Raw genomic sequence first — 115,343 nt, forward strand, 5'->3', positions numbered from 1 at the left:
GTTTCTGTATTCAACAAAGTCAAAGAGTAAAAAAACAATATGACCACCGCTTTAAATACTATCTCGTAGGTGTTATTATCATTAAAAAAAAAGCGTATAAGGCTTTTTCCAAAAATTAAAAAAAAAATTAATACTATCAAGGATAATAGTAAAATAAGCAAAATCATTTTCTGATATATTGACTTTAATTTTTGAGTTTCATTTGTACTTTTTAAAATACCTGCAAAGTATAAAATAGACTGATCTGTACCTAGAATACATATACTACTTAAAACCAATAAAAATTTTTGTATGAAATCATATTGTCCGATGATTTTTGGGTCATAATTATGTGTTAAAAACAACGAAAAACCAAAAAGTATAACAACTCCTGTAATTCTTAAAAACATCGTTTTTAAACTCTGTGAAACAACTGGATTTTTTTTTATTTTATTGAAACCCATATTGATTTATTTTCAAATTTTTAGGAAATTGAACGACAAATTACTCTAATTTCTATTTTATCTATTTTAAAACAAAGCTTAAAGTAATTAAATCAATTTTGATTTTTTAAGTTGACTTTTATAATACTTCACAAACAAGTAAATAAAAATAAAGGAAAGCAAAAATAAAATTGGCAAAATAAATTTTAATTTTCCATTTGTAGAAGTGTTATTTTCAATGTTAAGTATTGAACTATTCTCCTTTACAATGCTGTTTAATCCTACCAAATCAACTCTAAGAAATCCTTGCTCATTGATCAAAGATTCTTTCGTTTTAATGATGTCATTCAATTGAGTGTTTTCATTATAATAAACTAAATTATTACTTTTTGTCCCTTTTGCTGCCCCCGAAAAACCACTCAAAACACCATTTATCTGTGCTATAATAGTGTCATTCTGAATCATCTTTAACTGAATATTATTAACCGTTTCTTTCTGTATTTTTGAATAGTACTCAGATTCATTTAAAAAAAATAAGATGGGTTCAATTGCAGATTTTTCAGATATTATATGTTTAGTTTGAAAAGTAATAGTGTGGAATTTATAATTTTTACTTGTCAAATTCTCTTCAAGTACTTTCTTTATATCACCATCTTCGGCCATCAACTTGATTAATTCGAAGTTCTCTTTCTTGTTTTCAATAAATTTATAAACATCTGTAACTGGTTTTATTTTTATTTTTAGAATTTCTTTAGGCTTTTTTAAACCCAAAACATCTTTAATAAAAATCGTATCTCCTTCTTGGATTTTTGATTCGATTAAATCGATTTTTGAATATAAATAATCAGTGCTTCCAAAATTTGGAGTCACTGTAATTTGATGATTGTAGATTTTTTTTGTTTCATCTAAATAAAACCCTAATCCAACTCCTAGTAGCAACAAAATCAATATCACTACAGCATTTTTTACAAAAAACTGAATACAATTAAATAAAAACGTATTAACACTTTGAAAAAAACTTCCTATTTTTCTGAAAATTTGTATCAAATCAATCTCTTGGTCCTCTTGGTTACTGGGTTGGGTTTTATTCATCCTATATTTTTATTTTACGTTAAAAATTTGTTCCAATATTTTAATGGTAATCAAATAGGTAGGCTTTACGCCTGTGGTTCCTAATCCACCTGAAGCTAATGTACTTCCGGTTTCAAGAGGATTATCAGAAGCATAATACGCGTATCTTACTTTGATGTCATGAGGAACACTCTTTCTTATTTTTGAAGCAGATTGTATGGCTTTTTGATAGTAAGAACCTTCCATTTCCAGTCCGATAATTCCCCATGTCGACTCATGGAAAAACTTCAATAAATCTCTGTTTTGCAAGGAAGTTCCAAGCACAGTTACCATTGGTCCAGCAAAAACGGCAATATCATTTCCCTCAAACATTTCAGCTGTTAATTCATTTTCGAAAAAATAATTGTCAGCCGTTCCTTCATTAATGTGTGCATTTGGAATCATAATATCTCCTTTTCCACCTTCCAGAATTCCCGCTTTTCCCATGATAGAAACTGATTCTACATTAAGCAAAGTTGCTTTTTTAAACGGTTTCAACAACTCATCAATAGTTTCATACGCTTGTTCTCCAAAAGCGTAATCCATAACTATCAACACTGGTTTTTTGTCTCCAATCTCCGCCTTAGGAAAAGACGTTTTTGCCCAATCAATTTTGGCGGTATCAAAAATCTGAACATCAATATTTGTTCCTGATGTATCCGGTAACGAAATCATACCAAATTTCAATGCTACTTCTTCCACTTGATTTCGCAAGGCATTAGCACCAGACTTACTCAATTCTTCATAAATAAAGAAATCTGATTTGTCCTTGAACTTAGTTTTCAACACTTCCGTTGCAAAAATTGAGTTCATCACACTGTGCATGTTCGCACTAATTACATGAATTGGACGGTCTAAAAGTTGGTTTTCTTTCAAAACCTCCTTGATATTAGTAGCCCAAATTTCACCGTGAATGTGGTGCCCTAATCGTTCTCTCAAAATAGGACTAAAAGTGATTGTTCTCTTATTATCATCTACAATTTCTTCTATGGCGAGTTTACCTAACCAAAAGATAACATGCAAGAAACGATCTGGCGCGGCAGCTGAGCCAAAAGCGTCATAAATATCCAATACTTCCTCAAATGTTCTTCCTAGAATATTGGCAGCGTGCGAAATAGCTTTTTCTTTTTCTATCTGAGTCAGTTTCTTCTTTTGAGAAACCGCTTGTTCCAGTTTGAACCAATCGCGGGAAACCTCACCGGCATCATCCAGTAAAACCCTGTTTCTAATTTTGTGTGATTCAATGAAAATAAACGTCAAATGCGTCAAAATATCATAAATATCGGAACGTCCGCGCGTGATTTCCACATTCATTTGTTCCTCATCGATTCGGTAACAATTACGACGTCTTTTTGGCGGTACAATCGCCTGAAAATGCGATTTAGAATACCCTTCATCCGAAGTTAAATTGATAAATCTACATTCTTCAATTCCTACCGGAAGACGTTCAATTACATATAAAAGTCCGTTCAGTTCTACTTTTTCTTCGGCAATATTTCCATAAATTTCAGGTCGCAATGCTAATAATGCTTCGCGCAACGTATCGCCTGAAATTCCCATAGGTTTGTAAAATCCCCTGTTGAAAAGGTGACGCATCGTAATATACATTTTTTCAATTGCTGCCGATGATTCTTGCGCTCTGGAGCGTGATATATTTTTTGTTTCTTTCATTTTCTACTTATTTTCTAACCTGCAAAGGTAAGACATTTATTTACTTTTTAACAAATCCACTATATTTCTGTCATTCGAAAGTCTAGGGATTTTATTTTGACCGCCCAGTTTACCAATCGATTTCATATAGTCTTGAAAACCATTTTTAACCACTTTGGTAACCACCACTTTTCGCAACACTTTGCCCACAATCAAATCATCATAATACATGTTTTGTTTTCGCATGGCATTATCCAGCGCTTCCGCAAAATTCTCTAAATCTTCAGGTTCTCCCGATGCTTCGGGATCAAATTCTATGAACCATTCGTGATACGGCAATCCTTCTGCTGGAGTGATTTGTGGTGCCACTGTAAATTCATTGATTCTAATAGTAGTTCCAATAATTGCTTCTTGTAGCGCACTTTCCACTTCTTTCCCAATTACATGTTCGCCAAAAGCCGAAATATAGTGCTTGATTCTTCCCGATACAATTATTCGGTACGGTTTTAAACTGGTGAACTGAACCGTATCGCCAATATTGTAGCCCCAAAGTCCCGCATTGGTTGAAATTATCAAAACATAATTCACTCCCAGTTCCACTTCACCAATCGTATATCGTTTTGGTCCCGAACCGTCGGGATCAGTATGAAACTCATCACTTTTTATAAATTCATAAAAAATCCCGGAGTTCAAAAGCAGTAACATTCCCTTTTCCTTTTGCGAATCCTGATATGCAAAAAATCCTTCCGAAGCCGGAAATAACTCAATACTATCTACTTTTCGTCCAATAAGATTTTCAAATTTGGCGCGATACGGTTCATAATTGACGCCGCCGTATATAAATAAATTGAAATTTTTAAAGATTTCACCCACGGGCTTCCCTGCTTTTTGATGCAATTTCTCAAAATACATTTGTACCCAAGAAGGTATTCCGGAAATCACAGCCATATTTTCGTTGAAAGTTTCCTCGACAATCGCATTTACTTTGGTTTCCCAATCTTCAATACAGTTCGTTTCCCAAGAAGGCATTCTGTTTTTTTGAAGGTATTTTGGAACAAAATGCGCCACAATTCCAGACAATCGGCCTAATTTGACGCCATTTTTTTCTTCTAATATCGGACTTCCTTGCAAGAAAATCATTTTTCCGTCAACAAAATCAGCTTTTCCTGTTTCGTGAATATAATGTAGAATCGCATTTCGGGCAGCTTCTATATGATATGGCATGGATTCCTTAGTGAGCGGAATATATTTAGCTCCGGAAGTCGTGCCGGAAGTCTTCGCAAAATAGAGCGGTTTTCCTTTCCAAAGAATGTTTTCCTCTCCTTTTACTACCTTATCCACATACGGTTTCAGCGCTTCATAATCCCGAACCGGAACTTGGTTGGCAAAATCATTCTCATTTTTTATTTGATCAAAATGATGGTCTATACCAAACTGTGTGTTCTTCGCTTCTTGGATTAATTTTTGTAAAACCTTCTTTTGCGTTTCAATAGGATTACTGGCCCAAAGTTGGGTTTTCTTATATATTTTTTTTGCAAATATTTTGGCTGCAATTGATTTTATTGACATTTTTATTTTGTTCTTTGAAAGATAAAATTTGTTTTTTTTTACTCTTTTTTTGATTTTTTGGAAAGCGAATTTTTCTCTTCTTTTGCTACTTGTTCCCGCAATTCCAGTTCTTGTTTGGATGGCGATAAATCAACTGGTGTACTAATTTCATCTGCTGCTTCCAGTATCGAGTCTTTATTGAATTTTGCATATTCTAATTCTCCTGTCAAGACTTTCTGAATGGATTTGATGTACGCTTCATTTCTTTTCAAGGCTTTTGATAAAGAATCTGATTTTAAGGCTAATTCCGTTGCATCTCGCTTTAATTTTGACGAAGAATATCCAGGAATAAATTCACGCAAAGGAGTAAAAGCAATAATAAATGTAGTGACAAATATGATGATTATAGCTCCTAATGAAGCTACTATAAAGACATTCATCAGGGTAAGTTTTAATGAAAATGTCTCTTCAAAAGTATCTTCGTTAAGTATTATTAAACGTCGTTTGTTGAATAAATTTTCTTTGATTTTACGCCGTTTTAGTCGTTTTTTTGACATACTTTTTTATTATTGAACAAATATAACAATTATTGTCGTTGATTGTATTCGCTTGTTTTTGTTCACTTTTATTAACCTGAGTTTATTTTTAATAAATTTTTAACGCTTTTGAAACCAAATAAATGTACCAAAATGAGTTACCGTTAACTAATTCTATATACCTTTGCTTCAAGATTTATTACAAATTTGCTTCGGCAATAAATTATTCTATCATGGGAAGATTAGGTGTTACAGAAATCCTCGTTATATTAGCGATTGTTTTATTACTTTTTGGTGGTAAAAAAATCCCGGAACTTATGAAAGGTTTAGGAAGCGGAATCAAAGAATTCAAAAACGCAGCCAAAGACGGTCAGCCAGCTGATAAAAAAGAAGAAGAAACAAAATAAAAAAAAGGCTTTTCATAATTTGAAAAGCCTTTTTTTATGTTTTAAATTATCATAGTCAACTGAATTCTCTTTCTATCTTCATCTACTTCAGTGACTTTTACCTGTACGTGTTGGTGTAATTTTACCACTTCATTCACGTCACTTACAAAACCTGCTTTGAGTTGGGAAATGTGAACCAAGCCACTTTCTTTCACGCCAATATCCACAAAACAACCAAAATTGGTAATGTTATTAACAATTCCCGGTAAAACCATTCCTGTTTTTACATCTTTAATCGTTTTTACATTCGGGTCAAATTCAAAAACTTTAGCTGATTTTCTCGGATCTAATCCCGGTTTTTCGAGTTCTTTAATAATGTCTTTCAATCCCAATAAACCTATTTCCGGAGTAATGTAATTTTCTGGTTTTATCAAAGCTGTTTTCTCTTTATTTGCAATCAAGTCATTCACCGTCAATTTCAAGTCTTTTGCCATTTTTTCCACGATTCCATACGCTTCGGGATGAACCGCTGAATTATCCAACGGGTTTTTTGCATTCGAAATTCGGATAAAAGCAACGCCTTGCTGGTACGCTTTTTCACCTAACCGTGGTACTTTTTTCAGTTGCTTTCTATCTATAAAAGGACCATTTTCAGAACGATAATTCACAATATTTTCAGCCAGCTTCTCTCCTATTCCACTCACATAATTCAACAAATGTTTGCTCGCCGTGTTAATATTTACTCCCACTGAATTTACGCAACGAATTACCGTGTTATCTAATTCTTCTTTGAGTTTGGTTTGATCTACATCATGTTGGTATTGGCCTACGCCAATCGCTTTTGGGTCAATTTTTACCAATTCAGCCAAAGGATCACTCAATCGTCTTCCGATGGAAACTGAGCCTCGAACCGTAACATCATAATTAGGAAATTCGTCTCTGGCAATTTTTGAAGCTGAATACACCGATGCTCCCGCTTCGGAAACGATGAAAACCTGAACCACTCTATCAAAAGCAATTTTTTTGATAAAGAATTCGGTTTCCCGTGAAGCAGTTCCGTTTCCTATTGAAATTGCGTCAATATTATAAGCGTTTACCATGGATTTTATCTTTTTCATGGCCATAGCGGTTTCGTTTTGAGGCGCGTGCGGATAAATGGTTTCGTTATACAACAAATCTCCTTTTTCGTCCAAACAAACAATTTTACAACCGCTTCTAAATCCTGGATCAATGGCTAGAATTCGTTTTTCACCCAAAGGCGGTGCAAGTAATAACTGCCCTAAATTATTCGCAAACACCTGAATCGAATTGGCATCAGCCTTGGCTTTAGCTTCTTGCAAAGCTTCATTAGAAATAGCCGGATTCAGCAATCGTTTGTAACTGTCTTCTATAGCTAATTGTACGTGTGGCGTGGTTTTATTTTGACCTTTCAAAACTAATGCATCAATAATATCATACGCTTCATCAATATCAACTTCAACTTTAAACTTGATAAAGCCTTCATTTTCGGCACGAAGCATCGCTAATAATCTGTGCGAAGGAGCTTTAGTCAACGGTTCTGACCAATCGAAATATTGATTAAATTTCTGTGCCGCTTCGTCGTCTTTCTTTGTTTTTACAACTTTTGTAGTAATGGTTGCTTTGCGTTCGTACAATCTTCGGAGTTGCTTTCGAACATAAATATTTTCATTAATCCATTCGGCAATAATATCTCTAGCTCCTTGCAAAGCTGCTTCTTCATTGATTACATTTTCATTCAAATATTTTGTCGAAATAAAATCGACATCATCATTATTCTGCGCCATGATGATTTTAGCCAGCGGTTCTAATCCATTTTCTCGGGCAGTATCAGCTTTTGTTTTCTTCTTCTTTTTAAAAGGTAGATAAAAATCTTCCAATTCCTGTAAATCAAAACTCTGTTGGATTTTTTTCTCTAATTCTGGGCTAAGTGCATTTTGCTCCTGAATCGATTTTAAAATCGCTTCTTTGCGTTTTATAATAATTTCATATTCCTTTTGAAATTTGGCAATTTGCTCAATAAAAACTTCATCCAGATTACCGGTTTTGTCTTTTCGATAGCGCGAAATAAAAGGAATTGTACAATCCTCTTGTAATAATTGAACGGTATTTTGAATGTTAATTGCTGTTGTTTGAACAGACTTAGCTATAAATTGTATGTTAGTCATTTTAAATTTAAGATTATAAAATCATCTTGCTAAAATAGTATCTTTGAGACAAAACTTCTTATTTATGTCTTTTTTATTCTGGTATTTTTCTCTTATTAATTTGGTTGCTTTTTCAACAGTAGGAATAGATAAAAAGCTAGCTGTAAATCAAAAAAGACGTATTTCAGAACGTAATTTATTGTTTACAAGCGTTATTGGCGGAACAATTGGTTCCGGGTTAGCGATGCTTTTTTTTAAACATAAAACCTCAAAAATATCTTTTTTATGGAAGTTTTTTATAATTGGTATAATCCAAGTTTTTTTAGTGTATTTCTATGTTATAAAATCTAAATAATTACTTCTGTTGATTACTTCATAAGTAGCATCCGGATATGCTTTTGCGAAAGCAGCAGGAATCTTAGCTTTTTTAGTTTCACTCCACTTAAACTCAAACCCAGCAAGTGCATCTCCTTTTTCTTCAAGCCAATCTAATTCTTGGTGATCATAAGTGCGCCAGAAATAATTATTGGTTTTTGTTTTTAGATAATTTTGTTTTTTAACGCGTTCTACAGCCAAATAATTTTCCCATAAATCACCCACATCTGTTCTGGAATCCAATCGGTTGAAATTATTAATGATGCCGTTTCTAATGCCATTATCATAAAAATACCAACGGTTGGATTTCACAATTTCTTTTCGAAGATTGCGACTAAATCCCTCTACTTTAAAAATAATAAACACTTTAGAAAGTAAATCTAAGTAATTTGACACCGTATTTTTAGACATTTGCAATTGATTTGCTAATTCCTGCAGCGAAACTTCTTTTCCTAACTGATGGGCTATCAAACGTAGTAAATCGTATATTTTATCAGCATGTTTTATACCTTCAAAAACTAAAATGTCTTTTAATAAATACGAGTTGATGATTTCATACAAATACTCTTTTTTTTCCTCCCAATCAGGATATTGAAGCAGCTCCGGATAACTTCCAAAAAGTAATCTCTCTTCTAATTTTTCTGTAGTTTGTTTGTAATTTTCGTATTGCGAATATTCCATTTGTGCCAATGGAAAAAGGTATAACGTATTTTTTCGTCCCACCAATGGTTCGCCTAGATTGTTGTTTAAATCAAATATAGAGGAACCCGTAGCAATGATTTTTATTCCTTCAATAGAATCCACAATTAATTTTAGAATAAGTCCAATATCAGGAACCGTTTGGGCTTCGTCTATAACCAATAAATCTATATTGTGTAATAATCGCTTGTAATTCGCAACGGAACGTTCTTTGAGTAAATTAGCGTCATTGATATCTTCTCCGTTGAGCTGCAAATAACTTCTAGCAGAGATAGTTTGAAGGTAATTTTTTATTAGTTCAGTTTTTCCAACACGACGAGCACCAAGTAAAATCAATACTTTGTTAGGAAGTACTTTTTTACCAAAATCTTGAAAGAGTGCCCTTTTTAAATAATTTTCCATGCTATTTGATTTAAAAACCTAAACCAAATATAATCAAAAAATAGTAATTCAGTCAGTTCGTTGACTGAATTAATGTAAATTCAGTCAACGAACTGACTGAATTAATGTAAATTCAGTCAGTTAAAAGATTCTAACAAGAAATTTTATCTACTCTATTTTGGTGTCTTCCACCTTCAAATTCAGTGTTTAAAAATGCTTCTACCATTTCTACTGCTTGTGGAATAGAAGTAAAGCGAGCAGGAATACTTATAATATTAGCATCATTATGCTGACGGGCTAAAACTGCAATTTCTTTCATCCAGCAGAGAGCCGCACGAACTTTAGACTGTTTGTTCACCGTCATTGAAATTCCGTTTCCGCTTCCGCAAATAACAATTCCAAAATCAGCTTTTCCTTCAGAAACATCCGTTGCTACTGGGTGACCAAAATCTGGATAATCTACGCTTTCTGATGAATCAGTTCCATAATTAGTAACTTCATGTCCTTTTGCTTGAAGCATTTCAACAATTGCTTTTTTGTAATCTGGTCCTGCGTGATCATTTCCTATGGAGATTTTCATATTATATATATTAAGTTGTGTGCTGCAAATTTAAATAAAGTAATCTATTCTTATGAATTAATTAAACTTCTTTATTTGCTAATTTCAATTCAAATTCAGCATCAAAACAATATTCATGATTTAGCCTCATAACTATCAGATTACTATTTAATTAGTGGTTATTAACAATTTTTATAAGTTTATAAATAACTGGAAATCAATGTAGATTATATATTTTAAATGTTAAAATTTTACATTGTTAATAGCAAAACGCAATTGCTTGATATTCAGTTAACTTTAAATTAACATACTATGTTTATAACTTTAGATAGAAAATAAGAACTATTTTTTGGTTGTATCAAAAAAAAAAGTAATCCAAAACCCAGTTTTTAAATCCTAATTTAGTTTGAGGAATTTTTAGAATAGTTATCAATATTAAAAAGTAGGTTATCAACAAAAAATGATGGTGCGAGTTATTTACAAAACCAATAGTTTTTCTGTTATCAACCATTGTTAATTAAAATCTAAAAATACTTTAAAACTAATACTTTATCCTAAAATAAGTATGTTAATAACTCCCAATAACATCCTAAAACTTGATTTCAATGCATTTTAAAATAAATTTATTGCTACTATTAACAAGCTATAATAACAACCAAGAAAGATTTTAAATTTAAATTTTCTTTTTGTTTATTTAAATATATGTTGACAACTTTGAAAAAATTCAAATTCAAAAAAATTGATTTTAGATTGATTTCAGTCTCAAACTATTTTTAAATTGTTGTTTAAGTTGTCTAACAGTTCTTGAACTTTTTCAAAATCGTTGTGATGAATTTTGAGTTTGATTCCACCGTATGCGAAACTGCCAAAAGGATCGATTGAAACCAACGTTTCGTTTTCAAAAAATAGTTAATCTCTTCTTGCTCCAGCAAATGCTTTATAACTACAATTTCATGTGAATAATTGAAAATTGCAATGGTTTGAAATTCTTCCATTTTTGATACTTTTTATAAAGATACAACTATTCTATAAAGTTATATTTTCTTTAAAACTGTGCACTCTATACCGATAACAGTTTATGATTTTGTATTTTTATACTTTTAAGAACAGATTTATGAGTAAAAGATTAAGAAAGCCGATAAAAAAAGGGAAAGATTTCTCTGAAAAAATTATAAAAATATTATCGCAAAGTGCTAATAAAGCATTCAACTACAAACAAATAGGAGCAAAGCTGGAGCTCGACGATACCGAAAGCAGAAATCAAATTATCAAAGATTTGAAGATTTTAGCTTCGCAAAATAAAATTATAGAATCAGAACCGGGTAAATATTTAGTTAAAGCTGAAAGTAAAGACTATTACGAAGGTAAGATTGACATGACAGGACGTAAAACAGCTTATTTTGTTTGTCCTGATATGGAAGAGGATGTCTTTATTCCTACTAATAATTTGAATCACGCTTTAGACAAAGATATTGTCAAAGTCTATGTTTACAATCGTAGGAAGGGAAAAAGACCTGAAGGTGAAGTGATTGAAGTGATTGAAAGACACAAAACTGATTTTGTTGGTGTTATTGATATTCAAGCTAATTTTGCTTTTGTTTCTACTGCAAACCCAAAAATGTATACTGATATTTTTATTCCAAAGGATAAAATAGGCGAGGCGGAGCAAGGCGATGTGGTTTTAGTTCATATCGAAGATTGGCCAGCCAGAGCTGATAGTCCTTTTGGTTCTGTTATAAAAGTTTTGGGGAAACCTGGAGAGCACGATACAGAAATCCATGCAATTCTTGCCGAATACGGATTACCTTCAGAATTTCCTATTGAAGTGGAAACGTTTGCCCAAAAAATTGATACTTCGATAGAAGAAAGTGAAATTGCGAAACGTCGCGATATGCGTGATACGTTGACTTTTACAATAGATCCAAAAGATGCGAAGGATTTTGATGATGCACTTTCATTCAAGAAACTAGAAAATGGTAATTACGAAATAGGTATTCACATTGCCGATGTTTCGTATTATCTTCAAGAAGGAACAATCCTGGATGATGAAGCGTATCAAAGAGCAACATCTGTTTATTTAGTGGATAGAGTAGTGCCAATGTTACCCGAAGTATTATCTAATTTTGCGTGTTCGTTACGTCCAAATGAAGAGAAATATACGTTTTCTGCTATATTCGAAATCACTGAAACATCTCAAGTGGTGAATCAATGGTTTGGAAGAACAGTTATATATTCTGATCAGCGTTTTGCTTACGAAGAAGCGCAGTACATCATAGAAACTAAAGACGATGTGATTCCATCAGCAATTTCGATTACAGGAAGTTCGTATCAAGTTTCCCAAGAAATTGTTGCTGCGACGCTAAAAATGGATGAATTAGCTAAAATTTTCAGAAAAAGAAGAATGGCTGAAGGAGCGATTTCTTTTGATAAAGTTGAAGTAAAATTCAATTTAGATGAAGCTGGAGAACCTCAAGGCGTTTATTTTAAAGTTTCAAAAGATGCCAATCATTTGATTGAAGAATTTATGCTTTTAGCCAATAAAAAAGTTGCGGAATACATTGGAAAACAAAAGAAAACCTTCATTTACAGAATTCACGATGAGCCAAATGAAGATAAGCTTTTTGCTATGCAAGCTGTTATTGCCAAGTTTGGACATAAAATAGATTTTAAACAAGGTTCTATTTCACAAGCTTTGAACAAGTTAATGGAAGATGTAAATGGTAAAAAAGAACAAAATCTAATTGATACGCTTGCGATTAGAAGTATGAGTAAAGCTAAATATTCTACGGATAACATAGGACATTATGGGTTAGCTTTTGAATATTACTCGCATTTTACCTCACCAATTCGTCGTTATCCTGATGTAATGGTTCATCGATTATTACAGCATTATCTAGATGGAGGAAAATCTGTTGATGAAGAAACGTATGAAACTAAATGTTTGCACTCCTCCACAATGGAAGGTTTAGCAACTAATGCGGAACGTGATTCTATCAAATACATGCAGGTAAAATACATGCAGGATCATCAGGATCAAGAGTTTTTAGGCGTAATTTCCGGGGTTACAGAATGGGGAATCTATGTTGAAATCATCGAAAATAAATGCGAAGGAATGTGTAGAATCAGAGATATAAAAGACGATTACTACACTTTTGACGAAAAACAATATGCACTAACTGGCGCAACTTCTGGTAAATTATTACAATTAGGAGACGAAATTTACGTTAAAGTAAAAAATGCCGATTTAGTTAAAAAACAACTGGATTTTAATTTTATAAGAAGAATTGAAGAACCGTTAAAATAAAAAAAATGAAATCAAAGATTCATGATTACCAAATAAGAAATAGTAGAAATATTAGCAAAAAATTAATGATTATTGCTTTAGTATTTTTAAGTCAAATTGCAAATGCTCAAGTAACCAGAAACTTAGGTGATTTTGATGAAGTTAAAGTTTTTGATAAAATCAATGTCAAACTAATTGAATCATCAGAAAACAAGATTGTCGTAACTGGAGCACGCGCTGATGAAGTGGAAACAGTAAACAAAAACGGAGAGTTAAAAATCAGAATGCCTTTTCCACAATTATTATCAGGTGAAGATATTATAGTTAAATTATATTTTAAAAACCTGGAAAGCATTGCTGTGAGCGAGGGAAGTTATGTTTCAAGCGATGAAGATTTTAAGCAAACAAGCTTAAATTTGAATGCAAAGTCAGGTGGAGAAATAAACTTGGAGCTAAATGTTGATAAAGTAAATATAATAGCGAATGCTGGTGGTATAATAACTTTATCAGGGAAAGTCGAAAATCAAGATGTACAAATTACCTCTGGAGGAATCCTAAATGCAAAGGATTTAGAGACTGCACAAACCAAAATTAACGTTGCTGCTGGCGGAAAATCAGAAATCCATGCATCTACATTAGTTGATGCAAAAGTTCGTGCTGGAGGCTCTATTTTTATCTACGGAAAACCAAAACAGATTAACAAGGAAGTATTCATTGGCGGTACTATTTTAGAAAAAAATTAGTACTTTGGTTTAGATTTTAGAGTAATAAATTTAAATTTTTAATGATAAACGATATTATAGCTGGTATTCCGTGGGGAATCTTCTTGAGTTTTATGATTGGTCCTGTTTTTTTTATTTTACTGGAAACAAGTATTATAAAAGGATTTAGAGCCGCTTTAGTATTTGATTTAGGAGTGATTTTAGGGGATATTGTTTTCATAGGAATTGCTTATTTAGGTAGTTATCGGTTGATTCAAAGTTTAAAAGATCAGCCCGCTCTTTTCATTTTTGGTGGAGTATTGATGTTAGCTTATGGTATAATTTCCTTCATACAGTTAAAAAAAGAACAGAAAATCAATACGGATATTATCGATAGAGAAATTATCAAAAAGAACTATATAAGTCTATTTATAAAAGGCTTTTTGTTGAATATTATCAATATTGGAGTACTTGGTTTTTGGTTGGCAATCATTATTTCTGTTGGACCAAAACTAGAAATGCAAACACCTAGAATGATTACTTTTTTTATTGCTGTTATTGGTACTTATTTAGTTGTAGATTGTATCAAAATTCTATTAGCAAAGCAATTAAAAACAAAACTAACACCAGTAAATATCCTAAAAATTAAAAAAGGTATCAGCATTGTAATGATGGTTTTTGGGATGGTTTTAATCACTCAAGGTTGGTTTCCAGAAGAAAAAGAAATGGTTAAAAAAGCATTTGAAAAGATAGAATAAATCTAGTTTTTAATTTTTATAAAATAGGAAAGTCCTTGAATCTAATTAATTTAGAATCAGGGCTTTTTTTATTTTAAACATATAAGTCATTTAAGTTTTTAGTTATTAAATTATCAACCGAATTTATTTCTAAAACATTAAGAAATTAAGTTTCATTAAGACTTTACACTTAATTTTTCTTAATTTCTTAATTTTTTTAATCAAACAAATTTGGTTCCCGGAATAAAGAAAAATGGTTTTGACTCAAGGCATTTTATTTAACATTATAAGTTATTCAAGTATTATTTAAAACCATTAAGAAATTAAGTGTCATTAAGACTTTACACTTAATTTTTCTTAATTTCTTAATGGTTTAAATTAGAAACTTTTAATTATTTATTAAAATAAGACATAAAAAAACCTCCAAATTGCTTTGAAGGTTTTAGAGGCATTTCACAAAGCTTTGGAATGGATTCGAACCATAACTTTATTTAATTTTTCCTAAAAATTAGACATAAAAAAACCTCCAAATTACTTTGAAGGTTTTAGAGGCATATCCCAAAGCTTAGGGACGGATTCGAACCATAACTTTATTTAATTTTTCCTAAAAATTAGACATAAAAAAACCTCCAAATTACTTTGAAGGTTTTAGAGGCATCGTCCGGATTCGAACCGGAGTAGGAGCTTTTGCAGAGCCCAGCCTAGCCGCTCGGCCACGACGCCATTTATTTAATGGTGTGCAAATATAGTAAAAAAGTTAAAAATCGAAAGCTAATAACTACAAAGTTTTAAAAATTCATAATTTGTAATTTGTAATTAACTTCTATATTCTTCCATTTCGATAGTAACTGCTTCAACATCACCGCCAATAGGGGGGTTCAGTTTAGAAACTCCCACAATAATTCTTGATACTTCAGGAATTTCTTCAAATATTCGTGTTATGATTCGGTGTGCCACATGTTCTAATAGGTCTGAACGAATGGCCATTTCTTCTACAACAATACGATTCAAGAGCACGTAATCAACAGTATCTTTCAAATTATCACTGATACTTGATTTTCTCAAATCAGTTTTCACTTCTAAATTTACAATATAGTCAGAACCTATTTTTCCTTCTTCGATCAAGCAACCGTGGTAGGAGTAGGTTCTGATATTTTTAAGTTTTATAATTCCCATTATTATATTTTTTTTGTTTTAAGTGTAAAATTTAAATTGGAATTACTAACATTTCATAGGTTTCTATGGAAACAGTTAACATTAAACCTTAAACTTTTTTACCTTTGCTAAAATAAAACAAAAAAATGTCAACTGAAGAAAAATCACTCCATTTTATAGAACAAATCATTGAAGACAGTTTATCAAACGGTTTTCCTCAAGATAAATTACGTTTTCGTTTTCCACCAGAACCTAACGGATATTTGCATATTGGTCATGCCAAATCGATTTGCTTAAATTTTGGACTGGGTTTAAAGTACAATGCACCAGTTAATTTGCGTTTTGACGATACAAATCCTGCTAAAGAAGAGCAGGAATATGTAGATGCCATAAAAGAAGATTTACAATGGTTAGGCTTTAATTGGGCCGAAGAACGTTATGCATCTGATTACTTCCAACAATTGTATGAATGGGCTGTAAAAATGATCAAAAACGGTAAAGCCTATATTGACAGTCAATCTTCAGAAGACATGGCTGCACAAAAAGGTACACCTACGCAACCTGGAGTTGATGGTCCTTACAGAAACCGTTCTATTGAAGAAAATCTTGCTTTGTTCGAAGGAATGAAAAATGGAGATTTTGAGGAAGGTAGCCATGTTTTGCGTGCTAAAATTGATATGGCTTCTACTAATATGTTAATGCGTGATCCATTGATGTATCGTGTTTTACACCGTCATCATCACAGAACAGGAAACGATTGGAAAATTTATCCCATGTATGATTTTGCACATGGAGAAAGTGATTATATCGAGCAAATTTCGCATTCTATTTGTACGTTAGAATTTGTAATGCACAGAGAATTATACAACTGGTTTTTAGACCAAATATATGATGACTCAAAAGTAAAACCGCATCAATATGAATTTGCCCGTTTGAACTTGAATTACACCGTAATGAGCAAGCGAAAACTATTGCAATTAGTGCAAGAAAATATTGTAAATGGGTGGGATGATCCAAGAATGCCAACTATTTCAGGACTTAGAAGAAGAGGGTATACAGCGAATTCTATTCGTAAATTTTGTGATATTATTGGAGTTGCCAAAAGAGAAAATATAATTGATTTTTCACTTTTGGAATTTTGCTTGCGCGAAGATTTGAATAAAACGGCTCCAAGAGTTATGGCGGTTTTAGATCCAATAAAATTAGTAATTACGAATTATCCAGAAGATAAAGAAGAATGGTTAGAAGCTGAAAATAATCAGGAAGACGAAAGTGCAGGATTTAGAAAAGTACCTTTTTCAAAAGAATTATTTATTGAAAGAGAAGACTTTCTTGAGGATGCTCCGGCTAAATTTTTCCGATTGAGTTTAGGCAGAGAAGTGCGTCTTAAAAATGCGTATATTATTAAAGGAGAAAGTGTTATAAAAGATGCTGCAGGAACTATTACTGAGATTCATGTAACTTATGATGAGGACAGCAGAAGCGGAAGTGGGAGTGAAGCCAGTCAACGAAAAGTTGCTGGAACCTTACATTGGGTTTCGATACAACATGCTCTGGAAGCTGAAGTTCGTTTGTACGATCGTTTGTTTATTGATGAAGCACCAGACAGTCATAAAGAGAAAAATTTCTTAGAATTTATGAATCCTAGTTCATTACAAATTGTAAAAGGATTTGTAGAACCAAGTTTAGCTACAGTTCAATCTGGAGAGAAATTTCAGTTTCAACGTTTGGGTTATTTCAATGTGGATAAAGACACAACCGAAGGTAAAATTGTCTTTAATAAAACCGTAGGATTGAAAGATGCTTGGGAAGAAAAAGGCAAAAAAGAAGAAAATTTATTGATGAATACTCAAAAAGAAATCAATAAATATGTAAAAGAAAAGGACGAAAACAACGCCAATTTGATTCTAAACAGCATTGTTGATAACATCAAAAGTATCGATAATTACAGTTTAATTATTCAGACTATTGTCAAAAATATTAAGAATGATAATAACTCGTTATTGTTTTCAAATTTGATTTTGCATCATTCTGATAAGGTACAAGTAAAAGATATTGAAGAAGAAGCTTTGACAAAATTATATACGATGTCATTAAAGAGTCAATTGCCTGCCGTTCGAATTTTGGCAATTGAAAATTTGCAAAATGATTTGAATAATTTTACCCTTTTTGAAAAACAACTTTCAGAATTAAAAACGAACGAGAAAAACGAAAAAGTGTTACAGTTATTAAATAATCTTAAAATTTGAGATATATTTCATAAATAGATATTATCAATCAAAAGCTCTCTTTTTAGAGAGCTTTTCTTATTATTGTAATTTCTTATAAAAATACTATTTTTAATATCTTTTTCCAATCGAAAACGACACCCATAAATTGATTTTAAAGCGATTTTTTGATACAAATAAGAATATATATGAAATTTAAATAAACGTCAAACAGCACGCTTTTATTTGCTTTTTACCTTATCAAAGTACACTTTAACGAGTTGTTAACGGGTAGTTGTTAATAAATCCGTATCTTTATAAAACAAACTATTAAAATTAAGAATCATGTCGAATAATACAGGAAATACATTATTGGCTCTTTTAACAGGAGCAGCTATCGGAGCTGGAATAGGAATTTTATTTGCTCCGGATAAAGGTTCTAAAACAAGAGGAAAAATTAAAGATGGTTATGATGATGCTAAAAATGATTTAAAAAATAAATTTGACAACGCATCATTAGAATTGAAGGATAAATTGACAATTGCAAAATTTGACTTAGAAGAAACTTATGAAGAACTGGTTTCAAATATGAGTCACAAGACCGAAGATGTAATTTCATTCTTAGAAGAAAAATTAGCAGAGCTGAAGAGGCAGAATGCTAAACTTCAAAAATAATTTTGATTTACCTATTGTATCAAATCCTAAAAACAAATCCATGGCTTTTGAAGAATTAAAAGAAAATACAGAAAACATTCAAGAACAAGCCAAAGCTTATTTACAAAGTACTGCCGCTTATTATAAATTGTGGGGTTTCAAGGTTGCAATGAAATCAATAACGATGATCATAAAATTTTCATTAATTTTATTGTGTTTCAGTATGGTTTTATTGTTTTGTTCTGTGGCCGCTGCGTTTGCAATAGGCAAAATTATAGATAGTTATGCTTTGGGATTTTTAATCGTTGGTGGAGTTTATCTTGTAATAACTGGAGTTTTATTTTTAATAAAAAATAAAATTGTAGAAGGACCAATTTTAGAGAAATTTTCAGAAATCTTTTTTAACGAATAATTTATGGAAACCAAAAAATATTCTTCATATGCCCAAATTGAAAGGGAACTTGAGATTTTAAAGATTGAAAAGGAAATTAGTTATCAAAAACTAGCTTATGGTTTTCAAAAAACTAAAGAAAGTATAACGCCTATGAATCTTGTGAGTGGAGTAGTTGGATCTTCTTTATCGGCCTTTTCAGGGTCTTATGGAACAATTTTAAACATTGCATTACCGTACGTAATCAAATGGATTAAAAAAATAAAAAGAGGCAATTAAGCCTCTTTTTTTATCTAATCTAGCAATTTATTCTTCTGTTTCTGGAGCTTCCGGTATTTCAGAAATTTCTATATTTTTTTCTCTTCTTGGAGTTCCTTTTTCACCTCGCCTTTTCATCAATTCACCCACTTGATTTGAAGCGCTAAATGAAGCAATCATATTATTAAGCATGTCACTTCCGGCTTGAGGAGAATTAGGTAATAAAATCAAATTTGAATTTGCATCAGCACCAATAGCTTGCAGCGTATCATAATGTTGTGTCACTACAATCAATGCTGAGGCTTCCTGAGAATTGATTCCAACTCTGTTCAAAACATCTACACTTTCTACTAAACCTTTTGCAATTTCTCTTCTTTGGTTTGCAATACCTTGTCCTTGTAAACGCTTGCTTTCAGCTTCCGCTTCCGCTTTGGCTACAATTCTAATTCTGGATGCTTCAGCTTCAAATTCAGCTACTGTTTTTTCTCTATCAGCAGCATTTATTCTGTTCATTGCATTTTTTACTTGAATATCTGGATCTATATCTGTTACCAATGTGTTGATAATTGTATAACCATAAGTAGTCATGGCTTCATTTAATTCCCTTTTTACAGCAATGGCGATATCATCTTTTCTTTCAAAAACATCATCCAGTTTTAGTTTTGGAACTTCAGCACGAACGACATCAAACACATAAGAAGTAATTTGATCGTGTGGATATTCCAGTTTATAAAAAGCATCATATACGGTCTCTTTGATAACCATAAATTGAACTGAAACTTTAAGTTTCACAAAAACGTTGTCTTTGGTTTTTGTTTCAATGATAACATCTAGTTGTTGAATTTTTAGATTCACACGTCCTGCAATTCTATCTATCATAGGAATTTTTAAATGCAAACCGGATTGTCTGATACTTAAAAATTTTCCAAATCGCTCTACAACAACAGCTGTTTGCTGCTTGACTGTAAAAAATGAAGAAAGTAAAATGAAGAATCCAAAGACCAGTAGGATAATTAATGCAATGTTCATAATATTTTTGTTTTTAGTTAAAAATTATCTCACAATTTACAAAAAAACTTTAGGTTTGTCTTTGTAAATACCAATTATATGAGAAAGATATTATTTACTTTATTTTTTGTTTTCATTTCCTTAACAGCTTTTTGTCAATATAAATATAGGGATTCAAATAGGATAGGGATTAGTTTTGGTGTCAATCAATTTACCTTAAACACTGAAAATTTCATGACGAAACCTGATTTGGGTTGGAATGCGGGACTTTCTATGCGGGGAAATTTCTATAATAATTGGGATATGGTTTATGTAATTCAGTTTAGTGAAAACAACTTTACTGTTGCAACAAACAGTTTGACTTTGGCACAGGAAAATGTTAATTATAAATTGGCGTCAGCTCAAGTATCTTTACAAGTAAGCTATAAACTTGTTGAAAATCATTTGAGTATTGAGTTTGGCCCAATTGTTCAAGTCAATGGAAAATTAAATATAGATAACTCTGATGAAAACAATGTCATTTCTGGTACAACTTTGCTAGCCAAAGATATTAGGGAGATTTCTAATTTTAACTTCTATCCTACGCTTGGAATCACGTTTGGTGTTCGTCATTTCAGAGCTAATGTTTCCTATCAATATGGAGTCAATAACATGCTTGAAAACCTAAATAACAAAAATTTAGGAGTCAATTTTAAAGGAAATCCCGGAATACTAAACGGGAATTTGATCATTTATTTGTAAAATTTATAACCTTTGAAGTTTATAAAGTAAAAAGCTTCTAGCCTTATAAAGGTTAGAAGCTTTATTATTTTTAAAGAGTAGCTATTGCTTTTTGAATTCTATTAATCGTTTCGTCTTTTCCAATTACTTCAACAATATCAAATAGGTGAGGACCTTTGAGCGCGCCTACCAAACTCAAACGAAATGGTTGCATTACTTTTCCCATTCCAATTTCGTTTTTTGTCATCCAATCTTTCACAATGGTTTCAATATTCATCGAAGTGAAATCGGTAATTTCTTCTACTACAGAAATTAATTCTTGCATTAATGCGGGAGTTTCTTCCTTCCAATTTTTGCTGGCTTTTTCATCATACGCTGTTGGAGCCACAAAAAAGAAATCACTCATTTCCCAAAATTCAGAAACAAAATGTGCACGTTCTTTAATTAAAGAAACCACTTTAGTTAAGACGCTTTCATCAATAGAAAACCCTTTTTCAGCCAAAATAGGAGCATAGGCCTTCGCCAAAGTTGCATCTTCCTGTTTGATTAAATACTGGTGATTGAACCATTTGTTTTTTTCTGGATCAAATTTAGCTCCCGATTTATGAACTCTGTTCAAGTCAAATGCTGCAACTAATTCTTCCAGCGAGAATAATTCTTTATCGGTTCCGTCATTCCAACCTAATAATGCTAAAAAGTTGATTACGGCTTCCGGGAAAAATCCTTTTTCTCTGTAACCAGATGAAATGCCTTCTGCGGTTTTCCAATCCAATGGAAAGACAGGAAATCCCATTTTGTCACCGTCACGTTTGGATAATTTTCCGTTACCAACAGGTTTCATAATCAATGGTAAATGTGCAAATTCTGGTGCATCCCAACCAAATGCTCTGTACAATAAAACGTGCAATGGCATTGATGGTAACCATTCTTCACCACGAATTACGTGAGACGTTTCCATTAAATGATCATCCACAATATTAGCTAAATGATACGTTGGCATTCCGTCACTTTTAAATAATACTTTATCGTCTAAAAGATTCGTTTCAAATTTCACATCACCACGAATGATGTCATGCAAATGCAAGGTTTCATTTATTGGAGTTTTAAAACGGATGACATAATGTTCGCCAGCAGCAATTCTTTTAGTAGTTTCTTCTGCAGAAATCACTAGTGAAGTGTCTAGTTTTTCTCTGTTGGTATGATTGTATATAAAAGTCTTTCCTTGTTCTTCTTCAAGTTTTCTTGCAGCATCCAAAGCTTCGGGTGTATCAAAAGCATAATACGCATTCCCGGAATTAATTAATTCAGCTGCATATTGTTGGTACAAATCTTTTCTTTCGCTTTGACGGTATGGACCAAATTTTTCATTTTTACCAATAGTCTCATCTGGCGCAATTCCTAACCATTCCAGTGCTTCCATGATATATTCCTCGGCACCTGGAACAAAACGATTTTGGTCCGTATCTTCAATTCTCAGGAAGAAAACACCATTATTTTTTTTGGCAAATAAATAATTGAATAGTGCGGTACGAACTCCGCCAATATGTAAAGGTCCTGTTGGACTTGGTGCAAAACGCACCCGAACTTGTTTAGACATTGCTGTAATTTTTTTGCGAAGATACAAATTCGATTTCTCATGTTATTATCTGAAAATGAGATATTGTTAGTTTAATTAGTTTGATGATTTTTAACATCTCTTTTTTCACATGTAGCTATTTATTGTTTTTCATCTGTCATGTGTAATTCTCATATTATGTTCCGTATTTAGAGTGCTTTTTTCTGATGTTCATTTCATATAAATTATTACTTTTATTGGTTATAATAATCAAAGCACACATTTTGGAAAATCAGCAAATTATTTATCAAAAACTAGAAGCCTTCATCAGAAGGTTTTATACCAATGAATTAATACGTGGAACTATTTTTTTTATTGGTTTAGGATTGTTATACTTCCTATTTACGCTTTTTGTTGAATATTTTCTTTGGCTCAAGCCAATGGGAAGAACCATTTTATTTTGGACTTTCGTTGGAGTAGAAGTCTTTTTGTTGTTTCGTTTTATTTTCTTTCCCATTTTTAAATTATTCAAACTTCAAAAAGGAATCGATTACAATCAGGCTTCGGCAATTATCGGAAATCATTTTACAGAAGTGAGCGACAAGCTGACTAACTTTTTACAATTATCAAATCCAAACGAGCATCAAATAAAATCGGAACTATTAGCAGCATCGATTGAACAAAAAGCTAATGCATTACAACCAATCCCTTTTGGGAACGCCATAAACTATAATGTTAACAGGAAATATTTTCCTTTGGCTTTAATTCCAATTTTATTATTTACTTTCTTTTATTTATCTGGAAACAGTAATATTATTTCTCAAAGTTTGAATCGAGTAGTGCACTTCAATTCTGCTTTTTTGCCACCGGCTCCATTTAAATTTGTAGTTCTTAATTCATATTTACAAACTGAACAAGGAAAGGATTTTATCCTTCGCATAAAAACTGAAGGTAATTTAGTACCTGAGAATGCGATGATTTTTATTGACGACGAAAGTTATTTTATGGAATCATCTAAAGCGGGTGAGTTTCAATTTAAGATAGCAAAACCTTCTGAGAATATTTTGTTCCACGTGGAGGGAAATGCTATTTCTTCTCCGGATTATGAATTGAAAGTGATAACTGTTCCATCGATTGCTAATTTTGAAATGCAGTTGAGCTTTCCTTCGTATTTGAATAAAAAACCTGAAGTAATTAAAGGAACAGGGAATGCTGTTATTCCTGAAGGAACACGTGTGACTTGGAAAATGAATACCCAATCGACAGAAAACGTGGAGTGGATTGATGGAATCTCGAAAGCTATTTTTTCTAAAACAGAAAACATCTTTGTTTTATCAAAAAATATAGTTCAAAACACAGATTATCAAATTCTTACTTCAAATGATAAGGTAAAAAACTACGAAAAACTCAATTATCAGCTCACAATTGTCAAAGATCAGTTCCCTACGATTAATGTTAACAATGCCCCTGACAGCTTGAAGGTGGCTAAGAACTATGTTTTAGGTCAAATCTCCGATGATTATGGATTGTCTAAACTTCAGATTGTGTATTACGAAAGAGAGAAGCCACAAAGTACTAAACGTGGAACAATTGCTATTAAGAAGAGTGCTTTTGATCAATTCGTGTTTTCGTTTCCAAGTAATCTTCCTGTAGAGCAAGGCGTGTCTTATGATTATTATTTTGAAGTTTTTGATAACGATGGCATCCATAATTTCAAAAGTACAAAGTCTACTGTTTTCTCGAATCGTGTTGCTACAGATGAAGAAAAAGAAGATCAAATTTTGCAGCAGCAAAATGACAATATCAATAGTTTAGAGAAGTCTTTAAAAAATCAGGATAAGCAAATCTCTGAAATGGAGAAGTTACAAAAAACCGGGAAAGAAAAAGAAAATCTGGATTTCAAAGATCAGCAAAAAATAAATGATTTCATCAAGCGTCAATTGAAACAGGATGAGATGATGAAAGAATTTACTAAAAAAATGAACGATAATTTAGAGCAATTCAAAACCGATAAGAAGGATGAATTAAAAGAGGATCTTCAAAAACGAATGGACAAAGCCGAAAAGGAATTGGAAAAAAACCAGAAGCTTTTAGATGAGTTAAAAGAACTGAATGATAAAATTCAAAATGAAGAGTTGTTGACTAAATTAGAAAAATTCAAACAAAACAGTAAGAACCAAATTAAGAATTTAGAACAATTAGTAGAGTTGACTAAGAGATTTTATATAGAAAAGAAAGCCGAACAATTAGGAGATAAACTGGACAAGCTTTCTGAGAAACAAGATAAGTTATCTAATGATGAAAAGGAAAACAATCTAGACAAGCAAGAAGATATCAATACTGAGTTTGACAAAATCCAAGAAGATTTAAATGATTTGGATAAAGAAAACAAGGAGTTAAAATCACCTTTGGATTTACCTAAAGATGATGCGAAAGAAAAAAGTATTGATGAAGATTTAAAAAAAGCCACAGAAGAATTAAAAAACAATAAGAAAGAAAAGGCAAAGCCAAATCAAAAAAATGCTGCTAAAAAAATGAAAGAGATGGCGAAAAAAATGGCACAAAGTATGGAAGGTGGCAAAATGGAACAGTTGGAGGAAGATGTTGCTATGTTGCGACAAATACTAGATAATTTATTAGCTTTTTCTTTGTCACAAGAAGACTTGATGATGATGTTCAAAAAGCATAAATCTGGCTCTCCTGCATTTAATAAAAACATTAAAATTCAACAGGATTTAAAACAACAATTCAAGCACGTTGACGATAGTCTATTTGCAATGTCTTTGCGTAATCCTAAAATAGCGGAGGATATTACTAAAGAAATTGGTAATGTAATTTACAATGTAGATAAATCTCTATCTAGTTTAACGGATGCACAAGTTCCAAAAGGAGTTTCACACCAACAATATACAGTATCAGCGGCTAACAAACTTGCAGATTTTCTCAGCGATATTCTTAATAATATGCAAATGCAAATGTCTGGCATGGGTTCTGGCAAACCAAAACCAGGTCAAGGACAAGGAATGCAATTGCCCGATATTATTAAAAAACAAGAAGGTCTTGGCGAGAAAATGAAAAACGGAATCAAGAAAGGAGAGAAACCCGGAGACGGTCCGAAAGGTCAGAACGGCAAACAAGGAAAAACGGGTGAATCAGGTCAAGAAGGTGAGGGTGGTGAAGGCGATGCACAAGCTATTATGGAAATTTATAAAGAGCAAAAACAATTACGTGAAGCATTGCAAAACGAATTGAATAAACAAGGATTGGGTGGCAATGGACAAAGCGCTTTGGAACAAATGAAGCAAATTGAAAAGCAATTGTTAAACAAAGGTTTTAAGAACGAAACGCTTCAAAAGATACTGAATGTAAAGCAGGAGTTGTTGAAATTGAATTCTGCCATTCAGCAACAAGGTGAAGAAAATAAACGCCAATCAGAAACTAATAAAAAGGAGTTTAATAATCAATCTAATGCGCTGCCAGCTGCTTTATTAGATTATTTAAATAGCATAGAAATATTAAATAGACAATCCTTACCTTTGCGCTCGAATTTTAATCAAAAGGTTCAAGAATATTTTAATAAAAAATGATCAATTTTAATTACGAAACCGACTTTATCTTAGACAACGAAGAAGCTACAGCTGCTTGGTTGGGAAATGTTATTACTTCGGAAAACAAGAAAGAAGGTGAGATAAATTATATTTTTTGCGATGATGATTATCTTCATAAAATTAACGTGGAGTATCTCGATCACGATACGTTAACGGATATCATCAGCTTTGATTATTCTATGGGTAATGAATTGCACGGAGACATTTTTGTTTCTATCGAAAGAGTAAAAGATAACGCTACTGACTTTAATGTTTCTTTTGAGGAAGAACTAAAGCGCGTATTGGTCCATGGCATTTTACATTACTGCGGGTACAAGGACAAAGGTGAAGCCGAAGAGCTTTTAATGCGTTCTAAAGAAGATGAAAAAATAGCTATGTTTCACGTGGAACAATAGTGTCTTTTAATTTTTCAAATCAAAAGTGTTTCACGTGGAACATTTAGTATTGGTTTCAAAAACAAGCTCACAATGTTTCACGTGGAACAAAATATAGATTTCAAAATTACAATCCTGAACAAGGATTAAACTACAAAAGAAGATGTTTCTAAATGAATATGATGTAATCGTTGTTGGCGCAGGACATGCCGGTTCTGAGGCTGCTGCCGCTGCAGCAAATCTGGGTTCAAAAACACTATTGGTAACAATGAGTTTGCAGAATATTGCCCAGATGTCATGTAACCCAGCGATGGGCGGAATTGCGAAAGGGCAAATTGTGCGTGAGATTGATGCGCTTGGAGGGTACTCAGGAATTGTTTCGGACAGGACTGCAATCCAGTTTAAGATGTTGAACAAATCCAAAGGTCCTGCAATGTGGTCGCCGCGTGTACAAAGTGACCGTATGCGTTTTGCTGAGGAGTGGAGAATGATGCTGGAAGGAACTCCAAATCTTGACTTTTATCAAGAAATGGTTAAAGGTTTGGTTATTGAAAACGGAAAAATAAAAGGGGTTCGTACTTCTCTTGGTGTTGAGATTCGTTCTAAATCGGTTGTGTTGACCAATGGGACTTTCCTGAATGGTTTGATTCATATTGGCGAAAAACAATTTGGTGGAGGAAGAGCAGGTGAGAGTGCTGCACATGGAATCACCGAAGATTTAGTTGCTGCAGGTTTTGAATCGGGTCGAATGAAAACGGGAACTCCTCCTAGAGTCGATGGACGTTCTTTGGATTATTCTAAAATGAATGAAGAAAAAGGAGATGCTAAACCGGATAAGTTTTCCTATTCGGATGTTACTTCTCCGTTGGTTCATCAGAGATCTTGTCACATGACGTACACTTCTCTGGATGTACATAATATTTTGAGAGAAGGTTTTGATCGTTCTCCAATGTTTAACGGAAGAATAAAAAGTCTAGGACCAAGATATTGTCCTTCGATTGAAGATAAAATTAATCGCTTTGCAGATAAAGAAAGACACCAATTATTTGTGGAACCAGAAGGATGGAATACTTGTGAGGTCTATGTAAATGGGTTTTCTACATCGCTTCCTGAGGATATTCAATTTAAAGCATTGAGTTCTGTTGCGGGATTTGAGAAAGTTAAATTCTTTCGTCCAGGTTATGCAATCGAATATGATTATTTCCCGCCGACACAATTGAAACATACTTTAGAAACAAAATTAATTGAAGGTTTGTATTTCGCTGGACAAATAAATGGAACTACCGGTTATGAGGAAGCGGCTTCTCAAGGATTGATGGCGGGAATAAATGCCCATTTAAAAGTTCATGAAAAAGCACCGTTAATTTTAAAAAGAGACGAAGCCTACATTGGAGTTTTGATTGATGATTTAATTACCAAAGGAACTGAAGAGCCATACAGAATGTTTACTTCTCGTGCAGAATACAGAACGTTGTTGCGTCAGGATAATGCCGATTTTAGATTAACGCCAATGTCACATGAAATTGGTTTGGCTTCAGAAGCGCGTTTGCGCAGAATGGAACACAAATTAAAAGAATCTGAAAAGATGGTGGCTTTCTTCAAAGAAACAAGTGTTTCGGTTGCGGAAGCAAATCCAATTTTAGAATCAAAAGATACGGCGTTGATTACACAAGGGGATAAAATGTTCAAAGTGTTTTCTCGTCCGCAAATTGATTTGGAAGACATCATGAAATTCGATAAGGTTGCAGCTTATGTTGCAGATAATGATTTGGACCAAGAAATTTTGGAACAAGCGGAAATTCAAGTGAAGTATTCTGGTTATATCGAAAAAGAAAGAAACAATGCTGATAAATTGCTTCGATTGGAAGATGTAAAGATTCCGGAGAATTTTGATTATGAAAAAATTAAATCGATGTCAATTGAGGCTAAACAAAAATTAAGCAAGATTCGTCCGGTAACCATTTCTCAAGCATCAAGAATCAGTGGCGTATCGCCAAGTGATGTTTCAGTATTGTTGATTTACATGGGACGATAAGAAAGTGTTCAGTAATCAGTATACAGTCGTCAGTTTGATCTGCGTCCTTTAATTAATACTGCCAATAAACACTGAATAGTAAAAATTGTTCCACGTGAAACTATTAAATAATTTATTAAAATAATTTTCAGGAATCGTATTAAACTGAGTACTGAAAACTGACCACTGAAAACTAAAAATGGACATTTCAAAACAACAGCCTTTTTTAACCGTTAAAGATTATTCTGTTTCTCAGGAAATTTTCGATTTATATCATGATGAGCAATTGGACATGCTGATTACGTCTCCACAACCCAGTTTGGAAAATTTAGGAAAGTACTATGAAAGTGTTGATTATATTTCGCACACAGATAGCAAAAGGTCTTTATTTGAAAAAGCATATCATTTTGTAAAAAGCATAGCGCTTAAAAACAAATTGAATTTAATCAATTCATTGCAATCAAACAAAGGAAGCATTTTAGACATTGGTGCCGGAACAGGAGATTTTTTATCTGTTGCCAAAGAAAACGGTTGGCACACGATAGGAGTAGAGCCAAGTGAAAAAGCAAAAGCGATTGCAAAAAAGAAAGGCGTTTCATTTGTGGGGGAAACAAGTGAATTAGACAATCATTCCTTTGATGTGATTTCGATGTGGCATGTTTTGGAACACGTTCCAAATTTAGAAAATCAAATCAAAGAATTGAAACGATTATTAAAACCAAACGGAACTTTAATTATTGCTGTTCCAAATTTCAAATCTTTTGACGCCAAACACTATGGAAAGTTTTGGGCCGCTTATGATGTGCCAATACATTTTTGGCATTTCTCAAAAACAGCAATAAAAATGCTTTTCGAAAAAGAAGAAATGAAATTGGTAAAAGTACTTCCTATGAAATTTGATTCCTTTTACGTCAGCTTACTTTCGGAAAAATACAAAACAGGTAAAATGAATTATATAAAAGCCTTTTTTGTTGGATTGCAATCAAATTGGGAGGCAAAGAAGAATTTTGAATATTCTTCACACATTTACATCCTAAAAAACAACTAAAAATCATTTTAAGCGCATTTAAGCCCGTTTTTTTAAATTGTCGGGAGTGAATGTCGGATTTATTTATTAATTCGTTTATTTAAAAGATATACAACTCGTTTTTAATAGCCATAAATTATACATTCATAATTCACAATAATAAAATCTTATATCAAAAAAAAGTAGCATTTTGTAAACTTTATGTCAATGCTATCTATTTTTTTATATTTTTGTCACCAATACTCAAAACTAGAAATTCATCAAAATGAAAAAAGGATTATTAATTATCGCATTATCAATTTCAATTGTTGCTTGTAACAAACCAGCAGAAGCAGTTAAGGAAGTAAAAACAGCTTATGTTGACACTTCGGAATTAATGAAAGAATATACAGAGGCAAAAGACCTTGAAGCGAAATATAAATCAAAAGCAGAAGAAAAAGGTAGACAACTAGATGCTGAAATTGCAAGATTCAAACAAGAAGCAGCAAATTTTCAATCTCAAGCACAAGCAAATGGTCAAGCGTGGGCACAGCAAAAAGGCGCTGAATTACAAAAAAGAGAACAACAATTAAGTTATGCACAACAAGCTTTGACTCAAGAATTGCAGGTTGAAAGCGGTAAAGAAATGGACTCTTTAGTAAGTGGAGTAAAAAAATTCATCAAAGCTTACGGAAAAGAAAAAGGATATGCATACATCTATGGTACAGGTGATGCTGCTTCAATTCTTTATGCTGAAGACAAATTTGATATCACAAAAGAAATCATCAAAGGGTTGAACGACAAATACAAAGCGCCTGCTAAAACAGAAGAAAAAGCTGGAGCTAAAAAATAATTTTTATTATTAATTCAAAAAATTGCCTTTGTCTATAATTTAGATGAAGGCATTTTTTTTGAAGTTATTTACTTCGTCAGTTCGCTTCGCTCGTGTCCCGCTATTTGCTACAAACGGAGTTCAGAGAACACTAATTAAAAAAAAGGATAGTGAGGTAATTTCTTATTTAATAAGTTTTTTTCTTTCCCATAAAAGAATCTTCTGTAGGTTGCTCTTTTCCGGTTACAAAAAAATACTTCCTAAATTTCGAGCATTTTCGTTGTATTGGGGCCGAAAAATACTTGAATTATATTCCAAAAATGTTTTACAAAAATTAAAATAGTATCCCTAATTTTCAATACTTTAGCTTTATATATATACGCCTAATGCAAACCATTTCAGAAGCCGCCGCTTATAGCTTACGATTCATCAATCAAACGCATCGATCTGTTTTCCTGACTGGGAAAGCAGGAACCGGAAAAACCACTCTTTTACGGGAAATTATCCAGACCACCCACAAGAATACAGTAGTTGTGGCACCAACGGGAATTGCCGCTCTAAATGCTGGTGGAGTTACGATTCACTCAATGTTTCAATTGCCGTTTGGAGGATTTATTCCCGACAATTCATCGCCTCAATTTTCCGAAAGCACTAAATTTGAAACCAAAGCAACCCTGCGCAGGCATTTCAAAATGAGTGGTTTGAAGAAATCAGTGATTCGCAATATGGAATTATTGATTATCGATGAAGTCAGTATGCTTCGTGCGGATTTACTGGACGCAATGGATTATATGATGCAAACCGTACGTAAAAAAAGTACAGCTTTTGGAGGCGTTCAAGTTTTATATATTGGTGATTTATTGCAGTTGCCACCGGTAATTCGGGACGAAGAATGGCGCACGCTGAAAACCTACTACAAAGGAAAATTTTTTTTCCATTCGCACGTCGTGCAGCAACATCCGCCTTTATATATCGAATTGTCTAAGATTTTTCGTCAGACGGATGATACGTTTATTTCGGTTTTGAATAATTTGCGGAACAATCAGATTTCACAGGAAGATATTCAAACGTTAAACCAATACGTTAAACCCGATTTTGATTTAAAAGCAAACAAAGGATACATCACATTAACCACTCATAACAACAAAGCCGATTCCATGAATGCTCAGGCTTTAGAAGATCTGGAGGGAAAGTTAGTAGTTTATAAACCAGAAATAACAGGAGATTTTCCAGATAAGATATTTCCCGTGGAACAACAACTGCAATTGAAAGTGGGTGCGCAAATCATGTTTGTAAAAAACGATTTGTCCTTTGATAAGCATTATTTCAACGGAAAAATGGGCGTTATAAAATCGCTCTCTAGCCAGGAAATCCTGGTTCATTTTCCCGAAGAAAACAAAACCATAGAAGTCGAAAAGTACGAATGGCAAAACATTCGCTACAAAGTAGACGAAACAACTAAGGAAATTGAAGAAGAGGTTTTAGGGACTTTTGTACACTATCCTATCAAATTAGCTTGGGCGATTACAGTTCATAAAAGCCAGGGATTGACATTTGACAAAGCTGCGCTTGATGTTTCGCAAGTTTTTCTTCCCGGACAGGCCTATGTCGCATTATCACGTTTGCGCTCGTTAGAAGGGCTTATTTTGCTTTCTCCGCTGCGTATGAACGGTATTTCTAACGATCAGGATGTTATGGATTATTCGTTGAACAAAGCTTCAGATTCGTTTTTAGAGAATGCATTGCATTTTGAAACTAAAAATTTCATCCATAACTATTTGATAAACACCTTCGACTGGAGTGATTTGGCGCAGGAATGGCGCAATCACCGATTCAGTTACAATGAAAACTCGGAAGTTTCAGGAAAATCAAAACATGCCTTATGGGCCAAAAAGCAAAACGAAGTCATCGAACAGCTTTTGAATCCATCCAAAAAATTTATATTACAATTGAACAAGCTTTTTGGTCAGGAAACTGTCGATTTGAATCATGTCTCGGAACGCATTCAAGCCGCCTTCAGTTATTTCCTAAAACCAATGGATGAATTGGTTTTTGAAATCCTTTGGAAAATTGAAGAAGTAAAACGCACCAAAAAAGCAAAAGCGTTTTATGATGAATTAATCGTGTTGGAAGAGTTGCAAACCAAGGCCGTTTTGCGGTTAATGAAGGCCAAATTACTGATAGAAACCGTTGTGGCAGGAGAAACCATTTCGAAAGAGAAGTTGACATCTTCAGATATAAAAAATTACATCATCCGAAAAACGGAAGCCATACAAAATCAGTTCAAGGAATTAAATATTACGTTGATTGAGGACGATAGGGACGTGGAGCGTTACACTGCAAAGAAATCTAAAACAGCAGTACCTAAAAAATCAACAGTTCAGGAAACCTACGAATTGTGGGTAGAAAAGAAATCAATTGAAGATATTGCTTCAATCAGGGTGCTGACCAAACAAACGATTTACTCGCATTTTGTAAAGCTGATACAAACCAAAGCAGTATCTATTTCGGAAGTTTTACCTGAGGATAAAATGCAGGAGTTGGCAACTGCTTTTGCCGGATATAAAGAAGAATCGCTGAATACTTTAATGGAAAAACACGGTCATAAATTCTCTTGGGAAGAAGCGAGGATGTACAAAGCGAGTTTGAATTAAAAACCAGAAAGTGCTAAAACTAAAAAACCCTATTCGGTATGAATAGGGTTTTTGTTTTATAGTGATTGAATCAATATCCAAGCCTCTGGATTGTGCTTTTCATTGATTTCTTTTTTTGCTTTTTCAGCTTCAGCAAATGTGGCGTAACTACCATATAAAACTGGAAAATAACCATTTTTATTAGGAGCGATTCGTTTGGCATCATATCCTAAACGAGTAAGAATTCGCAATGTTTTGTTGGCATTTTTTTCTTCTCGGTACACTCCAGCCATAATGTGATACGGCATTTTCATTTCCTTGTCAGACTTTAAAGAAAGTGTCACGGCAGGAACAGGGCTTTCGATGAAGAAAGTGGCTTGCTGAATTTTATCTTGAACTTGTTTTTGAACGGCAGTTTCAACAAGAATCTTTTCTGAGGCGATTTGATTTTGGTACATTGGATAACCCACACTTCCTGCAAGTCCTAATCCTAATACAAAAATAGCAGCGTATTTTAAATATGGATTTGCTGTTCTTGTCTCAGGAACCATTGTGATAGTTGCTTTTTCTTCGATTGCTTCTATTTCTTTTTCAAAGATTTCTCTTTTTACAAGTGGTGAAACAAAAGGAGCCAACCCAAAAGAACTAGTTAAATAATTCGTTTGATCGTACGGAGTAAAAACAATGTTTTTATCTGCGTTCAAGCGAAGATCACCTACATTTTTTATAGTAATAAGTTCGTTTTCTTCAAATGCTTTTTTCCAATTAAACACTTCGTATTGAATTTTACTTACAGCATATTCATACGATGTTTTTTCTGCTTGAGCGATATGATTGGCTAATAAACCATCATTGTTTCTTAAATTAGCATTGAAAGCAATCATTTTTTTGGGTGGAGAAAATGAATTTGTACTTTCGTTTAGTTTTGCCGATTGGATTTCAGTCAAAAATGCTCCGAATCCAGGAACGGTAACACATTGATAACGGTATAAAAGCTGCGCGATGTATAGTTCGATTTTCATACTTACAAAGTTATACAACCAAAATAGTTATCAAAATTTTATTCACAATTTTTATTAACAATCCGCATAAAAATTTATACATTTCACTCTCAAATAATTAGCATGAAATAGCCATGTTTAATCGTTATACAAACATAAATAAAGATTTTTTTAAACTGGCGTATTCCATATTCCAATAAAAAACAAGCATTATCTACATATGAAAGAGCAGGATTTATTTTATTTATTGGCATTGCAAAGAATAGAAGGTGTGGGCGACATAATGGCTAAAAAACTGCTGACTCATTTTGGAACTGCAGAAGCCGTTTTTAATACAAAAGCATCGCAACTTGCTGCTATTGATGGAGTAGGGTCTGTTTTGTTGAAAAATTTAAAAGACAAATCCGTTTTCGAAAAAGCAACTCAAGAACTGGAGTTTATAAAAGCGAATGAAATCAATGCGGTTTATTTTCAGGACGAAGACTACCCGGAACGTTTGAAACATTGTATTGACGGACCACTTTTATTATTCACATCGGGAAATATTAATTTAAAAAACAGAAGAATAATCAGCATTGTAGGAACGCGCCAAATTACCTCATACGGAACTGAATTTTGCAGAAAACTGATTGAAGATTTGGCTCCGCTAGATCCTATAATCGTGAGTGGTTTTGCTTATGGTGTTGATATTGTTGCGCATCAACTGGCAATGGAACATAATTTACAGACGATAGGAGTGGTGGCGCATGGTTTGAACCAAATTTACCCGAAAACCCATAAAAAATATGTGTCGAAAGTAGAGCAGAACGGTGGTTTCATGACCGAATTTTGGAGTTCTTCCAATCCAGATAAAGAAAATTTCGTAAAAAGAAACCGAATCGTCGCAGGAATGTCTGAAGCAACCATTGTAATTGAATCAGCAGATAGAGGCGGCTCGTTAATCACGGCAAACATGGCCAATGATTACAACCGTGATGTTTTTGCGGTTCCGGGGCGTGTTACGGATAAGTATAGTTTGGGTTGCAATAATCTAATAAAAACTCAAAAAGCAAATGTCTTGACCAGTGCTGCTGATTTGATTTATATTTTGAATTGGGATATCCAGAAGGAATCCAAACCCGTACAGAAACAACTCTTTGTTTCTCTCGATGATGACGAACAAAAAGTCTATGATTACCTCCTTAAAACTGGAAAAGAACTGATGGATATTATTGCTTTGCGCTGTGATTTTCCTATTTATAAAATCTCAGGAATGCTGTTGAATATGGAACTGAAAGGTGTGATTCGGCCTTTACCGGGAAAATTGTTTGAGGCGATTTAGATTTTAACACATAAGTCATTTAAGCTTTTGTGAAATAGTAATAAAACTATAAAAAACTTAAATGACTTATATGTTTAAAAAACTGATTTTTAAACCTCAAATCCCAATTTTTCTCTTACTCTGTTCAAAACACCATTGGCCACAGCCGAAGCTTTTCCTGCACCAATTTTTAAAAGTGCATCTACTTCAGGTAGGTTGTTCATGTAGTAATTGTATTTTTCTCTTTCGGTTTTGAAAGTTTCGCAAATCAATTCAAACAACGCTTGTTTGGCATGACCGTAACCATAATTTCCGCCAAGGTAATTGGCTTTCATCGCTGCGATTTGTTCTTCATTAGCTAGTAAAGCATAAATAGCAAAAGCATTGCACGTATCTGGATTTTTAGGTTCTTCCAGCGGTGTGCTGTCGGTTTCAATACTCATCACTTGTTTGCGTAATGATTTATCGTCCAGGAATATATTGATAATATTATTGGCTGATTTACTCATCTTACCGCCATTGGTTCCTGGAATCAGCATGCTGTCTTCCTGAATTTTGGCTTCGGGAAGTACGAACGTTTCTCCCATTTGGTGGTTGAAACGCGAAGCAACATCACGAGTGATTTCAAGGTGTTGCAATTGGTCTTTTCCTACGGGAACGAATTCTGCGTCGTATAATAAAATATCGGCTGCCATTAGCATTGGATACGAAAACAAACCAGCGTTAACATCTTCCAGTCTGTCGGATTTGTCTTTGAAAGAATGCGCTAATGTCAAGCGCTGAAAAGGAAAAAAACAACTCAAATACCACGATAATTCTGCTGTTTGCGGCACATCAGATTGTCTGTAGAAAACCACTTTGTCTACATTTAAACCACACGCCAACCACGCTGCAGCAGTACTGTAGGTATTGGTTCGTAAGGTTTCGCCGTTTTTTATTTGTGTTATCGAATGTAAATCAGCAATGAAAAGAAAAGATTCGTTTTCAGGTTTATTTGATAATGCTATTGCGGGAATGATTGCGCCAAGTAAGTTTCCTAAATGCGGTGTTCCGGTACTTTGAACGCCTGTAAGTATTTTTGCCATTATGATTTTTAACTTTTACCGCAAAGTTCGCAAAGTTTTTTATTTTTTACCGCAAATTCGCAAATTATAAAATCAACTTAATTTAAATTGTGTTGGTAGTTTTTTTAACCATATAAGTCATTTAAGTCTGTAAAACGTTGATGATTAAAAGAACGAGTTATAATTGACCGGTAACATAAAAACTTTGATGACTTACATGTTAAAAAACGCACGAATTTTTTTTGAGCATTATAACATCTGATTTCTTACTTTTGAACCTATGAGAGGATTAAAAATTATATTTTGGGTTTTGTGGCGCATCTGGTTTTACATTTTGATGACTATTCCCATAGTAGTGATGTTTCCTTTTCTGGTATTATCAATTTTGACGGAAAGCGGTTATCCTTATTTTTTTAAGATGGCTCGTATTTGGGCAAAATTTATTCTTTTTGGAATGGGATTTTATTACAAAATTGATAAAATTCAAGAAATGGAATATCAAAAAAGTTACATGATTGTTGCTAATCATACTTCTATGGTAGATATTATGCTGATGCTGGCTTTGACAAGAAATCCGTTTGTTTTTGTGGGAAAAAAAGAATTGTCAAAAATTCCTTTGTTCGGATTTTTCTATAAAAGGACTTGTATTTTAGTAGATAGGAATTCTTCAAAAAGCAGAATGGAAGTTTTTAACCGTGCTCAAAAAAGGATCAATCAAGGGTTGAGCATTTGTATTTTTCCCGAAGGCGGTGTTCCTGATGATGAATCTATAATTTTGGATACTTTTAAAGATGGTGCTTTCCGATTGGCGATAGAACATGAAATCCCAATTGTTCCCATTACTTTTGCTGACAATAAAAAAAGATTCTCGTACACGTTTCTCAGCGGAAGCCCGGGTTTATTGCGTGTAAAAATGCATTCACATATAGAAACTGCTGGTAAATCAAGTGTTGATCGTAAGGAAATTCGAGAAGAAGTGCGAGACATTATTTATACCCAATTAGTAGCTTTTGATGCTGAAATAATTAAAAGCTATAGCTAATTCCAGAATACAATCCCACAAACATCGGTTTGAAATTTCCCGAATTACCGGAAAATGTATTCAATTGGTATTTCAACATAGGTTCAAAATTAATTTGAAATGATTTTACAATTTGGTATCGAAAACCAACCCCTACATTGGTACTGAAATTAATTGAATTCAAATTATTGGCCTCTCCTAATGTTACATTCGTTTCCGTGGACACCAGCGAAATTTCATTCTGGTTGAGAAATAAAGTGCTTACACCTCCGATAAGGTTAATTCCAAATTTAGTATCCAAAACAGCATACGAAACTTCTAGTGGGACTTCATAATAACCCATTTTTTGATTGATAGCACCCGTATTTGTTTTCTGTAGGTTGATTTCAAATAAGGATAACATGCTTGAATTGGATTCATTTTTAATTTCGATTAACGCATTTGAAGTGTAATTGATATTTGCTAGGTTGTTATTTGACAAACCTGTCGAATAGGATACGTTATTAGTGTTGTAGCCTAGCGATAGCTTGCTTATTCCGCTTCGTAAGGTCACTTTTTTAGAAACAGCATAATTCACACCTACACCAAAACTTAAGCTGTTATCCGTCGTTTTTTGATTTTCTGAAAATTGTTGATCAATAGCTGAGCCACCTGAATTTGGATTCAGATATACAGCCGCTATGTTTGGCGTAATTTGCCATTTGTTTTTTGAGCTAATGACTACAGTTTTTTTATCGTTTTTAGTTTTAAGGATTTCATCTAATTCGTTTGGCGATTCAACTGTATTTGATGATTGTTCTTTAGCATCTGTCAGAGCAATTTTAGTGTTTTCAGTTTCGTTTAAACGTTTTTTTTCCAAGATTTGATCTGATGCATTATTCGTTTCAGCGATAATTATTTTATTTGAATGTTCCTTAGTGTTTGTTGTTTCTTGATTTACAGAAGGATAATTTTTTTGTAAATAAACAACAGCATTATTTTGATTTTTCTCTTTGTCTTTGTTCGAATTAAACTCGGATTGATTTGAGGATGTAAATTCTTTTCCATTTTTTTTGTCTGTTTTATTTTTGTTTACAACAAGTGGAATTTCTTTTTTATTATCCAATGAATTACTCTTTTTTTCAATAATTAAATCCTTACTTTCTATAGAATTTTTTAAAATTTTTGGCGATACAACAATGCCATTTTGAGTATTCGGATAGTTATCCAGAAGACTGTTCAAAGCAAATAAACCCAGAAGAAATGCGGCGGCAATTCCCGGAAATTTTATCCAAAATGGAATTATTTTTCGTTCTTTCTTTTCTTTTTTTAATTCTGTTTCAATGTTTTTCCAGACCTGTTCATTCGGAGTCATTTCAAAATCTTTGAACTGCTCTTGAAAAAATCGGTCTATGTTTTTTTTATCGTTCATTTTGCCAATGACTTTATTTTAATTCTTGTATATGCTTCTATTTTCTCTTTTAAGATCATCCTAGCCCTGGCTAGATTTGATTTTGTTGTTCCTGTTGCTATCGTAAGCATTTCTGCAATTTCCTTATGAGAGTAACCGTCTAGCACATAGAGATTGAAAACTAATCGGTATTGATCCGGTAATTCTTGAATGATTTGCATCAAATATTCAATTGGGATTTGGTCATCGTCAATTTCGACGTCTTCCTCTGGAATATTTTCATTAATTACTTCCATGTATCGAACTCCTTTGTATTTCTGTAGCGCATTATTGATCATTATTCTTTTGGCCCAACCTTCAAAAGAGCCTTTGCCACTAAATTGTTCAATTTTTCTGAAAACAATTAAAAATCCATCCTGTAAGTTGTCTTGGGCATCCTCATAACTACTGGAATACTTTAAGCATACCCCAAAAAACTTTTTAGAAAACAATTGATACAATTGTTCCTGAGCTTTAGGGTCATTTTTTTTACAGTCTGCAATTATTTGGTCTAATCCCACAGAATTTATTCTATTTTTTAGTTGTCTACTGGAACTTCTACTTCTTCAAAAAGGTCTTTGTCTGCGGCATCTTTTCCTTTATAAAATTTAAAAATATAGGAGCCGGTATTGGTTACATAAAATTTAAAAGAAACTTCTGAAAGTGCTGGAATTTGTTGTGTACAAACTTGGTTAGTATTCACAGCCGTTTGAATGGCGATGGTTCTTACATTCAAATTTTTATCATAATAAATCCCTTGAAATAAATGACATTCGGTAGGTCTTTGATATTTTAGTTTTATCTCATAGGTGTTTCCCAATATAAATTTTTCGGGTAACGTATAGCTATCTACAGGCAGTACTTCAAAGCTATAAGAATCTTGATTGTCGTTATCAACGGAGCATCCGGTCAAGGTTGTAATGAACAGAATAAAGAGGACGATTTTTTTCATTTCTTAATTTTTTAAATTTATACTAGTTAGCTTCATCATAAGATTACAGGCTGTTTTTTTTAAAAGATAAAAAATATAGCAAAAGGTTGCGTGTAAAAATGAAAAAACCCGTCTCGTTTTTTAGATGCGAGACGGGTTTTACTTATTATGCTTCAGCTAGTTCTTTTATTCTAGCTTTAATTTTTTCTTCTAATTCATCGGCTAATTCCGGATTGTCTTTGATTAAAGACTTAACAGCATCACGACCTTGTCCTAATTTAGTCTCTCCATAACTGAACCAAGATCCCGCTTTTTTGATGATTTCAAATTCTACAGCTAAATCTAGAATTTCTCCTGTTTTTGAAATTCCTTCACCATACATGATGTCAAATTCAGCGATTTTAAATGGTGGAGCCACTTTGTTTTTAACCACTTTTACTTTGGTTCTGTTACCAAGCACGTTATCACCATCTTTAATTTGTGTAGAACGACGAATGTCTAAACGAACCGAAGCGTAAAACTTCAATGCATTTCCTCCCGTTGTAGTTTCAGGATTTCCAAACATTACTCCAATTTTCTCTCTTAATTGATTAATAAAGAAAACGGTACAATGCGTTTTGCTGATAGTTCCTGTTAATTTACGCAGTGCTTGAGACATTAAACGGGCGTGTAATCCCATTTTAGAATCTCCCATTTCACCTTCAATTTCACTTTTTGGTGTCAAAGCCGCTACAGAGTCAATTACAACAATGTCAATAGCTCCGGAACGAATTAAGTTCTCAGCAATTTCTAAAGCTTGTTCTCCGTTGTCTGGTTGCGATATGATTAAGTTTTCGATATCTACGCCTAGTTTTTCAGCATAATTTCTATCGAAAGCGTGTTCTGCATCAATAAAAGCTGCAATTCCACCTGATTTTTGAGCTTCGGCGATAGCGTGAAGTGTCAATGTGGTTTTTCCAGAAGATTCCGGACCGTATATTTCAATAATTCTACCTCTTGGATAACCGCCAACTCCTAATGCTAAATCGATTCCTAAAGACCCTGAAGAAATAGTTTCTACTTCCTCAATGGCTTTGTCACCCATTTTCATTACTGTCCCTTTTCCGTAGGTTTTGTCTAGTTTGTCAAGCGTAAGTTGTAGCGCTTTTAATTTAGATTCTTTCTCTGTACTCATCTTCTCTTTTACCTTTTCTTTCATCTATTTGTATTATTTATAACTCTAAGAAACTGACAGAACGACTAATTATCCTGAGAATTTCATTTGTAAACTGAACATTTGTTTTGTAAAAATACTTCTTTTTTTAATTAAAAATTTCTCTTTAAAGAATATTTTAAATTAAATATTACAAGTCAGTTTTGCGTATTAAGTGAACAACGCTTTTAATTCGGTTGCGTCATGTGGATTCATTTTTCCGGCTAAAACTAAACTCAACTGTTTGCGTCTCAAGGCGGCTTCAAAACGTTGTTTTTCTAGTTCAGTTTCCGGAACAATTTGGGGAACTTCAACGGGTCTTCCGGTATCATCCACTGCTACAAAAGTGTAAATTGCTTCATTAGCTTTAGTTTTGTTACCAGATTCGCGGTCTTCGACCCATATGTCTATGTATATTTCCATCGAACTTTTGAAAGAGCGGGAAACTTTTGCTTCCACAGTAACTACACTTCCTAGTGGAATGGCTCTGTTGAACGCCACGTGATTTACGGATGCTGTTACCACAATTCTTCGGGAATGTCTGCGTGCTGCTATGCTTGCTGCGCGATCCATTCTGGCTAATAGTTCTCCTCCAAAAAGATTGTTCAAAGGATTGGTCTCGCTTGGCAAAACTAAATCGGTTAATGTTGTCAGGGATTCTGAAGGATGTTTTGGAGTCATTTTTTTTATATAAAAAGGAAATTGTTGTTATTCAAAATAGTAAGATGTAATTTTAATTTAACCAATAAACGGCCAGTATTGCTGGAATAAAATAGATGACAATTGTTCTGGCACCATCATAATCTTTGGCCAATCTTTGGCCAAAAAGCAACATCAACAAAGTGATACACGAGAAAACAGCACCGTAGAAACCAAATATTCTTCCGTTGTTTACTAGTAATTCGATGCAGCCTACCACACATAAAATACCGGATATTAATTCTAAAATTAAAATATTCAGTAATGCTAAAGGGACGCTATTTTTTAATGGCGTTTTTGCGAAATGACCTTTTAACCATTCCACATTATCTTTCCAATAAAAAAGTTTGTCGTAACCGGACTGTAGGAATGTGATAGCCAGGAAAATTAAAATTAAAATAGAAGTAATGTTGTTCATGTTTTTATTTTTTGTGAATTAATCGGGTTAGTTTTATGGATAAATCGGTGAGGATAATTTTAGCGTTTCCGTTGCGCTCAATGTGATACATGGCTTCTGAAAGTTCTTTGAAAATATCATTGATGTTATTGCCATTTACAAAAGGCGCAAAATTCTCCAATTTGAATTTTTCTACTTGCGGTTCCATGTAAACTAAACTTGGCGTTTGGTAATTCAGCAGCAATGCCTGGCGGAACATATCGATGCAAAAATGTAAAAATTTCTTTTGGGTTTCTCTCCCTAAACTGGCAATTTGCTCACTCCATTGTATCAAATCCTGAATAGCTGCGGCGTTTCCTTTAGCTCTAAAAGCTGCCCGAACCCAATCGACAAACCATTTTTCAAAAAAAACTGATTCGCTGTCCGGTTGGAGTAATTGCAAGGCTTTGTTGAAATTTCCTTGTGCCTGATGCGCTATTTTTACAGCGATTTTTGAATCTATATTTTCTTTTGAAACTAAGGCTTCTGCGATTACTTTATCGCTTAATCCATTAAAATGCAACACTTGGCAACGGGAACGAATCGTTTGAATAATATCTTCCTCATTTTCTGAAATCAGAATAAAAACCGTTCTGTCTGTAGGTTCTTCCAGTAATTTTAATAATTTATTGGATGCGGCGATATTCAGCTTATCGGCCATCCAGATAATCATTATTTTGTATCCGCCTTCGTAAGATTTTAAGGCAAGCAATTTTAAAATTTCTTGCGCATCATCAACTCTAATTTCGCCTTGTTTGTTTTTAACACCAAGCAATTGGTACCAATCAAACAAACTTCCGTATGGATTATGTTCTAAAAACTGTCGCCATTCTGAGATAAAATCAATACTTTTTGGTTTTGCTTTTACTTCTTCGGTACTTACCGTAGGATATATAAAATGCAAATCTGGATGTGAGGTTTTTTGAAACTTTAGGTTGCAAGCTTCGTTGGAGCCTGAGTTCTCAGAGTTTTGATTGCTACAAATGATGTATTGAGCATAAGCAATAGCAATGGGTAAAGTACCACTTCCTTCTGGACCAACAAACAGTTGGGCATGTGGAATTCTTCCTAAATCAGCACTTCTTGTCAAATGACTTTTAATGTGTTCTTGCCCTAAAATTTCTGAAAATTGCATAAAGCAAAGATAGCAGAAAATGGTTTAGTCTAAAATTTTAGGATGCAAAGTTTTGTTGTACGGATTTTCGAAATTTCAGTTAGATGAAGATGTATTTTAGATATTTAATTTAACATATTTCAGAATTAAAAACATTTTTAATAATAAAAAGTCACATTGTTTATTAATTTACATCGATTTCGTTACTAAAAACGAGGTTTATTTGAATTTATCAAATTTATTAATAGTCTAAAAGTTCTATATTTGTTATCATTTCACAAATAAACAAACTAAAAATAGACCTAATGAAAACTTTAAATGATTTTGATTTCAAAAATAAAAAAGCCATAATCCGCGTAGATTTCAATGTGCCTTTAGATGAAAATTTTAATGTAACTGATGCTACACGTATCGAAGCGGCAAAACCTACAATTGATGCTATTTTGGCTCAAGGCGGAAGCGTGATTTTGATGTCACATCTAGGAAGACCAAAAGGTGTTGAAGAAAAATATTCATTGAAACACATATTAAAAACGGCGTCAGATATTCTTGGAGTTCCGGTTCAGTTTGCTTCAAACTGTGTGGATTCAGAAGCTGCAACTGCTGCTGAAAAACTGCAAGCTGGAGAAGTTTTATTATTAGAGAATTTGCGTTTTCATAGCGAAGAAGAAGCTGGAGATGTCGCTTTTGCAAAAGAATTAGCTTCACTTGGGGATATTTATGTAAACGATGCTTTTGGAACCGCACACAGAGCACACGCTTCGACTACAATTATTGCTCAGTTTTTTCCAACTGAGAAATGTTTTGGATTGTTATTGGCTAAAGAAATAGAAAGCTTGAATAAGGTTTTGAAAAACAGCGAAAAACCAGTAACTGCAGTTCTTGGTGGATCTAAAGTTTCTTCTAAAATTACGGTTATCGAGAATATTTTGGACAAAGTAGACCATATGATTATTGGCGGAGGAATGACTTTTACTTTTGTAAAAGCATTAGGAGGTAAAATTGGAGATTCTATTTGCGAAGATGACAAACAAGAATTGGCGTTAGAAATTTTGCGTTTGGCTAAAGAAAAAGGAGTTCAAATTCACATTCCAGTTGATGTTGTTGCTGCAAACGATTTTTCAAACTCAGCCGAAACTCAAATTGTTGATGTAAAAGAAATTCCTGACGGTTGGCAAGGTTTGGACGCAGGTCCAAAATCATTGGAAAACTTCAAAAAAGTAATTATGGATTCTAAAACTATCCTTTGGAATGGACCATTAGGTGTTTTTGAAATGGAAAATTTTGCTAACGGAACTATAGCTTTGGGTAACTTTATTGCAGAATCTACTGCAAATGGAGCGTTCTCTCTTGTAGGTGGAGGTGATTCAGTAGCCGCAGTAAAACAATTTGGTTTGGAAGACAAAATGAGTTACGTATCAACAGGTGGTGGCGCCATGCTAGAAATGCTTGAAGGTAGAACTTTGCCTGGAATAGCTGCTATTTTAGACTAATGCAGTTGTTGAAAAACAAATACTAACGGTTAGGTTTTAATTGTTTTAAATTAAAAACTCACTGTCCAAATACAATGAAAACCTTTGCAATAAAATAATTATTGCTGAGGTTTTTTATTTTAGATTAAAATTCATTCATTTTTTTTAAATCATTAAAATTGTCAAATCCGGTGAAAATTCTTTACAAAATAAGCAAAAAATGCATTTTTAACAATATTTAAAGAATTTTTTAGTTTAAACCTATTAAGTTTGTGAAAACAAGCTTTGTAATCATTTGTAATATAGGTCTTTGATCGTAAAAATATGAATATAAAAAATACCACCCTATCCTTTTTTCTATTAGCATCCGTGCATTTATTTTCGCAAGAAACAGTTGTAAATAAAGACGTTGTACGAGTAGAAACAAAATTATCCTATTTAGATTCCATCAAGAAAACTTTCGTAAAAGATGACTTAGCATCTTGTGTGGACAGTTTGTGGATGAAAGAATTGACAAATCTGGATTTATACAACAATTTGACCGATGATATTAAGAATATTAATATTGACCAAATAGTTGATTATGAATTGCCAACTGCACTTTTGAAAGAAAGATTAGCAGCAATGGATGCAAAATCACCTTTCAATATCGAATACAATCAAGGTTTAGAAAACATTATTAAATCATTTCTTAAGAACAGAAAAAAATCATTTGAGCGTTTGATGGGCACATCAGAATATTATTTTCCTCTTTTTGAAGAAGCTTTGGCCAAACAAAACGTTCCTTTAGAGATAAAATATCTGGCAGTTGTAGAGTCAGCATTGAACCCAAAAGCAGTTTCAAAAATGGGCGCAACCGGATTGTGGCAATTTATGTATCAAACGGGAAAACAATACGGGCTAAAAATCGATTCTTATGTAGATGAACGAAGCGATCCTTTGAAATCTAGTGAAGCGGCAGCCCAATACATGACAAATATGTATAAAATTTTTGGAGATTGGGATTTAGTTTTGGCGTCTTATAATTCTGGTCCGGGGAATGTTGCAAAAGCCATTAGACGTTCTGGAGGGCAACAAAACTATTGGAACATCAGAAAAAATCTTCCTAAAGAAACACAAGGATACGTACCTGCTTTTCTTGCTACAATGTACATTTATGAATACCATAAAGAACATGGAATAGTTCCTAACAGAGCATCTGTTAAACATTTTGCAACGGATACTATTATGATTAAGAAGCAAATGACGTTTAAGCAAATATCTGATTTACTGGATGTTCCAGTTGCACAATTACAGTTATTAAATCCGTCATACAAGTTAAATGTGATTCCGTTTTATCATGATCAAAACCATTATTTGAGATTACCACAAGAAAAAATAGCCGTTTTTGCGTCTAATGAAGCTCAGATTTATGCTTATACTCAATATGATTCAGACAAACGTGAAAAACCATTTCAGATTGAAAAAGCTTTAACTGTAAAGGACACGGCTAATTATACGATTCATAAGATTTCACTGCCTAAAACAACGTATTATAAAGTAAAGCGTGGAGATAATCTGAGTATGATTGCTAATAAATATGACGTTGATGTTTCAGACATAAAAAAATGGAATAAGCTTAAAAGCAACACTGTGGCTTATGGAAAAAGTTTAAAAATAGTGATTGGTACTGATTTTACAACTCTTAAGAAGGAGCCTAAAATGGAATTAGTTTCATCAGATAAAAATTCGAGCAATCAAAGAATAGTTGCTTCTGAAGCAAAAGCTAATAAGGATGAAAAAACTAAAAAAGCAACACAACAAGAATCAATAGTATCTATTACTTCTACATTATATGTGGTTCAAAAAGGAGATAACTTAGGAAGCATTGCTAAGAAATATGATGTTACCATTGCCGAAATCCAAGAATGGAATCACCTTACAAGTGATAACGTGCAATTAGGAGCTTCGTTGCAAGTTGTAAAAAAAGAGTCTGACCGTAAAGAAGAATTAGTTTCCGCTCCAGAGCGAAAAGATATTGAATATGTTGTCTTGCAAGGAGATAATTTAGGGAATATTGCTAAGAAATTTGGGGTTTCATTGTCGGATTTAAAACAATGGAATAATTTACAAAACAATACCATTGGCGAAGGCGCAACTTTGATTGTGGCTAAAGATGAAATTGTGATTAATACTAACAAAGCAACAGTTAGTTCATTTAAGAAAAAAACTACTACTATTGAGTCTTCTAAGAAAGAGGCGATTAATTACTATGTCAAGAAAGGAGACTCCTTATATAGTATTTCTAAAAAATATCCAGGAGTAACCATTTCTGATTTAAAAAAATGGAACGGTATTCGCAATGAAGAACTCAAGCCCGGAATGAAGCTAAAAATAAACGGATAATACGATAAACTTCTATAAATTTGGGTTTTATTTTATAATTGAATAGTAATGAATAAAACCCATTTTTTATTTCTTCTAATTTCTCTAATGTTGTTTTCTTGTAAAAAAGAAAATGAATTTTTGCCGCGAAAAACTTCGGGGAAAATCAATACTATTTCAGTTATTATTGAAGATCAGTTATGGAATGGTGATGTAGGAGACAGTATTCGAAATAAATTTGCTTCTCCGGTAATTGGATTGCCACAAGAAGAACCATTATTCAACATCAATCAATATCCAGTTAAGCTTTTAGAAGGGTTCATGACTGATACCAGAGCGATTATTGTGGTAAAGAAAGGGGAAATAAATAAATTTGAGATTGTTAAAAATCAATATGCGTCTCCTCAGAATGTATTTCATATTTCTGGCAAAACAAGCGCGGATATTATCGCATGCATTGAAAAAAATGCACCCAAAATGATTCAGCTGATCAAGGAAGCAGAAATAGCAGAAACCCAGAAAATCATTGGTCAATCCTTCATTGAACCCAAAGTAATTTCGAATAAATTCCACATCACATTGCAGGTTCCTTCTGGATATGCATACATGCTTCACAAAAGCAATTTTATGTGGTTAAAAAAGGAAATTATCGGCGGTAACACCAGTCTTTTACTTTATCAAGTTCCTTTAAACACGATAAAAAAAGAGGGAGATTTAATCTCCAGCATTATTAAAATGAGAGATTCTATTGGGAAATTATACATTAGCGGAACCGAGACGAGTACGTTTATGATAACAGAAGAGGCATACGCGCCTTACCTTTTTAAGATTACTCTTGATGATAAAGAAACTTATGAAACGAAGGGAACTTGGGAGTTAAATAATGATTTTATGTCGGGGCCATTTATTAATTACGCCATTATCGACAAGGAATACAATCGAATCCTGGTTTTAGAAGGGTTTTGTTATGCTCCATCCAAAGAAAAACGCGATCTCATGCACGAATTAGAATCTATTATTAAATCAGTAGATGTATTGAAAAGGTAATCTTATTTTCTTTTATTTGTACAATATATAAATCATAAAAACAGGCACGATGTTACAATGGAAAATTAAGGCGTTTGACGCACTAACCGTTCACGAACTATATGATTTGTTGCAATTAAGAAGTGAGATCTTTGTAGTGGAACAAAATTGCGTTTATCTTGATCTTGACGGGAAAGATAAAGTAGCTTTACATCTTATAGGCGAATTTGAAGGTAAAATTGTGGCTCACTCCAGATTATTCAAGCCCGGAATCAGTTTTGAATATGCTTCTATAGGAAGGGTTACAGTAGATGCTAATTATCGTGACAGAAAATGGGGACATGACTTAATGCGAGAATCAATTGCTGGAATTGCTTTGCATTTTGGCGAAAGCAAAATCACTATTGGAGCACAGTTGTATCTGAAAAAATTCTATGAAAGTCATGGATTCGTGCAAACTAGCGAAATGTATCTGGAAGATGATATTCCGCATATTGAGATGAAAAGAGAGTAATTAAATTTTCACTATAAGAAACTCGACTCTTCGGTCAAGTGCTTCTCCCAAACCAGTAGGGAATTTGTTTCCGCAACCTATATATTTCATCCTAAGGCTGTTTATTCCTTTAGAGATGAGGTATTTGTATACGTTTTTAGCCCGATTCAAAGAAAGTTTTCTTTCGTGAGTGTCTTTATCGATGGCATCATCGTAATAGCTTGGAGTGCAACATACATGACCTTTAATCTCGAATTGTATGTTCTTTTGTTTTTGCAAAATTATTAAAATTTTATCCAATTCCATTTTGGATTGCTCTGTTAATTTGCTGCTTCCTAAAGGAAATAAAATAGTTTCTAGATATACTCTATCACCTACTTTATGATTGTCCTGAAAAGAGTTGTAAATTCCTTTTCCGAAACTGTTTTTCTTTACAATCAGTAAATCTACACGTCTGTTTTTAGAACGGGTTTCATTTAAATTTTTAAAAGCATCATTTGTTAAAATAACCCGGCCTTTACCCTCGATAATAACAATTTTGTTTTTATTAAAACCATTTGAAGTCAGGATATCTTGAACCGTTTTAACTCTATTGTTAGATAATTTATAGTTGTAGTCATTATCGCCTCTGTCGTCACAATAGCCATAAATCTGTATGGATTCGACATTTGTAGTATCGACTGTTTTTATAAAATTGACTATAATTTGTATTTGATGCTTATCAAGTTTAGATTTATCAAATCCAAAATATACGGTTTCTGCTTTTTTAGTTTGAGCGGATAAATAACAGAAAAAAAGTAAAAACAGTAGACTAAATAAGTTTTTCATTATTGTTTTAAAATAGTCTTATACTCTAAGTTATTACTCAAAATACTCACTGATTTCTTTATTTCTGAATTGTTTTTAGTGTAATACTGATACAATCCTTCTTGATATTGATAGCGTTTAATGATTTCATCTACCATTAGATTTTTAATTTCCTTTTGGTTTTTATCCAATAAAGCATTTTCGCTTTTCTGAAGTGCGGTCAGCAATTGTTGATATTCAGCCAAAATGGATTCGTCTAATTTTTCTTTTTTGGCTACAGCCAAAGTGTTTTTCAAAGCCAATTCTGTTTCTGTATCAAAAGAAAATTTCTGTACTTTCAAGAACTGTTTAAAATCGGAATAATCAGCATCAGAAATAACAGGAATCTGATTTCCTAAATTTGGGTTTTTATAGTAATAATTTGTGACGTAGTTGAAAATCCCATCGTTGCGAAGCAAAGCATCAGTTATTGGGCTTAACTTTGTTTCTTCAAGTTCCACATCAGGTTGAATTCCTCCGCCATCATAAACGGTTCTACCTTTTCGAGTTTTAAAAGCATTAAAATTCTTCTCTTCTGTTTTTATCGCTTTTCCATTTTTGTCTTTTCGAGAGTAATCTAATGCTTGAATGCATCTTCCGGAAGGTGTATAATAGCGCGAAATAGTAACTTTTAGTTGCGTTCCGTAGGTTAAATCTACGGGTCTTTGTACGAGACCTTTCCCAAAACTACGGCTACCTACTACCACAGCTCGATCTAAATCCTGAAGTGCTCCAGCGACAATTTCAGATGCAGATGCGCTTCTGCCGTTTACAAGAATAATCAAAGGTATTTCAGTGTCTACAGGATCTTTAGTTGTTTTATAGGTGCTGTTGTGTTTTTCTATTTTTGATTTTGTAGTAACAATAATCTCGTTTTTTGGAACAAAGAGATTACAAATATTCACGGCCTCATTCAAGAGTCCGCCCGGATTATCTCTTACATCCAGAATAATGCGTTCTGCACCGTCTTTTTTTAATTGTTCTAGCGCTTCTTTAGTCTCAAAGGATGCTTTTTTGTTAAAATGTGACAAAACAATATATCCGGTTTTGTCGTCTATTTTTGCAAAAAAGGGAACCGATTTAATTTCTACTTCGTCTAGAATAATTTGAGTAGTGTTCACTTTCCCTTGTCGTATGTACTTAATATTGATTTTAGTATTTTTAGTACCTTTAAGAAGCTGAGAAGCATCTTCTTTGAAATCAGATAATAATACATCACCTATTTGAGTAATTTCATCCCCCGCTTTAAGACCCGCTTTATCTGCAGGAAAGTTTCTATAGGCCTCCTTAACGATAAGTTTATCTTCTTTTCGAGTCAATAAAGCGCCTATTCCGGTATATTCTCCAGTGTTGTTTATCTTAAATCGTACTACATCCTGCTCGTTAAAATATACAGTGTAAGGGTCTAAATTAGCTAACATTCCTTTGATGGCTTTATCCATTAATTCCCCGGGATTAGTTTCATCGACATAGTTTCGGTTCAATTCCTTAAAAAGTGTGGTGAATATCTCGATTTGCTTGGCAATTTCGAAAAAATCGTCTTTAAAACTGGTTCCAATAAACAAAAATGCCGAAGCGACTACAGGAATTATGAATTTTTTTTTGAAGAAGTTCATAGGTTTATTTAACTAAATTTAAGTTCACTAAATTAACAATAAATCACCAAATAATGGTGTACTAAGAAACCTAAAGATAAATTTGTTCAGTTTAGAAGCGGTCAAATGGTTACACTTCAGAAATAGAGTCGCTATCTGATACTGGTTTATTAATGTTTTGGGCTATAAACTTCTCAAACAATTGGATGGTTTTGGTATTAATTTCCTCGTATGTAAGTCGGTCTTTAGTTTGGTAAAAAAACATAAAAGAATAGGGTTGGTCCAGATTATCTATCAATAGATGTTTGTTAAGCCGATAGGTTTCGCGTAGAACTCGCTTGAAATAATTGCGATCTACGGCTTTCTTAAAATTCTTTTTAGAAACAGAAACGCCCATTTTTATTTTTTCTCCTTCGTCAAAAGTACCGGCTTTATAGACCAATCGCAACGGATATTTAGATACTGATTTCCCTTCGGTAAACAATAATCCTATGGTGATTTTGCTTTTTAGCTTTTCGTTTTTGGGGTAAGTAAAGTTCATTATAATTGAAAAAAAACATAGATTTTGACTTGCAAAGTTACGATTAAACGTTGAGCCTGTATATTGTTTCGGATTTAAATACCGCTAAAAATATATTTCTTACTTTTACGGCAAATTTTTAAAGCATGCAAAAACTAATATCGTATCCCATTTCCGTAATTTATTATTTGTGTTTTGGTCTTACTTTGGTCATCTTTCATCCAATTCAGTGGGTTTGTTTCCATGTTTTTGGCTATCAAGCCCATAAAAAAAGTGTTGATTATTTGAATTTTTTCTTATTGAAATGCACTAACCTTTTAGGGACAACGTACAAATTTGAAAATGTAGAAAGCATTCCTAAAAATGTTCCATTGATTTTTGTGTCTAATCATCAAAGTATGTACGATATTATTGCAATGATTTGGTTTTTCAGCCGTTTTCATTGTAAATTTGTCAGTAAAATAGAATTAGGAAAAGGAATTCCAAGTGTATCTTTTAATTTGCGACATGGTGGCTCCGTTCTTATTGATCGAAAAGATCCCAAACAAGCCATTCCGGCCATCAAAGGTTTAGGAGAATATATTGAAAAACACAATCGTTCGGCAGTTATTTTTCCGGAAGGAACACGAAGCAAGACGGGTAAACCAAAAGAGTTCTCGCAAACTGGTCTTAAAATTTTATGCAAGAACGCGCCTTCTGCATACGTGGTTCCAGTAAGTATAAACAACTCTTGGAAAATTGTTAAATACGGGTTTTTCCCTTTAGGTTTAGGAAATCGCCTTACCTTTGTAGTACATAAACCTTTAGCGGTTAAGGATTATGATTTTGCTGATCTGATGGTAAAAACAGAAGCAGCAGTTGTTCAAGGAATAAAAATTTAATTTATATATAATGTCAATAAAAAACATTCGATTAGAAGTAATGCAGTTTTTGGAAAAAAACGTAGACAGCTTTGTCGATCAGTATCTAATTCCAGTAGAGAAAATATGGCAACCAACAGATTTTTTGCCTAATTCTCAAAGCGATACTTTTTTTGATGAGGTCAAAGAACTACGTGAAATTGCTAAAGATTTGCCATACGATTTCTGGGTAACTTTAGTGGGTGATACCATTACAGAAGAAGCGTTGCCAACTTACGAATCCTGGTTAATGGACGTAGAAGGGATTGATAATGTAGAGCGCAACGGCTGGTCTAAGTGGATTAGACAATGGACCGGTGAGGAAAATCGTCACGGTGATTTACTAAATAAATACTTGTATTTATCAGGTCGTGTAAACATGCGCGAAGTAGAAATGACAACTCAACACCTTATCAACGATGGTTTTGATATTGGAACCGGAAGAGATCCATACAAAAACTTTGTTTACACTAGTTTCCAAGAATTAGCGACTTATGTTTCTCATAACAGAGTAGCACAAATGGCTAAAAAATATGGCGACAACAAGTTGTCTAAAATGTGCAAAATGATTGCTGGTGACGAGATGCGCCATCATCATGCGTACAGCGAATTTGTAAACCGCATTTTTCAGGTTGATCCAAGTGAAATGATGCTTGCTTTTCAATACATGATGAAAGCAAAAATTGTTATGCCAGCACATTTCTTAAGAGAATCTGGTGAAAAAATCAGTACTGCTTTTGAACAGTTTTCTGATTCTGCACAAAGAATAGGGGTTTATACCGCAGCGGATTATGTAGATATCATGCAAAAATTAATTGATAAATGGGAAATTGACAAAATTTCTGGTTTGACAGATGAAGCAGAAAAAGCGCGTGATTACTTGATGAAATTACCAGGAAGAATGATGAAAATTTCGGAGAGAATGGTTATTCCACAAGAGTCACATATCTTTAAATGGGTAGAGCCAGCAAGACTTTAAATTTTTTGATTTAAGAATATAAAAATGTTGGTTTTTGAAGTTAGTCTTCAAAAGCCAACATTTTTTTTACAAAATAAAACTATGAATAATCCTGATTTAATAAATAAAACAATCCTTTTTGTAAAAGAAAAGTTAGATAATGCAGAGGGCGGACACGACTGGTTCCATATTGAAAGAGTGTTTAAAAATGCTGTTTTAATTGCAAAGAATGAAGATTGTGATGTAACGATTGTTAAGCTTGGAGCTTTGCTTCATGACATTGCTGATAGTAAGTTTCATGATGGTGACGAAAGTATCGGACCAAAAATTGCCCGTGAATTTTTAGAGTCAGAAAACGTCGACGAAGAAATCATTACTCATGTGGTGAATATCATTGAAAATATCTCTTTCAAAGGCGGTAATTTCGAGAAGAAATTCTCTTCCATAGAGTTAGATGTGGTTCAAGATGCAGATCGTTTAGATGCGATTGGTGCCATTGGAATCGCTAGGACATTCAATTATGGCGGATTTAAAAACAGAGCGCTCTACAACCCTAAAATCGCTCCAAATTCGGGCATGACAAAGGAGGAATACAAAAAGAATGATGCTCCAACGCTCAATCATTTCTACGAAAAGTTATTACTTTTAAAAGATAAGATGAATACCGTTACCGGAAAACAAATTGCACTAGAAAGACACCGTTACATGGAAGGATTTCTGGCGCAGTTTTATGCGGAATGGGAAGGGGAAAAATAAAATTTTTGATTGCAGATTAACGATTTTATATTTCAGATGTTTTTTCGATTGCTGATTTTTTAAATCAAAAATCAACAATCGTTAATCAAAGATCTTAAATCGAAATTCCTTTTGCTTTCATTTCTAGAATCACATCCGAAGCATTTTTAAAAGTTGGCGCTTGCTCGATAATAGTTCCCACTCTTTTTTTATTGAGTTTAAAGGTGATATCATTCTCCGTAGTAAACAACAAAGCGGTCAAAAACGGATTATTCATATACGGAGCCAATACTATAAAAGCTTCATCAAGTGTATGAAAACTTTCTATTTCTTCAGTTTTGTAACGTGCCGTAACCGAGAGACTAAACACGTCATTTTCCAATAAAACGGGACGTACATAAATATTTTTTAGTTCTGTATCGCCAATGGTTTTAGCAAGCGTTAGTTTAGCGTAGGTGTGGTTTTCGAAACTTTCTTTTACCTTTTCCCAGAAAAGTACAAATACAGGTTGGAAGGACATATGTTAATTTTTTAGATGATGTGTTATATTCTGAAACGGGTGTGCAAAATTAAGTCTTGTAAATCAAACTATCCATTTTTGAAGAAATATTATTTGAAATTATAATTACTTATAAACTAAAAAGAGAACCAATGTGGCTCTCTTTTGTTATTATTTCCCAGTAAACACTGCTTTTCTTTTCTCTAAAAAAGCAGTTGTTCCTTCTTTAAAATCTTCGGTACCAAAACACTTTCCAAAGGCTTTTATTTCGGCCTCATAGCCGTTTTTTCCTTCTTTGAAATTAGCATTGACCGCTTTTATGGCTTTACCAATGGCATACGGAGAGTTCTTCATTATTTTATTGGCCACACTCACACAGTAGTCTAAAAGTTCGGCTTCAGGAACTACGTGATTCACGAGTCCAATCCTATAGGCGTCTTGTGCCGTTACCATTCCTGCTGTCATAATCATTTCCATCGCACGCCCTTTTCCTATCAATTGTGGCAAACGCTGCGTTCCTCCGTAACCCGGAATTACACCTAGTGACACTTCTGGCAATCCCATTTTAGCATTTTCGGAGGCAATTCTAAAATGACACGCCATTGCTAATTCTAATCCTCCACCCAATGCAAAACCATTGACTGCTGCTATTACTGGAGTTTTTAAATTCTCTATGAAATCAAATAATTTTTCTTGCCCTTCTGCTGCTAGTCGCGTTCCCTCTTCAATCGAGAAATGAGCAAATTCTGAAATATCAGCACCGGCTACAAACGCTTTTTCACCGCTTCCCGTTAAAATAATAACACGAATTTCATCGTTTTTTCCTAAGTTTTTAAAAGCTTTGTTCAAATCTGAAATGGTAGCAACATTCAACGCGTTTAGTTTTGTAGGACGATTAATGGTAATCGTAGCAATGTTATTTTCGGTTGTAATTAAAAGATTTTCGTAGTTCATAGTTGTAATTTAAGAGTTAATTATTGGAAGTGAAACAATGAAAGTCGTTCCTTTTCCAAATTCAGTTTCAAAGGTAATTGTTCCTTTATAATTTTCGATGATGTTTTTTATAATTCCTAAGCCTAGACCCATTCCACTACTCTTGGTGGTGAATTTTGGTTCGAATATTCTATTCATGTCTTTGTGTTGAATACCAATTCCGTTGTCAGAAACGGTGATTAAGACATGATTATTTTCTTTGCGAATGCGAACTAATACTGATTTTTCTACTTGCTGTTCCGGAATGGACTGAATGGCATTCTTCGCTAAATTTGTGATAATCCGGATGAGTTGTGTTCGGTCAATTTTCGAAATAATTTCGGGAGAATCACTGTGAAATTCGATGTATTCTTCGTTGAAAATATCCATGGCGAGTTCTACCACTTCCACCACATTCAAGGTTTCATTTTGCTGCGCTGGCATCGATGCAAAATTTGAAAAAGCCGAAGCCACCGCACTCATGGTGTCAATTTGTTGAATCAAGGTTTCGGAGTAATCGTTCATTTTCTGTTTTACATTGGGATCAGTCGGGTCAAATTTTCGCTGAAAACTCTGTACCGTTAAGCGCATTGGCGTAAGCGGATTTTTGATTTCGTGTGCCACTTGTTTCGCCATTTCGCGCCAAGCTTCTTCACGTTCGCTTTGCGCTAATTTAATGGCACTTTTTTCGAGTTCATCCACCATTCCGTTATACGCTTTTATCAAAAGATTTATTTCCTTGCTATTGGCTTCTAAAACAATTTTTTCGTTTTTTTGGCTCAAACTCGTCTCACTTAATTTGTCAGAGATTGTTTTCAGCGATTTAGTGATGTAAGATGAAAGGAAATACGCTAATGCAAATGCGACGATAAGCATAAAGGAATATACTTGTCCTAGACGGATTAGAAAACTTTTTAATTCGTTCTCGTAATAGCCGTCATCTTCTACATAAGGCAGGTTTAATATTCCTAGCGGTTTAAATTTGTCGTCTTTAATTTGGCTAAAAGCCGAACGGTTCTTTTTACCATCAATTGTTTTAATTTCCACGTATCTTTTTTCGATAGAGGAACGAACTAGTTTTAAAATGTACTTAGGAATTGGAGGTGCTACTTTATCGACAGAAAAGGATTCCTTAGAGGATTTTAGCAGTTTTCCATCTAAACTGTATATGTTGATTTCGATGTTGTGAATGTGTGCTAACTCGTGAATTTTGTCCTTAAAAATCAAATCTAAATTCCCGGAAGTCAATGGGTATGTTGTAGTCGAAAGTAGAAAGTTGATGTGCTGTTTTACTGCATTTTCATTTCGTTCCAAACGCTCTTGATGGTATTCCTTAGCTTCATTTTTAAATTGGATAATAGAGATTGAAGCCAATATCACAGAAGCCATTAATATCAATACGATCATCGAAAGGAAAATCCTGATTCGTAAAGAAAGCATTGCTATTTTGAAGCTTTTGAACATATTTTTTAGTTTACTGCCTCAGTCCCAGTTTACAGTTACAGTTGGAAACCGCAACCGAAAACTGGGAATGAAAACTATTTTTTCTCTCTAATTCTTTTGTAAAATTTAAATCCAAGCATAATTAAAATCGAAAATAAGAAAATCCCAATCACGCCGTAAATCCAATTGACCGCATTTTTTAAAATTACTAAAAAAACCACTGCAAAAAGGATAATTGTCGCACCTTCGTTCCACAATCGCATAAATGTGTTGGTGTATTTTACCTCGTCATTTTGCAATTGATTGAATATTTGTTGGCATTTTGCATGGTATAAATACAGCGCAAATACGAAGCCAAGTTTGACATGCATCCAAGGCATTTTTAACCATGCTTGACCTAAATCCGTAAAAAACAGCATCCAAAAAGCAAAAATACTGGCCAAAACGGCTGATGGCCAGGTGATAATGTACCACAAGCGATAGGTCATTATTTTGTATTGTTTTTGCAATATTTCTTTTTCTGGCGAAGGCTTATCTGCTGCTTCTATTTGGTAAACGAATAAGCGCACAATGTAAAATAATCCTGCAAACCATGTGATTACAAAGATGAGGTGCAGGGATTTAAGGTAATTATAGTATTCCATCGTTAGTTTGAATCAATTTTGTATTCATTTCTTTTTTTAAAAAATAGCCAGTCAATAGTGTTGATAAAACATCAGCAATTGGGAATGCAATCCAGACTCCAAAAATACCTAAAAAATTTGGTAGAATTAGCACTAACGGAATTAGGAAAAATCCTTGTTTGCTTAGTGTCAAAAGCAAAGCTTTTTTTGCCTTTCCCGCCGCTTGAAAATATGCTGCACCAATGAGTTGAACGGCAATAACTGGTGAAGCCGCAAAAACCCAGCGCAAGGCTTCAGGTGTTTGGTCAATCACGAGTGGGTCAGTTGTAAAAATAGCAACGATAGGTTTTGCAAAAATTAAGATTACCACAAAAATCAATGAGGCTAAAATCGCGGCATATAGTATGGAAAGGTGCACACTTTCCTTAACTCTTCCATAATTTCCAGCACCGTAATTATATCCTGCAATTGGCAGAAATCCTTGTGTAATTCCTAGGATAGGGAACAAGGCGAACATTAACATTCGGCTTATAATCCCATAAATAGCTACAGAATGCTCGCCTCCATACGTGTACAAGGTATGATTTAGAATGATGGATAAAATGCTCACGACGCCTTGTCTCGAAAAAGTCACGAAGCTTAATTCCGTAATTTCTTTTACTATGGGCATTCTAAATTTAAAATGCTTCATTTTTAATCGCAACTCACTTTTGAAAACAAAAAACCAAAGCACAAACAAAAAGCAAGTAAAATAGGATATAGCGGTTGCTAAAGCAGCGCCAAACATTCCTAAAGCTAAGTATTTGATAAAAAGAATATCTAATGCGATATTGACAAATGCGGGAATGATCATCGCAACCATTGCAAATTTCGCCTGTCCTTCTGCACGAATAACATTGTTTCCCATCATGCAAAGTGCCAAAAACGGAACGCTAATGATAATTGGAATAAAAAATTCCTTTGCGGGTTTTATGATAGCACCTTTTGCACCAAAAAGGGTCAGCATTTCGTCGCTAAAGAAAAGACCAAATACCACAAAAACTGATGCCAACAGAAATGTCATCATGATTTGATTGCCAAAGGTATGCAATGCTTTTTCCTTATGATTAGCTCCTAATGCTCTGGAAAGTACAGAACCTCCTCCCACACCAATTGCCATTCCTAAAGAAGAAATGAAAAAGGTGATGGGCAAAACTACGGTTACTGCTGCAATGGCCAAAGAACCAATCCATTGACCTACAAATATGGTGTCAATTACGATGTTAACCGACATGAATAAAATCCCAATAGAAGACGGAACTGCTTGTTTTATCAAGAGTTTTTTGATATCTTGAGTTCCTAACTCTTCAGCGGAGAAGGCCAATTAGGCAGTTGTTTTTTCAGAATTAATTTCTTTTGAGATGCTGGAAGAGGTGTTAGACCAGTTTGAAATCCAGTTACTTACTGTTTTACACCAATCATCACTGTCATTTAAACAAGGAATAGCCATAAATTTTTCGCCTCCGTGGTGTAAAAATTCTTCATTAGCTTCCATAGCAATTTCTTCCAATGTTTCTAAACAATCGGATACAAAAGCGGGAGTTACAACAGCCAGATTTTTAATTCCTTTTTCAGGCATTTTGTTTACTTCTACATCCGTGTAAGGTGTTAACCATTTGTCCCCAGCCAAGCGCGATTGAAAAGTCTGACTGTATTTACCTTCTGGAATCCCCAGTAATTTTACCACTTGTTTCGTAGTTTCGTAACATTGGTGACGGTAACAAAATTCATGAGCCGGTGAAGGCGTGTTGCAACACGAACCATCTATTTTGCAATGTGATTTAGTAATATCCGTCTTGCGAATGTGACGTTCCGGAATTCCGTGATAGGAGAATAATAAATGATCGTAATCAAAACCTTCTAAATGACCTTTGATTGAATCTGCAAGGTTTTGTAAGTAATCAGGTTTGTTATAAAAAGCAGGAACAATGGTAAATTTCATTTCTGGGAAATATTTTTTACGGTGTTCTTCAGCTAATTCTAATATTGTGGTCGTAGACGCCATCGCATGTTGAGGGTACAACGGGAAAAGCATTACTTCGTTCACGCCTTTGTCATGTAGTTCTTGTAAACCAGACAATAAAGATGGATTTCCGTAACGCATCGCTAAGGATACAGGAACGTCTACCAATTTTTGCACTTTTTCGTGCATTCTTTTTGATATAACAACTAATGGAGAACCTTCGTCCCACCAAATTCTAGCGTAGGCTGCTGCTGATTTTTTAGGTCTTGTTTGTAATATAATCCCGCGCACTAATAATGCACGTAATAAAAACGGAACATCAATTACATATTTATCCATTAAAAACTCATCTAGATAAGGTTTTACATCTTTTGGAGTTGGACTTTCGGGAGAACCTAAATTAACTAATAATACACCTTTCATATTGTCTTTTTTTGTGAAGCAAAAGTAACTAAACTTGCTTTTTTATACTTTGCGATTAACTATTTTTTATTTATTGTTTAATATACGAAATCAATTGTTTACTGCATATTAGGATTGATAGACATCAAATATTTTTTTGGTGTCGTTGCAAATTTCTTTTTGAATGCCGCTATGAAATGACTTCCGGTACTATATCCTATTTTCAGCCCCACTTCGTTTACGTTATAGGAGCCGCTGTCTAGAAGTTTTCGAGCAAAATCCATTTTATAGTCAAAGAGAAATCCATAAACAGTATCACCATAAATTTGTTTGAAACCCATTTTTAGTTTCTTTAAATTCAAACCTATTTCATCAGCTAGTTCTTGAAGTCCAGGTGGTTCAGCCATGTTAGCGATAATGATTTCTTTGGCTTTTTTGATTTTGATCACATTGTCTTCGTCTATTAAAAACGGACATTGTTCTGCATTTGGGTCTTCGGTTCTATTGAAGTAGAGGCTTAATAGTTCGTAACCTTTTCCTTTATAATACAGGTTCTTTATCGAAGGATGTAAGCTATAATGGAACAGTTGCGATAAAACAATTGCCATCGATGGACTTATATTTCCTTCGTTATAATATTTTTTATCTTTATTATCGGCACTTAAAAATGTAATATAGTCCGCCTCTGTCGAAAATAAAGCGTGAAATTTTTTGATAGATATAATCACAGAAATTACCCACGAATTTGGTGCTAATTCCAGATTTAAAGGCAATTCCTTCTGTGGATTGTACAAAAGCAGTGACTTTTCCTCTTTCAGTTCTAAGGCGTAATTCCCTTGGTTAAAGATAAATTTCGCATTTCCTTTTAATCCAAAATGAAACTGAATCAATCCACTGCTCACTTCACGCTGTGCCTGAAAGGCATCTATTCCGTCATTTTGAAAGCGAATTAACGTAAAATCATCTTCAATTTTTATAATTTCTTGAGAACCCATAGCGATGTTTTTTTAACGTAAAAATGATATTTATCAGTTCGCTTTATTTAGAAACACTCTAAATAAAGCAATTGAAATCAGCTGTTTCTGCTACAAAAATAAGGGTTTTTATAAGAAAACAACGTTTTAAAACTAAAAAATCACATAGCGATACAAAAAGTACTTCTAGCGTTACTTTTATAAACACTATAGTTCTAATTTTGTTTCACTTTCTGGAAAAGTGCAAATATGGAAAATAATAACACATCAAAGCATCACTATTTTTACGCAGTTGGATTAAGTTATAAAAAAGCAGATGCTGAGATTAGAGGTAAGTTTAGTTTAGACGCTGCTGCAAAAACGCGTTTGCTGGAACAAGCTAAGAATGAAGGAATAGAGAGTTTAATAGTCACTTCTACTTGTAATCGTACTGAAATATACGGTTACGCGGAACATCCCTTTCAATTAATCAAATTAATTTGCGAGAATAGTCAAGGCTCTGTTGAATCATTTCAAAAGGTAGGTTTTGTCTATAAAAATCAAGAAGCAATCAGCCATATGTTTCGTGTAGGAACTGGTTTAGATAGTCAGATTTTGGGTGATTTTGAAATTATTGCTCAAATAAAATCCAGTTTTTCACAGTCAAAATCGTTGGGTTTAGCCAATGCTTTTATGGAACGATTGGTTAACGCGGTGATTCAAGCCAGTAAAAAAATAAAAACAGATACGGAAATTAGTTCTGGCGCTACTTCGGTTTCTTTTGCCGCAGTTCGTTATATTATTAACAATGTGCAAGACATTGGAAATAAAAATATTCTCTTGTTTGGTACTGGGAAAATAGGTAGAAACACCTGTGAAAATTTAGTAAAACACACTAAAAACGAACATATTACCTTAATAAACAGAACCAAAGAGAAAGCAGAGAAATTAGCCGGAAAGTTAAATTTAATCGTAAAAGATTATTCGGAACTGCATTTAGAACTACAAAAAGCGGATGTTGTAGTAGTAGCAACCGGCGCACAAAATCCAACTATTGACAAAGCAATTTTGAATCTAAAAAAACCAATGTTGATTTTGGATTTATCGATTCCAAAAAACGTAAATGAAAATGTCGAAGAAATTGATGGTGTTACGCTAATTCACATGGATTATTTGTCACAACTAACAGATGAAACTTTAGAAAACAGAAAAAAACACATTCCCGCTGCTGAAGCGATCATCGAAGAAATCAAAGAAGAATTTATTACTTGGACCAAAGGCAGAAAATTTGCGCCGACAATCAATGCTTTGAAAGCAAAATTGAATGCGATAAAAACATCTGAATTGGATTTCCAAAGTAGAAAGATTTCAAATTTCAATGAAGAGCAAGCGGAGATTATCAGTAACAGAATCATTCAAAAAATAACTACTCATTTTGCTAATCATTTGAAAGATGATGATACTATGGTAGATGAAAGTATTGAATGGATTGAAAAAGTTTTCAAAATAGGAGCGACAACAAGATAATGAGCAAAACAATACGAATAGGAACCCGCGATAGTGAACTCGCGCTTTGGCAAGCCCATACTGTCGAAAAAAAACTAAATGATTTAGGCTATAAAACTGAAATTTTAGCTGTAAAATCGCAGGGAGATATTATCCTTGACAAACCACTTTACGAATTAGGAATCACAGGAATTTTTACTAAAACGCTAGATATTGCCATGATAAATGGTGATGTTGATATTGCGGTGCATTCCATGAAAGATGTTCCTACGGCTTTGCCAATAGGTATTGTACAAGCGGCTGTACTGGAAAGAGCGAATACGTTGGATATTTTGGTACACAAAGGAAATCTTGATTTTCTTGATGGAGAAGGAACAATTGCTACAGGAAGTTTGCGTCGTCAGGCACAATGGCTCAATAAATATCCCAATCACAAAGTGGTAGATTTGCGTGGAAACGTCAACACGAGAATGCAGAAATTGCAGGAAAGCGATTGGAACGGAGCCGTTTTTGCGGCAGCAGGATTGGAGAGAATCAACTTGAAACCTTCTGATTATATCGATTTGGATTGGATGATTCCAGCACCGGCTCAAGGTGCAATGGTTGTTGTTGCGATGGCAAATGATGAATTTTGCAGACAAGCGCTAAACGAACTTAATGATATTGATACCGAAGTTTGCACACATATTGAAAGACAGTTTCTTAAAACTCTCGAAGGCGGTTGTACGGCACCTATTGGCGCTTTGGCAGTTTTTGTAGAAGATGATATTTTGTTTAAAGGTGTTTTATTTTCTATCGATGGAAAGCAAAAAATTGAAATCGAAAAAACCGTACCGATGCATGAATGGAAGAAATTAGGCTTTTATTGTGCCAAAGAAATCTTAGAAAATGGCGGAGCAGAATTGATGACAGCAATTAAAATTAATTTGAAGAAATAATGAGCCAAACAAGCATTTTATCCACTAAAACACTGTCGGCAGAACAAAGGCAAGTATTTCTTGATGCTAATTTTGATCTTCTAGAACAGGATTTCATCGAAATTAAAAACAATCTTTTTGAACTGAAAACAATCAACAACAATTTGATTTTTAGCAGCCAAAATGCTGTTTTAAGTTTGATAGAACAAAATGGTTGGGAAGTTTTAAAGACGAAACCTGTTTTTTGTGTAGGTATTAAAACTAAGGAATTATTGGAATCGCATGGCTTTACAGTGGATGTTTATTTGGATTACGCCTCTGAATTAGCTGAAATAATCACTTTGATTTACAATAAAGAAAGTTATACTTTTTTGAGCGGAAATTTGCGTAAAGAAACGTTACCCGAAGCATTAAAAAGCGCCGGAATAACCTTTAACGAAATTGAAGTGTATCAAACAAAGCTTGCTCCTTTTAAAATATCAGAACAAGAAAATTTTGACGGAATTCTATTTTTTAGTCCATCTGCCGTTGAAAGTTATTTGACAAATAATAAAATCAAGAATGAAGTTTGTTTTTGCATAGGCACTACTACAGCATCAGCATTAGAAACAAAGAAAATTAAAAACATAGTAATTGCCGAAACACCAACTATCGAAGAGGTGATTGAAGAAGTTATTGAATATTATAAAACGGAAAGCATCTAGCAATCTGCTAAAATTTAAATACATGATTAAGAACGACCTATTTTTAAGAGCACTAAAAGGAGAAACAGTACAACGCCCGCCAGTTTGGATGATGCGTCAAGCCGGAAGATATTTACCGGAATTCATCGCTTTGCGTGATAAATACGATTTTTTCACTCGTTGTCAAACTCCGGAATTAGCTGCTGAAATTACAGTTCAGCCAATACGAAGAATAGCTCCTGATGCTGCGATTTTGTTTTCTGATATCTTAGTAATTCCGCAAGCAATGGGAATTGATGTAGAGATGAAACCTAATTTTGGTCCGTATTTACCAAATCCTATTCGTACAATTCAAGATGTGGAGAAAGTAATCGTACCAGATGTTCATGAGACATTAGGATACGTTTTTGAAGCTATCAAATTGACCAAAGAAATGTTGAACGATGAGGTTCCATTAATTGGTTTCGCAGGTTCACCTTGGACCATTATGTGTTATGCAGTGGAAGGGAAAGGGTCTAAAAGTTTTGATATGGCCAAAGGATTTTGTTTCCAACATCCAGAAGCAGCGCATGTTTTATTGCAAAAAATCACTGATACCACTATTGCATACCTAAAAGAAAAAGTAAAAGCAGGAGTAAACGCCGTTCAAATTTTTGACTCTTGGGGCGGAATGTTATCTCCAGTAGATTATCAAGAATTCTCTTGGAAATACATCAACCAAATCATTGAAGCATTAGCAGATATTACACCAGTTATTGTTTTCGGAAAAGGATGTTGGTTTGCATTAGGCGAAATGGGGAAAAGTAGAGCATCAGCACTTGGAGTGGATTGGACGTGTTCTCCAAGAAATGCAAGATACTTGTCAGGTGGAAACATCACATTACAAGGAAATTTTGATCCATCCAGATTGTTATCTCCAATTCCGGTTATCAAGAAAAAGGTACACGAAATGATTGACGAATTCGGAAAAGACAAATACATCGTGAATTTAGGTCACGGAATTTTACCAAATATTCCTGTGGATCACGCGAAAGCGTTTATTGATGCAGTGAAGGAGTACAATCAGTAGTCAGTACGTGTCACAGTTTTCGATTTCCATTTTTGTAGCTGAAAACCATTACTGAAAACTAATTTACAATGAAAGAACAATTTTATTCTTACATACAAAACCTTCAAGACCAAATCTGTAAAGGATTGGAAGCAGTTGAAGGTGAAGCTAAATTCCGTGAAGATCTTTGGGAGCGTCCAGAAGGCGGCGGAGGAAGAACCCGCGTGATTGAAAACGGACAAGTTTTCGAAAAAGGCGGCGTAAATATTTCTGCAGTTCACGGGAAACTACCCGAAGCCATGCAAAAGATGTTCAATGTAGGCGAAGCTGATTTTTTTGCCTGCGGACTGAGTTTGGTATTGCATCCAAAAAATCCAATGACACCAACCGTTCACGCGAACTGGCGTTATTTCGAAATGTACGATGACAACGGAAACGTGATTCAACAATGGTTTGGCGGAGGACAGGATTTAACCCCATATTATTTGTTTGAAGAAGATGTGATTCATTTTCATCAAACCTGTAAAACCGCCTGCGACAAACATAATCCGGAATTTTATCCAAAATATAAGAAACAATGTGATGCTTATTTTTGGAATGCGCACAGAAATGAAGCCCGCGGAATTGGCGGATTGTTTTTCGATTATTGCAAAGCAACCGATGACATGACAATGCAAGATTGGTTTAATTTCGTATCTGAAGTTGGGAATAGTTTTCTCGAAGCTTACGTTCCAATTGTAGAAAAAAGAAAAAATTTACCATATACTTCAGAAAACAGAACGTGGCAGGAAATCCGTCGTGGCCGTTATGTCGAGTTTAATTTGGTTCATGACAAAGGCACTTTATTTGGACTAAAAACCAATGGAAGAATCGAAAGTATCCTGATGAGTTTACCGCCGCATGTACAATGGGTTTACGACCATCATGCAGAAGCTGGAAGCGAAGAAGAAAAATTAGTAAACGTATTAGAAACCCCAAGAAATTGGATTTAAATACTTAAACCATTAAGAAGTTAAGAAAAATTAAGTGTAGAACCTTAATGAACCTTAATTTCTTAATGGTTCAAAAAAATAAATTAAAGTTTAACTTTAAACGAAAATATATGTTCCCATTACACAGAGGCAGAAGATTAAGAACTAATGAATCTATCCGTAGTTTAGTTCGTGAAACCAGTTTGAGTCCAGCGGATTTTATGTTTCCTATGTTTATTGCTGAAGGTGAAAACTACAAAGTAGAAATTCCTTCCATGCCAGGCATATTTCGCCGTTCTATAGATTTAACTGTAGAAGAAGTCAAAGAAATATTTGCATTGGGAATTCGTGCAGTTAATATTTATGTAAAAGTCAGTGAAAATTTAAAAGATAACGAAGGAAATGAAGCTTGGAATCCAAACGGATTAATGCAAAATGCTATTCGTGCCATCAAAGCCGCTTGTCCGGAAATGATTGTAATGCCTGATGTGGCTTTAGATCCGTATTCTATTTATGGCCATGACGGAATCATTGCAAACGGTGATGTAGAAAACGATGCAACGAACGCAGCCTTAGTAAAAATGGCTGTTTCTCATGCACAAGCGGGTGCCGATTTTGTAGCGCCATCAGACATGATGGACGGACGTGTATTGCGTTTGCGCGAAGGTCTAGACGCTGATGGTTTTCATAACGTAGGCATCATGAGTTATTCAGCAAAATATGCTTCTGCATTTTACGGACCGTTTCGTGATGCATTAGATAGCGCTCCTGTTGATGCCACTGAAATTCCAAAAGACAAAAAAACATACCAAATGGATTATGCGAATCGCATCGAAGCTATCAAAGAAGCGTTGTGGGACGTGGAAGAAGGCGCTGATATGGTTATGGTGAAACCGGGAATTGCGTATTTAGACATCGTTCGTGAAGTTAAAAACGCGGTAAATGTTCCAGTAACGGTCTATCATGTTTCGGGAGAATACGCTATGATCAAAGCCGCTGCCGAAAGAGGTTGGCTGGAGCACGATAAAATTATGATGGAACAATTAATGTGTATCAAACGCGCTGGAGCAAGTTTGATATCAACGTATTTTGCTAAGGAAGCTGCAATACTGTTAAATAAATAGAAAAAATAAATAGTTTTAATAAGATGATAAATGTCATTTTAAATAGAGCTTTATTGAATTATATTTGAGTAAATAAACACGTTCGTAATGAAAAAAATAGTAGTAGTAGGATTAGTTTTTTTAGCTTTATCTTGTAAAGGGAAAGAAGAAGAATCTTTTGGGAAACAAGAAGAAACAACCGTTTCTGAAGGAATGGTAGCAGAAAAACAATCGCCAGAAAAACTCGGTGAAGCAATTTTCAAAGGTAAAGGGAATTGTGTTGCCTGTCATCAAGTAGACAAGAAAGTGATAGGGCCAAGCTTGCAGGATATTGCGAAGATTTACAAAGATAAAAATGCGGATATCGTAACGTTTTTAAAAGGTGAAGGCGAGCCTATTGTTGACCCAAGCCAATACGAAGTTATGAAAACAAACTTTGCGGTTACTAAAGCGATGTCTGATGATGAATTAAAAGCCCTAGAAGCTTACGTATACTCAAATTTGAAATAGATTTAACATATTGAGCGTACTAGTAATTAGGAGCTATTCCCGCTCTACGCTGTATTCCCGATAAATAAAAACTACGGCAAAAAGCCTTGTTTTTCTGAGTCGGGAGATGCCGCTGCTATCGGGGCTAAAACACAAGAACCATTCGTCTCTGCGAATGGTTTTTTTGTTTTCAAAACGTACTGTTTTTTTTCTTTCTGAACTTTATTACTTCTTTTGGAAGAATTTGATAATTTTTTTTATCTTTAAAATATGGAAACAGTCTGCATCAAAACACCTTTAGGAATTGCTTCAATCATAGGTGATGAAAATGGAATTTCTGTGATTTCAGTTGCTGATGACGGAGAAATTTCAACTACAATTCCAGCTGTTTTACAACAAGCCGTCATAGAACTCAATGATTATTTTGAAGGAAAACGAACCGTTTTTGATTTTGTACTGAATCCACAAGGTACTGAATTCCAACAAAAAGTTTGGAAAGGATTGCTCGAAATTCCATTTGGAAAAACCTGTAGCTACATGGAATTATCAAAGAAACTGGGCGATGTCAAAGCCATTCGAGCTGTAGCTTCTGCTAATGGGAAAAACCCGCTTTGGATTGTTGTTCCTTGTCACAGAGTCATTGGAACAGATGGTTCATTAACAGGATATGCAGGCGGATTATGGCGCAAAAAGTGGTTGTTAGAACATGAAAATCCCACTACTCAACAAAGTTTATTTTAGTGGTTTGTCAATAAATTTGGTATATTAGTTTAATAAAATCTGTAAAATCCGCGTCATCTGCGTGCTATAAAATGATAGAAAAAATAAACCTTAATCACATTTTGTTTCTTGACATAGAAACCGTTCCGGAAGCCGAAGATTTCAATGCATTAGATGCTGAAATGAAAGACCTTTGGGAACACAAAACGCAATACCAGCGTAAAGACGAATATACACCAGAGGATTTCTATGACCGTGCGGGAATTTGGGCCGAGTTTGGGAAAATCGTTTGTATTTCAGTGGGTTATTTTACCATCAAAGGCGATATTCGGAATTTTAGAGTGACTTCTTTTTTTGGTGAAGAAAAGAAAATATTGCTCGATTTCAACAATCTGCTGAACAATCACTTCAATCAGCCGCAACATGTTTTGTGTGGGCACAATGCTAAGGAATTTGATATTCCGTTCCTAGCCAGACGCATGATTATCAATCAAATCGCTATTCCGAACAAGCTGGATTTATTTGGAAAAAAACCATGGGAAATTCCACATTTAGATACGTTAGAGTTATGGAAATTTGGCGATTACAAGCACTTTACTTCTTTAAAATTGATGTGTAAAGTTCTTGGAATCCCTTCTTCAAAAGGCGATATCGACGGCAGTCAGGTAGGACATGTTTTTTATGTAGAAAAAGACATTGACCGCATTGTTACTTATTGTGAGAAAGATACGATTGCCGTAGCACAAATTTTCTTGAGATTACGTAGAGAAGAATTGTTGATAGAGGAGGAGATTATTCACGTGTAAGCAACTTTAATGGCAATATCAATATCAAAATTCAATGGCAAATACAATTTAAAATTCTTTTATTGAAATTGACATTGCAATTCTTATTGACATTGATTTATTACATTTACAAAAATTATAAATTATGGTATTGAGTAGATTTTGGTTGGTCATTTTTATTTCAGCAATTGTATTTGTAGTGTTTAGTTTGTTTTCTGGAGACAGTTATACCATTGATCACGTTTTGAACGGAAAAAAAGATGATCCAATTCTGATTTCAGAGAAATTTGCTGAAGAGCTTCCTGCTTACATTAAAGACAGCATTAAGACCGCTCCAGAACGAACCATGATTATCAATCGTGATACGCTAAATGCAGATACGACTTATGTTTTTAAGAATAAAACTGTAAAAATTTACAGTGGCGTACAAAAATCAGATGGGTTATTGCCTACTTGTAAAAGTACTTTACTGGATTTAGTTTTACCATTGATGGCCTATCTGGCCTTTTTCTGTGGATTGATGGAGCTTTTAATCATTTCAGGAGCATCTGGAAAATTAGCCAAAGCATTGAGTCCAGTTTTTGTAAAAGTGTTTCCGAGTATCCCTAAAAACCATCCTTCTATATCTTATATGACCTTAAACTTTGCTGCTAATTTTCTAGGTTTAGATTCTGCAGCAACACCTTTTGGTCTAAAAGCCATGGAGAGTTTACAAGAAATAAATCCAGATAAAGACAAAGCCAGTGATGCACAGATTATGTTCATGTGTTTGCACGCTTCGGGTCTTACTTTAATAGCTACTTCTATTATAGGTTATCGTGCTGCAGCTAATGCTAGCAATCCAGCGGATGTGATGTTGCCTTGTATTATCACTTCTTTTATCGGTACTATTGCAGCCTTTTTAATTGTTGGAATCAAACAAAGAATCAATTTCAAAAGTGCTTCTTTGGTTATTGTATTGATGGTTTTAATAGCCGCTATTGTTGGTTTGTTAATGTATGTAAATCATTTGGATTTGATTGGAAAAAACTATTTTACGTCTAATCTTTCTGCTTTAATATTAATTGGAATTATTGCCTTTACCTTGATTTTTTCGTTCATTCATGAGAAAAAATTTACGGAAGCATCAACAACCGTTTTTGAAAGTTTTGTTGTGGGAGCCAATAATGGAGTAAAAACCGGAGTGACTATTTTCCCTTATGTTTTGGGGATGTTAGTTGCTATTTCTTTATTTAGAAACAGTGGTTTATTTGAAATTATCAGTAATTGGATTGCTTTCATTTTTTCAAATATGGGAGTAAGCAAGGAAATCACGGATGCTTTGCCGGTTGCATTACTTCGTCCCTTTAGTTCAGCTGGATCAAGAGGATTTTTGATTGATTCGATGAACACTTTTGGTGCCGATTCCTTAACGGCTAGATTGGCTAGTATTTTTCAGTGTAGTGCCGAGAGTACTTTTTATGTTATAGCCGTTTATTTTGGTTCTGTTAACATTAAAAATACCCGCTACGCTCTAGGAACAATGCTTATCGTGGATGTCATTTGTGTGATTACCGCTATTTTTGTGGCGACTTGGTTTTTTTAAAATATTGTATCGAGCCTATCTCTCTGTGAGATATTTGAATAATTTCCGTAGGAACGGTTTATTTTGCAGGAACGGAATTTAATCTGTTAATTATATTAAATCCTAGGATTTTTAATCAATTTTTCATTCATTTGAAAAGCTCAAAAAACGATTTAAAACAACCCTTAAATTCATCAAATATGTCAAAGTATACCAAGTACATCGCGATAGGATTAGTGATTTTATTTTTAGTAACAAGCTTGCTAACATAAAATACTTTTACAACAAAAGAAACACTTTTTAAGAATCCTTTTCATGGTGTTTTTTATAGCCATGAAACGGAAGTTAAGAAGTGTTTGTTATTTAAACCAAATCCGTTTAATTACTACTCCAGAAAATATTTTTTATCTTTGTAAAAACAACAAAACAATGGACTTTATATACCAGGATCCTTATCCTATTTCAAAAGACGATATTCAATACAGAAAAATATCTTCAGACTACGTAAAAGTAGAAAAGCTGGGCGATAGAGAGATTTTAACAATTGATCCTAAAGGTTTAGAGCTGCTTTCGCAAGAAGCAATGAAAGATGTTTCTTTTATGCTTCGTACCTCTCATTTAGAAAAATTACGTGCCATTTTGGATGATCCAGAAGCGACAGATAACGACCGTTTTGTGGCGTATAACTTGTTGCAAAATGCTGCAGTAGCTATTGATGGACAATTGCCATCTTGTCAAGACACCGGAACAGCGATTGTAATGGCTAAAAAGGGAGAAAATGTATACACTGGTGTAGATGATGCCGAGTGGCTCTCAAAAGGTATTTTTAATACGTATCAAGAGAAAAACCTACGTTATTCTCAAATTGTACCGATCAGTATGTTCGAAGAAAAGAACTCTGGTTCTAATCTTCCTGCTCAAATTGATATTTATTCCAAAAAAGGAGCTACTTATGAGTTCTTATTTTTAGCAAAAGGTGGAGGCTCAGCCAACAAAACCTATTTGTACCAACAAACGAAATCCCTTTTGAACGAAAAGTCGATGGATGCATTTGTACGTGCTAAAATAATGGATTTAGGTACTTCTGCCTGTCCGCCGTATCACTTAGCATTTGTAATTGGCGGTACTTCGGCTGAAGCCAATTTATCGGCAGTTAAAAAAGCATCGGCTGGATATTTTGATCATTTGCCAACTACAGGAAACATGGCTGGTCAAGCATTCCGTGATTTAGAGTGGGAGCAAAGAGTGCAACAAATTTGCCAAGAAAGTGCTATTGGAGCACAGTTTGGAGGGAAATATTTCACACATGATGTACGTGTGATTCGTTTGCCGCGTCACGCTGCCTCTTGCCCTGTAGGTTTAGGAGTTTCGTGCTCTGCCGATAGAAATATAAAAGGAAAAATTACCAAAGACGGTATTTTTGTAGAACAACTTGAGGTGAATCCAGGACGATTGTTGCCTGCAACACCACCACATTTGGAACCTGCCGTTGAGATTGACTTAAACCAACCGATGGCGGATATTCTTAAAAAACTGTCTCAATATCCAATTAAAACGCGTTTAAAATTGAACGGGACTTTGATAGTAGCGCGTGATATTGCACATGCTAAAATTAAAGAACTTTTGGATGCAGGTAAACCTATGCCGGAGTACTTCAAAAATCATCCGGTGTATTACGCAGGACCAGCTAAAACGCCAGACGGAATGCCATCCGGTAGTTTTGGACCAACCACGGCTGGAAGAATGGATGTGTATGTCGAGGAATTTCAAAAAGCCGGTGGAAGTATGATTATGCTTGCCAAAGGAAATAGAACCAAAAAAGTAATGGATGCATGTAAAACTTACGGTGGTTTCTACCTAGGTTCTATAGGTGGTCCAGCGGCTATTTTGGCTCAAGACAATATCTTAAAAGTAGAAGTAGTAGACTTTGAAGAATTAGGAATGGAAGCCGTTCGTAAAATCACGGTAAAAGATTTCCCAGCTTTTATTATTACAGATGATAAAGGCAATGATTTCTTTGAGAATTTATAATGAAGATTATTATTAGCTAAGGCACTAAGATTCTAAGTTTACAAATAGTATTAACCGCAGATTCACAGATTATTTCAAAGTTTTTGAAATTAAAATCTGTGAATCTGCGGTTCCTTTTTTATAAAATATTAATCTATTGCCATTTCTGGAATTTCTCCATCAACAATTAGTATTTTTTCAGTTGATGAACTGATTTCTTTGAACATTTATAATTAAGATACTAAGTTGCTATGCTTCCAAGTATAAAGATATTTTAATCCGCAGATTCGCAGATTATTTCAAAGTTTTTGAAATTAAAATCTGTGAATCTGCGGTTTCTTTTTTATAAAATATTAATCTATTGCTGTTTTTGGAATTTATCCATCAACAATTAGTATTTCTTCAGTTGATGAAATGATTTCTTTGAACATTTATAATTAAGATACTAAGTTGCTATGCTTCCAAGTATAAAGATATTTTAATCCGCAGATTCGCAGATTATTTCAAAGTTTTTGAAATTAAAATCTGTGAATCTGCGGTTCCTTTTTTATAAAATATTAATCTATTGCTATTTTTGGAATTTATCAATCAACAATTAGTATTTCTTCAGTTGATGAAATGATTTCTTTGAACATTTATAATTAAGATACTAAGTTGCCAAGCTTCCAAGTATAAAGATATTTTAAACCGCAGATTCGCAGATTATTTCAAAGTTTTTGAAATTAAAATCTGTGAATCTGCGGTTTCTTTTTTATAAAATATTAATCTATTGCTGTTTTTGGAATTTCTCCATCAACAATTAGTATTTCTTCAGTTGATGAAATGATTTCTTTGGACATTTATAATTAAGATACTAAGTTACTAAGCTTCCAATTATAAAGATATTTTAAACCGCAGATTAGCCGATTATTTCATAGTTTTTGAAATTAAAATCTGTGAATCTGCGGTTTCTTTTTTATAAAATATTAATCTATTGCCATTTCTGGAATTTCTCCATCAATTATTAAGTTAGCTTCAGTCGAAGCGATGATGTATTCCACTGTAACGCCTGGCGCACGTTCTAAAAGCCTAAAACCCGCTGGTGTAACTTCTAGTACCGCAAGCTCTGTTACTACTTTTTTAACGCAACCTACTCCCGTTAGTGGTAAAGTACATCTTTTAAGGATTTTTGATTCGCCTGCTTTGTTTACGTGCATCATGGCTACAATAATATTTTCGGCAGAAGCAACTAAATCCATTGCACCTCCCATTCCTTTGACCATTTTACCTGGAATTTTCCAGTTGGCAATATCACCATTTTCGGCAACTTCCATGGCGCCAAGGATTGTTAAATCAACATGTTGTCCGCGAATCATTCCAAAACTAAAAGCTGAGTCAAAGAAACTTGCTCCTGGCAAAGTAGTTATGGTTTGTTTTCCTGCGTTTATTAAATCTGCGTCTTCGTCGCCTTCAAAAGGGAATGGACCCATACCAAGAATTCCGTTTTCGCTTTGGAATTCAACGTCAATACCTTCTGGAATATAATTAGCTACTAATGTTGGAATTCCAATTCCGAGATTCACATAGTAATTGTGTTTTAACTCTTTTGCAATACGTTTTGCAATTTGATTTTTATCTAAAGCCATAATTAGAAAATTTTTCTCACGGTTCTTTGTTCAATTCTTTTTTCATATTTCTCACCTTGAAAAATTCTATTAACAAGTATTCCCGGAATATGAATTTCATTAGGATCCAAGCCACCTGCGGGCAGTAATTCTTCTACCTCGGCAATGGTTATTTTTGCAGCTCCAGCCATACATGGGTTAAAGTTTCTTGCGGTTCCTTTAAAAACTAGGTTTCCGGCTTCGTCACCTTTCCAAGCTTTTACGATGGCAAAATCAGCGTTGAAAGCGTGTTCCATAATATGCATTTTCCCGTTGAATTCGCGAACTTCTTTCCCTTCTGCTACTTCTGTTCCATAACCTGCTGGTGTGAAAAAAGCGGGTATCCCGGCTTGTGCAGCACGACAACGCTCTGCTAAAGTTCCTTGAGGGATAAGATCTACTTCTAGTTCTCCAGAAAGCATCTGGCGTTCAAATTCAGCATTTTCCCCTACATAAGAAGAAATCATTTTTTTGATTTGGCGCTTTTGCAAAAGCAATCCAAGTCCAAAATCATCTACACCGGCATTGTTCGAAATACAGGTTAAATCCGTCGTAGCTTTTTTTACTAATTCAGTGATGGAATTTTCTGGAATACCACATAATCCAAAACCGCCAAGCATAATAGTCATCCCGTTTTCAATTCCTTGAAGGGCTTCCTGAACATTGTTTACTTTTTTGTTAATCATATAAGTGATTTGCTATTTGTAGAATATTAATCTAATGATGAAATGTATTTTGGTAATTTAAGGAAATCAAAATCTAATTATAAAGACGATTACATTAGCTCAGAAAGTCCTGAGGTTTCAGTAGAAATTCTTTCATTGTATGGAACAGAGCAATCACATCTCGAGAGATTGCTCTGTTCCTCGTAATGACTTTATAATTCAAATTCTTCGGTGTCTTGTTCTACGCCTGTTGTGTCTACTACTTTTCTAGGAACATAACAGTCTACTTTTATAGAAAGATTTGAGGGTCTTTCAAAGCTTTCTTTAGAAACCTTAAGGGCTGGATCAGCATAACACAGTTTCATAAAATATCCCCAAACTGGTAGAGCAGCTGTGGCTCCCTGACCATAAGTGATACTTTTGAAACGGGCTGAACGGTCTTCACAACCTACCCAAACTCCAGTTACAAGATTAGGAACCATTCCCATAAACCAACCATCAGATTGATTTTGTGTAGTTCCTGTTTTTCCCGCTATAGGATTTTTAAATGAATACGGATATCCGGTCCAGCGGTTGTCTCCGGCTCCTCCGCCAGTGGTGCGCAATCGGTCTCCAGATCCGCCTTCGGTTACGCCTTCTAACAATTTTACAACCGCATAAGCGATGTCTTTGTTTAATACATCATGCGATTCAGGAATTGGCTCGTAAATTATAACACCACTTTTATCTTCAATCTTAGATATAAATTGTGGTTTCATATAAACACCTTGATTGGCAAACGTACTGTAGGCGGCAACCATATCTTCAACGGTTATTTCTACAGCTCCTAACGCAATGGATGGTTGGTTTACAATTTCGGATTTAACGCCTAATTTATGGGTTAAATCAATTACGGCTTCTGGCCCAACTTTATCAATTAGTTTTGCAGATACTGTATTTATGGAATTCGCCAAACCTCTTTTTAAGGTAACCATTCCACGGTATTTGTTGTCTGAGTTTCTAGGTTCCCAATTTTCAGTAACATTATGGCGTCCTTTTCTTATGACAAATGGACCGTCAACAATGGAATCACAAGGAGACATGTTTAATTGCTCTATAGCTGTGGCATAGACAAATGGTTTAAAAGTAGAACCTACTTGTCTGGCACCTTGACCTACGTGATCGTATTGAAAATATTTGTAGTTGATACCACCAACCCAAGCTTTGATGTTTCCGGTTTGCGGTTCCATTGCCATCAACCCAGATTGTAAAAAATGTTTGTAATACCTTATTGAATCTAATGGTGTCATAATGGTGTCTTTTTCTCCTTTCCAAGAAAAGACAGTCATTTTTGCTTTTTCGCTGAACGATTTTATAATTTCTTCATCGCTTTTATCCATAGATTTCATCACGGACCATCGGTTAGATGATTTCATAGCCTGATTTAGAATTCGTTGTGTTTCTACAGAAGAAATATTGACAAAAGGAGCGTTTTTATTGTCCTTAGATTGATTGAAAAACTCTTCTTGAAGGTTTGCCATGTGCGCAGTAACCGCTTCTTCAGCGTGCAATTGCATTCTGGAATCGATAGTTGTATAAATTTTCAAACCATCTTTGTAAATGTCATAATCAGAACCATCCGGTTTTTTATTTTCTTCGACCCATTTTTTCATGTAATCGCGAAGATATTCTCTGAAATAGGTTGCCGTCCCGTCTTTATGTGTTTCTAATTTGAAGTTTAATTTGATTGGTAAACTTTGCAATCTTTCTTTCTCTTCTTTTGAAATTATTTTCCCTTTTTCCATTTGTAAAAGCACCACATTTCGGCGGTTTTTTACTCCTTGTGGGTTTCGGATAGGATTGTATAATCCAGAGTTTTTAAACATTCCCACTAATATTGCCGATTCACTAATAGTCAAATCCTTTGGTTCTTTGGAAAAATATGTTTTTGCTGCAGAACTTACTCCAACAGAATTGTTTCCAAAATCATACACGTTACAATACATGGCAATGATTTCATTTTTAGTGTATTGTCTTTCTAATCGAATGGCAATAATCCATTCTTTTATTTTTTGTACAATTCTAAAAGGCAAGAACTTAGATCCTTCACCGTGAAATAATTGCTTGGCTAATTGTTGTGTCAAAGTACTCGCTCCCCCGCTTGTTCCTAAACTGGAAATTGCTCTTAAAGTTCCTCTTCCATCAATACCGGAATGCTCATAAAAACGGGCGTCTTCCGTAGCGATTAATGCTTGTACGAGGTTTTTAGGCAAGTCTGAATAGCGTAATTGAGACCTATTTTTTTCGAAATATTTACCTAAAACCACTCCATCAGCGGATATGATTTCAGTAGCTAAATTAGAATCAGGATTTTCTAAATCTTCAAAAGAAGGCATTGAACCGAAAAGGCCCCATGAAGCAAATAAGAAAAACAAACCAACAGCACCCATCCCATAAAAGAAGATTTTCCAAAATTTATTTTTGTAGTAAGTGATGTCCTTGTCAATGTTTTTTGTCTGATTGTTGTTTTTTTTGATAGCCATAATACTATTTTATTCTTTTTTTTCTATTCTAAAACCTACTTCAGTAATTCCGTCTAAAGCCGTTACTCCGGGAACTTTGCCATTTTCTCTAACTGCTTGTTTGATATAGACTTTGTATTTTGATTTGAAACGTACATTTTCCTTATAAAAGAGTTTGCTTTCTTTTATATCTGAAAATCCATTGCCTAATAATGTTCCGTCCGGATTTGCCATTTGGTATTCAAGCGTGTCTACTTTTGTGAAACCATTTGGTAATTCTAATGCCACAATTAAAAACAAATTGTTGAACTGATAATTGTTATTGGCTCTCAAATTCACAAATAAATTGTATCGTTTTGTAGAATCTAATTCTGGTAAATTGAACGTTACAATACTGTCTTTGTGCCAAGCACTACCAACAGATTTATATTCATCAAAAACTCTTTTTTTATCACATGAAGAAAAGAGAATCACAACTAAAAGAAGTAAAGCGCTATTTTTTATCCACATTTTTTGTAATAATTATAGGTTTTCTTGGTTCCGCAGGCTTTTTATTATTTGGATTCTGACGGTTATTATTGCTATTATTTGCGGGTTTGTTGTTGTTTGACACAATTGCATTTTCACCTACCGCTTTGCGTTTTTTATGCTGTTTTTTCTTTGGTTTTGGTTGGTCAAAACGTGTCAAGCTTTCCTGACCCATTGCGTTATTGAAGTTTTTCTCTGGTTCAGCAATAATCTCTATCGCATAGTCTTCCAATGAAGAAACTTTGTTTTTAAGTTTGTTTTCGGCTACAATTTCTTTGACTTGTTCAATTTTCAGTACATGCCAATTCGCAAAATTATTGGTATATGCAAACCACATTAATCCTTTAAAAATATCTTGTTTCTGGCAAATGGCATCTCCTTTTTCAGTCACTAATTTTGTTTCAAAATCCGGAAAATCTTTTAACGCATCCATGTAAGTATCTAACTCATAGTTCAAGCAGCATTTTAATTTTCCGCACTGTCCAGCCAGTTTTTGTGGATTCAAGGACAGTTGTTGGTAACGAGCTGCTGAAGTATTTACACTTCTAAAATCCGTCAGCCAAGTAGAGCAACACAATTCTCTTCCGCAAGAACCTATTCCGCCTAAACGAGCTGCTTCCTGACGGAAACCTACTTGTTTCATCTCGATACGGGTGCTGAATTCTTTTGCAAAATCTTTGATTAATGCTCTAAAGTCAATTCGGTCGTTTGCGGTGTAGTAAAAAGTAGCTTTTGATCCATCACCTTGAAATTCAATATCCGAAATTTTCATTTCCAGTTTTTGAGCAATCGCCAGTTCACGAGCGCGAACCTTCATGGGCTCTTCACGATCTCTTGCTGCGGACCAAATATCAATGTCTTTTTGGGATGCTTTTCTGTAAATTTTTGGGATTTCATTACTCAGGTGATTGGCACCTTTTTTCTTCATTTGAATTTTAACTAATTCTCCTGTCAAAGTAACAATTCCTATATCATGACCTGGAGAAGCTACAGTAGCAACAATGTCGCCCATGCTTAACGTTATTTTCTCGGTATTGCGGTAAAATTCTTTTCTTCCGTTTTTGAAACGTACTTCAACACAGTCAAAAGGGGCGTCACCATTAGGTAAACTCATATTCGAAAGCCAATCAAAAACCGTTAATTTATTGCAGCTATCGGTGCCGCAAGTCCCATTATTTTTACAACCCTTTGGTGCGCCACCATCAGAGGTTGAACAACTTGTACATGCCATAATCTTATATGTAGTGTTGCGACGAGCACAACTTAAGTTCTTAAAACGTTTAATTTGTAAAGATAGTATTTTTTAATTTTATGGAACAACGCATAAAAGCACCAATAAATCATAAATTTTTAATAAAAAAACCCATTACAATTATGACTGTAATGGGTTAATTTCATATGATTTTACCTTATTTTTTTATTCTAAAATCTTATATAATTTATCAGATAATCGAATTCGGAATGGCAATTTAAACGTGCAAGTGTCTCCAGAAACTGCTTTTTCTTGTGCCAAATCGTTCACTAGCATTTCTTCAATTACTACTTTTTGTTCTCCAGTTGTGGCACCTTTGATTAGAATCGTATCGCCAATTTTGATTTCATTTTCTTCAATTAAAAATTGACCAATACTTGGTTTTGGAAAAAAGTGTGTTCCTTTTCCAATGTATTGTTTCTTGATTTTCACCGCTTTTTTTGCAACCTGTTTTCTTTTTGCCAATTCACTCAAATCAGGAATAGCCGCTAAGGGATCTGAATTATTTTTAAAAAGCAACTTATCTGATTTTCCTTTTTTGAAAATCTTATTTCCGTTTTTTATTCCTCTCCGAATGGCTTTTTGCTCTTCTTCGGGCAAGTGAATTATAGTTACGCATTCAACCGAACAACAACCTTGCATTTTTTCTTTGCAAGAATCACACTGAATAAAAAGCAAGTGACAACCTTCGTTTTCACAATTGGTATGCACATCACAAGGCGCACCACATTGATGGCATTGCGAAACAATATCATCTGTAATGCGTTCGCCCAAGCGGTGATCAAAAACAAAGTTTTTACCTATAAATTTGCTCTCTAGATTTTCTTCTTTTATTTGCTTAGCGTAATTAATGATACCACCTTCCAGCTGGAAAACATTCTTGAAACCTTGGTGTTTAAAGTAAGCCGATGCTTTCTCGCAACGAATACCTCCTGTGCAATACATCACCAAGTTTTTGTTTTCCTTAAAGTCTTGTAGTTGCTCATTAATAATAGGTAACGATTCTCTAAACGTATCTACATCAGGAGTTATGGCGCCTTTAAAGTAACCAATTTCACTTTCGTAATGGTTTCTAAAATCGACTACAATTGTGTTAGGATCATCAAGAATTTCGTTGAATTCCTTCGCTTTTAGGTGCACACCTATGTTGGTTACATCAAAAGTTTCATCGTTCAAACCATCAGCCACAATTTTGTCACGCACCTTAATCGTTAATTTCAAAAACGAGTGATCATCATGCTCTACTGCAATATTCAAGCGCATTCCTTTCATGAAATCGTACGCTTCAACGGTGTCTTTGAAGGCATAAAAATTATCAGCAGGCAATGATAATTGCGCATTGATACCTTCTTTGGCGACATAAATTCGGCCTAAAACATCCAAAGGATTCCAAGCGCGGAACAAATCATTACGAAATTGAGTGGGATCTTGAATTTGCGCATAAGCATAGAACGACAAAGTGAGTCTTTGTTTTCCGGCATCATCAATCATGATGGCTCTTTCCTCTGCGCTTAGTGTGTTGTACAGTTGCATGCTATAAACAGTTTAAGTGAGAAATGTATTTTTTGCAAAAGTAGGCAAAAAGGTTTAGAGGCGCAAAGTTTTGAAGGGACTAAGGTTCGTAATGAATAAACAGATGCTTAATTTTCCTTAAAGTCTTAATGGTTTCATTTTCTTGGAGCTATTTCCAGCTTTCCGCTATATCTCTTGTTTTTGCTATCGCTACAACAAGAGGATGCCGCTGCAATCTGGGCTAGGGTAGTTGTGGTTAATAGAAAATTCAGTTCTCAGAGTTGATTTTTTGATTAAGTTCATTTCGTATTAATTTCAGTATTTCTTTTTAGCACAAAATTTCTTCAAACCCAGATAAGTCCCGAAGCTTCGGGAGAAATTCTTTTTTAAAGCTTCCAGCCTTTTGAAGGCTGGAAGCTTTGGAATTATCAGAGACTCTTCCTTCGTTAGAGTGACAAATAATGGTATGAATTATTTTTGCGGTAATTTTTTTCATTCTGACGAAGAAAGGCCCGAGCGCTCAATGTCATTAAGTTCAGAGGCAAAAGAAAAAAAATAGCACGCAAATTCAACAGATTCTTCTGCGTAAATCTGCGAAATCTGCGTGAAAACAAAAAGTGTAATTCCTTAACTTAAGGACATCGCCCGAGCGCTAGCTAATTGGCGGAGCAATCTTTATTTGTTGGGCAACACTTGAGAATCCTTTAATGCAGCACTTTATTATTAGTTATCTCCACTGATTTGATTGCGCCCACCGGAGCTATTTTTACATTTTTATTTCCTTTTTCTACGTAAAAATAGTAAGAACTGTTTGAGCCAATTAAATAAATTTCTTTTGTTTGATCATCACCGAAAGTTATTTCGTAACCATATTTCAATTCGTTGTTAGAAATTTTACTCGCAACTTTGCTTCCGCTTCCTAATCCTAATCCTAAAAAAAAGCACAACAAACAAAATGCAAACATGGAGATAAAGTACTTGCTGAAATATGCACTTACTTCCTCTTCATTTATATCTTCTAGCGGTTTTTTGGAACCAATTTTTTTCTTTAACCAATCTTTATTAAAATTTTTTGAAATAAGTAAACTTGCTAGGTACAATATAAGAATGAAAAAAGTAAAACATAAAAGGACTATCGGTGTTGAAGTTAAGTCAGCAATTGGACTGATTAATACATCCATTATATTGGAATATTTCAAGATGTTTATCCCTACTTGATAATAATAAATGCTTTCTTTGATTATTCCAAGAACGACTAAGAATAAGTAGCCAAATGGGAGGGTTTTTTGTACAATTTCGCTAAATTTCATTCGTGTTTATTTTGGTTTTGTATTTATTGAAATAGAATGCTGTCAGTTATTTAAATCAAATATATATAAATTATTTGATGAGCTTTGATTTTTTGATGTATCTTCTAACCCAGATAGTCCCGAAGCTTCGGGAGAAATCCTTTTAAAAGCTTCCAGCTTTCAAAAGGCTGGGAGCTTTGGAATTATTGGAGACTCTTTCTTCGTCAGAGTGACAAGTTTGTCGTAAATAAAAAAACCACGCCGAAACGTGGGTTTAAATTTTATACTTTGACAGGTATTAGCAATACTCGTTGAAAGCGTCTCTTAGATTTTCAGCAATTAGTTCTGCTGGGCGACCTTCAATGTGGTGACGCTCTAGCATGTGTACTAATTCTCCGTTTTTGAACAAAGCCATACTTGGCGATGATGGAGGAAAAGGGAACATGTGTTGTCTTGCAGCATCAACAGCATCTTTATCAACTCCTGCGAAAACAGTAATTAATTGATCTGGTTTTTTACCACCTTCTAAACTCATTTTTGCTCCTGGGCGTGCATTACGCGCAGCACATCCACAAACTGAGTTTACAACTACAAGAGTTGTTCCTTCTGCTTTTAATGCGTTTTCTACTGCTTCGGCACTATGTAAATCTTGAAAACCTGCTGCAGTAAGTTCTGCTTGCATTGGTTTTACCATTTCTTCTGGATACATATCTTTTATTTTAAATCATTAGTAATTAAGTCCTGCAAAGTTACAAAGTTTACCTTCAAGAACAGAACTTCAATTATAAAGTTTTGTTATAGTTTGATTGTTATTTTAGGGCTTTTGCCGCTACGTGAAAAATAGCTTTGATAAACAATATTTTCGGACATTTTAAAATCACTTGAATGTCTTCGTATAAAGTAGTTTCTTCGTCCAGAAATTTAAAAATCAAGGTTGGATTTCCTTTTTTGAACATTGAAGAAAAAATGTGGGAACCCAATTCGTTTTTGCGGTCTAAAATGTCTAGTAAAAGCAAATCATAAAACCAAAATTTGGTTTTTTTATGAAACTTAGTAAAGTCGGTTTCTCTTTGTAAAAAGGCAACTAACTCACTTGATTTTTTATCTGAATTTTTGAAAGTGTAACCCGTACTCGCCTTGGTCCAGCCACCAGAAGTACCAATGTTAATTACGTTTTTAGTATTCGATTTCCAAAAAGGATAACAGGTCATCGGGATGCTACCTTGTTCTTTTTCGACGATTTCGTAGTTTGTAATCCCCAATTTTTGAATGTATTGTTGAATTTCGTTTTCGTATTCTTCTTTCTTTAAATGCTGGTGCGAAAACAAAGTGTATTCTAGTAAAGCTTCGGTTTTTGAGGTGGGCAACACGTACATAAAACGCGTATTTCCCCTTTGTTCAACCGAAAAATCCATGAACGTGGCTTGCTCCATATTGAAAACAGCTTGCTCACTTTTGATGAACCAACCTATAAAATGCTGTTGTAAAACGGGATATTTAGTCTGGTTTTCTGTCTGTTGTTTGTTGTAAATACTATTGAATAATTTGGAGCACGAAAAAGATTCGCTTTCCGTTTGTACCAAAATTATAGTTTCGGATTCTTCAATAGTCATGACTTTCTGATTCAAGAAAGTGACGTTTGTTTGTTTCGAGAGTAAATCAAAAACTTGGTTGTAAAAATCAAGTCCTTTCACCATATTGTAGTGATACGGTTGCAAGTCTAAATCCCTGCGAAAAGCTGCATTGGCAAACAAAGCCGAATCCCATTTTTTAGAAATAGCTGGCTCCCAAATTGAATCGGTTGTTTTCCAGAAACACCAGGTTCTATCATTGGTTTTTTTGGAGTTTTCATCCAATAACAAAATACTTTTATCTGCAAACGATCCTGATTGAACCATTTTGTAAACCGTCATTAAAGCCGATAGTCCTGCGCCGGTAAAAATATAATCGTAGTGTTTCATGGCTCAAAAATACAATTTTATACGCAAAAAAATCAATCAAAATGATAACGCAGTCCTATAAAAAAACGTCTTCCTTGATTGGGTCCGTACGCATAAGTAGGGTCAAAAGTGAGTGCGAATGGATTATCGGCCGTAGGGAGTACCGCTCCTGAATTGTCAACTTGTACATTTTTATCAAAAGGATCATTGGAGCGAGCTATCAAGAACGGATTTCCACGATTGGGTGTCCAGTTGAGTAAGTTTTTGATACCGGTGTACAACTCTAGATTATGAATTTTTTTGAAAGTCATTTGTATGTTCTGAATGCTGTATGGTCTAGAAATTTCACGACGCGGATCTAGATCGCTTAGCAAAGGCAAACGCATGGGTCCAGTAAGATTTCCTGTAAAATCAAAGGATAAAAACCAGCTTGAAATATCATAACTAAAGCCCCAGTTTAGGCTGTATCTTTCGGTAAATAATGGTCTCAAACTAACACCGTCTTGTGTGGTCATGGCATCAAAGTAACTGGTCCCAATGTTAGCTTTTAGTCCAAACGGGCTAACCCAATCGGCATTGGCACTGAGTCCGAAAATAGTGGAGTTACCGTTTAAATTATCATAAATTATTTGATTGGGGTTGATGTCGTAATTTGCAAAAATTCGGTTGGTGAAATAAGTGTACCAAGAAGCCAATTCAAGATTAACCACGCCCGCATTGGTCAATTTGAATTTTTTCAGATAATTTAAGTTCAGGTTGCATGAGGTTTCTGGTTTCAAGTTAGATTGAATCACGACTTCTCGAGCGCCAGACAAAGCTTGATGGTCTTCGGTAAAAAGGTTTACGATTCTAAAACCCGTTCCAAAATTGAATCGTAAGATATCTGTTGGCGTTGGTTTGAATTTAAACGCAAAACGCGGTGTAAAAATGGAACCGTGATTGTCGTTGTAATCGTAGCGTAAGCCAATTAGTGTACTAGTTTTTTCATTATGCGTGATTTCATCTTGAGCAAAAATACTGTAGATTTTAGAATGATTCGCTGTTTTTGTTGCAGGCGTGTTGTCATTGTAAAATTGATATCTAAGTGCCGAACCAAAAAGAACCGAATGGTTGCTCCAGTTTTTGTCCCAAATGAATTGTCCAAATGCTATTTTTTGATTGGCCATAAAAATAGCATTTCCATAAACGGAGTTTTGGTCGTGACCAATAACTGAAAATTGAAAATACATTTTTTCGGCTACAGGAAGCTCGTATTTCCCTAAAAATTCATAGCGCGAAGTGTAAATGCTTTCGCCATACACTTGGTCTCCGCCTCTAAAACTCTTGTTCCATTGCATTTCTCCGCCCCAACGGTCTTCATAAAGGTAGCGAGAAACAAGGCTAAATTCTTTTTTAGAAGCTCTGTTGATGTTTATTTTAGAGAAAAAAGAAGTTCTGTTTTGCAAAGAAACATCGGTAAAATTGTCTTTGTTGTTGTCAACAGGATTGTTGTAAGTGAAATAATTTACACCAAATAGGGCAGTAACCTTGGAACCAATATTGGCTTTATAACCAAGGTCAACATTCGTTTCGAGCCAAGATGTAGTAAAAACATCGGCTGTAAATAAAGGTACTGCGAACGGTTTTTTAGTAATAATGTTAATTAAACCGCCTACCGCCTCGCTGCCGTATAGTGTAGATGCCGCGCCCTTTACTACTTCTATTTTATCAATCATGGCATTTGGAATGCCTGAAAGCCCGTAAACCGTGCCGAGAGCGCTCACAATAGGCATCCCGTCAATAGTGACCATGGTGTAAGGGCCGTCAAGTCCGTTAATGCGAATGTCACCCGTATTACACACATTGCAATTGTTTTGAGGTCGTAAACCATTTACGTTTTGCAAGGCATCCAAGACATTGCTGGTTGGGTTTTGTTTTAAAAAAGTCGCCGAAATAATCTCAACAGGAACGGGATTTTCAAGTCTTTTTACGGGTTTAAGTGTTCCTGAAACTACGACTTCGTCTAGTTGATTTTCAGTGCTTTCAAGTTCAAAATTTAGAATATTGTTATGATTAATTTTGACCGATATATTCTTTTTTAAAGTTTGAAAACCTTCAGCTACAATTTGTATTTTATAATCTCCTACAGCAATATTCTCGATGCTGTATTTTCCTAAACTATCTGTTTGGGTGATGTATTTTGTTCCAATTAGAAAAACACGAGCATCCGTAATTACTTTTTTTTCGGATACAACAAATCCCGATAAATTCGTTTTTTCTTGGCTGTAGCCAAAGTGAAATATTAAAATTGCCAACAATGCATATAGTTTTTTCACAATGCTTAATTTAAATTTAGACAAATCTAAAAATTATATTTTGCAAAACAAATTTTTTAATTACATTTGTATCAATAACTTAATCGATGTCGAAAATAACTTGAAATTAAAACGTTAATATTCAATCTTCAATCAAATGACTTTTTCAGAAGAAAACTATCTCAAAACCATTTACCATCTTACTGCAATTTCTGATATTGACGTCAGTACCAATGCCATTGCTGAGAAAATGGAAACCAAAGCATCATCCGTTACTGACATGCTAAAGAAACTCTCCGAAAAAGATTTAGTGAATTACATAAAATACCAAGGTGTTTCACTTACTGATAAAGGAAAATTGGCGGCGAAGATGATCGTTAGAAAGCACCGACTTTGGGAATGTTTTCTCGTAGAGAAACTAGATTTTTCTTGGGATGAGGTTCACGATATCGCTGAACAATTGGAACACATCAAATCCGAAAAACTCATCAATAAATTGGATGATTTTTTAGGCAATCCTACTGAAGATCCGCATGGAGACCCTATTCCTGATGCACAAGGAAGAATTATAAAAGTAGAAAAACAACTGCTTTCTGAATTTGATAAAAACCAAATCGGGATTTGTGTGGGTGTCAAGGATACTTCCTCTGATTTCTTAAAGTATTTAGACAAACAAGAAATTGCTTTGGGTTCCCAAATTGAAATTATCGAAAAGGAAAGTTTCGATTCCTCTTTTAGAATCCGTGTTGGATCTAAAGAATTAACCGTTTCAAATAAAATAGCCAGTAATATTTATATCAAATAATTATGTTTCAATCTATAGTAGATTATTTTACAAGTATCGACCCAATTCTAGCTGCGTTGTATGCGAGTTTGTTCACATGGTTTTTAACCGCATTAGGAGCTTCTTTTGTTTTTATGTTTAAAACCATGAATAGAACGGTTCTTGACGGAATGCTCGGATTTACCGGAGGTGTTATGGTTGCAGCCAGTTTTTGGAGTTTATTAGCTCCAGCAATAGAAATGACTGGTGGCGAGGGTTTTGCAAAAGTGATTCCAGCAGCTTTTGGTTTTTTCTTGGGAGCGCTTTTCATTTTCGGAATCGATAAAGTATTGCCGCATCTTCACATCAATTTTAAAGTTACTGAAGGAATTAAATCGCCTTGGCAACGTACGACCTTGCTAGTTTCGGCAATTACATTGCACAATATTCCGGAAGGATTGGCGGTTGGAGTTCTCTTTGGAGGTGTTGCTGCTGGGATTCCAGAAGCTTCGATTGCGGGCGCAGTTACCTTAGCGATTGGTATTGGAATTCAGAATTTTCCGGAAGGAATTGCAGTTGCTATGCCGTTGCGACGTATGGGAATGAGCCGATGGAAAAGTTTTATGTATGGTCAATCTTCAGCATTGGTAGAGCCAGTTGCTGCAGTTTTAGGTGCTTTTGCAGTTACTTTTTTCACCCCTATTTTACCTTACGCTTTGGCTTTTGCCGCAGGTGCTATGATTTTTGTAGTAGTTGAAGAAGTAATTCCGGAAACGCAACAGGATAAAAATACAGATATCGCTACCTTGGGATTCGTTGGAGGATTTATTGTGATGATGGTCTTGGACGTAGCTTTGGGTTAGTTTCTTCATTTTTAAAGGATTGTTAACTAAATATTACTTAGATTTATCTTTAAAATATAACAAATGAAAAAGTCAGTATATTTACTTTTTATGATCATTAGCAGTTTAGCTTTGGCGCAAAGCCCAAAACCAGAAAAAGTTAAATACGTGATCATAAAGCAAAAAGTATGTCCCAATCAAAAAGGATTTCAGTTGGTTTTAAAAGCGATTGCTACTGATTCTAGATGTCCAGAAGGTGTAACCTGCATTTGGGCGGGAGAAGTTAGTGCTGTTATTTTGGTGTACAAAGATTCAAAATTAATTGAAGAAGCTACTTTAGTATTTTTGATGAAAAACGAAGAATACAATAAAAAGTGGTTTTCTAATTATTTACCTGAAAAACAAAAGAAAATAAAAAGCATTGTTGTAGTTCCGTATCCAAAAGAGGGAAGCAAGATTAATCCTGAAGAGTATTATATGAGAATTGGATATCTAAAGTAATTTTAGTTACAACCACAATCACCACTACCGCAATCTTTATCCGATTTTTTCTTTTTGAAAAAGAATTTTTTAATCAAAAAAGCTAGTGCTACTGCGAGTGCTATAAAAGCTAAAATTTCTTGAAAATCCATATAGTAAATATAAGAAAAAGCAACCCATTAAGGTTGCTTTTTTGAGTTAAACTAATGACAAAGTTTTACAACTGTGTCTTGATTCTAAAGTTAATTCTAAAGATTTACTTCAGATTATATTACTGTAATTTTATAATCAATTAGAATTTTGCTCCTACAGAAATGTAAAATGTTCTTCCTTCTCCTGGTAAAATTCCTGGACCTGGATAACCTCCAGCTCTTCTAGTTGCGTAAGCTTCGTCAAAAACATTATTAACTCCTGCTCTAATGTTATAGTTTTCTAAGAACTTATATTCAGATGAAAAATCAACTACATTGTATTTGTCTAACATTCCTGTAACTCCATTTGCTGATGGTGCCACTGTGTTATTGGCATCGGTAAATATTTTACCTGTTAAACGGTATTGTAAAGTAGTTGAGATGTTGTTTTTTCCCCAAGACAGTCCAAGATTATGAATGTAACGAGGCGCATTTTCAACTCTTTTTCCGTCAAGATTAGAACTTGTAATTACAGTATTAGGAGGTGTTCCTGTTGCTGTAAAAGTTTCAAAATCTGTGTAGCGACTGTCAATAAAGCTCATCGAAGCAAAAAAGTCTACATTCCCTACTTTGTTGTCTACATCAAGAAAACGTGTAATGTTGATGTTAAAAAAGCTTTCAATACCCTTGTTTACTGTAGTTCCTAAATTTGTTCTGTATAAAAACGTCCCTTGTGATGGATCATTATTGGTAAATTGTCTTACACCACCAATACGGTTATTGTACTGAAGGTAAAATAAACCGATATCAAAGTTGATGAAGTTGTTGATGTTTCCTCTGTATCCTATATCAGCGTTGTAACCACTTGCATCTTTTAAGTTTGGATCAATCACATCTGTAACTGCTGGAGGTGTTAAATCAGAGAAAAGTACTGGTCTATAAGCTTGTGATATATTAGCATACACATTAGTAGTACCAAATTTATATTCTAATCCTAGACCAAATAAGGCTTTGTTACGTACAATTGGTGCTGCATCAAAGTTTATATTTGTACCATTGGTTACAGCAAATAATCCAGCACCTCTTGAGGTAATGTGCTCAAAACGAACGCCTGGTGTTGCACTAAATTTTTCAGTAACTCTAAATTGGTTTTCTGCAAAAAAGGCTACATTTTCTGTTTTGAATTGTATGTTTCTAGGATAATCAGCACTAACAGATAAATCAAAATCACTTGCTGTAGTACCATTTCCGTTTTGTTTACGAATGGTTGTTGCTTGGTAAGCACGTGCTCCAAATGCTAAGTTGTGTTTTGTTTTACCTAACTTGTACTTGTATACATTTCTGTTTTCAATACCAAAGTTCTCGTAAAAATCTCTATCTACGCGTCGGTTAGCATAGTTGTGTGTAGTGGGATTAATAGCGTCGGCTACATTAGGTGTTGCTGTAAATCCAACACTGTTTCGTTCCCCAACAAGGCCAAACAATTTAGTATTTGAGGTTAAATTCTCATTTATTTTAGTGTCTAATTGTAGCGAGAATACATTCCATGGAGTTCCAAACCAGTTTCTATTGCGTAAAGACTGCTGTGGGTTGGCTTCAAATTGTGCATCTGTTAAACCTCCAGATTGCTTCATTTGGTAATCCATATTGGTAAACTCAGCAGAAATTTTAGTGTTTGGAGTAAAACGATATTCTAAGAAAGCATGTGTGTTGCGTACGGTATATTCTCCGTTTTGTCTCCATCCGTCAGCGCTTCTAGAGTGGTTGTATACATAGTACGAAAAGTTTTTTAAGGTCCCACCAATAGCGTTGTAGGAGCTCATTAAACCGTAACTTCCCACACTATTTTGAGTTTCAAAAGTAAATTTTTTCTTTGTTTCTCTTTTTAAAACATAGTTTAGCATTCCGCCAAACTGTGGTCCAAATTGCAATGAAGCACCACCTCTAATCAATTCGATGGTTTCTACAGCTTCAAGAGGCGGGTTATAATAGGCTTCTGGATATCCAAAAACATCCGATGAAATGTCATAACCGTTTTGTCTAGTATTTAATTCCCAGCTTCTATTAGGGCTTAATCCTCTTACACCTACATTGATTTGTATTCCAGACCCCTCGTTTTCCCAAATGTTTACACCGGGTACTCTAGAAAAAACCTCACGTGTATTATTTGTTGCAAAGTTCCCGTTGATGTTAGAAAGTTTTAATATCTCATTTTTCTTTCCTGAAAACAGAACGTTTTCTTTTACCTCAGGCATTCTCTCTGGACTTTGAATTTTACCAGTCACAATCACTGGCAACAAAGTCTTAACAGTATCATTTAATGTTGGATTTATTTCCTGTGCAAATAAGCTTGTAGTAAGCAAACATAGTCCTATTGAAAAGGCATTTTTCATATTATCTTTATTTAGATTAAATCTACGGTGCAAAGATAAATCTGAAATGTTATTTAGACAAATTAAAAATAACAAAAATTAAAAATTTAACATTTGTCGAATGTTTTACTTCAAAATTTGATATGCGAGCAATGCTACTACATAAGCAAATCCTGACATAAAAATTAATTGACCTGCTGGCCATTTCCAAGAGTTGGTTTCTTTTTTAGTAACCGCTAGCGTACTGGCGCACTGCATAGCAAAAGCATAAAATAACAGTAACGATATTCCTGAGGCGAAGTTGAAAATCTTTTCTCCGGTAACGGGATTGATTTCGGCAGCCATTTTGTTTTTGATGGTCACTTCATTATCACTTCCGCCCACGCTGTAAATCGTGGCTAATGTACCTACAAAAACTTCTCTGGCAGCAAAGGAACTGATGATAGCAATTCCTATTTTCCAGTCGTAACCTAAAGGTGAAATGGCTGGTTCGATGGCTTTTCCCATAATTCCAATATAGGAGTTTTCTAGTTTTTGAGAAGCGACAGCATTTTCAAATTCGGCTGCTGCCAATGGTTTGTTGATGGTGTTTTGAGTAATAATTTGCTCGGCATTATTGAATTTTTCTCCTGGTCCGTAAGAAGCGAGAAACCACAAAACAATCGAAATAGCAAGAATTATTTTACCGGCACCAAAAATAAAGGACTTTGTTTTTTCGATTACATTGATACCTACATTCTTGAAAAGGGGTAATTTATAATTCGGCATTTCTACCACGAAGTATGTTTTTCCTTTTATTTTTAGAATTTTATTCAAAATATATGCAGAGAAAATAGCCATTCCAAAACCTAGAAGATACAACAACATCAATGTCATTCCTTGCATGTTTAGAAGTCCAAAAACACGATTGTCTGGAATTACCAATGCAATAATAATAGCGTAAACCGGTAACCTAGCAGAACAAGTGGTGAATGGAGTTACCAAAATAGTAATCAGTCTTTCCTTCCAGTTCTCGATATTTCTGGTAGCCATAATTGCAGGAATCGCACAAGCGGTTCCAGAAATAAGTGGTACTACACTTTTGCCTGATAAACCAAATTTTCGCATGATTTTGTCCATCAGGAAAACTACACGGCTCATATAACCGCTCTCTTCAAGTATCGAAATAAACATGAACAGAAAGGCGATTTGTGGAATAAATATCAAAATTCCTCCAATTCCGGGGATGATTCCTTGCGAAATCAGGTTGGTTAAAACTCCCGCTGGCAATTCTTCAGCAGCAAGTGTGCTCAAAGAGGCAAAGGAAGCGTCGATAAAATCCATAGGTATCTTAGACCATTCGAAAATAGATTGGAAAATAACGAATAAAATCAAAAAGAAAATAACGTAACCCCAAACTTTATGGGTCAGCACGCGATCGAGTTTGCTGCGGTAATCTCTTGCTACTGAGGAATCAATCTTTAGTCCCACTTTCAAAACATCATTGATGAATTGATAGCGTTTTATGGTTTCTTTTTGCTGAAGACGTTTTAAATCAGAGTGCGATTTTGTAAATGAACTTCGGATTTCATTTCGTTCTAAATTCAAGAAATTTACGTCTTGCGTAATGACTAACCATAATTTATACAAGAGTTGATTGGGGAATGCTTTGCGCAAACTGTTGAAATAATCAGGATCAATTACTGAAGCATTTAGGCAAGGTTCGCTTGAAATAGTTCTGTAACTTACTATCAAATTTTTCAATTCATCAATTCCATATCCTTTACGTGAACTAACCAAGGCAATCTTTGTTTTTAAGTGTTCCTCAAGATATGGGATGTCCAGCGAAATCCCTTTAAACTTCATTCTGTCAGCCATGTTTATGACTAATATTGTTGGGATTTCAAGGTCTTTTATTTGGGTAAAAAGAAGTAAATTTCGTTTTAAATTTTCTACATCGGTAACTACAAGCGCTACGTCAGGATATAATTTGTCGTTTTTGTTCAGTAATAATTCAATGACTACATTTTCATCAATAGAACTGGCATTCAAACTATATGTTCCGGGTAAGTCCAGAATATTTGCCTTTATATTATTAGGTAATTTGCAGAAACCTATCTTTTTTTCAACAGTAATTCCAGGATAATTCCCTACTTGTTGATTTAAACCCGTAAGCTGATTGAAAACGGAAGTTTTGCCCACATTCGGATTCCCGATTAAAGCGACATTAATGTTTTGTTTGCTTACCATAAGTTGGTTTTTATAATATCAACTTCAATTTCTCTTGCAGTTTCCACGCGAATAGCTACGTGCGAACCATTGATATTCAAATATAGAGGATCTCCAAAAGGAGCAATTTGAAGCAATTCAACTAAATTGCCGGGCAGGCAACCCATTTCCAATAATTTTAGTGGAACGGTGTCGATGTCAAAGTCTTTTATAATGGCTTTTTCGCCTTTTTTGAGAGAATGTATCGTTGTTTGCAAACCTTATTTAGATTGAATTAAGATTGCAAAAATACACATTTTAATACAAACACAAATGATAAATATCACATTTATACCGCAATTAAAACAAATCAATCTAACAGGTAAAGCAGTAGTTGAATTTATAAAAACGAGAATTCATTTACATGTTTCTTATTCGTTACTCAAAAAAGTGATGTCTTCGATTAATCGTTCCATGTCTTCTTTATTAGTTCCGTCATAAAAGCCACGAACTCTTCTTTTAGTGTCGACTAAAACAAAATTTTCGGTGTGAACCATGTCATAAAGTTCACTTGGTTTTCCCAATTTTACAGCCAAATAAGACTTTCTGGCCATGGTGTAAATTTCTTTTTTATCTCCCGTCACTAAGTTCCATTTGTTGTCGTCAACTTGATGTTTTTTGGCGTAAGCCTTCAAAACAGGAACACTATCAGTTTCTGGAAAAACGGTGTGGGACAGTAATTTTACCTTTGGATTATTAGCGAAAGCTTTTTGAATATCAGATAAGTTGGTGGTCATCTTTGGACAAATTGAGCCACAAGTGGTAAAAAAGAAATCAGCCACATATATTTTGCCTTCATAATCTTTTTGGGTAATGATTTTTCCGTTTTGATTTATGAATGAAAAATCAGCAATCGTGTGGTATTTGCTTTTGTACTGAACGGTGCTATCCACTAATTCCGGATTTACATCAGCGGGATTGAAAATGGGAAGTGTTTTTTTTGGCTTTAAAGCCGAATAAAATAAGGATAAAATAATTGCCGAAAGAACAAAGAAAACTCCAAAAAAGAGACGGTATTTTTTTAAAAACTCTAACATAATGCTATTTTGATGCAAAAATACAAAAACGGTATTTGTTTTTAATTCAAATTAACACAATACTCACGTCAAACGCATTATAATTAACGTTTAAACCACATAGAAACATAGTGTTTATTCTTGTAAAAATAAATTTTAACGGAGATAAGAGTTTACAATAGAAAAAAGCATTGGCTTTTTTTCTATGTCACCTAAATTTCGAATGTTCGGAACAGATTTAAATCAAAAATTAAATTCTATGTTTCTATGTGGTTCAATTTTTAATGCGTTTGACCTAACACAATACTTAGTTTAGATAGATTCCTTCGAAATATAAGGATATGAAATTAATGCCTTTTATGATTAAACCTTTTTCTATTTTTTGTATCAAATAGAAATGTTTTGTGATAATTATAGAGAACTTAAATTATCAGTAAAATTATTAATAGCTTTGTTAACATAACTAAAAAACTAAAAAAAATGAAAAAAAACAGCAATAAGCAATTGCTTTTTGTGATTCCTGCAATTATGGGTTTTGCGGTGAGTCAAGCGCAGAACGCTCCGGCAGCTAAAGAACCGGGAATCAATGTGAATTACATGGATAAAAATGTAAAACCAAGTAATGATTTCTTTCGCTATGTAAATGGAACTTGGTTGGACAATACGGAGATTCCAGCTGACAGAACCCGTTGGGGTAGTTTTGACGAATTGCGTCAACGAACTGACGCGGATGCCTTGGCAATTCTAAAAGAAGCTGCAACAAATCCAAGTTATAAATCGAATACAGATCAAGGAAAAGCGATTAATTTATATAAATCAATTCTTGACACTGTAGGAAGAAACAAGTTAGGAATTGCTCCGTTGAAACCGTATTTGAAGAAAATTAATGCCGTTAAAAACGCTAAAGATTTAGAAGCATTAATGATTGAGATGGAACCTATCGGTGGCATCGGATTTATGGGTGCTGGCGTAGGAACTGATGCAAAGAACAGCAGTAGAAACGTGATTAATTTAGGTCCTGGTGGAGTAGGTCTGCCTGATAGAGATTATTACGTTTCTGAAGATGCCGATTCTAAAGAGAAACGTGCGAAATATGTTTTACACGTTGCTAAAATGTTGCGATACCTTGGGGATAAACCAGCAGTGGCTAAAACAAATGCAGAAAAAATTCTGGCTCTTGAAATTGCTATGTCTAAACCAAGACTTGATAGGGTAGAACGCAGAGACCGTCGTAAGTCCTACAACCCAATGACATTGGCTGAATTGAGTAAATTAACTCCTTCTATCAATTGGAATAATTACTTTACAAAAATTGGATTGGCAAAAGCTGATACCGTTATAGTATCGCAGCCGAAATACATGACGGCGCTGGAAACTATTTTTAAAGAAAATAAGGTAGAAGACTGGAAAGCCTACATGCGTTGGAGTTTGTTGAACAGGGCTTCAAGCCAATTGTCAACTGAAATTGAAAATGCCAACTTTGAGTTTTACGGAAAAACGTTAACGGGTGCAGTAAGTCAAAGACCACGTGACGAAAGAGCACTTCAAACGATCAATGGAACGGTTGGAGAAGCTTTAGGAAAATTATATGTTGAGAAAAAATTTCCTGCTGAGGCCAAAGCTAAAGCAGAAAAAATGATCAAAAACATCTTCTTAGCTTTCGAAAACAGAATCAATAATTTGTCTTGGATGTCAGCAGAAACAAAGGTGAGCGCGCTTGCTAAATTGCATAAATCAAGAATTAAAATTGGTTATCCTGACAAATGGAAAGATTATTCAGCCTTGACGATTAAAAGTCCGGAAGAAGGCGGAACTTATTTTGAAAACGCTAAAAATATGTCTCAATGGCGTTTCAATGAGAATATTGCTGAGTTGAATAAACCAGTGGATAAAGAAAAATGGGGAATGTCACCACAAACGGTAAACGCTTACTACAACCCATCAAATAACGAAATCGTATTCCCGGCAGCGATTTTACAACCGCCTTTTTACAATTACCAAGCCGATGAAGCGGTTAATTATGGCGGAATTGGTGGAGTTATTGGTCATGAAATCTCACATGGTTTTGACGATTCAGGTTCCCGATACAATGCTGACGGAAACTTAGTAGACTGGTGGACGGCTGAAGATTTGAAACAATTCTCCGCTTTAACAGGAGCATTGGCCGCTCAATACAGCGCTTTGGAGCCATTGCCAGGAACTTTTGTAGATGGTAAATTTACATTGGGAGAAAACATTGGAGATTTGGGTGGTGTAAATGCCGCTTACGATGGTTTACAATTGTACTTGAAAGAAAACGGAAATCCAGGATTAATCGACGGATATACTCCGGAACAACGTTTCTTCATTTCTTGGTCGACTATCTGGCGTTCAAAGATGCGTGATGAAGCGTTGAAAAACCAAGTAAAAACAGACCCGCATTCTCCTGGAATGTACCGTGCTTATGTTCCTTTGCAAAATATAGATACCTTCTATAAAGCATTCGATATTCAAGCAAATGACGGCATGTACATTGCACCTGAAAAGCGTGTAAGAATCTGGTAATTTTCAAAATAAATAGAATTCCAAAAAGCCCATTCACTATTGTGAATGGGCTTTTTTTGTTGGTGTGAAATATATATGTTTAGAATTCTTCTTATCTTTTGAGTTAAGTGGTTAACTAGTTAAAGATACTATTATGGATGAATTCGATTTGACTTTAAGCGATTTTATTAAAATTTACTTTAAAATAAAAATAAATAATCATCTACTTCAATCTATATTTAAGATATTTATCTATAGCTTTGGTGTGAAAGACAAAACCTATTAAAATAAAAAATTATTTACGAATGTATTATAAAAAAATTGTCCCCTCGATAACATTGTTTTGGATTTTGATTTTCTTTAGTGTTGCACAAGCACAAGAAAGACCAATTATTGTTAATGCGGTAAAAAATCAAAACAATTCAATTGAGATTTCTTATGAAAAATTCAAACCGGGTACTTATACAGTCTCTCTAAAATTTAAAAATTTAGAAAACACATCATCAAGTGATATTGAGAAAGTTGTAAAAGACAAATCTGGAATATTGTGTACTTTACGTCCAAAGGATCCAAATAAAGGTATTGGATACAGTTATTCAGTCTCTTATGTTCCTGGAAACTTCAAAGCTAAAGTTGACAGTACTTATCGATATCTTCTGCCATTTAAAAATGCTAAGAATTATGTGGTTTATGAGAGCAAGAATGTTTATGAAGTGTATTTTAACCAAAAAAAAGACATCGAGTTCAAGTCGTACGCTATTCGAGCCAAAAATCCTGATAGCATTTATGCCATGCGAAAAGGAATTGTTATTGAGGTTGCCAATAAACAGTCTAATAAAACTTACGAAGATGAGTTGGTTTTTACCACAGATAGAAATAGTATACGTGTGGAACATGAAGACGGTACCTATGCAAACTACAATGGTTTTAAATCTAGCTCAATTAGTGTTAAAGAGGGTGATACTGTATATCCATCAAGCTTTTTAGGAGTCATTGATGAATTTAACAAAGAGTACTACCTTCTAAATTTTGACATCTGCTATCCTGTCAAAGAAATAAACAACAATGATCATAAATCAATGCTGTCACACAATTATTTAACTCCTTATTTTCACACCACCGAAGGTGACGTACAATTAGTTAACGGTGAGGAATATACCGCATTAGTCAAAGAAGAATTCATTTTAACCGAGATGTCTAAAAAAGAAATTAAAGCTTTTTTAAAGAGATAAATGCAATCGATGTTGTCATATTTAAAAGAGTTAAAAAATGCAATCCTAGTTGAAAAAACACTTTTTTATCATTTTTCTAATTTACAAAATTTACTAATTATGCGAATATCCTTGTTTATAGTTTTGTCATTATTAGCCTCTTGTGCTCCTATTAAAATAAAAAAAATCCCCATGCCCGATAGTGACATTCAAGATATCAGAGGTCACGTAAAGGAATTAAAAGTCAAAAACATAAAAGGATCTTCTGTTATAGACCCAGAGACAATACCCTTCGAACTAATTTCAAACTGGAACAGAGAAGGTCATAAAATTGCACAAAAAGATTTTTATACAAAAGATCAATTTGACGAGACTTTATTTTTTTATCAAAATGGACGAGAAATCAAATCAATTACAAAATCAATTACCAATAGCCCAGAATTATTGATCGAGCACAAGTATGATAAAAAAGGGAATGAAATAGAGTATTTAGCCTACTTTGACAAAAAGCTGGCTAACAAAATAGTTACACAATATGACAAACGAGGAAACAGAATGGTCGTAGAACATTTTGATGGAAATGGAGAACTAAAATTTACAGAAAAAACAACTATTGACTACAAAAACAAATCTTTAATTACCTATTCATACAATAAACAAGGAGAACTTAAAGACGGTTATTTAAAATGTATTTTTAATAAAAACGGAAATAGAATTAAATCAGAATTAGAAAATAAAAAGTCTAAATACCATTCAGTCACAATTAATGAATATGACAAGCGAAGTAACTTATTAAGAACTTATTCTTTGCCTAAATCACCAAAGAATACAGTTGTAGAATACAAATTTTCCTTCGATAAGATTGGAAACATAATTAAACAAGAAAAATTTGAAAATAATGTTTTGGTTAATACAGTGTTGATCGACATTGTTTATTGGTAACAAGCTAATACCGTAGCTCGTAAATATAAAAGTTAACTCTGGTAATTTTAAAAATAAATAAGATTTCACAAATCCCATTGGTTCATTCGAATGGGATTTTTTTTTATATGATTTCGCTACTATTTTTACGTGATTTCCTCAACGAATAATTCACCAGATACAATCCAAACAATGTAACGCTTCCACCTATTGCTATTGCGGTGTTAAGTGTTTCGCCAAAGATAAATGCACCCAGAAGCACAGCAATAATAGGATTAATATAGGAATAAACACTGCTGATTTCAGCAGGAAGATTTTGAAGTGCATAGATAAAGGCAATGAAAGTAAGGATGGAGCCAAAAACAACTAAATACCCGATAGACCACCAGGAAATCGCGGGAATTTCGCTTAAACTTACCGATATTCCAGTTGCGCCGGTATACGCAAAAACTAAAATACTCGACAAAAACATTTGTATTCCTAAGCTAAAATAAGGATTGAAAGTTGCTGCTTTTTTCTTTGTGTACAACGTTCCAAAAGCCCATGTCAATGTTGAAATTACGGAAATAATTATTCCGAATCTGAAATCTGGAATCAAAAAATCACTTAAATGGTCGTAAAAAATAACGCAAACGCCACTAAAACTGATAATCAAACCCATAACTGATAATCTGGACAAGCGTTCGCCTCTGAAAAAAGTAATGATTACAATCCATAAAGGGACGCACGCGCCAATTATTGCGCCTAAACCACTACTGATATACTTGACGCCCCAAGTGCTTAATCCGTTGCTTAAAACAAAGTTAAGAATGCTTAGAATGACAATTGTTTTCCATTGTTTCCCTTTCGGCCAAGGCGTTTTTTTAAACAAAAAATAGGAAATGTAAATGAATCCTCCCAGAAATTGTCTGATAGCGACAAGTTGCAAGGCAGGCATGTGTTTTACGCCTTCTTTTGAAGCGATCCAAGTGGTTCCCCAAAAAAAACTAACCCAGCATAACGCTAATATTGGCAATCCAATAGCATTAACTTTCGAAGAAAAAGCATTTTTAATTTTTGTTCTCACGTTACAAATTTGGTTTTGTAAAAGTATACTTTAAAACGGTTTCTATTTTACTACTTAAAATTGTTTTTCCAATGGATGGGTTTTTATGATTGAACTTTGGCAAAGCCAAATCTAATTCCAGTCCTTTTTGAGTGTAGTACAGTTCTCGGGTAGGATGAGATGGAGCGACCGCATTTATGGTTTCGTTCCAAGAATCCGTTTCAATAATTTTTAGAATTATACCAATGCAATCGTCTTGATGAATTAAGTTAACGGGTGCATCAGGATTGTCGAGATTTTCCCTACCTGCTAGGAATTTTATGGGATGACGGTCTTCGCCAATTAAACCACCAAAACGCAATACAGTAGTTTTAAAATTTTTATTGCTTTGCAAAAGCTGTTCTGTTTCCAGTAATTGTTTACCACCTTCAGTATCCGGTTTTGCGATAGTTGCTTCAGTAACAAAGGCTTCGACATCATTATAAACCGATGTTGAACTGATGAAAAGTACGTTTTGAACAGCTGATTTTTCTATAAAAGGAATTACGTTTCTAATCTTAGAAACAAAGTTTTCTGTACCGGAACCGCGAAGTTTCGGCGGAATATCGATGATTAAAATTTCAGAATTTTCTAGAAAATTGGTTGTGTTTCCAGTGGCTTTGTTTTCTGAAAGCGCAATTAAATAAGGTTCAATTCCTGCGTTTTCTAATGCTGCTAATTTATCTACTGAAGTCGTTGAGCCTTTTACTAAAAACCCTTTTGAAAGTAAGGCTTTCGCCAAAGGCAAACCCAACCAACCGCAACCTAAAATACTTATAGTTATCATTTTATGTTTCAATTATTTGACTTCAGAACTATCATTTTCGATTCTTATAATCGTTTTTTGAGATCTTTCAACAGTAGTATTTTGCACAATAGGCACATCTATTACTTGACTTGGCTTTATTTTTTGTCTGATGACCACAGCATCATTCAAAACAAAAGGCGTTGGCATCATCCAGTTTTCTCTTTTTGTTATTTGGAATAAAGGATTAGTCATTAAATCAAAAGAGCTTTCCATCAGTTCCATATCAAAAACCGTTGCGGAATTTACGCTGAATTGCATTTCCAAAGGAGCGTTTCCTACGACATAATAACTCAATATTTTCTTTCCTTTTCGTTTGTACAGCGAATTTTTCTGACCGAAAGTGGTCACACCATTTGCTCTGAAGTTATGAATAGCCATTTTTTCATTGGCAAAAATATCGTAGCGATTAACGTTTCGATTCGGGGAAATTTTTATTTTCAAAAACCTTTGATTGCCTACGATTCTGTCTTCCAGAAATGCTATACTTGGTTTCAGAATGCCTTTTTTAGGCGCTTCTGCAGCATATGTAAAACCAGAATTGTACTTACTAAACAATGGTGTTTCGTTTAGAGCGGTTGCTTCTTTTGGGTTTTCACCCAAATAGCTTTTGGTCCATAAATCAAGATTTTTGTCGTACGTTGCCCAACGAGCTTGGTCCGTATCGGCATCATAGACATATAATAAGCTGTTTGATTTGGCTTTTCCGTATCCGTAACCAGATTCATAATGCGCTTTTGCAAAAAAGCCAATGGAAAGTACAAAAAACACTAAGGACCAGATTCCCTTTTTGGCGAAAGCCCCAAAAACAGGTAACAATAATCCAAAGGTTAGAACAGTAAGAATTGCACTTCCAAACAGTACTTTTAATCCCAAACCTATTGGAAACATTTGGATAAATGGCGCTATGATGATCAAAGCGGGAATGCTTAAAAATAGATTTAAAGTCTTATTTGATTTTTGAGTAACGATGAAGACACCAAAAATTATTAATCCAAAATAGATTGGAATAATTAAAAATCCCGCTCCTTGTAAACTAAATGCTAGCGCTCCATTGATGATAATCCAAATAAATAGTGGCGCTACATAATGATTAATGGTTACTTTTCGTTCTGATAATAAATGGTAAAAAAGCATGCTTATTGCCAAAGCCAAAAGTACAAAAGCGGCAATGTAAGCGTGTCCGTTGTACGTAAATCCGTTAAGTAAATCATTGTATTGCGGATACAATATCAACAATGCTTTCCAGCCAAAAAACGAAATTAATCCAGTACTAATTATAGAACCTAAAAACGGAACAAATCCCTTTATAATTTCGCGTAAAGATAAAATACGCTTTGCTCTTCCTATAAATAACAGGAAAATAAAGAGTGCCAATGCGATTATCACCATTGTTAAAACCCAGCTAAAAGGATAACTGATAAAAGTATATGGAATGGTAAAATAGACGTAATCTTCGCTGGCCTGTGTGGTGTTTAAATCAGTATTTGAGAAATAATTTAATAACGGCATCAAATAAGTACCTTGATGCTCTAGAGTATTTTTGTTTAAATGTTGAATGTCATCCTGAGCGGTATGATAGTTATAATGGTCATCGATAAAAGCAAAATTATAACCTTGAATATTGCCTTGTTCTCTAAAAACGGTTAAATCAGTATCATTAGGTAACATTTTATAGATGCTGTACATCAAAGAATTTGATACTGGAAAAGTCGCATTTGCGGAAGCGAACTCTTTTACTAATCCTGCATTTCCTTTGTTGGTTTCCATTAACATATAACTAGGTCCTGAAGAACCACGTGCTTCAAAATTAAGCACCAAACCTATTTCTTTAGCCCATTGATGCTGGGTTACAAATAGGGCAGCGCCATTTAATCCTAATTCTTCGGCATCTGAAAACAGAATAACAATATCATTTTTATGAGGCGTTTTATTATACAAAAATGCTCTAACACTCTCTAGGATTGTCGCTACACCAGAACCTGCATCGCTGGCGCCCTTAGAGTAGGAATGTGGCGCGCTGTCATAATGAGAAAGCAACAATAATGCTTTGGAACTGTTGGAACCTTTGATTCTAGCTAAGATATTTTTTGACTGAACCAGATTTCCCCAATCGCTTAAGGTATATCCTTGCTGAATTGAAGTTTCCAGTCCTAACTTAGTCAGCTCTTTTACTAGATAATCAGCTACTACTTCATGTTCGTTGGAACCTACATAATGCGGTTTTTTTGAAATGGCTTCTACTTGATTTAAGGCCCTTTTTGTTGAAAACTCAGAAAGAGAACCTTCTTTGTCAGAAGTCCAATTTGGCATCATGCTAAAGTAAATCAATCCTAGAATTCCCAGGATAAATAAACCGGCAAAAATGGAGGAATAATCTTTTTTCATTTTTGGTTAGTTAGATTAGGGGATTGTGGTATTAAATATCTTTTTTGACTAACATATAAAAATCATTGTCCAAATGCATGTAGCCTTGGTCGTATAGGAAATAGTAGGTATTTCCTGTTTTAGTATTTAAAATATTAGTAAAAAAATCAAAATCGAAACCTTTGCTCAAGAGTTTTGCCCTTGTGGTTTTTGATTTTCCCTCGGTATTAATTTCAGATAAAATGCGGTAGTTTTTGCGCAGCTTATTGTTGACGTTGCGCATAAAATTAGTGCTGTCTTTATTTATTTTATTGTTGAAGGCGTTGCGGCAACCGTCACTACAAAACTTTTTATCTTCGCGTCCTACAATCTTTTCTCCACATTCTAAGCAGGTTTTGTTCATGGATTGATTTTTTTGATGTCGTACAAGTCCGTTCTTCGATCTTTTAGAATTCGAACACTTCCATGTTCGTGAAGTTCTTTTAGTAAATCTAAATCTACATCAACAATCAGTGTCATTTCCGTATTTGGAGTAGCTTCGGCTTTGATTCCGTTACTTGGAAAAGCAAAGTCAGAAGGTGTAAATACGGCGGATTGCGCATATTGAATGTCCATGTTATTTACCTTAGGAAGATTGCCCACACAACCTGCTATAGCTACATAACATTCGTTTTCTATCGCTCTGGCTTGAGCGCAGTGCTTTACACGCGTGTAAGCGTTCTGTGTATCTGTAAGGAATGGAACAAATAGAATGTTCATTCCCTCATCTGCCATTAATCTGGATAATTCAGGAAATTCTATGTCATAACAGATCACGATTCCTATTTTTCCGCAATCGGTATCAAAGGTTTTAATTTGTGATCCGCCGGTCATTCCCCAGTGCTGTACTTCGTTTGGAGTAACATGAATTTTAGCATACATTTCTGAAGTTCCGTCTCTTTTGCAAAGAAAACCCACGTTATATAATGTGCCATTTTCTAGATGAGGCATGCTTCCGGTAATGATATTGATGTTATAAGAAATGGCAAGTTCTTGAAAACGTTTCCTAATGGGTTCCGAATATTTTGCTAATTCTCTAATCGCTTCTGCCTCAGATAAATGGTTGTAATCTGCCATTAAAGGAGCAGTAAATAGTTCTGGAAACAATGCAAAATCACTTCCGTAACCCGAAACAACATCAACAAAAAACTCACATTGTTCGTATAAAGCTTCCAGATTGTTTAGTTGGCGCATTTGCCATTGTATTAGCCCTAAACGAATGACACTTTTTTTGAGGTTTATCAGTTTGGGGCTTTCGTCGTAATAAATATTGTTCCACTCTAATAAAACTGCAAATTCTTTAGAATCTGTATCACCTTCTAAGTAGTTTTTCATTACTCGGATTACGTGAAAATCATTACTTAACTGAAAAGAAAGAACAGAGTCATGCAACTCTTTTCTTTTTACTTTTTCTATATAATCTTTTGGAGTCAGTGTTTCTGCATGTTGTCCGTAATTAGGAATTCTTCCTGCAAAAACAATAGCTTTCAAATTCAATTGTTCGCACAATTCTTTTCGGGCGTCATACAAACGTCTACCTAGGCGCAGACCTCTATAATTAGGGTGAATAAAAACATCTATCCCGTATAAAACATCTCCTTTTGGGTTGTGGGTGGAGAAAGTATATTTTCCGGTTATATCAGAGTAATTATGGTTTTTGTCTACTAAACTTTCGTCAACAATTAGAGACAAAGCAGAGCCAACTACTTTTCCATCTACTAAAATTACCAATTGACCTTCGGGAAAAAGGCTTAATAATTTTTCAATATGATGTTCTCTCCAGTAGGAACCTACCATTTCCGGATACGATTCTACCATGGAGTTTTTCAACTCTTTATAGTCATCAAATTTCAGATTTCGTAACTCTACTTTGTTTATTTTGGTTTGCATAAAAATTTTATTTTTACCAAATATAGCTATTTTTTACCATTTACAAACGCTTACAAATAGTTACAACCGAAAGTAAGTAGTTAGCTACCGAATACTTTTTGTCAGTCATCGCATCTTTGCAATGTTGATTTGAAAGAACGATTCAACAAATAACTTATATACACTAACATTTAAATTTTACACGCCATGAGCACATTAAGAAACAAAGTACAGTTAATTGGACACGTTGGGAATGATCCAGAAATCAAATCATTTGACGGAGGAAAAAAACTAGCCAATTTTACATTAGCAACAAATGAAAACTATAAAAACGACAAAGGAGAAAAAGTAGAGGAAACCCAGTGGCATAAATTAGTAGCTTGGGGGAAAACAGCTGAAATTATAGAAAAGTATGTTACTAAAGGCAAAGAAATTGCTATTGAAGGTAAGCTAACTCATAGAAGTTACGATGATAAAAACGGCGAAAAAAGATATATAACCGAAGTATTGGTTAATGAGGTGATGCTTTTAGGAAAATAAAGTAGAGATTAAAATAGAAATAAAAGGCACGGTTTTCTGATAAGGATACCGTGCTTTTTTTATTTTCAGGAAAAATTAAATGATATGGTATATTCCAAATTGCATATTTTATACTTGAAACTAGGTTTTATTTAAATGGGATAATCGTTATCTCAATTTTTTTAGAAAATACTTTTGGCGGCTCGGTATGTATTTGCGTGAGCTTCAATTATTGTTTTTATATCGGGCGAATAGCCACCACCCATAGATACTTGCACAGGAATTTGATATTTAGAGCAAAGTTCAAAAACTAATTCATCTCTTTTTCTGCACCCATCTAATGAGCATCCTAATTTACCCAGTTTATCAGAAGATAAAATATCTACTCCCGCCAAATAAAATATAAAATCGGGCTTTTGAGTTTCGATTAATTTTGGAATTACATTTGCAATTGTTTGGAGGAATTCATCATCTTTTGTTCCATCGTTAAAACTGATATCTAAGTCCGAAATTTCTTTTTTGAAAGGATAGTTTGTCTTGCCATGTGTGGATAACGTGAATACATTTGGATTATTTCGAAAAATTTCAGCTGTGCCATTTCCCTGATGTACATCTAAGTCTATAATCAGAATTTTTTTTGATAATTTGTGGTCTAATAAGTATTGAGAAGCTATTGCTTGGTCATTTAATAAACAAAAGGCCTCTCCATGAGTAGAATAAGCATGATGAGTTCCCCCGGCGATATTAAAAGATACTTTTGTTTCTAACGATTTCTGAGCGCCAACGATGGTTCCTTGAGCTATAATTAATTCGCGCATTACAAGTTCTTTCGAAAGTGGAAATCCAATTTTTCTCGCTGCTTTTGCATTCAAAGTCAGATTGAGTAAGTCATTTACATATTCTTGTTTATGAATTGCTAAAACGTGCTTTAAATCGCAAATATCAGGTTTAAAGAAATCAGAAAGTGTTGCGGTTCCTTCGTGTACTAATTGTTGAGGGAGCAATTCATATTTCAACATTGGAAAGCGATGCCCTTCTGGTAAAGGATGCTGATAAATGGGATGAAAAGCTATTGGAAACATGGAATATTTTTAAGGAAATTATATTTTCAACGCAGGTGTTTTAAACAAAAAAAATCTAATTTTTATCTAGACAGCACGAAACACACTAATATTTCTGAAAGTGCAATTATTGATTCATTAACTCCTGAAAACAATCCACAAACTGCCCTAGATGAAAACCATCCATCAAGGCATGATGAACATGAACAGACATTGCCATGGTTCTCTTTCCATTATCTGTAATTTTCATTTTTCCAAACGAAATTTTAGGGCAACTATCCGGAAAAGTATAACTTCTGGCATGGGAAATTGAGGTGAAATCCAACCAAGGAATCGCCGAAAAGTGAATGACATTATCATCATCAAATGTTCGGGTAAAGAGTCCTGTTGTAGTTTGTATACGCTCTATTTCTTTAGAAGTATTCGTTTCAAATATAGAAAAATCAGAATTGTATTCAATCAATGAAAAACCAAAAGTCCCGTCTTGCCGACCAATAGTTGCCGATGCATTAATTTGGTCACAAACATATATCTTATCTTCTGAAATTCGATAGCGAAACGATTCAATTGTATTCACCGCTACCAATGTCTGATGTAAATAGTAACTAAAAAATGAGGTTTTCAAAGCTTTTGCAACTGCATAAGCTTTAGTACAATCAATTTCGACTGTGACGCCAAAGAATGGTTCTTCAAATTGTCTAAAAAAATGAAAATGTTCTTTTCTAGGCCAATTTTCTAGATCTAAAAGGGTTTTCAAATTGCTTTTTTTATTTATTTTCAAAAGTACTGCTAATCTTTTAAATCAAAAATCTGTTGATGGAGATTTTTGTTAAAAGGAATTAAAAACTTTTTCAATTGGTGCACATAAACATAAAAAAACCCTAAAAGAAATTTCCTTTAGGGTTTTTAGAGAATTTTGAGAAAGAATTATTTTACCATGAAAGTAACTCTTCTAACTAATTTTCTTGCAGCATCTGAATTTTTATCAACTGAAGAGTCTTCACCTGCAGCAATTACATTCAATCTTGAAGCTTCAATATTAGCTTTCATCAAAGTATTTTTTACATTATTTGCTCTTGCAGCAGATAATTTATCATTGTATTCTGACCTTCCTAATTCGTCAGCATGACCAATAATGTCAACTGAAGCAGTAGGATTGTTTCTTAAGTAAGTCAAGATAAAATCTGTACCTTCAGTAGAAACATTTGTTGGAGTAGATTTATCGAAGTCAAAATAAACTGCAACATAACCACCGTTGATTAAACTTTTGATTAAATCGTTATTGTATACAACAGAACCGTCTCCAGTATTAGCTGCATAGTTTTTCATGATGTAAGCTTCAGTATCGTCAGCAACATTGTTGTTGTTTTTGTCAATAGATCTACCTTTAGTATCAACCATTTGACCAGCAGGTGTATTAGCTTCTTGATCTAAATAATCTGCTACACCATCATTATCAGAATCTAACATTTTGTTTTCGATAGCTGTAAATCTTGCATCAATTGCATCAAATTTACCTTCGTTATCAATAACCCAGTCAGCATGTTTCACATTGTTACCTAAGTAAACTGTTATACCTGCAGTACCGTTAAAAAGTGCTCCAGAAAGTCCTCTTGTAGAAACTGTACTAGCACCGTCAAAAGCAAGATTTTGTCTACCGTGAACTATAGTTGTGAAATCTCCTGTCAATGCAATTCTATCAGATAATTTAATTTGACCAGTTATCCCCGCCATTAAGTTACCCATTCTGTCTCTACTGAAAGAAGGATTTTCTTTTTCCAAAAATGACAAACCTACACCAGCATGACCAAGTAAACCAATTGTTTTAGTCCAAGTTTCAAAACTCATGATTCTTCCTAAGTTTGCAACACCTTGTAAATTTACTCTGTAATACTTTGTGTCAAATTTTATTGAATTATCACCTTCTGTAAAACTGTTATAACCCAAATCAGTTTTCAAACCGAATTTGTTGTTAAACATATAACGAACACCTAAATCTACAACATAGGGACTAACTACAGCAGTTCTATGACCAGGTGACATTGTTCTTGATGGTTTGTTAAAACCACCAGCTAATTCTACAGACCATTTGTTGAAAGAATTTTCAACTGCTGCTTCTGTGTTTTTTACACTTCCAGTTTGAGCACTCATAGTGGTCACAACCGATGCAAGTACTAGATTAAGTATGATTTTTTTCATTTTTTTTTTTTTTAATTTATGCAAAAGTACGATATATTGTTAAATATCAAACTTTAATCTGTTAATTATGTAAGAATTAGTTTTAGTTGTATAAAACGGAGCTCTTAAATACGAATTTATCAATATTTTGTATTTTTATTTTATATTATGTAAAGATATTAACTTTAAAACAAATTGTTTTTTACTTGAAAATTGTTTTTTACTTAATTAAATGAGTTTAGAACCTGATTTCTCACCCTAGTTTTTCTAGTATTTCTGTTACTTTTTCGAAAGAACTAAAATTTTCATGTTCTACTGTATGGTCAATTCTTTCGTGTGCCCAAGTAGTATGAAACGGAATATGAACAGCGTGTCCGCCAATGGCCAGTACTGGTAAAACATCTGATTTTAAGGAATTTCCAATCATTAAAAATTCTTCAGATTGTATTTCCAAACGTTTAATCAAATCAGAATAATCAATTTCTTGCTTGTCTGACATTACTTCGATATGGTGAAAATAATGACCCAAACCTGAATTGTGCAACTTTCTTCGTTGGTCTAATAAATCACCTTTAGTAGCAACCACTAATTTGTATTTTCCGTGTAAAGCAGCTAAGGTTTCTTCCACACCTTCCAATAAAACAATTGGTTTCTCCAATAATTCTTTTCCGTATTGAATGATTTTTTCGATTATTTCTACAGGAAGTGTGTTATTTGATATAGTCATCGCCGCTTCAATCATCGATAAAATATAGCCCTTGATTCCGTAACCGTATAGTTTTAAATTATCGATTTCGACCTTAAATAGTTCTTTGGAAATTCCCTGATGGGACAAATAATCTTCCATTAAACCACAGAATTTTTTTTCGGTTTCATCAAAATACGTTTCGTTGATCCATAAGGTGTCATCGGCGTCGAAAGCAATTACTTTTAGTTCCATTTTTATATTATTTTGATAATAATTGAGGTTTTCCTACAAACTGTCTCCTGTTTTGAAAAATACTTTTTTTATTGAAATTGTTTTCGAATAAAAGGTAATTCGAATTCCCAAAAGTAAAATAATTCCTCCGATAATCATTTGCAGGGTGATTATTTCATCTAAAAATAACCAAGCTAAAATTGAAGTCAAAACGGCTTGACTGAGTAAACTCAAAGACACTCTTGTGGCGCGCATGTGTTGTGTGGCATAACTCAGCGATAACCACGCTAATAATTGGCAAACTACTGCTTGGATTAATAATACTAGCCAGCCAGCATCAGAAAAACCGTAAAAAGGTTCTTCTAGCATTAAGCAGAGAATTCCTAAATATATACTTGAAGAAATTAAGCTGATAGTCATAAAAGAAAGGACATCCATACTAGAAAGCACATTTTTGCTGACCAGTAAGTAAATAGCATATAAAATACCCGATAATACGGCAAAAAGGAATGCATTGTCAAAATTCAACTCGATAAAAAACTGGAAACCAACTAGCATAATCATTCCGAATAATGAGACTAGAGTTCCTATCCAGAAATTAGTGGCGGGTTTTGTTTTTAAAAATAAAAACGAACCAATGCCCACCCAAAGCGGGGATAAATTTGTAAGCAGTGAAGCCTGAGTAGCGCTCGATTCTTGAATGGCAATATTCCAAACGGCAACATCTGAGGCGAATAAAATTCCGCAAATTATAGCAGGAATTAATACTTTGAAAGTTGGAAGCTTGAATTTTTTTGTAATAATGACATACGGCAATAGCAAGGTTACTGCAATTGCCATTCTATAAAAAGCCGAAATTAGTCCGGGAGTTAACCGAAGTTTTATTAATATTGGAAATATCGAAATGCAGAGTATCCCAACAATTAAAGCTAATTGCGGCTTTTTTATTTTCATTTTATAATTTCCTTAATTGATTGTCTCTCCATTAGCAACACCATCTGTATCTGGATTTACAAAAACCAGTTTTCCTTCAGCATTAGTAGTCATCAAAATCATTCCTTGACTTTCTACACCACGAAGGTTTCTTGGAGCTAAATTCACTAAAACAGTCACTCGTTTCCCTACAATATCTTCTGGTTTGAAACTTTCCGCAATTCCCGAAACAATGGTGCGAACGTCAATTCCGGTATCTACTTTCAATATCAAAAGCTTGTTGGCTTTCGGCATTTTTTCGGCCTCTAAGATGGTTCCTACACGAATATCCATTTTGGCAAAATCCTCAAATTGAATCGCTTCTTTTTGTGGTTCCGCTTTTTTGTTTTCGGCGGTATTAGCCGTTTTAGTCGCTTCTAGTTTGTCTATTTGTTTTTGGATTTCCTTGTCTTCAATTTTGGCAAACAACAACTCAGCTTCCCCAATTTGGTGACCAGCCGGAATCAAATCAGATGTTTCTGAAATCGTATTCCAGTTCAACGGATTTTCTATTTTTAGGATTCTTGATAATTTTTTTGCTGTAAATGGTAAGAAAGGTTCGCAAAGTGAACTCAACGCAGCCGCAATTTGCAACGCCACATACATTTGTGTTTGTACGCGTTCTGGATTGTCTTTGATTACTTTCCAAGGTTCTTCATCAGCCAAATATTTATTTCCTAAACGAGCCACATTCATTAATTCGCTCAACGCTTCACGGAATCTGTATCGTTCTACAGAACTTGAAATTACTGCTGGATACGCTTTTAATTCAGCCAGAGTTTGTTCATCTACTTCAGATAATTCGTTAGGGGTAGGGACAATTCCGTCGTAATACTTATTAGTTAAAACCACCACACGATTAATGAAATTCCCGTAAATCGCTACTAATTCATTGTTGTTCCTCGCCTGAAAATCTTTCCAGGTAAAATCATTATCCTTAGTTTCTGGTGCATTTGATGTTAGCGCATAACGCAAAACATCTTGCTGATTTGGGAATTCTTCTAAATATTCGTGCAACCAAACCGCCCAGTTTTTAGACGTAGACAATTTGTTTCCTTCTAAGTTCAAGAACTCATTTGCAGGCACATTATCCGGCAAAATATAGCTTCCTTCGGCTTTCAACATCGCTGGGAAAATGATGCAATGGAAAACAATATTGTCTTTCCCTATAAAGTGAACCAGTTTTGTATCTTTATCTTTCCAGTACGGTTCCCAATCTTTTCCTTCGTGCAAAGCCCATTCTTTGGTAGATGAAATGTAGCCAATTGGCGCATCAAACCACACATATAATTTTTTTCCTTCGGCACCTTCAACAGGTACATCAATTCCCCAATCTAAGTCACGAGTTACTGCACGAGGTTCTAATCCGCCATCAATCCATGATTTTACTTGTCCGTAAACATTGGGTTTCCAGTCATTTTTATGTCCAACGAGAATCCATTCCTTCAAGAAATCTTCATAACGGTCCAAAGGCAAAAACCAGTGTTTCGTCGATTTCAAAATTGGAGTTTCTCCGGTAATTGTAGATTTTGGGTTAATCAAATCCGTAGCGTTCAAGGTCGAACCACATTTTTCACATTGATCACCGTAAGCTTCTTCGTTGCCACATTTTGGGCAAGTCCCAACCACAAAACGGTCTGCTAAGAATTGATCTGCTTTTGCATCATACAATTGTTCGGTTACTTCCTCAATAAAATCTCCTTGTTCGTACAGTTTTCTAAAAAATTCCGAAGCCGTATCATGATGAATTTTAGCCGAAGTTCGGGAATAATTATCAAACGAAATTCCAAAATCAGAGAACGATTTACGAATGATTCCGTCATATTTATCGATTACTTCCTGTGGCGTAATGCCTTCTTTTTTGGCTTTCATCGAAATGGCCACGCCGTGTTCGTCACTTCCGCAAACAAACAAAACGTCTCTTCCTTGCAATCTTAAATATCTGGAATATATGTCTGAAGGCACGTAAACACCCGCCAAATGGCCAATGTGAATCGGTCCGTTCGTATACGGCAATGCCGCTGTAATGGTATATCTTTTTGGATTCTGTATCATAAAATTATTTTTAGATTCTGAAATTAATTCAGAACGAACTGCAAAAATAAGCAATAGAATTTTTATTTGAAGCTATTTCCCGCTATCCGTTGCAATCTTTTACTTTTTAAAGAAAAAAGTAAAAGGATTTTCACTGCTATCGGGGCTAGGGATTTGGGTTGTGAAACTATCTTTTGTGTAAATAATTACTTATATTTGATTGATGCCTAAAATTGAAGTCATGAAAAAAAATATAATTTTATTAATTTCTATATCTGTTCTTCTAGGATGTTCCTCCAAAATTAAATCAATAACTGAATTTACTAACCAAGATGGTATTCTAGATAAAAATAGAATTGCAGAGTTTGACAAGGAAGGAAATAAATTGTTAGAACAAAATTTTGGAAATGTAAGAGCTAATCGAATTACTAAATCAGAGTATAAAAATGGACTGAAAATTCTTGAAATTGATTGTGATTATTTTCAAAAACAAGACACTTGTGTTCTGCGACAATTTTCAAAATTTGAATATGATAGTAATGATAGATTAATAACTGAAATTAAATTTGAAGAAGATTCAGCAACACGATTTATTCGTAACCATCTATATTTTAAGGATATGAAATTGATAAAAACAATGTCATGGGGAATGATTGCTTCAAAGCAGCCGGACTATAACAAGGGAAGTGTATACATAGATACTATTTATTACGATAAGGTAAAAAGAAAAATAAAAATAATTTCTGGTAGTCCAGATTTTAGTAAACCATATATTGAAATTTATAAATATACAAAGAATGGATATTTAAGAGAATTAAAAGGGACTTATAATAATGACACGGTTGTTTCTTACAAGTACAATAAGCTCCAAAAAAAGGCAATTAAAAATAAAATTGATTTTGATTTTGGGGATATGAAAAGGAATAAGTATAAATTTGACTATTATTAAAAGAATATTAAATGACACCTTTATTTGTGAAATCATTTGATACCCTTCAGAGGCAATTCGGCAAGATTTGTGATAAACAATAATTTTACCAGAAGAAAGCAGCTGCCTTTAAAAGGGCCAAAACTCCAAAATTATGTTTAAAAAAAAGTGTGATGAGTAAATCATTTGTAAAATGTCTCGCGTGCGGCACTATTAATGTAGACAGAGATTACTGTAGTAATTGTGGTGAGATTATCAATATAGTTTTGAAGCGCCAATTAGAAAGCGAAAATAAAATTCAAGAAAAAGAAGAGGAGGAAAAGAGCAAAGTTCCTAGCAGAATTGATGAGTTGTTAAAGAAAGGTGCGACGCATCCTAATAGTATAATAAGAGCCCTTTTTCAAGTCATTTATTCGGTATGGCTTTTTATTGCAATGCTTATTGGGTGGCTTATTGCCTTGGTCGTAGCGGCAGCAGCGGGCTAAATCAAATAAAAAACAAAAAGATTGGATAAAATTCAGCAAAATATTCCCCCTTTTGTGCAACAGAATTGTGCATCAATTACTTTCAAAAAGTTGCTGTATGTGATGCTTTTTTTGACTGCGCTTGCTATTTATATAATGCAACGGTTGCAAATGCCACTGCCTACAATAATTAATAATTATGTTAATGATTTACTATTTCTCCCTCTCACGTTAGGTGCAATCACATATCTCATACATTGGTTGAAAAAAGATGTATTTTTTGAGCTTTCGTTTGTTTTTGTTCTTTTATTAGCTAGCTGTTATTCTTTTTATTTTGAATATTATCTCCCAAGATTAAATCCAAGATATACGGCAGATTGGATTGATGTAATTCTCTATTTTTCAGGAGCATTTGCTTATTTTTTTTGCGGAAAGATAGAAAGCAGAAGGTTTTCTAAAGAGCGTTTTTTAATTTTATAGCGGAGCATCGTTCGTTATTTTATATTTGTAACCTTAATCAAAGAAGTTTGTAATCATGGCAAAAGGACCCGAAAAAAATACTAAAAACAAGGCTTTACATACCAAATTGCTCAATCGGAAAAAGGCTAAACTTCAAGAAGAAAAAAAAGAAAAAGCGTTGCGTTTGAGAGCTTTAGTTGCAAAAATGAATCAGAAAAAGAATAGTAACGAATCTGATGTAAGTTAAATGGTATCGCTGATCAATCTGTGCTAATCTGTGACACGAGCTAAAGCGAACTAGCAAAGCAAATCCGTGGCTAAAAAGAAACATTTCGATTCTTCACTATTTTACCCGAAATTTGCAGCACATATTAAAATACAAAACTTATGGAATTCGGTAGAATAATTATTTCAGAAACTGCAATGAACAGTGAGAATCTTCAAGATGTGATTCACTCTAATATTTCGGTAATCAACCTAATGCGCGAGGAAGGCGTAAACGATGATTTGATTCACGAAGATGCCATAATGAGTTATTATTTAGATTATTATACCTCACAATATACCGAAGGAAATTTTGCTCAATTTGTGTATAATTCCGGTTGGGATAAAGAACTAAACGAATTAATCGAAGAAGGTTTGGCTTTGATTGGAGCCGAAAAGCATTTAGAATTGTTCCAACAACAATCCAAAAAAGTAAAATTAATGAGCAGCGTAAAGCTGAATAAATTCCTAAAAGGGAAACTGGAAGGCGTAAATCCTA

Annotated in this window: 104 protein-coding genes and 1 tRNA gene (2 of these 105 cut by a window edge); 48 read left to right on the forward strand and 57 right to left on the reverse strand. The window is 34.2% G+C overall.

Features of this window, described 5'->3' with window-relative positions; genetic code table 11:
• From DFR66_RS05055 to DFR66_RS05075, 5 genes are all read right to left on the reverse strand, one after another.
• A protein-coding gene (locus DFR66_RS05055; RefSeq protein WP_114753762.1) for an MATE family efflux transporter crosses the window boundary here: on the reverse strand, positions 1-443 show its beginning. The gene continues 862 nt to the left of window position 1, outside the view; the window shows 443 of its 1,305 coding nt (coding positions 1-443); it begins with the start codon at positions 441-443; the stop codon falls past the left edge of the window.
• A gap of 87 nt (positions 444-530) precedes the next feature.
• Positions 531-1,514, reverse strand: coding sequence for a hypothetical protein (locus DFR66_RS05060; protein ID WP_114753763.1), 984 nt, complete (start codon positions 1,512-1,514; stop codon positions 531-533).
• A 9-nt stretch (positions 1,515-1,523) separates the two neighbouring features.
• Positions 1,524-3,203, reverse strand: a complete 1,680-nt coding sequence (locus DFR66_RS05065) for a DUF6909 family protein (protein WP_114753764.1) — start codon at positions 3,201-3,203, stop codon at positions 1,524-1,526.
• Positions 3,204-3,239: 36 nt separating this feature from the next.
• Positions 3,240-4,751 (reverse strand): GH3 family domain-containing protein, encoded by a 1,512-nt coding sequence (locus DFR66_RS05070; RefSeq protein ID WP_114753765.1) that lies wholly within the window; start codon positions 4,749-4,751, stop codon positions 3,240-3,242.
• A gap of 38 nt (positions 4,752-4,789) precedes the next feature.
• The gene (locus DFR66_RS05075; RefSeq protein WP_114753766.1) at positions 4,790-5,287 is read right to left on the reverse strand and encodes a peptidase; all 498 of its coding nucleotides are present in this window, start codon (positions 5,285-5,287) and stop codon (positions 4,790-4,792) included.
• A gap of 212 nt (positions 5,288-5,499) precedes the next feature.
• Between DFR66_RS05075 and tatA the strand changes: the two genes are divergently transcribed.
• Positions 5,500-5,673, forward strand: a complete 174-nt coding sequence (tatA, locus tag DFR66_RS05080; RefSeq protein ID WP_066075957.1) for a twin-arginine translocase TatA/TatE family subunit — start codon at positions 5,500-5,502, stop codon at positions 5,671-5,673.
• A 41-nt stretch (positions 5,674-5,714) separates the two neighbouring features.
• Here the strand turns inward: tatA and DFR66_RS05085 are convergent, their stop codons facing one another.
• A complete protein-coding gene (locus tag DFR66_RS05085; RefSeq protein ID WP_114753767.1) occupies positions 5,715-7,838 on the reverse strand; it encodes a Tex family protein in 2,124 nt (707 codons plus the stop codon).
• A gap of 64 nt (positions 7,839-7,902) precedes the next feature.
• Between DFR66_RS05085 and DFR66_RS05090 the strand changes: the two genes are divergently transcribed.
• Positions 7,903-8,172 carry a DUF1294 domain-containing protein gene (locus tag DFR66_RS05090; protein ID WP_114753768.1) on the forward strand — a complete coding sequence of 90 codons (270 nt, stop codon included), beginning with the start codon at positions 7,903-7,905 and terminating at the stop codon, positions 8,170-8,172.
• Here the strand turns inward: DFR66_RS05090 and DFR66_RS05095 are convergent.
• The 3 genes from DFR66_RS05095 to DFR66_RS05105 form a co-directional block, all read right to left on the reverse strand.
• A complete protein-coding gene (locus tag DFR66_RS05095) occupies positions 8,151-9,293 on the reverse strand; it encodes an ATP-binding protein (RefSeq protein ID WP_114753769.1) in 1,143 nt (380 codons plus the stop codon). The two genes, DFR66_RS05090 and DFR66_RS05095, sit on opposite strands and share 22 nt — an antisense overlap.
• A gap of 130 nt (positions 9,294-9,423) precedes the next feature.
• Positions 9,424-9,852 carry a ribose 5-phosphate isomerase B gene (gene rpiB / locus DFR66_RS05100; RefSeq protein WP_114753770.1) on the reverse strand — a complete coding sequence of 143 codons (429 nt, stop codon included), beginning with the start codon at positions 9,850-9,852 and terminating at the stop codon, positions 9,424-9,426.
• Between the two features lie 773 nt (positions 9,853-10,625).
• On the reverse strand, positions 10,626-10,826 hold the full coding sequence (locus DFR66_RS05105; RefSeq protein WP_242008632.1) for a hypothetical protein: 201 nt from the start codon (positions 10,824-10,826) through the stop codon (positions 10,626-10,628).
• Between the two features lie 119 nt (positions 10,827-10,945).
• On the opposite strand from DFR66_RS05105, the gene rnr reads away from it, so the two are divergent.
• From rnr to DFR66_RS05120, 3 genes are read left to right on the forward strand one after another with little or no spacing between them, the layout of a single operon-like run.
• Positions 10,946-13,135 (forward strand): ribonuclease R, encoded by a 2,190-nt coding sequence (gene rnr, locus DFR66_RS05110; RefSeq protein ID WP_114753771.1) that lies wholly within the window; start codon positions 10,946-10,948, stop codon positions 13,133-13,135.
• A gap of 5 nt (positions 13,136-13,140) precedes the next feature.
• Positions 13,141-13,857 (forward strand): head GIN domain-containing protein, encoded by a 717-nt coding sequence (locus tag DFR66_RS05115; protein WP_114753772.1) that lies wholly within the window; start codon positions 13,141-13,143, stop codon positions 13,855-13,857.
• A 41-nt stretch (positions 13,858-13,898) separates the two neighbouring features.
• Positions 13,899-14,573 (forward strand): LysE family translocator, encoded by a 675-nt coding sequence (locus DFR66_RS05120; protein WP_114753773.1) that lies wholly within the window; start codon positions 13,899-13,901, stop codon positions 14,571-14,573.
• A 631-nt stretch (positions 14,574-15,204) separates the two neighbouring features.
• Here the strand turns inward: DFR66_RS05120 and DFR66_RS13850 are convergent.
• Both DFR66_RS13850 and folB read right to left on the reverse strand, forming a co-directional pair.
• Positions 15,205-15,275: transfer RNA gene (locus DFR66_RS13850), tRNA-Cys, on the reverse strand.
• Between the two features lie 93 nt (positions 15,276-15,368).
• Positions 15,369-15,728: a dihydroneopterin aldolase gene (gene folB / locus DFR66_RS05125; protein ID WP_114753774.1), complete on the reverse strand. Its 360-nt coding sequence runs from the start codon at positions 15,726-15,728 to the stop codon at positions 15,369-15,371.
• Positions 15,729-15,853: 125 nt separating this feature from the next.
• On the opposite strand from folB, the gene DFR66_RS05130 reads away from it, so the two are divergent.
• From DFR66_RS05130 to DFR66_RS05145, 4 genes are all read left to right on the forward strand, one after another.
• The gene (locus tag DFR66_RS05130) at positions 15,854-17,956 is read left to right on the forward strand and encodes a glutamine--tRNA ligase/YqeY domain fusion protein (protein WP_114753775.1); all 2,103 of its coding nucleotides are present in this window, start codon (positions 15,854-15,856) and stop codon (positions 17,954-17,956) included.
• A 303-nt stretch (positions 17,957-18,259) separates the two neighbouring features.
• Positions 18,260-18,589, forward strand: coding sequence for a YtxH domain-containing protein (locus DFR66_RS05135; protein ID WP_114753776.1), 330 nt, complete (start codon positions 18,260-18,262; stop codon positions 18,587-18,589).
• Positions 18,590-18,629: 40 nt separating this feature from the next.
• The gene (locus tag DFR66_RS05140) at positions 18,630-18,980 is read left to right on the forward strand and encodes a phage holin family protein (protein WP_114753905.1); all 351 of its coding nucleotides are present in this window, start codon (positions 18,630-18,632) and stop codon (positions 18,978-18,980) included.
• Between the two features lie 3 nt (positions 18,981-18,983).
• Positions 18,984-19,238, forward strand: a complete 255-nt coding sequence (locus DFR66_RS05145) for a DUF6327 family protein (RefSeq protein WP_114753777.1) — start codon at positions 18,984-18,986, stop codon at positions 19,236-19,238.
• A 27-nt stretch (positions 19,239-19,265) separates the two neighbouring features.
• On the opposite strand, the gene DFR66_RS05150 is transcribed toward DFR66_RS05145, so the two are convergent.
• The gene (locus tag DFR66_RS05150) at positions 19,266-20,246 is read right to left on the reverse strand and encodes an SPFH domain-containing protein (protein WP_114753778.1); all 981 of its coding nucleotides are present in this window, start codon (positions 20,244-20,246) and stop codon (positions 19,266-19,268) included.
• A 78-nt stretch (positions 20,247-20,324) separates the two neighbouring features.
• On the opposite strand from DFR66_RS05150, the gene DFR66_RS05155 reads away from it, so the two are divergent.
• Positions 20,325-20,966, forward strand: coding sequence for an outer membrane beta-barrel protein (locus tag DFR66_RS05155; RefSeq protein WP_114753779.1), 642 nt, complete (start codon positions 20,325-20,327; stop codon positions 20,964-20,966).
• A gap of 70 nt (positions 20,967-21,036) precedes the next feature.
• Here the strand turns inward: DFR66_RS05155 and gltX are convergent, their stop codons facing one another.
• Complete coding sequence (gltX, locus tag DFR66_RS05160; RefSeq protein ID WP_114753780.1) at positions 21,037-22,542, reverse strand: glutamate--tRNA ligase; 1,506 nt, start codon at positions 22,540-22,542, stop codon at positions 21,037-21,039.
• Between the two features lie 398 nt (positions 22,543-22,940).
• On the opposite strand from gltX, the gene DFR66_RS05165 reads away from it, so the two are divergent.
• The 6 genes from DFR66_RS05165 (at position 22,941) to DFR66_RS05195 (ending at position 32,988) form a co-directional block, all read left to right on the forward strand.
• Entirely contained in the window at positions 22,941-26,087 is a 3,147-nt protein-coding gene (locus DFR66_RS05165; protein ID WP_244199328.1) for a hypothetical protein, read from the forward strand.
• A complete protein-coding gene (gene ybeY, locus DFR66_RS05170; protein ID WP_114753781.1) occupies positions 26,084-26,503 on the forward strand; it encodes an rRNA maturation RNase YbeY in 420 nt (139 codons plus the stop codon). Before DFR66_RS05165 ends, ybeY begins: the two co-directional genes overlap by 4 nt.
• A gap of 142 nt (positions 26,504-26,645) precedes the next feature.
• Positions 26,646-28,517, forward strand: a complete 1,872-nt coding sequence (gene mnmG / locus DFR66_RS05175; RefSeq protein ID WP_114753782.1) for a tRNA uridine-5-carboxymethylaminomethyl(34) synthesis enzyme MnmG — start codon at positions 26,646-26,648, stop codon at positions 28,515-28,517.
• A gap of 178 nt (positions 28,518-28,695) precedes the next feature.
• Positions 28,696-29,544 carry a class I SAM-dependent methyltransferase gene (locus DFR66_RS05180; RefSeq protein WP_114753783.1) on the forward strand — a complete coding sequence of 283 codons (849 nt, stop codon included), beginning with the start codon at positions 28,696-28,698 and terminating at the stop codon, positions 29,542-29,544.
• A gap of 244 nt (positions 29,545-29,788) precedes the next feature.
• On the forward strand, positions 29,789-30,355 hold the full coding sequence (locus DFR66_RS05185; protein WP_114753784.1) for an OmpH family outer membrane protein: 567 nt from the start codon (positions 29,789-29,791) through the stop codon (positions 30,353-30,355).
• 365 nt (positions 30,356-30,720) lie between these two features.
• Positions 30,721-32,988, forward strand: coding sequence for a helix-turn-helix domain-containing protein (locus tag DFR66_RS05195; protein WP_114753786.1), 2,268 nt, complete (start codon positions 30,721-30,723; stop codon positions 32,986-32,988).
• 56 nt (positions 32,989-33,044) lie between these two features.
• On the opposite strand, the gene DFR66_RS05200 is transcribed toward DFR66_RS05195, so the two are convergent.
• The gene (locus DFR66_RS05200) at positions 33,045-33,989 is read right to left on the reverse strand and encodes an HU domain-containing protein (RefSeq protein WP_114753787.1); all 945 of its coding nucleotides are present in this window, start codon (positions 33,987-33,989) and stop codon (positions 33,045-33,047) included.
• A gap of 199 nt (positions 33,990-34,188) precedes the next feature.
• Between DFR66_RS05200 and dprA the strand changes: the two genes are divergently transcribed.
• A complete protein-coding gene (gene dprA / locus DFR66_RS05205; RefSeq protein WP_114753788.1) occupies positions 34,189-35,289 on the forward strand; it encodes a DNA-processing protein DprA in 1,101 nt (366 codons plus the stop codon).
• An 89-nt stretch (positions 35,290-35,378) separates the two neighbouring features.
• On the opposite strand, the gene trpS is transcribed toward dprA, so the two are convergent.
• Positions 35,379-36,353 carry a tryptophan--tRNA ligase gene (gene trpS / locus DFR66_RS05210; RefSeq protein ID WP_114753789.1) on the reverse strand — a complete coding sequence of 325 codons (975 nt, stop codon included), beginning with the start codon at positions 36,351-36,353 and terminating at the stop codon, positions 35,379-35,381.
• A 259-nt stretch (positions 36,354-36,612) separates the two neighbouring features.
• Between trpS and DFR66_RS05215 the strand changes: the two genes are divergently transcribed.
• Positions 36,613-37,374, forward strand: coding sequence for a lysophospholipid acyltransferase family protein (locus DFR66_RS05215; protein WP_114753790.1), 762 nt, complete (start codon positions 36,613-36,615; stop codon positions 37,372-37,374).
• On the opposite strand, the gene DFR66_RS05220 is transcribed toward DFR66_RS05215, so the two are convergent.
• From DFR66_RS05220 to DFR66_RS05250, 7 genes are all read right to left on the reverse strand, one after another.
• On the reverse strand, positions 37,358-38,764 hold the full coding sequence (locus tag DFR66_RS05220; RefSeq protein WP_114753791.1) for a hypothetical protein: 1,407 nt from the start codon (positions 38,762-38,764) through the stop codon (positions 37,358-37,360). The genes DFR66_RS05215 and DFR66_RS05220 overlap by 17 nt on opposite strands.
• On the reverse strand, positions 38,761-39,303 hold the full coding sequence (locus DFR66_RS05225; protein WP_114753792.1) for an RNA polymerase sigma factor: 543 nt from the start codon (positions 39,301-39,303) through the stop codon (positions 38,761-38,763). The genes DFR66_RS05220 and DFR66_RS05225 overlap by 4 nt, the downstream gene beginning before the upstream one ends.
• Positions 39,304-39,320: 17 nt before the next feature.
• The gene (locus DFR66_RS05230) at positions 39,321-39,734 is read right to left on the reverse strand and encodes a membrane lipoprotein lipid attachment site-containing protein (protein WP_146841095.1); all 414 of its coding nucleotides are present in this window, start codon (positions 39,732-39,734) and stop codon (positions 39,321-39,323) included.
• Positions 39,735-39,879: 145 nt separating this feature from the next.
• Positions 39,880-40,887 carry a recombinase RecA gene (gene recA / locus DFR66_RS05235; protein ID WP_114753907.1) on the reverse strand — a complete coding sequence of 336 codons (1,008 nt, stop codon included), beginning with the start codon at positions 40,885-40,887 and terminating at the stop codon, positions 39,880-39,882.
• A 189-nt stretch (positions 40,888-41,076) separates the two neighbouring features.
• A complete protein-coding gene (locus tag DFR66_RS05240) occupies positions 41,077-41,586 on the reverse strand; it encodes an acyl-CoA thioesterase (RefSeq protein ID WP_114753794.1) in 510 nt (169 codons plus the stop codon).
• A 52-nt stretch (positions 41,587-41,638) separates the two neighbouring features.
• Complete coding sequence (locus DFR66_RS05245; protein WP_114753795.1) at positions 41,639-42,022, reverse strand: DoxX family membrane protein; 384 nt, start codon at positions 42,020-42,022, stop codon at positions 41,639-41,641.
• Between the two features lie 4 nt (positions 42,023-42,026).
• A complete protein-coding gene (locus DFR66_RS05250) occupies positions 42,027-43,175 on the reverse strand; it encodes a DNA polymerase III subunit (protein ID WP_114753796.1) in 1,149 nt (382 codons plus the stop codon).
• Between the two features lie 284 nt (positions 43,176-43,459).
• Between DFR66_RS05250 and DFR66_RS05255 the strand changes: the two genes are divergently transcribed.
• The 4 genes from DFR66_RS05255 to DFR66_RS05270 all read left to right on the forward strand — a co-directional run bounded on the left by DFR66_RS05255 (position 43,460) and on the right by DFR66_RS05270 (position 48,530).
• Positions 43,460-44,647: a phosphoglycerate kinase gene (locus tag DFR66_RS05255; protein WP_114753797.1), complete on the forward strand. Its 1,188-nt coding sequence runs from the start codon at positions 43,460-43,462 to the stop codon at positions 44,645-44,647.
• Between the two features lie 303 nt (positions 44,648-44,950).
• Positions 44,951-47,011, forward strand: coding sequence for a LysM peptidoglycan-binding domain-containing protein (locus DFR66_RS05260; RefSeq protein WP_114753798.1), 2,061 nt, complete (start codon positions 44,951-44,953; stop codon positions 47,009-47,011).
• A 48-nt stretch (positions 47,012-47,059) separates the two neighbouring features.
• Positions 47,060-48,037, forward strand: coding sequence for a DUF4837 family protein (locus DFR66_RS05265; protein WP_114753799.1), 978 nt, complete (start codon positions 47,060-47,062; stop codon positions 48,035-48,037).
• A gap of 49 nt (positions 48,038-48,086) precedes the next feature.
• The gene (locus DFR66_RS05270) at positions 48,087-48,530 is read left to right on the forward strand and encodes a GNAT family N-acetyltransferase (protein WP_114753800.1); all 444 of its coding nucleotides are present in this window, start codon (positions 48,087-48,089) and stop codon (positions 48,528-48,530) included.
• On the opposite strand, the gene DFR66_RS05275 is transcribed toward DFR66_RS05270, so the two are convergent.
• The 3 genes from DFR66_RS05275 to rnpA all read right to left on the reverse strand — a co-directional run bounded on the left by DFR66_RS05275 (position 48,531) and on the right by rnpA (position 51,491).
• Positions 48,531-49,337, reverse strand: coding sequence for an OmpA family protein (locus DFR66_RS05275; RefSeq protein WP_114753801.1), 807 nt, complete (start codon positions 49,335-49,337; stop codon positions 48,531-48,533).
• Complete coding sequence (locus tag DFR66_RS05280; protein WP_114753802.1) at positions 49,337-50,971, reverse strand: S41 family peptidase; 1,635 nt, start codon at positions 50,969-50,971, stop codon at positions 49,337-49,339. The genes DFR66_RS05275 and DFR66_RS05280 overlap by 1 nt, the downstream gene beginning before the upstream one ends.
• Before the next feature lie 109 nt (positions 50,972-51,080).
• The gene (gene rnpA, locus DFR66_RS05285; RefSeq protein WP_114753803.1) at positions 51,081-51,491 is read right to left on the reverse strand and encodes a ribonuclease P protein component; all 411 of its coding nucleotides are present in this window, start codon (positions 51,489-51,491) and stop codon (positions 51,081-51,083) included.
• 125 nt (positions 51,492-51,616) lie between these two features.
• Between rnpA and DFR66_RS05290 the strand changes: the two genes are divergently transcribed.
• The 3 genes from DFR66_RS05290 (at position 51,617) to DFR66_RS05300 (ending at position 54,083) form a co-directional block, all read left to right on the forward strand.
• Positions 51,617-52,351, forward strand: a complete 735-nt coding sequence (locus DFR66_RS05290; RefSeq protein ID WP_114753804.1) for a lysophospholipid acyltransferase family protein — start codon at positions 51,617-51,619, stop codon at positions 52,349-52,351.
• A gap of 10 nt (positions 52,352-52,361) precedes the next feature.
• Entirely contained in the window at positions 52,362-53,348 is a 987-nt protein-coding gene (locus tag DFR66_RS05295) for an acyl-ACP desaturase (RefSeq protein ID WP_114753805.1), read from the forward strand.
• 81 nt (positions 53,349-53,429) lie between these two features.
• Positions 53,430-54,083 carry an HD domain-containing protein gene (locus tag DFR66_RS05300; protein WP_114753908.1) on the forward strand — a complete coding sequence of 218 codons (654 nt, stop codon included), beginning with the start codon at positions 53,430-53,432 and terminating at the stop codon, positions 54,081-54,083.
• Between the two features lie 94 nt (positions 54,084-54,177).
• Here the strand turns inward: DFR66_RS05300 and DFR66_RS05305 are convergent, their stop codons facing one another.
• The 7 genes from DFR66_RS05305 to DFR66_RS05335 all read right to left on the reverse strand — a co-directional run bounded on the left by DFR66_RS05305 (position 54,178) and on the right by DFR66_RS05335 (position 60,998).
• Positions 54,178-54,582, reverse strand: a complete 405-nt coding sequence (locus DFR66_RS05305; protein ID WP_114753806.1) for a hypothetical protein — start codon at positions 54,580-54,582, stop codon at positions 54,178-54,180.
• Positions 54,583-54,732: 150 nt separating this feature from the next.
• Positions 54,733-55,515, reverse strand: coding sequence for an enoyl-CoA hydratase/isomerase family protein (locus DFR66_RS05310; RefSeq protein WP_114753807.1), 783 nt, complete (start codon positions 55,513-55,515; stop codon positions 54,733-54,735).
• A gap of 9 nt (positions 55,516-55,524) precedes the next feature.
• Entirely contained in the window at positions 55,525-56,997 is a 1,473-nt protein-coding gene (locus DFR66_RS05315; RefSeq protein WP_394336344.1) for a sensor histidine kinase, read from the reverse strand.
• 74 nt (positions 56,998-57,071) lie between these two features.
• The gene (locus tag DFR66_RS05320; protein WP_114753809.1) at positions 57,072-57,620 is read right to left on the reverse strand and encodes a CopD family protein; all 549 of its coding nucleotides are present in this window, start codon (positions 57,618-57,620) and stop codon (positions 57,072-57,074) included.
• Positions 57,607-58,962, reverse strand: coding sequence for an MATE family efflux transporter (locus DFR66_RS05325; RefSeq protein WP_114753810.1), 1,356 nt, complete (start codon positions 58,960-58,962; stop codon positions 57,607-57,609). The genes DFR66_RS05320 and DFR66_RS05325 overlap by 14 nt, the downstream gene beginning before the upstream one ends.
• Entirely contained in the window at positions 58,963-60,024 is a 1,062-nt protein-coding gene (gene hemH, locus DFR66_RS05330) for a ferrochelatase (RefSeq protein WP_114753811.1), read from the reverse strand.
• Positions 60,025-60,122: 98 nt separating this feature from the next.
• A complete protein-coding gene (locus tag DFR66_RS05335) occupies positions 60,123-60,998 on the reverse strand; it encodes a helix-turn-helix domain-containing protein (protein WP_114753812.1) in 876 nt (291 codons plus the stop codon).
• Positions 60,999-61,226: 228 nt separating this feature from the next.
• Here DFR66_RS05335 and hemA point away from each other — a divergent pair, with 228 nt between their 5' ends.
• The 11 genes from hemA (at position 61,227) to DFR66_RS05390 (ending at position 72,773) form a co-directional block, all read left to right on the forward strand.
• Positions 61,227-62,483, forward strand: a complete 1,257-nt coding sequence (gene hemA / locus DFR66_RS05340; protein WP_114753813.1) for a glutamyl-tRNA reductase — start codon at positions 61,227-61,229, stop codon at positions 62,481-62,483.
• Positions 62,480-63,400, forward strand: coding sequence for a hydroxymethylbilane synthase (gene hemC, locus DFR66_RS05345; RefSeq protein WP_114753814.1), 921 nt, complete (start codon positions 62,480-62,482; stop codon positions 63,398-63,400). The genes hemA and hemC overlap by 4 nt, the downstream gene beginning before the upstream one ends.
• Positions 63,400-64,083, forward strand: coding sequence for a uroporphyrinogen-III synthase (locus DFR66_RS05350; protein ID WP_114753815.1), 684 nt, complete (start codon positions 63,400-63,402; stop codon positions 64,081-64,083). The genes hemC and DFR66_RS05350 overlap by 1 nt, the downstream gene beginning before the upstream one ends.
• 22 nt (positions 64,084-64,105) lie before the next feature.
• Positions 64,106-65,131 (forward strand): uroporphyrinogen decarboxylase, encoded by a 1,026-nt coding sequence (gene hemE / locus DFR66_RS05355; protein WP_114753816.1) that lies wholly within the window; start codon positions 64,106-64,108, stop codon positions 65,129-65,131.
• 68 nt (positions 65,132-65,199) lie between these two features.
• Positions 65,200-66,102 carry an oxygen-dependent coproporphyrinogen oxidase gene (hemF, locus tag DFR66_RS05360; protein ID WP_114753817.1) on the forward strand — a complete coding sequence of 301 codons (903 nt, stop codon included), beginning with the start codon at positions 65,200-65,202 and terminating at the stop codon, positions 66,100-66,102.
• Positions 66,103-66,212: 110 nt separating this feature from the next.
• The gene (gene hemB / locus DFR66_RS05365; protein ID WP_114753818.1) at positions 66,213-67,205 is read left to right on the forward strand and encodes a porphobilinogen synthase; all 993 of its coding nucleotides are present in this window, start codon (positions 66,213-66,215) and stop codon (positions 67,203-67,205) included.
• A gap of 87 nt (positions 67,206-67,292) precedes the next feature.
• Positions 67,293-67,694, forward strand: coding sequence for a c-type cytochrome (locus tag DFR66_RS05370; RefSeq protein WP_114753819.1), 402 nt, complete (start codon positions 67,293-67,295; stop codon positions 67,692-67,694).
• A 249-nt stretch (positions 67,695-67,943) separates the two neighbouring features.
• Positions 67,944-68,414 carry a methylated-DNA--[protein]-cysteine S-methyltransferase gene (locus tag DFR66_RS05375; RefSeq protein WP_114753820.1) on the forward strand — a complete coding sequence of 157 codons (471 nt, stop codon included), beginning with the start codon at positions 67,944-67,946 and terminating at the stop codon, positions 68,412-68,414.
• A 71-nt stretch (positions 68,415-68,485) separates the two neighbouring features.
• Complete coding sequence (locus DFR66_RS05380) at positions 68,486-69,199, forward strand: 3'-5' exonuclease (RefSeq protein WP_114753821.1); 714 nt, start codon at positions 68,486-68,488, stop codon at positions 69,197-69,199.
• A gap of 124 nt (positions 69,200-69,323) precedes the next feature.
• Positions 69,324-70,763 (forward strand): nucleoside recognition domain-containing protein, encoded by a 1,440-nt coding sequence (locus DFR66_RS05385; protein ID WP_114753822.1) that lies wholly within the window; start codon positions 69,324-69,326, stop codon positions 70,761-70,763.
• A gap of 408 nt (positions 70,764-71,171) precedes the next feature.
• Positions 71,172-72,773 (forward strand): fumarate hydratase, encoded by a 1,602-nt coding sequence (locus tag DFR66_RS05390; protein ID WP_114753909.1) that lies wholly within the window; start codon positions 71,172-71,174, stop codon positions 72,771-72,773.
• A 944-nt stretch (positions 72,774-73,717) separates the two neighbouring features.
• On the opposite strand, the gene DFR66_RS05395 is transcribed toward DFR66_RS05390, so the two are convergent.
• The 10 genes from DFR66_RS05395 to DFR66_RS05440 all read right to left on the reverse strand — a co-directional run bounded on the left by DFR66_RS05395 (position 73,718) and on the right by DFR66_RS05440 (position 86,397).
• Positions 73,718-74,377: a CoA transferase subunit B gene (locus DFR66_RS05395; RefSeq protein ID WP_114753823.1), complete on the reverse strand. Its 660-nt coding sequence runs from the start codon at positions 74,375-74,377 to the stop codon at positions 73,718-73,720.
• A gap of 2 nt (positions 74,378-74,379) precedes the next feature.
• On the reverse strand, positions 74,380-75,081 hold the full coding sequence (locus tag DFR66_RS05400) for a CoA transferase subunit A (RefSeq protein ID WP_114753824.1): 702 nt from the start codon (positions 75,079-75,081) through the stop codon (positions 74,380-74,382).
• Between the two features lie 191 nt (positions 75,082-75,272).
• Complete coding sequence (locus DFR66_RS05405) at positions 75,273-77,582, reverse strand: penicillin-binding protein 1A (protein WP_114753825.1); 2,310 nt, start codon at positions 77,580-77,582, stop codon at positions 75,273-75,275.
• Between the two features lie 9 nt (positions 77,583-77,591).
• On the reverse strand, positions 77,592-78,071 hold the full coding sequence (locus DFR66_RS05410; protein ID WP_114753826.1) for a gliding motility lipoprotein GldH: 480 nt from the start codon (positions 78,069-78,071) through the stop codon (positions 77,592-77,594).
• On the reverse strand, positions 78,055-79,320 hold the full coding sequence (locus tag DFR66_RS05415) for a PSP1 domain-containing protein (RefSeq protein WP_114753827.1): 1,266 nt from the start codon (positions 79,318-79,320) through the stop codon (positions 78,055-78,057). Before DFR66_RS05415 ends, DFR66_RS05410 begins: the two co-directional genes overlap by 17 nt.
• A 186-nt stretch (positions 79,321-79,506) precedes the next feature.
• Positions 79,507-80,874, reverse strand: coding sequence for an oxygen-dependent tRNA uridine(34) hydroxylase TrhO (gene trhO / locus DFR66_RS05420; RefSeq protein WP_114753828.1), 1,368 nt, complete (start codon positions 80,872-80,874; stop codon positions 79,507-79,509).
• Between the two features lie 683 nt (positions 80,875-81,557).
• Positions 81,558-82,163, reverse strand: a complete 606-nt coding sequence (locus DFR66_RS05425) for a hypothetical protein (protein ID WP_114753829.1) — start codon at positions 82,161-82,163, stop codon at positions 81,558-81,560.
• A 277-nt stretch (positions 82,164-82,440) separates the two neighbouring features.
• Positions 82,441-82,851, reverse strand: a complete 411-nt coding sequence (locus DFR66_RS05430) for a BrxA/BrxB family bacilliredoxin (RefSeq protein WP_114753830.1) — start codon at positions 82,849-82,851, stop codon at positions 82,441-82,443.
• A 100-nt stretch (positions 82,852-82,951) separates the two neighbouring features.
• Positions 82,952-84,103: a lycopene cyclase family protein gene (locus DFR66_RS05435; RefSeq protein WP_114753831.1), complete on the reverse strand. Its 1,152-nt coding sequence runs from the start codon at positions 84,101-84,103 to the stop codon at positions 82,952-82,954.
• 32 nt (positions 84,104-84,135) lie between these two features.
• Complete coding sequence (locus DFR66_RS05440) at positions 84,136-86,397, reverse strand: TonB-dependent receptor (protein ID WP_114753910.1); 2,262 nt, start codon at positions 86,395-86,397, stop codon at positions 84,136-84,138.
• 136 nt (positions 86,398-86,533) lie between these two features.
• Here DFR66_RS05440 and DFR66_RS05445 point away from each other — a divergent pair, with 136 nt between their 5' ends.
• From DFR66_RS05445 to DFR66_RS05455, 3 genes are all read left to right on the forward strand, one after another.
• Positions 86,534-87,181, forward strand: a complete 648-nt coding sequence (locus DFR66_RS05445; protein ID WP_114753832.1) for a metal-dependent transcriptional regulator — start codon at positions 86,534-86,536, stop codon at positions 87,179-87,181.
• A 2-nt stretch (positions 87,182-87,183) separates the two neighbouring features.
• The gene (locus DFR66_RS05450) at positions 87,184-88,002 is read left to right on the forward strand and encodes a ZIP family metal transporter (RefSeq protein ID WP_113635924.1); all 819 of its coding nucleotides are present in this window, start codon (positions 87,184-87,186) and stop codon (positions 88,000-88,002) included.
• A 63-nt stretch (positions 88,003-88,065) separates the two neighbouring features.
• Entirely contained in the window at positions 88,066-88,482 is a 417-nt protein-coding gene (locus DFR66_RS05455) for a hypothetical protein (protein WP_146841097.1), read from the forward strand.
• A gap of 271 nt (positions 88,483-88,753) precedes the next feature.
• Here DFR66_RS05455 and DFR66_RS05465 read toward each other — a convergent pair whose 3' ends face one another.
• The 4 genes from DFR66_RS05465 to DFR66_RS05480 form a co-directional block, all read right to left on the reverse strand.
• Complete coding sequence (locus DFR66_RS05465) at positions 88,754-90,985, reverse strand: TonB-dependent receptor family protein (protein WP_114753835.1); 2,232 nt, start codon at positions 90,983-90,985, stop codon at positions 88,754-88,756.
• Positions 90,986-91,090: 105 nt separating this feature from the next.
• Positions 91,091-93,193, reverse strand: a complete 2,103-nt coding sequence (gene feoB, locus DFR66_RS05470; protein WP_114753836.1) for a ferrous iron transport protein B — start codon at positions 93,191-93,193, stop codon at positions 91,091-91,093.
• Positions 93,187-93,429 (reverse strand): FeoA family protein, encoded by a 243-nt coding sequence (locus DFR66_RS05475; RefSeq protein ID WP_114753837.1) that lies wholly within the window; start codon positions 93,427-93,429, stop codon positions 93,187-93,189. The genes feoB and DFR66_RS05475 overlap by 7 nt, the downstream gene beginning before the upstream one ends.
• A 153-nt stretch (positions 93,430-93,582) precedes the next feature.
• On the reverse strand, positions 93,583-94,248 hold the full coding sequence (locus DFR66_RS05480) for an SCO family protein (RefSeq protein ID WP_114753838.1): 666 nt from the start codon (positions 94,246-94,248) through the stop codon (positions 93,583-93,585).
• Positions 94,249-94,707: 459 nt separating this feature from the next.
• Here DFR66_RS05480 and DFR66_RS05485 point away from each other — a divergent pair, with 459 nt between their 5' ends.
• From DFR66_RS05485 to DFR66_RS05495, 3 genes are all read left to right on the forward strand, one after another.
• Positions 94,708-96,771 (forward strand): M13 family metallopeptidase, encoded by a 2,064-nt coding sequence (locus DFR66_RS05485; protein ID WP_114753839.1) that lies wholly within the window; start codon positions 94,708-94,710, stop codon positions 96,769-96,771.
• Positions 96,772-97,055: 284 nt separating this feature from the next.
• Positions 97,056-97,982 (forward strand): M23 family metallopeptidase, encoded by a 927-nt coding sequence (locus DFR66_RS05490; protein ID WP_114753840.1) that lies wholly within the window; start codon positions 97,056-97,058, stop codon positions 97,980-97,982.
• Between the two features lie 99 nt (positions 97,983-98,081).
• Positions 98,082-98,903, forward strand: coding sequence for a hypothetical protein (locus tag DFR66_RS05495; protein ID WP_146841099.1), 822 nt, complete (start codon positions 98,082-98,084; stop codon positions 98,901-98,903).
• Positions 98,904-99,006: 103 nt separating this feature from the next.
• Here DFR66_RS05495 and DFR66_RS05500 read toward each other — a convergent pair whose 3' ends face one another.
• The 5 genes from DFR66_RS05500 to DFR66_RS05520 all read right to left on the reverse strand — a co-directional run bounded on the left by DFR66_RS05500 (position 99,007) and on the right by DFR66_RS05520 (position 105,067).
• The gene (locus DFR66_RS05500; RefSeq protein ID WP_242008633.1) at positions 99,007-99,948 is read right to left on the reverse strand and encodes a DMT family transporter; all 942 of its coding nucleotides are present in this window, start codon (positions 99,946-99,948) and stop codon (positions 99,007-99,009) included.
• A gap of 1 nt (position 99,949) precedes the next feature.
• Positions 99,950-100,753: a Rossmann-fold NAD(P)-binding domain-containing protein gene (locus tag DFR66_RS05505; RefSeq protein ID WP_114753842.1), complete on the reverse strand. Its 804-nt coding sequence runs from the start codon at positions 100,751-100,753 to the stop codon at positions 99,950-99,952.
• Between the two features lie 12 nt (positions 100,754-100,765).
• On the reverse strand, positions 100,766-103,087 hold the full coding sequence (locus DFR66_RS05510) for a M28 family peptidase (RefSeq protein ID WP_114753912.1): 2,322 nt from the start codon (positions 103,085-103,087) through the stop codon (positions 100,766-100,768).
• Positions 103,088-103,190: 103 nt separating this feature from the next.
• Entirely contained in the window at positions 103,191-103,541 is a 351-nt protein-coding gene (locus tag DFR66_RS05515) for a hypothetical protein (RefSeq protein WP_114753843.1), read from the reverse strand.
• The gene (locus DFR66_RS05520; protein ID WP_114753844.1) at positions 103,538-105,067 is read right to left on the reverse strand and encodes a bifunctional GNAT family N-acetyltransferase/carbon-nitrogen hydrolase family protein; all 1,530 of its coding nucleotides are present in this window, start codon (positions 105,065-105,067) and stop codon (positions 103,538-103,540) included. The genes DFR66_RS05515 and DFR66_RS05520 overlap by 4 nt, the downstream gene beginning before the upstream one ends.
• A 186-nt stretch (positions 105,068-105,253) precedes the next feature.
• On the opposite strand from DFR66_RS05520, the gene DFR66_RS05525 reads away from it, so the two are divergent.
• The gene (locus tag DFR66_RS05525) at positions 105,254-105,586 is read left to right on the forward strand and encodes a single-stranded DNA-binding protein (RefSeq protein ID WP_114753845.1); all 333 of its coding nucleotides are present in this window, start codon (positions 105,254-105,256) and stop codon (positions 105,584-105,586) included.
• A 161-nt stretch (positions 105,587-105,747) separates the two neighbouring features.
• Here DFR66_RS05525 and DFR66_RS05530 read toward each other — a convergent pair whose 3' ends face one another.
• The 6 genes from DFR66_RS05530 to metG form a co-directional block, all read right to left on the reverse strand.
• The gene (locus DFR66_RS05530) at positions 105,748-106,647 is read right to left on the reverse strand and encodes a histone deacetylase family protein (protein WP_114753846.1); all 900 of its coding nucleotides are present in this window, start codon (positions 106,645-106,647) and stop codon (positions 105,748-105,750) included.
• Between the two features lie 106 nt (positions 106,648-106,753).
• Entirely contained in the window at positions 106,754-107,383 is a 630-nt protein-coding gene (locus DFR66_RS05535) for a chloramphenicol acetyltransferase (protein ID WP_114753913.1), read from the reverse strand.
• 170 nt (positions 107,384-107,553) lie between these two features.
• Positions 107,554-108,825 carry an OmpA family protein gene (locus DFR66_RS05540; protein WP_114753847.1) on the reverse strand — a complete coding sequence of 424 codons (1,272 nt, stop codon included), beginning with the start codon at positions 108,823-108,825 and terminating at the stop codon, positions 107,554-107,556.
• A 232-nt stretch (positions 108,826-109,057) separates the two neighbouring features.
• Positions 109,058-109,744, reverse strand: a complete 687-nt coding sequence (locus tag DFR66_RS05545; protein ID WP_114753848.1) for an HAD family hydrolase — start codon at positions 109,742-109,744, stop codon at positions 109,058-109,060.
• A gap of 33 nt (positions 109,745-109,777) precedes the next feature.
• The gene (locus tag DFR66_RS05550; RefSeq protein ID WP_114753849.1) at positions 109,778-110,677 is read right to left on the reverse strand and encodes a DMT family transporter; all 900 of its coding nucleotides are present in this window, start codon (positions 110,675-110,677) and stop codon (positions 109,778-109,780) included.
• 12 nt (positions 110,678-110,689) lie between these two features.
• A complete protein-coding gene (gene metG, locus DFR66_RS05555; protein WP_114753914.1) occupies positions 110,690-112,750 on the reverse strand; it encodes a methionine--tRNA ligase in 2,061 nt (686 codons plus the stop codon).
• Positions 112,751-112,970: 220 nt separating this feature from the next.
• On the opposite strand from metG, the gene DFR66_RS05560 reads away from it, so the two are divergent.
• From DFR66_RS05560 to DFR66_RS05575, 5 genes are all read left to right on the forward strand, one after another.
• Positions 112,971-113,678, forward strand: coding sequence for a hypothetical protein (locus tag DFR66_RS05560; RefSeq protein ID WP_146841103.1), 708 nt, complete (start codon positions 112,971-112,973; stop codon positions 113,676-113,678).
• A gap of 152 nt (positions 113,679-113,830) precedes the next feature.
• Entirely contained in the window at positions 113,831-114,142 is a 312-nt protein-coding gene (locus DFR66_RS05565) for a hypothetical protein (RefSeq protein ID WP_114753851.1), read from the forward strand.
• A gap of 21 nt (positions 114,143-114,163) precedes the next feature.
• Complete coding sequence (locus DFR66_RS05570; RefSeq protein ID WP_242008635.1) at positions 114,164-114,601, forward strand: hypothetical protein; 438 nt, start codon at positions 114,164-114,166, stop codon at positions 114,599-114,601.
• 55 nt (positions 114,602-114,656) lie between these two features.
• Complete coding sequence (locus DFR66_RS13855; protein ID WP_167400489.1) at positions 114,657-114,827, forward strand: hypothetical protein; 171 nt, start codon at positions 114,657-114,659, stop codon at positions 114,825-114,827.
• A gap of 140 nt (positions 114,828-114,967) precedes the next feature.
• Positions 114,968-115,343: the 5' portion of a DMP19 family protein gene (locus tag DFR66_RS05575; RefSeq protein ID WP_114753853.1), read on the forward strand. It continues 164 nt past the right edge of the window; the window shows 376 of its 540 coding nt (coding positions 1-376); its start codon is at positions 114,968-114,970; the stop codon falls past the right edge of the window.

This window comes from Flavobacterium glaciei (assembly GCF_003350545.1).
Lineage (GTDB): Bacteria > Bacteroidota > Bacteroidia > Flavobacteriales > Flavobacteriaceae > Flavobacterium > Flavobacterium glaciei.

What these genes read in the sequence shown, in the direction of transcription:
- DFR66_RS05060 (WP_114753763.1), bottom strand. Translation starts at nt 1,514, where the DNA reads ATGAATAAAACCCAACCCAGTAACCAAGAGGACCAAGAGATTGATTTG.
- DFR66_RS05065 (WP_114753764.1), bottom strand. Translation starts at nt 3,203, where the DNA reads ATGAAAGAAACAAAAAATATATCACGCTCCAGAGCGCAAGAATCATCG.
- DFR66_RS05070 (WP_114753765.1), bottom strand. Translation starts at nt 4,751, where the DNA reads ATGTCAATAAAATCAATTGCAGCCAAAATATTTGCAAAAAAAATATAT.
- DFR66_RS05075 (WP_114753766.1), bottom strand. Translation starts at nt 5,287, where the DNA reads ATGTCAAAAAAACGACTAAAACGGCGTAAAATCAAAGAAAATTTATTC.
- tatA (WP_066075957.1), top strand. Translation starts at nt 5,500, where the DNA reads ATGGGAAGATTAGGTGTTACAGAAATCCTCGTTATATTAGCGATTGTT.
- DFR66_RS05085 (WP_114753767.1), bottom strand. Translation starts at nt 7,838, where the DNA reads ATGACTAACATACAATTTATAGCTAAGTCTGTTCAAACAACAGCAATT.
- DFR66_RS05090 (WP_114753768.1), top strand. Translation starts at nt 7,903, where the DNA reads ATGTCTTTTTTATTCTGGTATTTTTCTCTTATTAATTTGGTTGCTTTT.
- DFR66_RS05095 (WP_114753769.1), bottom strand. Translation starts at nt 9,293, where the DNA reads ATGGAAAATTATTTAAAAAGGGCACTCTTTCAAGATTTTGGTAAAAAA.
- rpiB (WP_114753770.1), bottom strand. Translation starts at nt 9,852, where the DNA reads ATGAAAATCTCCATAGGAAATGATCACGCAGGACCAGATTACAAAAAA.
- DFR66_RS05105 (WP_242008632.1), bottom strand. Translation starts at nt 10,826, where the DNA reads ATGGAAGAATTTCAAACCATTGCAATTTTCAATTATTCACATGAAATT.
- rnr (WP_114753771.1), top strand. Translation starts at nt 10,946, where the DNA reads ATGAGTAAAAGATTAAGAAAGCCGATAAAAAAAGGGAAAGATTTCTCT.
- DFR66_RS05115 (WP_114753772.1), top strand. Translation starts at nt 13,141, where the DNA reads ATGAAATCAAAGATTCATGATTACCAAATAAGAAATAGTAGAAATATT.
- DFR66_RS05120 (WP_114753773.1), top strand. Translation starts at nt 13,899, where the DNA reads ATGATAAACGATATTATAGCTGGTATTCCGTGGGGAATCTTCTTGAGT.
- folB (WP_114753774.1), bottom strand. Translation starts at nt 15,728, where the DNA reads ATGGGAATTATAAAACTTAAAAATATCAGAACCTACTCCTACCACGGT.
- DFR66_RS05130 (WP_114753775.1), top strand. Translation starts at nt 15,854, where the DNA reads ATGTCAACTGAAGAAAAATCACTCCATTTTATAGAACAAATCATTGAA.
- DFR66_RS05135 (WP_114753776.1), top strand. Translation starts at nt 18,260, where the DNA reads ATGTCGAATAATACAGGAAATACATTATTGGCTCTTTTAACAGGAGCA.
- DFR66_RS05140 (WP_114753905.1), top strand. Translation starts at nt 18,630, where the DNA reads ATGGCTTTTGAAGAATTAAAAGAAAATACAGAAAACATTCAAGAACAA.
- DFR66_RS05145 (WP_114753777.1), top strand. Translation starts at nt 18,984, where the DNA reads ATGGAAACCAAAAAATATTCTTCATATGCCCAAATTGAAAGGGAACTT.
- DFR66_RS05150 (WP_114753778.1), bottom strand. Translation starts at nt 20,246, where the DNA reads ATGAACATTGCATTAATTATCCTACTGGTCTTTGGATTCTTCATTTTA.
- DFR66_RS05155 (WP_114753779.1), top strand. Translation starts at nt 20,325, where the DNA reads ATGAGAAAGATATTATTTACTTTATTTTTTGTTTTCATTTCCTTAACA.
- gltX (WP_114753780.1), bottom strand. Translation starts at nt 22,542, where the DNA reads ATGTCTAAACAAGTTCGGGTGCGTTTTGCACCAAGTCCAACAGGACCT.
- DFR66_RS05165 (WP_244199328.1), top strand. Translation starts at nt 22,941, where the DNA reads ATGGGAAGAACCATTTTATTTTGGACTTTCGTTGGAGTAGAAGTCTTT.
- ybeY (WP_114753781.1), top strand. Translation starts at nt 26,084, where the DNA reads ATGATCAATTTTAATTACGAAACCGACTTTATCTTAGACAACGAAGAA.
- mnmG (WP_114753782.1), top strand. Translation starts at nt 26,646, where the DNA reads ATGTTTCTAAATGAATATGATGTAATCGTTGTTGGCGCAGGACATGCC.
- DFR66_RS05180 (WP_114753783.1), top strand. Translation starts at nt 28,696, where the DNA reads ATGGACATTTCAAAACAACAGCCTTTTTTAACCGTTAAAGATTATTCT.
- DFR66_RS05185 (WP_114753784.1), top strand. Translation starts at nt 29,789, where the DNA reads ATGAAAAAAGGATTATTAATTATCGCATTATCAATTTCAATTGTTGCT.
- DFR66_RS05195 (WP_114753786.1), top strand. Translation starts at nt 30,721, where the DNA reads ATGCAAACCATTTCAGAAGCCGCCGCTTATAGCTTACGATTCATCAAT.
- DFR66_RS05200 (WP_114753787.1), bottom strand. Translation starts at nt 33,989, where the DNA reads ATGAAAATCGAACTATACATCGCGCAGCTTTTATACCGTTATCAATGT.
- dprA (WP_114753788.1), top strand. Translation starts at nt 34,189, where the DNA reads ATGAAAGAGCAGGATTTATTTTATTTATTGGCATTGCAAAGAATAGAA.
- trpS (WP_114753789.1), bottom strand. Translation starts at nt 36,353, where the DNA reads ATGGCAAAAATACTTACAGGCGTTCAAAGTACCGGAACACCGCATTTA.
- DFR66_RS05215 (WP_114753790.1), top strand. Translation starts at nt 36,613, where the DNA reads ATGAGAGGATTAAAAATTATATTTTGGGTTTTGTGGCGCATCTGGTTT.
- DFR66_RS05220 (WP_114753791.1), bottom strand. Translation starts at nt 38,764, where the DNA reads ATGAACGATAAAAAAAACATAGACCGATTTTTTCAAGAGCAGTTCAAA.
- DFR66_RS05230 (WP_146841095.1), bottom strand. Translation starts at nt 39,734, where the DNA reads ATGAAAAAAATCGTCCTCTTTATTCTGTTCATTACAACCTTGACCGGA.
- recA (WP_114753907.1), bottom strand. Translation starts at nt 40,887, where the DNA reads ATGAGTACAGAGAAAGAATCTAAATTAAAAGCGCTACAACTTACGCTT.
- DFR66_RS05240 (WP_114753794.1), bottom strand. Translation starts at nt 41,586, where the DNA reads ATGACTCCAAAACATCCTTCAGAATCCCTGACAACATTAACCGATTTA.
- DFR66_RS05245 (WP_114753795.1), bottom strand. Translation starts at nt 42,022, where the DNA reads ATGAACAACATTACTTCTATTTTAATTTTAATTTTCCTGGCTATCACA.
- DFR66_RS05250 (WP_114753796.1), bottom strand. Translation starts at nt 43,175, where the DNA reads ATGCAATTTTCAGAAATTTTAGGGCAAGAACACATTAAAAGTCATTTG.
- DFR66_RS05255 (WP_114753797.1), top strand. Translation starts at nt 43,460, where the DNA reads ATGAAAACTTTAAATGATTTTGATTTCAAAAATAAAAAAGCCATAATC.
- DFR66_RS05260 (WP_114753798.1), top strand. Translation starts at nt 44,951, where the DNA reads ATGAATATAAAAAATACCACCCTATCCTTTTTTCTATTAGCATCCGTG.
- DFR66_RS05265 (WP_114753799.1), top strand. Translation starts at nt 47,060, where the DNA reads ATGAATAAAACCCATTTTTTATTTCTTCTAATTTCTCTAATGTTGTTT.
- DFR66_RS05270 (WP_114753800.1), top strand. Translation starts at nt 48,087, where the DNA reads ATGTTACAATGGAAAATTAAGGCGTTTGACGCACTAACCGTTCACGAA.
- DFR66_RS05275 (WP_114753801.1), bottom strand. Translation starts at nt 49,337, where the DNA reads ATGAAAAACTTATTTAGTCTACTGTTTTTACTTTTTTTCTGTTATTTA.
- DFR66_RS05280 (WP_114753802.1), bottom strand. Translation starts at nt 50,971, where the DNA reads ATGAACTTCTTCAAAAAAAAATTCATAATTCCTGTAGTCGCTTCGGCA.
- rnpA (WP_114753803.1), bottom strand. Translation starts at nt 51,491, where the DNA reads ATGAACTTTACTTACCCCAAAAACGAAAAGCTAAAAAGCAAAATCACC.
- DFR66_RS05290 (WP_114753804.1), top strand. Translation starts at nt 51,617, where the DNA reads ATGCAAAAACTAATATCGTATCCCATTTCCGTAATTTATTATTTGTGT.
- DFR66_RS05295 (WP_114753805.1), top strand. Translation starts at nt 52,362, where the DNA reads ATGTCAATAAAAAACATTCGATTAGAAGTAATGCAGTTTTTGGAAAAA.
- DFR66_RS05300 (WP_114753908.1), top strand. Translation starts at nt 53,430, where the DNA reads ATGAATAATCCTGATTTAATAAATAAAACAATCCTTTTTGTAAAAGAA.
- DFR66_RS05305 (WP_114753806.1), bottom strand. Translation starts at nt 54,582, where the DNA reads ATGTCCTTCCAACCTGTATTTGTACTTTTCTGGGAAAAGGTAAAAGAA.
- DFR66_RS05310 (WP_114753807.1), bottom strand. Translation starts at nt 55,515, where the DNA reads ATGAACTACGAAAATCTTTTAATTACAACCGAAAATAACATTGCTACG.
- DFR66_RS05315 (WP_394336344.1), bottom strand. Translation starts at nt 56,997, where the DNA reads ATGTTCAAAAGCTTCAAAATAGCAATGCTTTCTTTACGAATCAGGATT.
- DFR66_RS05320 (WP_114753809.1), bottom strand. Translation starts at nt 57,620, where the DNA reads ATGGAATACTATAATTACCTTAAATCCCTGCACCTCATCTTTGTAATC.
- hemH (WP_114753811.1), bottom strand. Translation starts at nt 60,024, where the DNA reads ATGAAAGGTGTATTATTAGTTAATTTAGGTTCTCCCGAAAGTCCAACT.
- DFR66_RS05335 (WP_114753812.1), bottom strand. Translation starts at nt 60,998, where the DNA reads ATGGGTTCTCAAGAAATTATAAAAATTGAAGATGATTTTACGTTAATT.
- hemA (WP_114753813.1), top strand. Translation starts at nt 61,227, where the DNA reads ATGGAAAATAATAACACATCAAAGCATCACTATTTTTACGCAGTTGGA.
- DFR66_RS05350 (WP_114753815.1), top strand. Translation starts at nt 63,400, where the DNA reads ATGAGCCAAACAAGCATTTTATCCACTAAAACACTGTCGGCAGAACAA.
- hemE (WP_114753816.1), top strand. Translation starts at nt 64,106, where the DNA reads ATGATTAAGAACGACCTATTTTTAAGAGCACTAAAAGGAGAAACAGTA.
- hemF (WP_114753817.1), top strand. Translation starts at nt 65,200, where the DNA reads ATGAAAGAACAATTTTATTCTTACATACAAAACCTTCAAGACCAAATC.
- hemB (WP_114753818.1), top strand. Translation starts at nt 66,213, where the DNA reads ATGTTCCCATTACACAGAGGCAGAAGATTAAGAACTAATGAATCTATC.
- DFR66_RS05370 (WP_114753819.1), top strand. Translation starts at nt 67,293, where the DNA reads ATGAAAAAAATAGTAGTAGTAGGATTAGTTTTTTTAGCTTTATCTTGT.
- DFR66_RS05375 (WP_114753820.1), top strand. Translation starts at nt 67,944, where the DNA reads ATGGAAACAGTCTGCATCAAAACACCTTTAGGAATTGCTTCAATCATA.
- DFR66_RS05380 (WP_114753821.1), top strand. Translation starts at nt 68,486, where the DNA reads ATGATAGAAAAAATAAACCTTAATCACATTTTGTTTCTTGACATAGAA.
- DFR66_RS05385 (WP_114753822.1), top strand. Translation starts at nt 69,324, where the DNA reads ATGGTATTGAGTAGATTTTGGTTGGTCATTTTTATTTCAGCAATTGTA.
- DFR66_RS05390 (WP_114753909.1), top strand. Translation starts at nt 71,172, where the DNA reads ATGGACTTTATATACCAGGATCCTTATCCTATTTCAAAAGACGATATT.
- DFR66_RS05395 (WP_114753823.1), bottom strand. Translation starts at nt 74,377, where the DNA reads ATGGCTTTAGATAAAAATCAAATTGCAAAACGTATTGCAAAAGAGTTA.
- DFR66_RS05400 (WP_114753824.1), bottom strand. Translation starts at nt 75,081, where the DNA reads ATGATTAACAAAAAAGTAAACAATGTTCAGGAAGCCCTTCAAGGAATT.
- DFR66_RS05405 (WP_114753825.1), bottom strand. Translation starts at nt 77,582, where the DNA reads ATGGCTATCAAAAAAAACAACAATCAGACAAAAAACATTGACAAGGAC.
- DFR66_RS05410 (WP_114753826.1), bottom strand. Translation starts at nt 78,071, where the DNA reads ATGTGGATAAAAAATAGCGCTTTACTTCTTTTAGTTGTGATTCTCTTT.
- DFR66_RS05415 (WP_114753827.1), bottom strand. Translation starts at nt 79,320, where the DNA reads ATGGCATGTACAAGTTGTTCAACCTCTGATGGTGGCGCACCAAAGGGT.
- trhO (WP_114753828.1), bottom strand. Translation starts at nt 80,874, where the DNA reads ATGCAACTGTACAACACACTAAGCGCAGAGGAAAGAGCCATCATGATT.
- DFR66_RS05425 (WP_114753829.1), bottom strand. Translation starts at nt 82,163, where the DNA reads ATGAAATTTAGCGAAATTGTACAAAAAACCCTCCCATTTGGCTACTTA.
- DFR66_RS05430 (WP_114753830.1), bottom strand. Translation starts at nt 82,851, where the DNA reads ATGTATCCAGAAGAAATGGTAAAACCAATGCAAGCAGAACTTACTGCA.
- DFR66_RS05435 (WP_114753831.1), bottom strand. Translation starts at nt 84,103, where the DNA reads ATGAAACACTACGATTATATTTTTACCGGCGCAGGACTATCGGCTTTA.
- DFR66_RS05445 (WP_114753832.1), top strand. Translation starts at nt 86,534, where the DNA reads ATGACTTTTTCAGAAGAAAACTATCTCAAAACCATTTACCATCTTACT.
- DFR66_RS05450 (WP_113635924.1), top strand. Translation starts at nt 87,184, where the DNA reads ATGTTTCAATCTATAGTAGATTATTTTACAAGTATCGACCCAATTCTA.
- DFR66_RS05455 (WP_146841097.1), top strand. Translation starts at nt 88,066, where the DNA reads ATGAAAAAGTCAGTATATTTACTTTTTATGATCATTAGCAGTTTAGCT.
- DFR66_RS05465 (WP_114753835.1), bottom strand. Translation starts at nt 90,985, where the DNA reads ATGAAAAATGCCTTTTCAATAGGACTATGTTTGCTTACTACAAGCTTA.
- feoB (WP_114753836.1), bottom strand. Translation starts at nt 93,193, where the DNA reads ATGGTAAGCAAACAAAACATTAATGTCGCTTTAATCGGGAATCCGAAT.
- DFR66_RS05480 (WP_114753838.1), bottom strand. Translation starts at nt 94,248, where the DNA reads ATGTTAGAGTTTTTAAAAAAATACCGTCTCTTTTTTGGAGTTTTCTTT.
- DFR66_RS05485 (WP_114753839.1), top strand. Translation starts at nt 94,708, where the DNA reads ATGAAAAAAAACAGCAATAAGCAATTGCTTTTTGTGATTCCTGCAATT.
- DFR66_RS05490 (WP_114753840.1), top strand. Translation starts at nt 97,056, where the DNA reads ATGTATTATAAAAAAATTGTCCCCTCGATAACATTGTTTTGGATTTTG.
- DFR66_RS05495 (WP_146841099.1), top strand. Translation starts at nt 98,082, where the DNA reads ATGCGAATATCCTTGTTTATAGTTTTGTCATTATTAGCCTCTTGTGCT.
- DFR66_RS05505 (WP_114753842.1), bottom strand. Translation starts at nt 100,753, where the DNA reads ATGATAACTATAAGTATTTTAGGTTGCGGTTGGTTGGGTTTGCCTTTG.
- DFR66_RS05510 (WP_114753912.1), bottom strand. Translation starts at nt 103,087, where the DNA reads ATGATGCCAAATTGGACTTCTGACAAAGAAGGTTCTCTTTCTGAGTTT.
- DFR66_RS05515 (WP_114753843.1), bottom strand. Translation starts at nt 103,541, where the DNA reads ATGAACAAAACCTGCTTAGAATGTGGAGAAAAGATTGTAGGACGCGAA.
- DFR66_RS05520 (WP_114753844.1), bottom strand. Translation starts at nt 105,067, where the DNA reads ATGCAAACCAAAATAAACAAAGTAGAGTTACGAAATCTGAAATTTGAT.
- DFR66_RS05525 (WP_114753845.1), top strand. Translation starts at nt 105,254, where the DNA reads ATGAGCACATTAAGAAACAAAGTACAGTTAATTGGACACGTTGGGAAT.
- DFR66_RS05530 (WP_114753846.1), bottom strand. Translation starts at nt 106,647, where the DNA reads ATGTTTCCAATAGCTTTTCATCCCATTTATCAGCATCCTTTACCAGAA.
- DFR66_RS05540 (WP_114753847.1), bottom strand. Translation starts at nt 108,825, where the DNA reads ATGAAAAAAATCATACTTAATCTAGTACTTGCATCGGTTGTGACCACT.
- DFR66_RS05545 (WP_114753848.1), bottom strand. Translation starts at nt 109,744, where the DNA reads ATGGAACTAAAAGTAATTGCTTTCGACGCCGATGACACCTTATGGATC.
- DFR66_RS05550 (WP_114753849.1), bottom strand. Translation starts at nt 110,677, where the DNA reads ATGAAAATAAAAAAGCCGCAATTAGCTTTAATTGTTGGGATACTCTGC.
- metG (WP_114753914.1), bottom strand. Translation starts at nt 112,750, where the DNA reads ATGATACAGAATCCAAAAAGATATACCATTACAGCGGCATTGCCGTAT.
- DFR66_RS05560 (WP_146841103.1), top strand. Translation starts at nt 112,971, where the DNA reads ATGAAAAAAAATATAATTTTATTAATTTCTATATCTGTTCTTCTAGGA.
- DFR66_RS05565 (WP_114753851.1), top strand. Translation starts at nt 113,831, where the DNA reads ATGAGTAAATCATTTGTAAAATGTCTCGCGTGCGGCACTATTAATGTA.
- DFR66_RS13855 (WP_167400489.1), top strand. Translation starts at nt 114,657, where the DNA reads ATGGCAAAAGGACCCGAAAAAAATACTAAAAACAAGGCTTTACATACC.